This window comes from Bradyrhizobium sp. SUTN9-2 (assembly GCF_003122645.1).
GTDB classification, from domain to species: domain Bacteria; phylum Pseudomonadota; class Alphaproteobacteria; order Rhizobiales; family Xanthobacteraceae; genus Bradyrhizobium; species Bradyrhizobium yuanmingense.
Map to the genome: position 1 here is coordinate 1,966,589 of NZ_LAXE01000001.1, position 104,633 is coordinate 2,071,221.

General features: G+C 64.8%; 103 protein-coding genes. 66 read left to right on the forward strand and 37 right to left on the reverse strand.

Annotation, left to right across the window (positions count from 1 at the left end; translation table 11 throughout):
* The 7 genes from XF30_RS09255 to XF30_RS09285 all read left to right on the forward strand — a co-directional run.
* Positions 1-690: hydantoinase B/oxoprolinase family protein (locus tag XF30_RS09255; protein ID WP_146207787.1), on the forward strand; the 690-nt coding region annotated here is incomplete at its 5' end.
* 33 nt (positions 691-723) lie between these two features.
* Entirely contained in the window at positions 724-1,722 is a 999-nt protein-coding gene (locus tag XF30_RS09260) for a TRAP transporter substrate-binding protein (RefSeq protein ID WP_109142491.1), read from the forward strand.
* Between the two features lie 9 nt (positions 1,723-1,731).
* Positions 1,732-2,325, forward strand: a complete 594-nt coding sequence (locus XF30_RS09265; RefSeq protein WP_109142492.1) for a TRAP transporter small permease subunit — start codon at positions 1,732-1,734, stop codon at positions 2,323-2,325.
* Between the two features lie 31 nt (positions 2,326-2,356).
* Complete coding sequence (locus XF30_RS09270) at positions 2,357-3,661, forward strand: TRAP transporter large permease (protein WP_109142493.1); 1,305 nt, start codon at positions 2,357-2,359, stop codon at positions 3,659-3,661.
* A 324-nt stretch (positions 3,662-3,985) separates the two neighbouring features.
* Positions 3,986-5,704 carry a pyrroloquinoline quinone-dependent dehydrogenase gene (locus tag XF30_RS09275; RefSeq protein WP_035998486.1) on the forward strand — a complete coding sequence of 573 codons (1,719 nt, stop codon included), beginning with the start codon at positions 3,986-3,988 and terminating at the stop codon, positions 5,702-5,704.
* A 116-nt stretch (positions 5,705-5,820) separates the two neighbouring features.
* Positions 5,821-6,135, forward strand: coding sequence for a c-type cytochrome (locus tag XF30_RS09280; RefSeq protein ID WP_225112963.1), 315 nt, complete (start codon positions 5,821-5,823; stop codon positions 6,133-6,135).
* Between the two features lie 17 nt (positions 6,136-6,152).
* Positions 6,153-6,920, forward strand: a complete 768-nt coding sequence (locus tag XF30_RS09285; protein ID WP_057028082.1) for a substrate-binding periplasmic protein — start codon at positions 6,153-6,155, stop codon at positions 6,918-6,920.
* A 36-nt stretch (positions 6,921-6,956) separates the two neighbouring features.
* On the opposite strand, the gene XF30_RS09290 is transcribed toward XF30_RS09285, so the two are convergent.
* Complete coding sequence (locus XF30_RS09290) at positions 6,957-7,601, reverse strand: glutathione binding-like protein (RefSeq protein ID WP_109142494.1); 645 nt, start codon at positions 7,599-7,601, stop codon at positions 6,957-6,959.
* Positions 7,602-7,707: 106 nt separating this feature from the next.
* Here XF30_RS09290 and XF30_RS09295 point away from each other — a divergent pair, with 106 nt between their 5' ends.
* Positions 7,708-8,388 carry a TetR/AcrR family transcriptional regulator gene (locus XF30_RS09295; RefSeq protein WP_109142495.1) on the forward strand — a complete coding sequence of 227 codons (681 nt, stop codon included), beginning with the start codon at positions 7,708-7,710 and terminating at the stop codon, positions 8,386-8,388.
* 15 nt (positions 8,389-8,403) lie between these two features.
* Here XF30_RS09295 and XF30_RS09300 read toward each other — a convergent pair whose 3' ends face one another.
* Positions 8,404-9,369, reverse strand: a complete 966-nt coding sequence (locus tag XF30_RS09300; protein WP_109142496.1) for a 2-hydroxyacid dehydrogenase — start codon at positions 9,367-9,369, stop codon at positions 8,404-8,406.
* Between the two features lie 140 nt (positions 9,370-9,509).
* On the opposite strand from XF30_RS09300, the gene XF30_RS09305 reads away from it, so the two are divergent.
* The 4 genes from XF30_RS09305 (at position 9,510) to XF30_RS09320 (ending at position 12,263) form a co-directional block, all read left to right on the forward strand.
* On the forward strand, positions 9,510-9,878 hold the full coding sequence (locus tag XF30_RS09305) for a YciI family protein (RefSeq protein ID WP_035998498.1): 369 nt from the start codon (positions 9,510-9,512) through the stop codon (positions 9,876-9,878).
* Positions 9,875-11,161: an RNA polymerase sigma factor gene (locus XF30_RS09310; RefSeq protein ID WP_035998501.1), complete on the forward strand. Its 1,287-nt coding sequence runs from the start codon at positions 9,875-9,877 to the stop codon at positions 11,159-11,161. Before XF30_RS09305 ends, XF30_RS09310 begins: the two co-directional genes overlap by 4 nt.
* 118 nt (positions 11,162-11,279) lie before the next feature.
* Positions 11,280-11,819: a K(+)-transporting ATPase subunit F gene (kdpF, locus tag XF30_RS09315; protein WP_109142497.1), complete on the forward strand. Its 540-nt coding sequence runs from the start codon at positions 11,280-11,282 to the stop codon at positions 11,817-11,819.
* Between the two features lie 30 nt (positions 11,820-11,849).
* Positions 11,850-12,263 (forward strand): VOC family protein, encoded by a 414-nt coding sequence (locus XF30_RS09320; RefSeq protein WP_109142498.1) that lies wholly within the window; start codon positions 11,850-11,852, stop codon positions 12,261-12,263.
* A 197-nt stretch (positions 12,264-12,460) separates the two neighbouring features.
* Here XF30_RS09320 and XF30_RS09325 read toward each other — a convergent pair whose 3' ends face one another.
* The 3 genes from XF30_RS09325 to XF30_RS09335 form a co-directional block, all read right to left on the reverse strand.
* Positions 12,461-12,805 (reverse strand): hypothetical protein, encoded by a 345-nt coding sequence (locus XF30_RS09325; RefSeq protein ID WP_035998508.1) that lies wholly within the window; start codon positions 12,803-12,805, stop codon positions 12,461-12,463.
* 396 nt (positions 12,806-13,201) lie between these two features.
* A complete protein-coding gene (locus tag XF30_RS09330) occupies positions 13,202-13,639 on the reverse strand; it encodes a hypothetical protein (protein ID WP_035998510.1) in 438 nt (145 codons plus the stop codon).
* A 114-nt stretch (positions 13,640-13,753) separates the two neighbouring features.
* Entirely contained in the window at positions 13,754-14,542 is a 789-nt protein-coding gene (locus XF30_RS09335; protein WP_109142499.1) for an SDR family NAD(P)-dependent oxidoreductase, read from the reverse strand.
* 264 nt (positions 14,543-14,806) lie between these two features.
* Here XF30_RS09335 and XF30_RS09340 point away from each other — a divergent pair, with 264 nt between their 5' ends.
* From XF30_RS09340 to XF30_RS39755, 6 genes are all read left to right on the forward strand, one after another.
* The gene (locus XF30_RS09340; protein ID WP_035998515.1) at positions 14,807-15,211 is read left to right on the forward strand and encodes a YciI family protein; all 405 of its coding nucleotides are present in this window, start codon (positions 14,807-14,809) and stop codon (positions 15,209-15,211) included.
* A gap of 48 nt (positions 15,212-15,259) precedes the next feature.
* Entirely contained in the window at positions 15,260-15,625 is a 366-nt protein-coding gene (locus XF30_RS09345; protein WP_036021849.1) for a YciI family protein, read from the forward strand.
* 212 nt (positions 15,626-15,837) lie between these two features.
* The gene (locus XF30_RS09350) at positions 15,838-16,578 is read left to right on the forward strand and encodes a TetR/AcrR family transcriptional regulator (RefSeq protein ID WP_057028075.1); all 741 of its coding nucleotides are present in this window, start codon (positions 15,838-15,840) and stop codon (positions 16,576-16,578) included.
* Positions 16,579-16,699: 121 nt separating this feature from the next.
* On the forward strand, positions 16,700-17,191 hold the full coding sequence (locus tag XF30_RS09355) for a DUF2852 domain-containing protein (RefSeq protein ID WP_035998538.1): 492 nt from the start codon (positions 16,700-16,702) through the stop codon (positions 17,189-17,191).
* Positions 17,192-17,445: 254 nt separating this feature from the next.
* The gene (locus tag XF30_RS09360; protein WP_057028074.1) at positions 17,446-17,703 is read left to right on the forward strand and encodes a hypothetical protein; all 258 of its coding nucleotides are present in this window, start codon (positions 17,446-17,448) and stop codon (positions 17,701-17,703) included.
* Positions 17,700-17,834: a hypothetical protein gene (locus tag XF30_RS39755; protein ID WP_260344240.1), complete on the forward strand. Its 135-nt coding sequence runs from the start codon at positions 17,700-17,702 to the stop codon at positions 17,832-17,834. Before XF30_RS09360 ends, XF30_RS39755 begins: the two co-directional genes overlap by 4 nt.
* A gap of 33 nt (positions 17,835-17,867) precedes the next feature.
* On the opposite strand, the gene XF30_RS09365 is transcribed toward XF30_RS39755, so the two are convergent.
* Positions 17,868-19,031, reverse strand: coding sequence for an acyl-CoA desaturase (locus XF30_RS09365; protein ID WP_109142500.1), 1,164 nt, complete (start codon positions 19,029-19,031; stop codon positions 17,868-17,870).
* 255 nt (positions 19,032-19,286) lie between these two features.
* Here XF30_RS09365 and XF30_RS09370 point away from each other — a divergent pair, with 255 nt between their 5' ends.
* Positions 19,287-20,057, forward strand: a complete 771-nt coding sequence (locus tag XF30_RS09370; protein WP_036021861.1) for a serine acetyltransferase domain-containing protein — start codon at positions 19,287-19,289, stop codon at positions 20,055-20,057.
* A 7-nt stretch (positions 20,058-20,064) separates the two neighbouring features.
* On the opposite strand, the gene XF30_RS09375 is transcribed toward XF30_RS09370, so the two are convergent.
* Positions 20,065-20,583, reverse strand: a complete 519-nt coding sequence (locus XF30_RS09375) for a DUF2231 domain-containing protein (RefSeq protein ID WP_035998550.1) — start codon at positions 20,581-20,583, stop codon at positions 20,065-20,067.
* A 422-nt stretch (positions 20,584-21,005) separates the two neighbouring features.
* Between XF30_RS09375 and tolQ the strand changes: the two genes are divergently transcribed.
* From tolQ to XF30_RS09440, 14 genes are all read left to right on the forward strand, one after another.
* Complete coding sequence (gene tolQ, locus XF30_RS09380; protein WP_008546343.1) at positions 21,006-21,722, forward strand: protein TolQ; 717 nt, start codon at positions 21,006-21,008, stop codon at positions 21,720-21,722.
* A 43-nt stretch (positions 21,723-21,765) separates the two neighbouring features.
* The gene (tolR, locus tag XF30_RS09385; protein WP_036021864.1) at positions 21,766-22,218 is read left to right on the forward strand and encodes a protein TolR; all 453 of its coding nucleotides are present in this window, start codon (positions 21,766-21,768) and stop codon (positions 22,216-22,218) included.
* Between the two features lie 4 nt (positions 22,219-22,222).
* The gene (gene tolA / locus XF30_RS09390) at positions 22,223-23,182 is read left to right on the forward strand and encodes a cell envelope integrity protein TolA (RefSeq protein WP_109142501.1); all 960 of its coding nucleotides are present in this window, start codon (positions 22,223-22,225) and stop codon (positions 23,180-23,182) included.
* A gap of 30 nt (positions 23,183-23,212) precedes the next feature.
* Positions 23,213-24,559, forward strand: a complete 1,347-nt coding sequence (gene tolB / locus XF30_RS09395; RefSeq protein WP_225112957.1) for a Tol-Pal system beta propeller repeat protein TolB — start codon at positions 23,213-23,215, stop codon at positions 24,557-24,559.
* 78 nt (positions 24,560-24,637) lie between these two features.
* Positions 24,638-24,781 carry a hypothetical protein gene (locus XF30_RS38000; RefSeq protein WP_158284337.1) on the forward strand — a complete coding sequence of 48 codons (144 nt, stop codon included), beginning with the start codon at positions 24,638-24,640 and terminating at the stop codon, positions 24,779-24,781.
* 36 nt (positions 24,782-24,817) lie between these two features.
* Positions 24,818-27,139, forward strand: coding sequence for a putative bifunctional diguanylate cyclase/phosphodiesterase (locus XF30_RS09400; RefSeq protein ID WP_109142502.1), 2,322 nt, complete (start codon positions 24,818-24,820; stop codon positions 27,137-27,139).
* Between the two features lie 167 nt (positions 27,140-27,306).
* Positions 27,307-28,068 (forward strand): N-acyl amino acid synthase FeeM domain-containing protein, encoded by a 762-nt coding sequence (locus tag XF30_RS09405; RefSeq protein ID WP_035998571.1) that lies wholly within the window; start codon positions 27,307-27,309, stop codon positions 28,066-28,068.
* A 244-nt stretch (positions 28,069-28,312) separates the two neighbouring features.
* Complete coding sequence (gene pal / locus XF30_RS09410; RefSeq protein ID WP_035998574.1) at positions 28,313-28,801, forward strand: peptidoglycan-associated lipoprotein Pal; 489 nt, start codon at positions 28,313-28,315, stop codon at positions 28,799-28,801.
* A 207-nt stretch (positions 28,802-29,008) separates the two neighbouring features.
* The gene (gene ybgF, locus XF30_RS09415; RefSeq protein ID WP_109142503.1) at positions 29,009-30,091 is read left to right on the forward strand and encodes a tol-pal system protein YbgF; all 1,083 of its coding nucleotides are present in this window, start codon (positions 29,009-29,011) and stop codon (positions 30,089-30,091) included.
* Positions 30,092-30,155: 64 nt separating this feature from the next.
* Positions 30,156-31,211, forward strand: coding sequence for a tRNA lysidine(34) synthetase TilS (tilS, locus tag XF30_RS09420; RefSeq protein WP_035998583.1), 1,056 nt, complete (start codon positions 30,156-30,158; stop codon positions 31,209-31,211).
* 276 nt (positions 31,212-31,487) lie between these two features.
* Entirely contained in the window at positions 31,488-33,410 is a 1,923-nt protein-coding gene (gene ftsH, locus XF30_RS09425) for an ATP-dependent zinc metalloprotease FtsH (protein WP_035998585.1), read from the forward strand.
* Positions 33,411-33,663: 253 nt separating this feature from the next.
* Positions 33,664-34,503, forward strand: coding sequence for a universal stress protein (locus XF30_RS09430; RefSeq protein WP_109142504.1), 840 nt, complete (start codon positions 33,664-33,666; stop codon positions 34,501-34,503).
* 9 nt (positions 34,504-34,512) lie between these two features.
* Positions 34,513-35,745, forward strand: coding sequence for an APC family permease (locus XF30_RS09435; protein ID WP_057028066.1), 1,233 nt, complete (start codon positions 34,513-34,515; stop codon positions 35,743-35,745).
* Between the two features lie 121 nt (positions 35,746-35,866).
* Positions 35,867-37,306: a hypothetical protein gene (locus tag XF30_RS09440; RefSeq protein ID WP_109142505.1), complete on the forward strand. Its 1,440-nt coding sequence runs from the start codon at positions 35,867-35,869 to the stop codon at positions 37,304-37,306.
* Positions 37,307-37,370: 64 nt separating this feature from the next.
* Here the strand turns inward: XF30_RS09440 and XF30_RS09445 are convergent, their stop codons facing one another.
* From XF30_RS09445 to XF30_RS09455, 3 genes are all read right to left on the reverse strand, one after another.
* Positions 37,371-38,366, reverse strand: coding sequence for a glycosyltransferase family 2 protein (locus tag XF30_RS09445; protein WP_109142506.1), 996 nt, complete (start codon positions 38,364-38,366; stop codon positions 37,371-37,373).
* Between the two features lie 64 nt (positions 38,367-38,430).
* Positions 38,431-39,927, reverse strand: coding sequence for a hypothetical protein (locus tag XF30_RS09450; protein WP_244609087.1), 1,497 nt, complete (start codon positions 39,925-39,927; stop codon positions 38,431-38,433).
* Positions 39,928-40,034: 107 nt separating this feature from the next.
* Positions 40,035-41,531 carry a hypothetical protein gene (locus XF30_RS09455; protein WP_109142508.1) on the reverse strand — a complete coding sequence of 499 codons (1,497 nt, stop codon included), beginning with the start codon at positions 41,529-41,531 and terminating at the stop codon, positions 40,035-40,037.
* A 352-nt stretch (positions 41,532-41,883) separates the two neighbouring features.
* Between XF30_RS09455 and XF30_RS09460 the strand changes: the two genes are divergently transcribed.
* Positions 41,884-42,048: a Flp family type IVb pilin gene (locus XF30_RS09460; RefSeq protein WP_109142509.1), complete on the forward strand. Its 165-nt coding sequence runs from the start codon at positions 41,884-41,886 to the stop codon at positions 42,046-42,048.
* Positions 42,049-42,298: 250 nt separating this feature from the next.
* On the opposite strand, the gene XF30_RS09465 is transcribed toward XF30_RS09460, so the two are convergent.
* Both XF30_RS09465 and XF30_RS09470 read right to left on the reverse strand, forming a co-directional pair.
* Entirely contained in the window at positions 42,299-43,789 is a 1,491-nt protein-coding gene (locus XF30_RS09465) for a hypothetical protein (protein ID WP_109142510.1), read from the reverse strand.
* A gap of 177 nt (positions 43,790-43,966) precedes the next feature.
* Positions 43,967-44,692 (reverse strand): hypothetical protein, encoded by a 726-nt coding sequence (locus tag XF30_RS09470; RefSeq protein WP_146207667.1) that lies wholly within the window; start codon positions 44,690-44,692, stop codon positions 43,967-43,969.
* Between the two features lie 554 nt (positions 44,693-45,246).
* Here XF30_RS09470 and XF30_RS09475 point away from each other — a divergent pair.
* A complete protein-coding gene (locus tag XF30_RS09475) occupies positions 45,247-45,927 on the forward strand; it encodes a TetR/AcrR family transcriptional regulator (RefSeq protein WP_057028549.1) in 681 nt (226 codons plus the stop codon).
* 34 nt (positions 45,928-45,961) lie between these two features.
* Here the strand turns inward: XF30_RS09475 and XF30_RS09480 are convergent, their stop codons facing one another.
* From XF30_RS09480 to XF30_RS09490, 3 genes are all read right to left on the reverse strand, one after another.
* Positions 45,962-46,873: a DMT family transporter gene (locus tag XF30_RS09480; protein WP_146207668.1), complete on the reverse strand. Its 912-nt coding sequence runs from the start codon at positions 46,871-46,873 to the stop codon at positions 45,962-45,964.
* Positions 46,874-47,104: 231 nt separating this feature from the next.
* Positions 47,105-48,541, reverse strand: coding sequence for a pyruvate kinase (gene pyk / locus XF30_RS09485; RefSeq protein WP_035998645.1), 1,437 nt, complete (start codon positions 48,539-48,541; stop codon positions 47,105-47,107).
* Positions 48,538-49,119, reverse strand: a complete 582-nt coding sequence (locus XF30_RS09490; RefSeq protein WP_035998649.1) for a DUF1036 domain-containing protein — start codon at positions 49,117-49,119, stop codon at positions 48,538-48,540. The genes pyk and XF30_RS09490 overlap by 4 nt, the downstream gene beginning before the upstream one ends.
* A 153-nt stretch (positions 49,120-49,272) precedes the next feature.
* Between XF30_RS09490 and XF30_RS09495 the strand changes: the two genes are divergently transcribed.
* The 3 genes from XF30_RS09495 to XF30_RS09505 all read left to right on the forward strand — a co-directional run bounded on the left by XF30_RS09495 (position 49,273) and on the right by XF30_RS09505 (position 51,899).
* Entirely contained in the window at positions 49,273-49,578 is a 306-nt protein-coding gene (locus tag XF30_RS09495; protein ID WP_035998652.1) for a DUF1244 domain-containing protein, read from the forward strand.
* 195 nt (positions 49,579-49,773) lie between these two features.
* Positions 49,774-50,046 (forward strand): DUF2312 domain-containing protein, encoded by a 273-nt coding sequence (locus XF30_RS09500; RefSeq protein WP_018641571.1) that lies wholly within the window; start codon positions 49,774-49,776, stop codon positions 50,044-50,046.
* Between the two features lie 86 nt (positions 50,047-50,132).
* The gene (locus XF30_RS09505) at positions 50,133-51,899 is read left to right on the forward strand and encodes an adenylate/guanylate cyclase domain-containing protein (protein WP_035998656.1); all 1,767 of its coding nucleotides are present in this window, start codon (positions 50,133-50,135) and stop codon (positions 51,897-51,899) included.
* 49 nt (positions 51,900-51,948) lie between these two features.
* On the opposite strand, the gene mepK is transcribed toward XF30_RS09505, so the two are convergent.
* The 3 genes from mepK to XF30_RS09520 form a co-directional block, all read right to left on the reverse strand.
* Positions 51,949-53,541 (reverse strand): peptidoglycan L,D-endopeptidase MepK, encoded by a 1,593-nt coding sequence (mepK, locus tag XF30_RS09510; RefSeq protein ID WP_244608886.1) that lies wholly within the window; start codon positions 53,539-53,541, stop codon positions 51,949-51,951.
* 284 nt (positions 53,542-53,825) lie between these two features.
* Positions 53,826-55,994: a L,D-transpeptidase family protein gene (locus XF30_RS09515; RefSeq protein WP_109142514.1), complete on the reverse strand. Its 2,169-nt coding sequence runs from the start codon at positions 55,992-55,994 to the stop codon at positions 53,826-53,828.
* Between the two features lie 347 nt (positions 55,995-56,341).
* A complete protein-coding gene (locus tag XF30_RS09520; RefSeq protein ID WP_057028054.1) occupies positions 56,342-57,838 on the reverse strand; it encodes a sigma-54-dependent transcriptional regulator in 1,497 nt (498 codons plus the stop codon).
* 127 nt (positions 57,839-57,965) lie between these two features.
* On the opposite strand from XF30_RS09520, the gene XF30_RS09525 reads away from it, so the two are divergent.
* The 12 genes from XF30_RS09525 to XF30_RS09580 all read left to right on the forward strand — a co-directional run bounded on the left by XF30_RS09525 (position 57,966) and on the right by XF30_RS09580 (position 68,796).
* Positions 57,966-59,903: a M3 family oligoendopeptidase gene (locus XF30_RS09525; protein ID WP_109142515.1), complete on the forward strand. Its 1,938-nt coding sequence runs from the start codon at positions 57,966-57,968 to the stop codon at positions 59,901-59,903.
* A gap of 93 nt (positions 59,904-59,996) precedes the next feature.
* Positions 59,997-60,221 (forward strand): AbrB/MazE/SpoVT family DNA-binding domain-containing protein, encoded by a 225-nt coding sequence (locus XF30_RS09530; protein ID WP_027545558.1) that lies wholly within the window; start codon positions 59,997-59,999, stop codon positions 60,219-60,221.
* A 12-nt stretch (positions 60,222-60,233) separates the two neighbouring features.
* On the forward strand, positions 60,234-60,629 hold the full coding sequence (locus XF30_RS09535) for a type II toxin-antitoxin system death-on-curing family toxin (RefSeq protein WP_109142516.1): 396 nt from the start codon (positions 60,234-60,236) through the stop codon (positions 60,627-60,629).
* A 96-nt stretch (positions 60,630-60,725) separates the two neighbouring features.
* Positions 60,726-60,878, forward strand: a complete 153-nt coding sequence (locus XF30_RS09540) for an aa3-type cytochrome c oxidase subunit IV (protein WP_109142517.1) — start codon at positions 60,726-60,728, stop codon at positions 60,876-60,878.
* Between the two features lie 138 nt (positions 60,879-61,016).
* Positions 61,017-62,144 (forward strand): Re/Si-specific NAD(P)(+) transhydrogenase subunit alpha, encoded by a 1,128-nt coding sequence (locus XF30_RS09545; protein WP_109142518.1) that lies wholly within the window; start codon positions 61,017-61,019, stop codon positions 62,142-62,144.
* A gap of 12 nt (positions 62,145-62,156) precedes the next feature.
* Positions 62,157-62,474 (forward strand): proton-translocating transhydrogenase family protein, encoded by a 318-nt coding sequence (locus tag XF30_RS09550; protein ID WP_035998681.1) that lies wholly within the window; start codon positions 62,157-62,159, stop codon positions 62,472-62,474.
* A 39-nt stretch (positions 62,475-62,513) separates the two neighbouring features.
* Complete coding sequence (locus XF30_RS09555; RefSeq protein ID WP_057028050.1) at positions 62,514-63,911, forward strand: NAD(P)(+) transhydrogenase (Re/Si-specific) subunit beta; 1,398 nt, start codon at positions 62,514-62,516, stop codon at positions 63,909-63,911.
* Between the two features lie 212 nt (positions 63,912-64,123).
* Positions 64,124-64,921: an alpha/beta hydrolase gene (locus XF30_RS09560; protein ID WP_109145630.1), complete on the forward strand. Its 798-nt coding sequence runs from the start codon at positions 64,124-64,126 to the stop codon at positions 64,919-64,921.
* 4 nt (positions 64,922-64,925) lie between these two features.
* Positions 64,926-66,353, forward strand: a complete 1,428-nt coding sequence (locus tag XF30_RS09565) for a sodium:proton antiporter (protein ID WP_244608887.1) — start codon at positions 64,926-64,928, stop codon at positions 66,351-66,353.
* A 49-nt stretch (positions 66,354-66,402) separates the two neighbouring features.
* Positions 66,403-67,500, forward strand: coding sequence for a calcium:cation antiporter (locus tag XF30_RS09570; RefSeq protein WP_035998688.1), 1,098 nt, complete (start codon positions 66,403-66,405; stop codon positions 67,498-67,500).
* Positions 67,501-67,512: 12 nt separating this feature from the next.
* A complete protein-coding gene (locus tag XF30_RS09575; protein WP_035998690.1) occupies positions 67,513-67,797 on the forward strand; it encodes a cupin domain-containing protein in 285 nt (94 codons plus the stop codon).
* A gap of 93 nt (positions 67,798-67,890) precedes the next feature.
* On the forward strand, positions 67,891-68,796 hold the full coding sequence (locus XF30_RS09580; protein WP_109142519.1) for a hypothetical protein: 906 nt from the start codon (positions 67,891-67,893) through the stop codon (positions 68,794-68,796).
* A gap of 26 nt (positions 68,797-68,822) precedes the next feature.
* Here XF30_RS09580 and XF30_RS09585 read toward each other — a convergent pair whose 3' ends face one another.
* Both XF30_RS09585 and rpsU read right to left on the reverse strand, forming a co-directional pair.
* Positions 68,823-69,473, reverse strand: a complete 651-nt coding sequence (locus tag XF30_RS09585; RefSeq protein ID WP_109142520.1) for a tetratricopeptide repeat protein — start codon at positions 69,471-69,473, stop codon at positions 68,823-68,825.
* Positions 69,474-69,574: 101 nt separating this feature from the next.
* The gene (rpsU, locus tag XF30_RS09590; protein ID WP_008546194.1) at positions 69,575-69,871 is read right to left on the reverse strand and encodes a 30S ribosomal protein S21; all 297 of its coding nucleotides are present in this window, start codon (positions 69,869-69,871) and stop codon (positions 69,575-69,577) included.
* A 259-nt stretch (positions 69,872-70,130) separates the two neighbouring features.
* On the opposite strand from rpsU, the gene aqpZ reads away from it, so the two are divergent.
* The gene (gene aqpZ / locus XF30_RS09595; protein WP_109142521.1) at positions 70,131-70,853 is read left to right on the forward strand and encodes an aquaporin Z; all 723 of its coding nucleotides are present in this window, start codon (positions 70,131-70,133) and stop codon (positions 70,851-70,853) included.
* 42 nt (positions 70,854-70,895) lie between these two features.
* Here aqpZ and XF30_RS09600 read toward each other — a convergent pair whose 3' ends face one another.
* The gene (locus XF30_RS09600; RefSeq protein ID WP_109142522.1) at positions 70,896-72,002 is read right to left on the reverse strand and encodes a 5-(carboxyamino)imidazole ribonucleotide synthase; all 1,107 of its coding nucleotides are present in this window, start codon (positions 72,000-72,002) and stop codon (positions 70,896-70,898) included.
* The gene (gene purE / locus XF30_RS09605) at positions 71,999-72,487 is read right to left on the reverse strand and encodes a 5-(carboxyamino)imidazole ribonucleotide mutase (protein WP_036021962.1); all 489 of its coding nucleotides are present in this window, start codon (positions 72,485-72,487) and stop codon (positions 71,999-72,001) included. The genes XF30_RS09600 and purE overlap by 4 nt, the downstream gene beginning before the upstream one ends.
* A 142-nt stretch (positions 72,488-72,629) precedes the next feature.
* On the opposite strand from purE, the gene XF30_RS09610 reads away from it, so the two are divergent.
* Positions 72,630-73,337, forward strand: a complete 708-nt coding sequence (locus XF30_RS09610; protein ID WP_192893086.1) for a GGDEF domain-containing protein — start codon at positions 72,630-72,632, stop codon at positions 73,335-73,337.
* A gap of 1 nt (position 73,338) precedes the next feature.
* On the opposite strand, the gene XF30_RS09615 is transcribed toward XF30_RS09610, so the two are convergent.
* The 3 genes from XF30_RS09615 to XF30_RS09625 form a co-directional block, all read right to left on the reverse strand.
* Positions 73,339-73,590 carry a hypothetical protein gene (locus XF30_RS09615; protein WP_035998722.1) on the reverse strand — a complete coding sequence of 84 codons (252 nt, stop codon included), beginning with the start codon at positions 73,588-73,590 and terminating at the stop codon, positions 73,339-73,341.
* 22 nt (positions 73,591-73,612) lie between these two features.
* Positions 73,613-73,831 carry a hypothetical protein gene (locus tag XF30_RS09620; RefSeq protein ID WP_035998725.1) on the reverse strand — a complete coding sequence of 73 codons (219 nt, stop codon included), beginning with the start codon at positions 73,829-73,831 and terminating at the stop codon, positions 73,613-73,615.
* Between the two features lie 131 nt (positions 73,832-73,962).
* A complete protein-coding gene (locus tag XF30_RS09625) occupies positions 73,963-74,169 on the reverse strand; it encodes a YdcH family protein (RefSeq protein WP_008546179.1) in 207 nt (68 codons plus the stop codon).
* A gap of 329 nt (positions 74,170-74,498) precedes the next feature.
* On the opposite strand from XF30_RS09625, the gene XF30_RS09630 reads away from it, so the two are divergent.
* Complete coding sequence (locus tag XF30_RS09630) at positions 74,499-74,681, forward strand: YdcH family protein (RefSeq protein WP_008546178.1); 183 nt, start codon at positions 74,499-74,501, stop codon at positions 74,679-74,681.
* A 146-nt stretch (positions 74,682-74,827) separates the two neighbouring features.
* Here the strand turns inward: XF30_RS09630 and XF30_RS09635 are convergent, their stop codons facing one another.
* Positions 74,828-75,952: an NAD(P)/FAD-dependent oxidoreductase gene (locus XF30_RS09635; protein WP_036021966.1), complete on the reverse strand. Its 1,125-nt coding sequence runs from the start codon at positions 75,950-75,952 to the stop codon at positions 74,828-74,830.
* A gap of 202 nt (positions 75,953-76,154) precedes the next feature.
* Between XF30_RS09635 and XF30_RS09640 the strand changes: the two genes are divergently transcribed.
* From XF30_RS09640 to XF30_RS09660, 5 genes are all read left to right on the forward strand, one after another.
* Positions 76,155-78,839 (forward strand): EAL domain-containing protein, encoded by a 2,685-nt coding sequence (locus XF30_RS09640; protein ID WP_109142523.1) that lies wholly within the window; start codon positions 76,155-76,157, stop codon positions 78,837-78,839.
* Positions 78,840-78,977: 138 nt separating this feature from the next.
* Complete coding sequence (locus XF30_RS09645) at positions 78,978-80,450, forward strand: glycerol-3-phosphate dehydrogenase (protein ID WP_109142524.1); 1,473 nt, start codon at positions 78,978-78,980, stop codon at positions 80,448-80,450.
* A 169-nt stretch (positions 80,451-80,619) separates the two neighbouring features.
* A complete protein-coding gene (locus XF30_RS09650) occupies positions 80,620-81,792 on the forward strand; it encodes an ABC transporter ATP-binding protein (RefSeq protein ID WP_109142525.1) in 1,173 nt (390 codons plus the stop codon).
* Positions 81,789-82,703, forward strand: a complete 915-nt coding sequence (locus XF30_RS09655) for an ABC transporter permease (protein ID WP_109142526.1) — start codon at positions 81,789-81,791, stop codon at positions 82,701-82,703. Before XF30_RS09650 ends, XF30_RS09655 begins: the two co-directional genes overlap by 4 nt.
* A 4-nt stretch (positions 82,704-82,707) precedes the next feature.
* Positions 82,708-83,520, forward strand: a complete 813-nt coding sequence (locus XF30_RS09660; protein ID WP_109142527.1) for an ABC transporter permease — start codon at positions 82,708-82,710, stop codon at positions 83,518-83,520.
* Positions 83,521-83,657: 137 nt separating this feature from the next.
* On the opposite strand, the gene XF30_RS09665 is transcribed toward XF30_RS09660, so the two are convergent.
* The 4 genes from XF30_RS09665 to XF30_RS09680 all read right to left on the reverse strand — a co-directional run bounded on the left by XF30_RS09665 (position 83,658) and on the right by XF30_RS09680 (position 88,932).
* Entirely contained in the window at positions 83,658-84,509 is an 852-nt protein-coding gene (locus tag XF30_RS09665) for a carbohydrate ABC transporter permease (RefSeq protein WP_035998760.1), read from the reverse strand.
* Positions 84,506-85,378: a carbohydrate ABC transporter permease gene (locus tag XF30_RS09670; protein WP_109142528.1), complete on the reverse strand. Its 873-nt coding sequence runs from the start codon at positions 85,376-85,378 to the stop codon at positions 84,506-84,508. Before XF30_RS09670 ends, XF30_RS09665 begins: the two co-directional genes overlap by 4 nt.
* Before the next feature lie 96 nt (positions 85,379-85,474).
* Positions 85,475-86,860: an ABC transporter substrate-binding protein gene (locus XF30_RS09675; RefSeq protein WP_109142529.1), complete on the reverse strand. Its 1,386-nt coding sequence runs from the start codon at positions 86,858-86,860 to the stop codon at positions 85,475-85,477.
* 188 nt (positions 86,861-87,048) lie between these two features.
* Positions 87,049-88,932: an AsmA family protein gene (locus XF30_RS09680; RefSeq protein ID WP_035998770.1), complete on the reverse strand. Its 1,884-nt coding sequence runs from the start codon at positions 88,930-88,932 to the stop codon at positions 87,049-87,051.
* A gap of 287 nt (positions 88,933-89,219) precedes the next feature.
* Between XF30_RS09680 and XF30_RS09685 the strand changes: the two genes are divergently transcribed.
* The 3 genes from XF30_RS09685 to XF30_RS09695 are packed head-to-tail and all read left to right on the forward strand — an operon-like array spanning position 89,220 to position 91,252.
* Positions 89,220-89,927 carry a CoA transferase subunit A gene (locus tag XF30_RS09685; protein WP_035998773.1) on the forward strand — a complete coding sequence of 236 codons (708 nt, stop codon included), beginning with the start codon at positions 89,220-89,222 and terminating at the stop codon, positions 89,925-89,927.
* 17 nt (positions 89,928-89,944) lie between these two features.
* Positions 89,945-90,595, forward strand: coding sequence for a CoA transferase subunit B (locus XF30_RS09690; protein ID WP_035998776.1), 651 nt, complete (start codon positions 89,945-89,947; stop codon positions 90,593-90,595).
* Between the two features lie 21 nt (positions 90,596-90,616).
* Complete coding sequence (locus XF30_RS09695) at positions 90,617-91,252, forward strand: GNAT family N-acetyltransferase (RefSeq protein WP_109142530.1); 636 nt, start codon at positions 90,617-90,619, stop codon at positions 91,250-91,252.
* Positions 91,253-91,333: 81 nt separating this feature from the next.
* On the opposite strand, the gene XF30_RS09700 is transcribed toward XF30_RS09695, so the two are convergent.
* The 5 genes from XF30_RS09700 to XF30_RS09720 form a co-directional block, all read right to left on the reverse strand.
* Positions 91,334-92,968, reverse strand: a complete 1,635-nt coding sequence (locus XF30_RS09700) for an ABC transporter permease (protein ID WP_035998781.1) — start codon at positions 92,966-92,968, stop codon at positions 91,334-91,336.
* 67 nt (positions 92,969-93,035) lie between these two features.
* The gene (locus XF30_RS09705; protein WP_035998784.1) at positions 93,036-94,061 is read right to left on the reverse strand and encodes a Fe(3+) ABC transporter substrate-binding protein; all 1,026 of its coding nucleotides are present in this window, start codon (positions 94,059-94,061) and stop codon (positions 93,036-93,038) included.
* A gap of 164 nt (positions 94,062-94,225) precedes the next feature.
* On the reverse strand, positions 94,226-95,104 hold the full coding sequence (locus tag XF30_RS09710; protein WP_109145633.1) for an SUMF1/EgtB/PvdO family nonheme iron enzyme: 879 nt from the start codon (positions 95,102-95,104) through the stop codon (positions 94,226-94,228).
* Positions 95,105-95,162: 58 nt separating this feature from the next.
* Positions 95,163-96,260 carry a copper-containing nitrite reductase gene (nirK, locus tag XF30_RS09715; RefSeq protein ID WP_192893087.1) on the reverse strand — a complete coding sequence of 366 codons (1,098 nt, stop codon included), beginning with the start codon at positions 96,258-96,260 and terminating at the stop codon, positions 95,163-95,165.
* Between the two features lie 302 nt (positions 96,261-96,562).
* Positions 96,563-96,763: a hypothetical protein gene (locus tag XF30_RS09720; protein ID WP_035998787.1), complete on the reverse strand. Its 201-nt coding sequence runs from the start codon at positions 96,761-96,763 to the stop codon at positions 96,563-96,565.
* 165 nt (positions 96,764-96,928) lie between these two features.
* Here XF30_RS09720 and hemN point away from each other — a divergent pair, with 165 nt between their 5' ends.
* Positions 96,929-98,281, forward strand: coding sequence for an oxygen-independent coproporphyrinogen III oxidase (gene hemN / locus XF30_RS09725; protein ID WP_109142532.1), 1,353 nt, complete (start codon positions 96,929-96,931; stop codon positions 98,279-98,281).
* A 179-nt stretch (positions 98,282-98,460) separates the two neighbouring features.
* Positions 98,461-98,658 (forward strand): DUF1858 domain-containing protein, encoded by a 198-nt coding sequence (locus XF30_RS09730; RefSeq protein ID WP_035998817.1) that lies wholly within the window; start codon positions 98,461-98,463, stop codon positions 98,656-98,658.
* 105 nt (positions 98,659-98,763) lie between these two features.
* Here the strand turns inward: XF30_RS09730 and XF30_RS09735 are convergent, their stop codons facing one another.
* A complete protein-coding gene (locus tag XF30_RS09735; RefSeq protein WP_109142533.1) occupies positions 98,764-99,474 on the reverse strand; it encodes a Crp/Fnr family transcriptional regulator in 711 nt (236 codons plus the stop codon).
* Positions 99,475-99,603: 129 nt separating this feature from the next.
* Between XF30_RS09735 and XF30_RS09740 the strand changes: the two genes are divergently transcribed.
* A complete protein-coding gene (locus tag XF30_RS09740; protein ID WP_109142534.1) occupies positions 99,604-100,815 on the forward strand; it encodes an NnrS family protein in 1,212 nt (403 codons plus the stop codon).
* A 2-nt stretch (positions 100,816-100,817) separates the two neighbouring features.
* On the opposite strand, the gene XF30_RS09745 is transcribed toward XF30_RS09740, so the two are convergent.
* Positions 100,818-101,846 carry an AraC family transcriptional regulator gene (locus XF30_RS09745; RefSeq protein WP_109142535.1) on the reverse strand — a complete coding sequence of 343 codons (1,029 nt, stop codon included), beginning with the start codon at positions 101,844-101,846 and terminating at the stop codon, positions 100,818-100,820.
* 199 nt (positions 101,847-102,045) lie between these two features.
* Between XF30_RS09745 and XF30_RS09750 the strand changes: the two genes are divergently transcribed.
* The gene (locus XF30_RS09750) at positions 102,046-102,654 is read left to right on the forward strand and encodes a response regulator transcription factor (protein WP_035998802.1); all 609 of its coding nucleotides are present in this window, start codon (positions 102,046-102,048) and stop codon (positions 102,652-102,654) included.
* Between the two features lie 179 nt (positions 102,655-102,833).
* Entirely contained in the window at positions 102,834-104,513 is a 1,680-nt protein-coding gene (locus XF30_RS09755; protein ID WP_109142536.1) for a mucoidy inhibitor MuiA family protein, read from the forward strand.
* Positions 104,514-104,633 lie beyond the last annotated feature (120 nt).

Below are 104,633 nucleotides of genomic sequence, written 5' to 3' on the forward strand. Positions count from 1 at the left end.
TGTGTGCCTTGGAGTCTCAGGGCGTCGCGCCACGTCATCGGCCAGATGCTGCCGGACGTCGTGTTCGGCTGCCTGCGCCAGATCATTCCCGAGCGCGTGCCTGCGGAAGGGACCTCCTGCCTGTGGAATCTCAACGTGCGCGGCCAGACCCGCTCCGGCGCCGGCGGCAATTACGGGTTCTCGATGGCAGTCACCTCCAACGGCGGCACCGGTGCGCGCTTCGGCAAGGACGGGCTGTCGGCGACCGCTTACCCAAGCGGCGTGCGCGGCACGCCGGTCGAGATCGCGGAGACGCAGACGCCGCTGATCTTCTGGCGCAAGGAGCTGCGCCCGGATTCCGGCGGGGCAGGGCGCACCCGCGGCGGCCTCGGCCAGATCATCGAAGTCGGCAGCGGGGTCGATGCGCCGTTCGACATCCTCGCCGCGTTCGACCGCATCGACCACCCGCCGCGCGGGCGGGACGGCGGCCAGAACGGCGAGGCCGGCTATGTCGGTTTGAAGTCCGGCAAGAAGCTGCGCGGCAAGGGCTTTCAGCAGGTGCCGCCGGACGACCGGCTGGTCGTGCTGACGCCCGGCGGTGCCGGCATCGGCGATCCCAGGGAGCGCGATCGCTCGGCCGTCAACGACGACGTCGCAAGCGGTCTCGTGTCTTCGGAGAACGCAGTCAAGGTCTATGGGTACGCGCGTTGATGCATCAACACGCTCGGTAAACGGAGGGGAGCAATGATTACGCGACGGAACTTCACTGTGGGCGCAGCGACGCTGCTCGCCGCCGGCCACATCTCGACTCGCGCACGGGCGGCAACGAGCTGGGATATGTCGACGGTCTGGCCCGACGGCAATTTCCACACCCAGAACGCGATGGCCTTCGCGGAGGAAGTGAAGAAGCAAAGCAATGGTGCGGTCGCCATCACCGTGAAGGCCGGCGGCCAGCTCGGCTTCAAGGGGCCCGAGCACCTGCGGGCCGTGCGCGACGGCCTGGTGCCGCTCGCCGACGTCCTCAACATCCAGCAGGTCGGCGACGAGCCCTTCATGGGCGTCGAGAGCATCCCCTTCCTCTGCGGCTCCGTGGACGAGCTCAAGGTGCTGCACAAATATGTGCGGCCCGAATACGAGAAGATCGCCGCGCGTAACAATCAGAAGATCCTCTACATCGTGCCGTGGCCGACGCAATATCTGCATCTGAAGGCGAAGGTCGCCGACGTCGAGGGCCTCAAGAACATCAAGATCCGCGTGCCCGACAAGAACGCGGTCGAGATGCTCAATGCCATCGGTATGGCGGCGGTGATGATCCCCTGGGGCGAAACGATCCCCGCACTCGCCTCCGGCGCGGTGGCCGGGGTCTCCACCTCGTCGGTGTCCGGCGTCGACGGCAAGTTCTGGGAGTTCCTGAAATACGTCTACCCGACCAACCATGTCTGGTCGTCGCAGATGCTCACCGTCAATCTCGATGCCTGGAAGGCGCTCGGCGCCGATCAACAGAAGCTGGTCGCTGACATCGCGGCGAAGATGGAGCCCGGCTTCTGGGCCAATTCGCTCAAGGCCGATGTCGACAGCCTCAACCGCCTTAAGGAAGGCGGCATGGAGGTGGTGCCGGTCTCGGACGCCATGATGAAGGACATCCGGGCCAAGACCGCGCCGCAGTTGGATGCCTTCCTCAAGCGCGTGCCGGCGGCCGACAAGCCGGTGCGGGCCTATCTCGCCGAAATTAAGCGCGGCTGAGGACGAGGCGTGGTGAGCCTTTCGCCTGAAGCATCGCAAAGCCTCAACGCGGCGGCGCCTGCGCCGCTGCGCATCGTCCTCGACGGCATCGATCGCCTCGGCCGGCTCGACGGCTGGATCGGCGGCTTCTGTCTCCTGATGCTGACGCTGTTGATGCTGTGCGAGGTCGTAACCCGCTTCCTCTCGAACTTCCTGCCGTTCTTCCCGCCGACCATCTCGATCGCGTGGGAATATTCCTCCTATCTGATGGCGGCGGCCTTCACTTTCGGTGCCGCCATGACGCTGCGCGTCGGCGGCCACATCCGCGTCGTGCTGCTCCTGAAGAACGCACCCGTGCCGGTGCAGCGCGCGCTCGAGATCCTCTCGGCGGCGGCCGGCTTCGCCTTCATGGCGTTCCTGACCATGGCCATGGCGAAATTCGCCTGGAGCGCCTTCGTGCGCGGCCAGGTCTCGACCTCGAGCGACACGCCGCTGTGGTTTCCGCAAGCGATCGTCACCTTCGGCATGTTGCTGCTGACGCTGCAGTTCCTCGCGCGTGCGATCCAGGCCGCGCTCGGCCTGCCGCTGGAGGACCATCGCATGAAGGCCTCGCCCGTCGAATGACCGCCTTGCCCGCATCCGGATCCAAGATCGCATGACCATCGAAGTCGTCGCCCTGTTCGCGATCCTGTTTGTGCTGCTAGCTTGCGGCGTCTGGATCGGCCTCACGCTTGCGCTGACCGCGACGCTGCTGCTCGCGATGTTCCGTTCGGTCCCGCTCGACAAGCTGCTGCCGCAATACGCCTGGAACATCCTGACCACGCAGGAGCTGCTGGCGCTGCCGTTGTTCATCCTGATGGGCGAGTTGCTATTCCGCACCCGTCTGTCACGCTCCCTGTTTCAGGGATTGGCGCCCTGGGCCGGGCTGCTGCCCGGGCGCCTGCTGCATGTGAACGTGATCGGCTGCACCATCTTCGCGGCGATCTCGGGCTCGTCGGCCGCGACGACGCAGGTGATCGGCCGCATGTCGCTCAGCGAGCTCACGCGCCGAGGTTATTCTCGTGACATCGCGATCGGCTCGCTCGCCGGCGCCGGCACGCTGGGCTTCCTGATCCCGCCCTCCAACATCATGATCATCTACGGCGTGCTCGGCGACGTCTCGATCCTGAAGCTGTTCACCGCCGGCGTGCTGCCGGGCTTCCTGCTGGCCGCGACGTTCATGGCCTGGGTGATGCTGCACACCACCCTCAAACCCGCGATGGTGCCCGAGACCGAAGCCAAGCTCTCGCAGGTGCAGTGGAGCGAGCGCTTTGCAGCACTGAAGGATCTCGCGCCGGCGCTGTTCCTGATCGCATGCGTGCTCGGCTCGATGTATGGCGGGCTCGCAACGCCCTCGGAAGCTGCCGCGGTCGGCGTGCTCGGCGCGGCCCTGGTTGCCTGGGCGCAAGGCGCAATGTCGCAGCAGGTGATCCGCGACGTCTTGATCGGCTCGGTCGTCACTTGCTCGATGATCGCGCTGATCGTGCTGGGGGCTTCGATCCTCGGCAATGCCGCGGCCTTCCTCGGCATCCCGCAGGCGGTGGCCGCGTTCGTCAAGGGCCTCGGCCTGTCGCCCTTCATGCTGATCGTGGCGCTGATCGTCTTCTATCTCGTGCTCGGCTGTTTCCTCGACGGCTTCTCGATGATCGTGATGACGCTGCCGATCGTGCTGCCGATCGTGAAGGGTGCCGGCTTCGACGAGGTCTGGTTCGGCGTCTTCCTTGTGCTCGCCGTGGAGATGGCGCAGATCACGCCGCCCGTCGGCTTCAACCTGTTCGTGATCCAGGGGCTGACCGACGACGGTCTCGGCTATATCGCCCGCGTCACGATGCCGTACCTCATGATCATGATCGGATTCGTGCTGCTGCTGACGCTGTGGCCGGGCATCGTCACGATTCTGCCGAAGGTGCTTTACGGATAAGACGACTTGTTCCGGGATCGGCGGATCGAAAGCAAAAACGGTCAGCGTCGCTGCCGTTTCAAGTCGCGCTGCATCGAATTGACTTCGGCGCGCATTCCATATTTGCACGCCCTGTGATCCGTCGTACAGTGTAACGGCAAGCAGAAGTACAACAGCAACCACTCCAGTGAACGTGGCTCCTCGGCGCGATGCGCCGAGAGAGGGGACGTCTGTTGACGATTCGGTCCGATGGAGGACGATCGACGCACACTGAACTGCAAATACCCCTCGCAAGCCGCATTCACGAGACGCAATCAACAAACACAAGAGCGGGAGGAAGTGCAAATGAGGAAACAGTGGCTCAGCTCGGCCTTGGCTGTCGTTGTCGTTGCGACACTTGCAGCGACGGCGGCATTGGCTCAGTCCGTGGATACGGCCCGGATCGAGGCCGCCGGCCAGAACGATTGGCTCACCTATCACGGTTCGTACAAATCCCATCACTACAGCCCGCTTACACAGATCAATACGAGCAATGTCGGCAATCTGGGCGTGGCATGGATGCACATTCCCGGGCGATCGACGCGCGGCCTGCAGTCGATGCCGCTCGTCGCCGACGGCGTGCTGTACTATTCGGGCTCTTACAGCCGGGTCTTCGCGCTGAACGGCGCCAGCGGCGAGGTGATCTGGTCGTTCTTTCCGGAGCTGGATGAAGCGCTGATCAGCCGCCAGACCCACTCGCCCTATAACCGCGGCGTCGCTCTCGGCGAAGGCAAGGTCTTCGTCGGCACCATGGACGGTCGTGTCTTCGGGCTGGACGCCAAGACCGGAAAGGTTCTCTGGGAGACCAGGCTGATCGACTCGCAGAAGCTGACGGTCGGCTTCACCGGCGCGCCGCTCTACGCCAAGGGCAGCGTGATCATCGGCGCGCAAGGCGGCGAATGGCCGGGCCGCGGCCCGATCTTCGCGCTCGATGCCGCAACCGGAAAGAAGAAGTGGGAGTTCCTCACGGTCGCAGGCACCGAAGAGGCGATGAAGACCTGGGGCAACGAGTCCTGGCGCACCGGCGGTGGTGGCGGCTGGATGCCGGGCACCTACGATTCCGAGACCAACACTGTCCTGTGGGGCACTGCGAATCCGGCGCCGCTCTACGATTGGTCGGGTCCGGACTACAAGACCCAGGGCGCGCGTCCCGGCGATAACCTCTATACGAGCTCGGTGATCGGCCTCGACATCGATACCGGCAAGCTGAAATTCTACCATCAGGAACTGCCGCACGATGCCTGGGACTTCGACAGCTCGGTCGGCGAATTCGTGATGCTCGAGCGTGATGGCCAGAAATACGTGGTCCATCCGAACAAGGGCGGCTTTGTCTTCGTCTACGACCGCAATCTCAAAGTGAAGAACGTCTGGCGGCTGGTCGAGAACATCAACTTCGTCAAGGACATCGATCCCAAGACCGGCGCCCTGATCGGCCGTCGCGATTTCCCGGTCGGCAAGGTCACCGAACCGCCGCTGTGTCCGTTCATCGGCGGCGGCATCAGCTGGAACGCCGGCTCCTACAGCCCCAAGACCGGTCTCTATTACAAGATCGGACAGGAATGGTGCATGACGCTGGATATCCAGAAGACGACGCCGGTCACCACGCCGCAGGTCCAGCTCAACATCGGTGCCGATTTCAAGATGGTGCCTCCTCCGGGTGGCGAGATCTACGGACATCTCGACGCGCGCGATCCCATCACGGGCGCGAAGAAATGGGAGGTTCGCTATCCCGAGCCTCCGCTCGGAAGCGTGCTGTCGACCGCAGGCAACCTCGTCTTCGTGCCTGATTCGCGTGGCGTGCTGCACGCCTATGATGCCGAAACTGGCGCCGAGCTATGGAGGCACAACAACGGCACCGGCCATCAGGGCGGCATCGTCAGCTACTCCGTCGGCGGCAAGCAATATATCGCGGTGACGGCGGGCTTCGGCGGGATGCTGGCGGACGAATATGCGCCGAACTTCGGCGGCGTCTACAAGAGCATGCCGCGTGACGACGGCGCCCTGGTCGTCTTCAGCCTGAAATAGTCTGCCGCAGATGTTCCGATCCTGGAGCGGGCGCAAGCCCGCTCCTCGATCGATGTCGCGGCGGTGCGCGGATCAGGAATGGAGCGTAGCTGTTGAGACTGTCTTGCAAGACGATTTTGGCGGGGCTGGGCGCCTCGTTGCTGTGGGCTGCGATGGCCCAGGCCCAATCCGCCACACCCGCGCCGGAGAACGCGGCGTTCGAGGTCGAGCAGGTGTTTGCGGGGACTTGCGGCTTCTGTCACTCCGACGGTGGCCGGGCCGCTGGGAAGGGGCCGCAACTGATGAATTCGCCGCGCGACGACGACTATATCCGCAGTCGCATCAAGCTCGGCAAGCAAGGAGCGATGCCGGCCTTTGACGGCGCCTTCACCGACGCCCAGATCGACCAGATGGTCAAGTACATCCGCGCCCTGAAACCGCGCGACGGCTGACTAGCATAGAGTGTGGAATGAAGACATTTGTCCCGGTCATCGTCGCTGCCGCCATCGTCCTGTCGGGGCAGGCGGCGGCGCGCCCCCTGGAGGCGATCCGCTCCAGCGGCGTGATCGGGCTCTGCGCACATCCCAATTCGCTTCCCTTCGCGCACAAGACCGGCGATCCGCCCGGCTTCCAGGTCGAACTCGGTCGGGTGCTGGCACGCGAGCTCGGTGTCTCGCTGCGGCTCGACTGGATCATCACGCAGTACCAGATGCGCAGCGCCGGCTGCGACATTCTCCTGGACGTCATCGCCGATCGCGAAGCGCAAGGCGAAACCCGTCTGAGAATCTCCAAGCCTTATTATCGCACAGGCGTCGCGCTCGCCGTGCCGTCATCCAGCACGCTCACGTCCTTCGCCAGCCTCAACGAATCGACCAAGGTGGGCGTGCAGGTTGGATCGATCGCAGCCATGATTATCGGTCAGCGGCGCGTGCCGATATCGACCTTCGGCTTCGAGAGCGACAGCCTGGAGGCCGTGTCGAACCGCGAGATCGACGCCGCTGCGGTCACGCCCACCGCCGCCAGCTATTTCAATCTGACCCATCCGGACAAACCGCTCCGGATCCTCGATCGCGACGAGAGCACGGCCGATCTGAACTGGAATGTCGGCGTCGGCATGGTCCGCCCGGACGATGCGTTGCGCGAAGCCATCGACGCAGCCGTGGAGCGGCTGCGCAGCGACGGCACGATCGACCGGATCTACCGCCGCTACGGCATCGCGCTGCAGGCGCCGAGATAGCGCGCTGCCGCGCGAATACGGAGCTCGCGTGCGGCCTCAGGCCGCCGCCTTCTTCCGCGCGAGCTCGGCCTTGTACAGCTCGAACTCCTCCGCGATCGCCTTGGCAATCGAAGGTCGCTGACGCAGCCGTTCGTGATACGCCTTCAGGTTCGGCCATTTCGCAAGCTCGATCGGGGGCGTCGCCATGGTCCAGTTGATGACCGTGACGAGATAGGCATCGGCCACGCTGAAATGGTCGAGCAGGAACTCGCGTCCTTTCAGGTAATTGTCGAGATAGTCGAGCCGCGACAGGTTCTTTTCCAGGGCATAGGCCTGGGCTTCCTGCGGCGCCTTGCGGTCGAGCATGGGGATGAAGAGGCCCTTGTGCAGCTCGGTGCCGATGAAGCAGAGCCATTGATGCAGTCGGGTGCGCTCGATGCCGGCGCTCGCGCCGAGGCCGGCTTGCGGGAAACGGTCCGCGACATATTGCAGGATCGCAGCGTTCTCGGTCAGCACCATGCCTTCATCGGTGCGCAGCGTCGGCACGAGGCCGATCGGATTCACGGTGCGGAAGTCGGAGCCGTCGCTCAAGACCTTCTTGGTCGGCGGATCGACTTCGAGGTAGTTCGCCTCGGCGCCTGCTTCGTACAGCGCGACGCGTGTCGCCATCGAGCAGGCAAGCGGCGAGAAATAGAGATCCATCTGTAGCCTCCTTGGGCAATTCCTCTTTGGATGTCGCTCAACCTGGCCAGATTGATTTTTGTACCATCTTGCATAATATGGGTGAGGTCAAGGAATAACTTGCGGAATGGTACAAAAATCGAAGCCGCCAGCTGCTGCCAATCAGCCCGAACGCCGCGGCGAGCCCGAGCGTCGCGGTGGGCCTAAGCGCCGCGGCCGTCCGCGCGCCTACGAGCCCGATGTCGCGCTCGGCAAGGCGCTCGATCTGTTCCGCAAGCAGGGTTTCGCGGCCACCTCGCTCGACGATCTCAGCGCCGCCACCGGCATGAACCGGCCGAGCCTCTACGGCGCCTTCGGCGACAAGCGCGAGCTCTACATCAAGAGCTACCAGCGTTATCGCGACGAGGCGGGCGCGGCGATGGTCGCGATCTTCCGCGAGGAGATGCCGCTGCGCCAGCGGCTGGAGCGCATCTACGCAGCCGCGCTGGACATCTATCTGTCCGGCGACACCGGACCGCGCGGTTGCTTCACGGTCGTGACCGCGGCCTCCGAGGCGGTCGGCGATCCCGAGATCCGCGCCATGGTGCTGGACGGCCTCACCGGGCTCGACAAGGCCTTTGCCAGTTGCTTCCGCCGCGCCAAGGAGAAAGGCGAGCTGCCGGAGAGCGCCGATCCGTTCGCGCTGGCACAGATCGCATCGGCCACCATCCACACCATCGCCATCCGCTCCCGCGCCCGCGTGCCGCGCAAGGAGCTGGAGGCGATCGTCAAGTGCGCGATCGACGTGATGATCGGCGCCAAAGGATAAGCTGGAAGCGAAGCTTCAATATCCCCGCGTTCGGTCCACCACGTTCTCCAGCGCGCCGCCCGCCTCAAACCGGGCGATCTGCTCGGCGACATAGGCCGAGATCGCATCCGCGTCGGTGTCGGCGGCATTGTGCGGCGTCAACACCACCTTGGGGTGGGTCCAGAACCGGCTGTCCTTCGGCTGCGGCTCCTGCACGAAGACGTCGAGCGAGGCGGCGCCGAGCGTGCCGTCGTCGAGGCAGGCGAGAATATCGGCCTCGTTCTGCAGGCCGCCGCGGCCGGCATTGATCAGCACCGGCGCGCCGAGCGGGCTGGTGCGATTGAGCTTGGCGAAGACCTCGCGGTTGAGGATGCCGTGCGTGTCTGATGTCAGCGGCAGCAGGCAGACCAGGATATCGGTCTTGCGCAGGAACGCGTCCATTCCGGCGGCGCCATGGAAGCATTCGACGCCCTCGATCGTGCGCGGGCTGCGGCTCCAGCCGGCGACGCGGAAGCCGAGCCGCCGCAGCACGTCGGCCGCATCGGCGCCGAGCGTGCCCAGCCCCATGACGCCGACCGTGATCGCGCTCGCCGGCCACTGATATCTGGGCTCCCAGCGCTTCTCGCGCTGCGATTGCCGCAGGTAAAGCTCCTGGCGGTGATGCATCAGAACGTGCAGCACGACATATTCGGTCATGCGATTGGTGAGATCGGGCACGGCGACGCGCACCAGCGGCACCTCGGGCAGGCTCTTGTCCGCCATTAGCGCGTCAACGCCGGCGCCAAGGTTGAAGATCGCCCGCAGATTGGGGAACGCACCGAGATCGCCGGGCACCGGCTTCCACACCGCCGCATAATGCACCTCCGCCGGATCGAGCCCGGCGTCCGGCAGCAGCACCACGCGGCGTCCCCCGCAGACCGCGTCGAAGCGGGCCTTCCAGCGCTCCGGCAGCCAGTTCTGCTGCGTGCTGTTGATCAGGACGGCCAGTGTGCCCATGGTCATTCGAAGTGCCTCTTCAGGTTCCGCGCAAGAAGGCCCTCCTTGGCACGATCTGCCGGATTTTTCTTGCAAATTTTTTCCGCAGCGCTGTCGGGGCGGGGCATATTGGCGCGTCTTCAGAACAGACGAGGGAAGTGCTGCCCATGCTTTACGCCATTCTTTGCTATCACGATGAGGATTTCGTCGGCTCCTGGAGCAAGGAACAGGACGAGGCCGTGATGAAGAAGCTCACCGTGGTGCAGGAGAAGCTCACCAGGCAGGGTCGACTCGGGCCGGTGGCGCGGCTGTTGCCGACGACCGCGGCGGCGACGCTGCGCAAGGAGGATCCGCCGCTGGTGCTCGACGGTCCCTATGCCGAGACCAAGGAGCAGCTCCTCGGCTTCTACATCGTCGACTGCAAGAATCTCGACGACGCGCTCGACGTCGCACGCGAGCTGGGTGCCGCCAATCCCGGCGGCGCCTATGAGGTGCGTCCCGTCGGTGTGTTCCGGCCCGGAGGAAACCTGACGTGAGCGAGGCCGATACCGCCTGGATCGAGACTGCGCTGACTTCGGCGCGACCCCAGGCGGTCGGCGCGCTGCTGCGCTATTTCCGCGATCTCGACACCGCCGAGGAGGCGTTTCAGAACGCCTGCCTGCGCGCGCTCAAGACCTGGCCGCAGAATGGGCCGCCGCGCGATCCCGCGGCCTGGCTGATCATGGTCGGCCGCAACGTCGCGATCGACGAAGTGCGACGCGCGCGCAGGCAGCAGCCGCTGCCTGAGGACGACCAGGCGATCTCCGATCTCGACGATGCCGAGGGCGAACTCGCCGAGCGGCTCGACGGCTCGCATTATCGCGACGACATCTTGCGGCTGATGTTCATCTGCTGCCATCCAGGACTGCCGGCGACGCAGCAGATCGCGCTGGCGCTGCGCATCGTCTCGGGCCTCACGGTGAAGCAGATCGCCCGCGCGTTCCTGGTCTCGGAAGCGGCGATGGAGCAGCGCATCACGCGCGCCAAGGCAAAGGTGGCCGAGGCCGGGACGCCGTTCGAGGCGCCGGGCGCGGTCGAGCGCTCTGAACGGCTCGCCGGCGTCGCGGCGATGATCTACCTGATCTTCAATGAAGGCTATTCGGCGAGCGGTGACACCGCGGAGATCAGGAAGCCGCTGTGCGAGGAGGCGATCCGGCTGGCGCGGCTGCTGCTGCGGCTGTTTCCGAGCGAGCCGGAGATCATGGGCCTGACGGCGCTGATCCTGTTGCAGCACGCGCGCAGCGCGGCGCGCTTTGCCGCGGACGGGTCGCTGATCCTGCTGGACGATCAGGATCGTTCGTTGTGGAACGGCACCATGATCGCGGAGGGCCTCGCGCTGATCGACAAGGCGATGCGCCACCGCCGCAGCGGGCCCTACCAGATCCAGGCCGCGATCGCCGCCCTGCATGCGCGTGCGGCGACGCCGGAGGAGACCGACTGGACGGAGATCGACCTGCTCTACGGCGCGCTCGAAGTGGTGCAGCCCTCGCCGGTGGTGACGCTCAACCGGGCGGTCGCGGTCTCCAAGGTGCGCGGGCCGCAGGCCGCGCTCGAGCTGATCGAGCCGCTGGCGCCGAAGCTCGCCAATTATTTCCATTTCTACGGCGTGCGCGGCGCCTTCCTGATGCAGCTCGGCCGCAACGACGAAGCCCGAATCGCCTTCGATCGCGCCATCGCGCTCGCCAACACCTCGGCCGAAGCCGCCCACATCCGCATGCATCTCGATCGCCTGATCCGGGACAGCCAGCCGAAGGCAAAGGAAAGCGCCAAGGCGAAGTAGGCCCGTCTGTTTCCACGCCATGACGTGGGGTGCGCAGTGCGCCAAAGAATTTCTGTCCCATTGTCGGGCCGGGGCCTCCCCCGTTCGTCCTAGGCTCCGTATCCACGGAGAGCTATCCATGCTGAAAGCCATTGCCGTCATCGCCATCGTTCTCGCCGCCGGCCTTGCCGCGGTCCTCGTCTTCGCCCTGACGAAACCCGACACGTTCCGTGTGGAACGCTCGCTCGCCGTCAAGGCACCGGCCGCTGTGATCTATCCGCTGGTTGCCGATTTCCATCGCTGGACCGCCTGGTCGCCGTATGAGACCCGCGATCCCGCCATGAAGCGGACGTTCGGCGGAACCGCGGCAGGGAAGGGTGCGACCTATGCCTGGGAGGGCAACAACAAGGTCGGCGCCGGCCATATGGAGATCCTGGAGGCGAACGGCCCCTCCAAGCTCCGCATCAAGCTTGATTTCGAGCGGCCGTTCGAAGGCCACAACACCGCCGAGTTCACCTTTGTGCCGCAAGGCGATGCCACACTCGTCACATGGGTAATGTACGGTCCGGCCCCGTTCCTGTCCAAGCTGATGCAGGTGTTCTTCAACATGGACAGCATGATCGGCAGGGATTTCGAGACCGGCCTCGCCGGCCTGAAGAAGCTCACCGAGAAGCAATAAGCCTCACTGCAAACGAAGAGGAGAGAAACGATGCTCAATCCCTATCTGTTCTACCAGGACAATTGCGAAGCAGCGTTCAACTATTACGCCAAGGTTCTCGGCGGCAAGATCGACGCGATGATGCGCGCATCGGATGCTCCGCCGGAGGTGCCGGCTACGCCCGGCCGCGAGAAGATGATCATGCATGCGCGGATGTCACTGCCGGACGGCACGGTATTGATGGCCTCCGACTCGCCGGCCGAGCATTTCCAGAAGCCGCAGGGCTTTGCAATCTCGATTACAGTCAAGGACCCCGCGGATGGTGAGCGCAAGTTCAACGCGCTTGCCGACGGCGGCAGCGTCACCATGCCCTTCAGCAAGACGTTCTGGGCCAAGGGCTTCGGCATGTGTGTCGACAAGTTCGGCATTCCCTGGATGGTGAATTGCCCGGCCGAGGGCATGTGATAGGAGCATGATCCGGAAAAGTGTGAAGCGGTTTTCCGAAAAGATCATGCTCAAACAACAACCTAAAGCGCGATGACGATTTATCCTATCGCATCGCGCTTTGGGCGCGACCGTCACGTTGCGATCCCCTCTCTCCAATGCTGCGGGAGAGGGGACGTACGTTTCGTTACGTCAGGCGCCGATCAGCCGTTGTCCTTTCACCGGATTGATCCGGTGACGTCCTCGGGCGACGATTCCACGCAGCGAGGACAGATCACGAGCTTGGCGCCCAGCTTCCTGTCGTTCTCCGCCTGTATCTCGTCCTGGACCGCCCACCACGCCTCGGAATAGGGGCGCAATGTGCCGAGCACTTTTTCGCGCTCCTGATTGGGATCACTTGCCGCCGGCGCGCCGGTCGTGACGCGCCGCTTGGCCACATGCGGACGGTTCGGATCCTTGCCGAGGCCATCCCATGCAATGGCGCGGCGTTCCTGCGCTGGCGCCTCTGCGCATCCGATCAGCGCTGTGCAAAAAGTGAGCACGATCAAGCCGTGTCGAATCATGCCGGGCTTTTGCCTCCACAATCGGCGCGCAGAATCTGCGTGAGACACGCGCATCGTCGGTTCAATGGAACTCAAGGCAAAACAAACTTGCCGGCATGGCCGAATATGAGTCGTGCTTTCGCATCACTTTGCGGACGCAGTGAGGCCGCTTCGTGAAGCGAGCTGCATCGCACAACAATTGGCGCAAGATTGGGCTGTGCTCTGCACGTCAGAATCGTTATTGGTGAGTCATAAAAGCTACAAACTGGGATGGACGTCACTTGCAAGGGGAGCGACCGATGGCGGCGGCGCTACAGATCAACTTTGCTCTTTGGGGAATGCTCATTTGCGCCAGCGCGAAGCTGGCGCCAGTGATCCAGACGCTGTTTTGAAAGCGGTTGGCGGCTGCGGGCTGTATCAGCGGCAACGCGGATAGATCGCGGCGAGATCGCGCCCCTTCAACAGCAGCAGCCGCGAGGTCAGACCGCCACGTCGGCTGATCCAGTCGCGCACCGGACCGGGATAGGCGGCAAGCACCGCGACCGATGCTTCCGGCTCGGCATAGAAGCGGCCGCGCCGGTCAACCGAGCGTGCGGCATGGAAGCCGAGCACGGCGCGCTTGGTGACGCAGATGCGCTCGCCCGGCACGATGCTCAGCACCAGCGTGCAGGCGGACAGGCAGGGGCCGTCGATCACCACGCGCTCGCCACTGTCGCGGACCTTTTCGAACAGATCGAGGAACGGCCCGACCTGTCCGCCCGGGGACTGGATGATGCGGATCTCGGCCGCCGCAGGCGCGGCGGCGAGCAGCGCGGATGCAAGCATCAGAGCTTTGAGGAAGGTGATGCGTTGCATGAACTCTCCACCAACTCGCTTTCGTAGGGTGGGCAAAGCGTAGCGTGCCCACCATCCGCACCGCAAATTTGGGATCGGCGCGTTGCGCCTTTGCCCACCCTACAAATCCTGCGCCTACCCGTTGCGCCTTTGCCCGCGCAGCGTCGGCAGGCCGATGCCCGCCGCATCGAAGCCGCCGTCCACGGCCAAAATTTGGCCGGTGATGTAGCTCGCGCGGCCCGAGCACAGGAAATAGATCGCTTCCGCGAGTTCCTCTTCCAGGCCGTAGCGGTTGAGCGGAATGGCGTCGTGATAGTCGGCGCGGATCTCCTTGGTGTGCACCTGCTTCGCCATCGCGGTGTCGACCGGCCCCGGTGCGACCGCGTTGACGCGGATGTTGAGGGAGGCGAGCTCGACCGCGAGCTGCTTGGTAAGGTGTGCAAGGCCTGCTTTGCTGGTGCCGTAGGCCGAGCGCAGCGTCGAAGCGCGCACGGCTGAGATCGAGGTGATGTTGACGATGGCGCCGCCACCACCGTCGCGCATCAGGGGCACCGCGGCCTTGGTGCAGAGGAACGGTCCGGTGAGGTTGACCTCGAGCACGCGGCGCCAGTCGGCATCCGACGTCTCCATCAGCGGCGCGAACACCGCGATGCCGGCATTGTTGACCAGCACGTCCAAGCGGCCGAACCGCCGCTCGATCGTCGTCATTGCGGTGCCGACTGCGGCCGCGTCGGCGACATCGCAGGTCAGCGCCAGCGTCGCCTCGCTCTGGCCGATGTCCGCGACCGCGCGGCCGAGCAGTTCGTGCTCGATGTCGAGCAGGGCCACGCGCCAGCCCTCGGCCAAGAATTTCTTCGCGGTCGCAAGCCCGATGCCGCGGGCGGCACCGGTGACGAGGGCGACTTTTTGCGGGGCTTGCGGCATTGGCTGATCTGTCCTGTGTCCGGGAGCAGCGCGCGAAGCGCCGGTTCCTTTTACTGCGCTTTCGTTCCGGCATGAAAGGCCTCGCCGAGCCGATCGAGCCCGATCCGGTCGCAGAATGCGCCAGCCCGGCTGCACTCCGGCCTCTAAATAATTTCTGTCCCGCTGTCGGCCCGGCAGAAGGCCGTTCGTCTTGGAGGGGAGCGCGGGCCAGCCGTTTCCGCCCGCAGGACATATCGGAGTGACTGAGAGCAGCGAGGAAATCCCATGCGATTCATGATGCTGATGATCCCGCTCGGCTACGAGAACGCGCCGCCGGAGCTGCAGCTCGATCCCGAGCGCGTCGCCGCGATGATGCGCTACAACGAGGCGCTGAAGGACGCAGGCGTGCTGATCACGCTCGATGGGCTGCACCCGCCGTCGACCGGGGCACGCGTCTCGTTTGCGACCGGCCAGCCCATCGTCACCGACGGGCCCTTCGCGGAAGCCAAGGAAGTCCTGGGCGGCTATTGGATGATCGAGGTCGCCTCGCGCGCCGAGGCGATCGCCTGGGCCAAGAAATGTCCCGCTTCAGCCAACGAGATCATCGAGGTCCGCCAGGTGCAGGAGATGGCCGACTACTCGCCCGAAGTGCAAGAGATCGTCGCCGGGTTTGGCGACCTGAAGACGTAGACGAGACGGCGGCTGCGCGATTCCCAATCAACCCTGAGGAGAAAACCCATGAGCACCGAACACAAATTTCTCGCCGTCTATCTCGGCAGCACGAGCGGATCGAAAATGGCGGCGTGGCGCGCGCTGCCCGAGGCCGAGCGGAAGGCGAAGGAGCAGGAGGGCATGGCCGCTTGGCACGGCTGGGTCGAGAAGCACAAATCCGTGATCGTCGAGATGGGGGGCCCGCTCGGCAAGACCCGCAGGATCGACGGGAGCGGAATCACCGAGGTCAGCAACGCGCTGACCGGTTTCACGGTGGTGCGTGCCGCCTCGCAGGAGGACGCTGCAAAGCTGTTCGAGAACCATCCGCATTTTGCGATCTTCCCGGGCGAGGCGATCGAAGTCATGCCCGTGCTGCCGATTCCGGAGATGTAGCCCTGAACGAATAGGTATCCGGGCGGCCAAGTGGGCCGTCATTCCGGGGCGGTCCGCAGGACCGAACCCGGAATCTCGACATTCTCAGGTGCGCAAGCGCGCACCATAGTTCGGCTCTGTGAGCCGCCCGGAATGACTGCGGAGAATACGGGTTAATCACGAGCGATTCCCGCTAGTGACCTTGAAGCCCGGCTCATGTAAAGCTCGTTCACATGAGCTGGCGCAAGGAGCAGCGCCGCGCCGAGCGCGGCTATCACCACGGCAATCTGAAGGAAGCCCTGTTGCAGGCGGCCCTCGGGCTGATCGCCGAGAAGGGGGCGGCCGGCTTCACCTTCGCCGATGCCGCGCGCATGGCCGGAGTCAGTGCGGCGGCGCCCTACCGGCATTTCCGCGACCGTGACGAGCTGCTGTCCTCTATCGCCCAGCGCGGTTTCGAGCAGTTCGAGGCGCGCCTGTCGGCGGCCTGGGACGACGGGCGGCCCGACACCGTCACCGCCTTCGAGCGCGTCGGCAAGGCCTATCTCGCCTTTGCCCGCGCGGAGCCGGCCTTCTACAACGCGATGTTCGAATCGGGCGTGCCGGTCGATGCCAATCCCGCACTTCAGGCGGCCAGCGAACGCGCCTTCAACATCATTCGAGCCGCAGCCGAGCGGCTCGCCGCACTGACGCCGCCCGGCACACCCCGCCCGCCGGCGATGATGATGGCGCTGCACATCTGGTCGATGTCGCATGGCGTGGCCTCGCTGTTTTCCCGCGGCGATGCTGCGCGACGCAAGCTGCCGATGTCGCCGGACGAGCTGCTGGAGGCCGAGGTGCTGATCTATCTGCGCGGCCTCGGCTTCCCGATCGACCGCCGTCCTCCGGCCAGGGGCGCCGAGCCGCCGCCGGTGCCGCCGGAGGCTCCCTCCGGTTCGGGCCTGCCGCCCGGCAGCCCCTGGGGCAAGCCGAAATAAGATTGCGCAAGTAATCACGCGGGCGTGTCTTGCTGCCAGCTTGACAAAATCGCGGGATGGTCTAGCTATGTAAATGTTATTTACATTCACAACGGCGCTGGTGCCGTGATGGAGAAGGGAAATGGCCTACACCGCTGATGTCAATCGCTGGCGCGGCCCGTCGGACCAACAGCAATATTACGAGCGCCCCCGCATGCTGGACACGCCCTGGCATCCCGGCTGGATCGCCGTGACCATTCTCGGCTTCATCATCTGGTGGCCGATCGGACTTGCCCTCCTCTTTTTCACACTCGGGAGCAGAAGAATGTCGTGCTGGAGCAATCAGGATCGCTGGCAGAACAAGATGGAAAAGATGCAGTACAAGATGGATCGCATGCGCGACCGCATGGAGCGCCGCGGCTTCGGCTTTGGCTTCGGCCCGCCGTCCTCCGGCAACCGCGCCTTCGACGAGTATCGCAGTGAGACACTGCGCCGGCTCGAGGAAGAGCAGGTCGAGTTCAAGAACTTCCTCGACCGCCTGCGTCACGCCAAGGACAAGGAAGAGTTCGACCAGTTCATGGCGCAGCACAAGACGCGTCCGACCCCGCCGCCGACCGATCAGCAGCAGGGCTGATCCGAAGAATTGCACCTCTCAAAGCCTTCAGGCGCATGCCCCCAAAGTCCTGATGGCCCCGAGCCGCCCGCCTGCGCAACCCGCAGGCGGGCGGTTTGGTTTATGTCACACTTCGATGGTCGTCCTGGCGATGCGAAGCGCCTGCGAGGGCTTTGCGAGGCCCATCACGCAGATGTGCAGGATCGATAGAACCCGGACCGCGCGAGCACCGACCAAGCCTTGACTGCGCCTCCGCGGCGCCGACGGGCACGATCATGACCAACATTGAACGCAAACAAATCAGCCAGCGCCTCGCATTGTTCGAGCGCGCGGCCGTGTTGTTCGAGCGCTTCGGCCCTGTGGTGCCGGTGGCGATTGCGTTCCTCAATGGGTGGCCCACGGAAGTTCAGCTCTACCCGGAGTGGCAGCTCGGTGAGTCCTGGCGGTTGTTTCTTAGCGCCTATCTATATTGGGGCGCATCGTACGCACTCAGCCGCGCGGTGTCGTTCGCGAAGGGAAGTATCGTCCCATGATCCTGCTCCGCGATTTCGCGCTTTTCGTCCTGCCCGTGCTGATCGCCGCAGGCGGCTGGCTCTATGCGCTCAGCCTCCGCAAGCAGGCTGACCCCGGCCGCGCCCGCGATGGACGCGCCCCGGCAACATGACCGGTGCCGGCCGGTGTCGCATGGCGTGGAGTTTCAGCGCGCCGTGGCGAGTTGCGCGTGAACCGAGGCCAGGAAGTATTCGTAGGCGTGGTCGACGATCTCGTTGAGCGATCGCGTTCGCGCGAACATCGCCTTGGCCTCCGCGAGAAACTCCTCGCGTGTCGGGATCTTCGGCAGATGCAGATGCGTCAGCGCGTCGACACCTTCATGCGCGCGATTGAGGATGTCGTGCAGCGTCGGCAGCTGCAACTGGGCGAGATCGGCCCGGCGGCGTGCCGACGAGATCGCATGCGCCAGGGTTTGCGCATCGAACCGTCCGGCGAGCTCGCGGGCCGCCCGCTGGATGACCCGCGCGCCGAGCGGCTGCTCGTTGCGCAGCACCTGTTCGGGCGGCGCCTTCATGTTCCAGACGACGCCGATCCACGACAGCAGCGTCAGGATGTAATAGGTCACGTCGACCTCCCACCAGCGAAAGCCCTGTCGCACGCTGCTCTGATAGGCGTGGTGATTGTTGTGCCAGCCCTCACCCAGCGTGACCAATGCCAGCAGCCAGTTGTTACGGGAATCATCGCCGGTCACGTAGCGCTTGCGCCCGTGCACATGGGCAAGCGAATTGATGCAGAAGGTCGCGTGATAGACCAGCACCGTGCTCCAGAGGAAGCCGACCACCAGACCCGACCATCCTGCGACCAGGAAGCAGAGCCCTGCCAGCACGAAGGCCGGCAGCAGCTCCAGCCGATGCAGCCACATCAGCTCGGGATAGGCGGCGAGATCGCCGACCTTCACGAGGTCGGTTGCGTCGTGCTGCCGGTAAAAGATCCAGCCGAGATGGCTATAGAGGAAGCCGCGGTGACGCGGTGAATGCACGTCGTTTTCAGTGTCGGAATGCAGGTGATGGTGGCGATGCTTGGCGGCCCACCACAACACGCTCTTCTGGGCGCTGCTTTGCGCAAGGCAGGCCAGGATGAACTGAAACACCCGGCTGGTCGCGAACGCCCGATGCGAGAAATAGCGATGGTAGCCGGCTCCGATCGCGAACATCCGCAAGCAATAGAGTGAGACGCAGATCGCGACCGCCTGCCAGGTGACGCCCGACCAGATTGCCGCAAGGCAGCCGAGATGGACCAGCAGGAACGGCAGGGCGGATGGATACATGATGTCGTTGTGCTGGTCGTCGGCGGGGGCGTTGAGCGGCATATTTGAGCGTGACCTCGGATGACGTGGATTCGGAACTGGCCGGCAGCTTGACGTCCGGCGGGTACCAAAACCCGCGGATGCCACCGCGGGCTTCGGCCGAAGGCTGGCCGCAGCTCTCTGGCAAGCAAGCCCGTAGTCTTACGGGGAGCATGGCGCACAGGTGGCCGCGCGTGTTGCCGACGCCAATTGGCGCGCAGGCGGCCTGCGTCCTATATTCGACAGCGAGAAGCAAGCGTCAAAACACCGCAGGCGGCAATGCGGACGGAGACTGCGATCGTGGCGAGCGACATCCTCTGGCAGGAGATACGCGGCGAGGCGCGGCGCACCGCAGCGGCGGATCCCGTCTTCGGCAAGGCTGTCGCCGATGCCATCCTTGCCCATGACGATTTTACCGCTGCCTTGGCCGATCTGATCGGGCGTCGGCTGGGCGGCAGCGCCGCCGATCGCGAGCGCTTCACGACGTTTTCCCGCGATGCCTTTCGCGGCCAACCGGATCTGGTCGAAGCGGCCGGCCGCGATCTGCGCGCCATCGTGCTCCGTGATCCCGCCATCGCCGGATTGTTGCCGCCGCTGCTGCACTTCAAGGGCTATGTCGCCCTGCAGTCCTGGCGCGTCTCGCACTGGCTATGGCGTCATGACCATCGTGATGCGGCGCTGCTGTTGCAGAACGAGGCTTCGAACGTCCTGCAGGTCAGCATTCATCCGGCCGCGAGCCTCGGCTCGTCGGTTTATCTCGACCATGCCACCGGCATCGTGATCGGTGCCAATGTCGTCATCGGCGACGAGGTGACCATCCTTCAGAATGTCAGCATCGGACGCCATGGCGACCTGCCGATGCGCTCGCCTCGCATCGGTCGCGGCGTGTTCATCGGCTCCGGCGCGACCATCCTCGGCGACATCGAGATCGGCGACTTCGCCAAGATCGGCGCCGGGACTGTCGTGACCGGTGACGTGCCTGGCGGCTGCACCGCAATCGGCAATCCCGCGCGGCTCACCAATTGCCTTGCGGCCGCTTCGTCCGCTTGACTGTCGCTCAGGCGGCGCGGCGGTGGCTTTCGCCGCCATGATGCGGGTTGACCGGCTCCGAGCTGGTCTGGCCCGGCGCATCCAGCACCGCGACGTGGTGGCGATAGACCATTTCCCAGCCCTTCCATCCCGTGAACAGAAGGATGCCGACCACGACCAGGGACAGCACGACGCCCCAGGGCTTGATCGCCGCCTCCGCGCCTTGGGCGTAGCGGAGATAGAAATTGACCAGGGCCAGCACCACCGCCGCGAGATTGCCGACCATGTGGTACCAGGCATCGTTCAGGCGGCGGATGCGTGGCTCGCTGAAGAAGTCGGTGAAGCCGGCTGCGGCGGCAACCAGCGCCATGACGATGCCGGCGCCGATCAGCCACATCGCGGCGCGTGCCCAAAAACCGTCGCCGGTTCCGATGAAGGCCAGATCGGCGATGGGAGCGCCGACCAGGAACGCGACGGGGAACGGGATCAGCATGGGGTGGAGCGGGTGATCGCCGATCGCGGCGGTCGTCTTGGGGTTGATGGACATGGCAGGACCTCGCTGAGAGTGATTTTCCGGACAATTTTCGGCACGAGAGCAGGTTCCTCCGGCCGGTGCGTCCGGAACACGGGATCCGGGGTCCATCCCCCTGCACGGACTGTCTTTCCTGCAGCCAAATGCGTCGCCGGTAACCCCGCATTAACCATCGGCGGGCTCTGGTATGTGCGGACAGGCGTGCCCGGAGCCCGACGTCAAGGCCTGGGGTCGAGGCCCCTTAGTTTTGACATCTTGGCGGGGAATGCAGGCGGCCGGCTTTTGACGAGCCTTTGGACGAGCCCTGCACCCCAGAAAGACAAGGCTTTGAGCGGGCTTGCCCGCCGCGCGGGTCCAGCGCGGCTGTTGGGGAACACCGGCCGCGATTTGCTGGCCGAAGGACATTAGGTAACGATCGCCTTGAGAGGATACTGCTTATGAATCCGGCCGAATTGGCTCAGTCGGCCCTTCCGGTTGCTGCCTCCGCCGACGTGTCGCTGATCGCGCTGTTCTGGCAGGCTCACTGGATCGTGAAAGCGGTGATGCTGGGGCTTCTGGCCTGCTCGGTCTGGGTCTGGGCGATCGCTATCGACAAGATCTTTCTCTACGCGCGCACCCGCCGCTCGATGGACCGGTTCGAGCAGGCGTTCTGGTCCGGCGAGTCGATCGAGGAGCTCTATCGCACGCTGTCGGCCAAGCCGACGCATTCCATGGCGGCCTGCTTCGTGGCGGCGATGCGCGAGTGGAAGCGCTCGTTCGAGAGCCATGCCCGCTCGGTCGCAGGGCTTCAGATGCGCATCGACAAGGTGATGAACGTCTCGATTGCGCGCGAGGTCGAGCGGCTGGAACGGCGCCTTCTGGTGCTGGCGACCGTCGGCTCCGCCGGCCCCTTCGTCGGCCTGTTCGGCACGGTCTGGGGCATCATGTCGAGCTTCCAGTCGATCGCGGCCTCGAAAAATACCTCTCTGGCGGTGGTCGCCCCCGGTATCGCCGAGGCGCTGTTTGCGACCGCCGTCGGCCTTATCGCCGCCATTCCTGCCACTATTTTCTACAATAAGTTCACCTCCGAGGTGAACCGGCAGGCCCAGCGGCTCGAGGGCTTTGCTGATGAATTTTCAGCCATTCTGTCTCGTCAGATCGACGAGCGGGGCTGACGGACGGCATGTATAGTGTGAAGGGCAATCTGGGCACGCGATCATGGCCATGAACGTTGCGAGTTCGTCCGGCGGCGGCGGGCGCCGCGGCCGGCGCAAGCCGGTCGTGGCCGAGATCAACGTCACGCCGATGGTCGACGTCATGCTGGTGCTGCTCATCATCTTCATGGTGTCGGCACCGATGTTGACGGTCGGCGTCCCGCTCGACCTGCCCCAGACCAGTGCCAAGAGCCTCGAAAACAACGACCAGAAGCCGATCCAGATGTCGGTCGACATCAAGGGCAAGGTGTTCATCAACGACACCGAGATTGCGCTGAACGAGCTGATCCCGAAGCTGAAGGCGATCACCGATGCGCGCGGCGGCCTCGAGGAACGCATCTATCTGCGCGCCGACAAGAAGGCGGATTACGGCACCGTGGCCAAGGTGATGGGCCAGCTCTCGGGCGCCGGATTCAAGAAGCTGGCGCTCGTCACGGAAGCGGATCAGGGGTCTTGAGGCCGTGAAGGTGAACGTCGACAAGACACTCGTTGCGTCGATTGCCCTGCATGTCCTCGTGCTGGGATGGGGGCTCGTCACCTTCAGCAGCAAGGCCTACATCGCTACGCAGGAATCGCTTCCGATCGACATCATCTCCTCCGATCAGCTCGCCAAGATGATGGCGGGGCAGAAGACCGGCAAGAAGGAGGAGCTGAAGCCCAAGGTCGAGAAGATCGCGGAGCCCAAGCCCGAGGAAGACGCCGTCGGCAAGGTCACCGAGAAGAAAGAGCTGATCAAGACCAACTCCCAGCCGGAGCCGCCGCCGAAGCCGGTCGAGAAGCCGGTGGAGAAGAAGCCGGAGCCGCCGAAGCCCGTCGCCGAGGCCAAGCCGAAGGAAGAGCCGAAGCCGCAGGAAAAGAAGCCTGATCCGGCCAAGGAAGATCCGATCGCCGAGCTGCAGAAGAAGATGGAGACCAAGAAGCCGCCGCCCAAGCCCGTGGAGCAGAAGGTCGCGGCGGTGCAGCCGCAGCAGCAGCCCAAGCCCAAGGAGCGCACCTTCGATCCCGCGCAGATCCAGCGCGACCTCGACAAGCGCGCCGCGACCCGGCACGAGCAGACCGGCTCGGCGTTGAATGCATCAGCCTCGCTGGGCACAGCGACAGGGACGGCCGCCAACAACGTCGCGACTTGGCAGGGAGCTTTCGTCGCTGCCGTCAAGCACTGCTTCAATTTCCCTTACGATGCTCAGGACAGGGATCAGTTTACGGCCGACATAGATATTCAGATGCGCCCCGACGGAACGCTCGCGTCAGCGCCTGTGATTGTCGCGGTTCGAGGACCGTCTCGGGCAATTGCAAATGCGATGGCGGAGAGTGCCAAGCGTGCGATCCAACAGTGTCAGGCCTACACGTTCTTGCCCAAAGCTCAGTATGACACTTGGAAAACGATTGCGCTGACTTTCGATATGAAAGATCAGCAGTAGATGAGACATGAATTAACTCAGGTGAACAAGATGCCATTTCTGACGCGACGTGGATTCATCGCGGCCGCGGGATCGTCAGTCACCCTGCTGGCCGGAGGCGCCGCGACAGCGCAGGGGCGACTTCAAGTCAGTCCCGGCGGATTTCAGCCCATCTCGATCGCGATCAGCAACTTCGTGCCCGGCTCGCCCTCCGACAGCGACGTCGCTAACGGTGTCACGCAGGTCATCACCAACAACCTGAAGCGCTCGGGCCTGTTCGCGCCGATCGACCAGGCCGCCTTCATTGAGCGCATCAGCAACATCGACGTCGCGCCGCAATTCGAGAACTGGAAGACCATCAACGCGCAGGCTCTGGTCACCGGCCGCATGACGCGGCAGCCGGACGGCCGCCTGAAGGCCGAATTCCGCCTGTGGGACGTCCTCTCCGGCCAGCAGCTCACCGGCCAGCAATATTTCACCTCGCCGGAATATTGGCGCCGCATCGCGCACATCATCTCCGATCAGATCTATGAGAAATTGACCGGCGAGAAGGGCTATTTCGACAGCCGCGTCGTGTTCGTGGACGAGACCGGGCCGAAGGAGCGCCGCGTCAAGCGGCTCGCGATCATGGATCAGGACGGCGCCAATGTGCGCTATCTGACCCGCGGCTCCGATCTCGTGCTGACCCCGCGCTTCTCGCCGAACTCGCAAGAGATCACCTACATGGAGTTCGGCCAGGGCGATCCGAAGGTCTATCTCTACAACATCGAGACCGGCCAGCGCGAGATCGTCGGCAACTTCCCCGGCATGACCTTCGCGCCGCGCTTCTCGCCGGACGGCCAGCGCGTCATCATGAGCCTGCAGCAGGGCGGCAATTCCAACCTGTTCGTGATGGATCTGCGCTCGCGCTCGACCACGCGTCTCACCGACACGCCGGCGATCGACACCTCGCCGTCCTATTCGCCCGATGGCAGCCGCATCTGCTTCGAGTCCGATCGTGGCGGCAGGTCGCAGATCTACGTGATGAGTGCGGGCGGCGGACAGGCGCAGCGCATCTCCTTCTCCAAGGATGACACCAACGCCAGCTATTCGACGCCGGTGTGGTCGCCGAAGGGCGACTACATCGCCTTCACCCGGCAGGGCGGCGGGCAGTTCGCGATCGGCGTCATGAAGCCCGACGGCTCGGGCGAGCGGCTGCTCACCTCCGGCTTTCACAACGAAGGCCCGACCTTCTCGCCGAACGGCCGCGTGCTGATGTTCTTCCGCGATCCCGGCGGCAATGGCGGGCCGTCGCTGTACTCGGTCGACATCTCCGGCCGCAACGAATTGAAGGTGCCGACGCCGGGTTTTGCCTCGGACCCGGCATGGTCGCCGCTGTTGTCCTCGACCTCGGGCTGACAACGGCGCAGTTGAAACATCGCGCGTTCAGACGCGCGATGTTTTCGAAAAACCGCGCCGATTTTTTCCGAGTTTGCCGTGAACGGCAACACTTCCTTCACCTTGCGCCCGGCAAGGCTTGCCTACCTGCTTGATATTCCAGCGAAAATCATTTCGCTATTGCCGAAAAACAACCCGACTTTAACGATGTTCCCTCAGAAAAGCTTCATCTCGGCTGGGTAAGACTACGCGCTGAACAGGACGCGCGTACAAACCAAAATGCAGTTCGCAAGCCAGAGCGGAGAGCAGGGGCAGCCGCCGCCGGTCAATCCGGCGGCGCAGATCGATTCGCTCTTTGAAGCGCCCGGACCGCTGCTGGCCGGTCTAATCTTCGTGTCGATCGGTGCTGCGCTGACTGCGCTGAAGACAGGTGAGCCCCTGATTTGGGCGTGCGTGGCGCTGCTCGTCTTGGCCGGAACGGTGCGGGCGATCGATTTGCGTCGCTATCAGGGACGCAGGTCGAGCGTGACCGCCGAGGCGGCCAAACGCTGGCAGGCGCGGTATCAGATCGGCGCGAAGATCCAGGCCGCGGCGATCGGCATCTGGTGCGGCACGACTCTGCTCGCCACCGACGACGCGGTCGCGCATATGATTGCCCTGTCAGTCACGACAGGCATTGCCGCAGGGGGAGCGGGAAGGGCGTACGGACGACCGTCGATCTTCCATCTGCAGGCGCTGCTCATTTTCGCCCCGGCGGTGTTGGCATTGGCGTGGCGCGGCACGCCCTACTACATCGCGATGGCCGTTGTGAGCGCGGCCTTCCTGCTGGCGATCATGCAGCTCTCGGTCAACTTGCACCGGATCTTCATGGGCGCCGTGGTGGCGCGCGAACGCGAAGCCGCACTTGCGGGCCAGTTCGATACCGCCCTCAACAACATGCCGCACGGTCTTTGCATGTTCCATCGCGATGGCCAGCTCGCGGTGATGAATCACCGCTTCGCGGCGATGATGAACCTGCCCGACCATCTGCCTCGGAGCGGCGCCAGTGCGCGCGATATCATCGCGGCGTGCGTGCAGGCAAGATCCATCTCGAGCGCGGACGGCGAGCATATCGTCGCCGGCATCGAAAGTTCGCGGGAGAAGGAGATCATCACCGCCGAGGCGAACCTGGAGCGAAATCGGTCGCTGTGCTGGACCGTTCAGCCGATGGCGGACGGAGGGGCGGTGCTGCTGCTCGAGGACATCACCGAGCGGCGCAACGCCGAGGCCAAGATCACCCATCTTGCGCGATACGACGACCTGACGGCGTTGCCGAACAGGGTCAACTTCCGCGACCAGATCGAGCACCTGCTGGCTGTCTCCCACGATGCGGCGCAGCTCTCCGCGCTGCTGTTCATCGACCTCGACCAGTTCAAGCAGGTCAACGACACGCTGGGCCATCCCTGCGGCGACCAGCTCCTGTGCGCCGTCGCCAACCGCCTGCGCGAGATGCTGCGCCCCGAGGATTTCGTCGCCCGGTTCGGCGGCGACGAGTTCGTCGTGTTCCAGCAGAACCTCACGTCGCCCGAGGATGCCGCGGCACTCGCCCGCCGCATCGTCGAGCGGTTGAGCGAGCGGTACCGCATCGACAATCATCTGGTCGAGATCGGCGCCAGCGTCGGCATCGCGCTGACCTCGCCGGAGGGCACCAGCGCCGACACGCTGCTCAAGAACGCCGACATGGCGCTGTACCGCGCCAAAGCCGACGGCCGCGGCACCTATTGTTTCTTCCGCGACGAGATGGCCGCGACCGTCGAGGCGCGCCGTATCCTCGAGCTCGACCTGCGCAAGGCGCTCGCCAACGAGGAGTTCGAGCTGTTCTTCCAGCCGCTGGTCAATCTGAGGTCCGGCAAGATCACCACCTGCGAAGCGCTGCTGCGCTGGAATCATCCGGTGCGCGGCACGGTCTCGCCGGTCGACATCATCCCGGTCGCCGAGGACATGGGCCTGATCGTCGATCTCGGCCGCTGGATCCTGCGCCGCGCCTGCATGGAATGCATGAAGTGGCCGGAGGGTGTCAGCGTCGCCGTTAATTTCTCGCCGCAACAATTCCACCAGCGCGACGTCCTGAGCGAAATCCGCTACGCGCTCGAAGTGTCGGGCCTGCCGGCGCATCGTCTGGAGATCGAGATCACCGAGTCCTCGCTGCTGCGCAACACCCAGCTCACCCACGACATCCTGTCGCAATTGCATGCGCTCGGCGTGCGCATCTCGCTCGACGATTTCGGCACCGGCTATTCCAGCCTCAGCTACCTGCACAATTTCCCGATGCAGAAGGTGAAGATCGATCGCTCCTTCCTCGAAGGCATCGATTCCGACCGGCCGCTGACGCTGCTGCGCGGTGTCGCGCGGCTGTCCGCCGACCTCGGCATGGCCGTCGTGGTCGAAGGCATCGAGACCAACGAGCAGCTCGAGCTGATCAGCGCCGACGGCACCGTGACCGAAGGGCAGGGCTACCTGTTCAGCCGGCCCGTACCGGCGGTGCGGATCCGGCAATTGCTCAACGCCTCGCATGGTCGTCGCGTGCCCGACGACCAGCTCGCCCTTGTGTCGTCGCGATAGGCCCGATCCCTTCCCGGCAGCTCCACTCTCGCAATCGGCTCCCGTGTGCACCGTAGTCTTGCGGGCTCGCAAAGGTTAACCCTAACGATTCTATAGCTTTGCAATTCCGTTAAGGAACCATTAAGGTCTGGCTACTCGTGGAAGTTGCTTGGAGTCAGAGGTTGCAGATGAAGTCCGGAGCCGAACCGAACACGGCGCTCCTTCCACGAGGCGCCGCGTTGTTTGACCGCATCGATTATCGGCTCATCGAAACGCCCGAGGACAAGGACAACCTGTATCTGATGCGCTACCGCGCCTATCTGCAGGCCGGTCTGATCGAGCCATCACCTTCGCTGCGCGTCAGCGATCGTTTCGACGAAACGCCCAACACCTGGAATTTCGGGGTCTATGTTGACGGAGAGCTTTGCAGCTCCGTCCGCATCCATCTGCTGACGTCGGAATGGCGGATGTCCTATACCACCGAGGTGTTCGGCGACATCCTGCATCCCCGCCTCGATCGCGGCGAGGTTTTTGTCGATCCATGCCGGCTCGTTGCAGATCCCGACAAGCACCACCGTTTTCCCGAGCTGCCCTATTTGACCGTCCGCCTCGCCTTTGTCGCGTGCGATCATTTCAACGCCGACACCGGCCTTGCCATGATCCGGACCGATCATCAGGCGTTCTACCGCCGCATCTTCCTGCACGAGACCATTTCGCCGGAGCCGCGGGGCTTTCCGGGCTGGCCCACCAAGAAGGCGGTCCTGATGGCCACCGACGTCCGGCGGCAGCGGGACAAGGTGCTGGCGCGCTTTCCGATCATGCGCTCCAGCGCGTTCGAGCGGCGCATGCTGTTTGAACGCAGCATCCCCCGGCAGGCCGCCACGCGGCCGATTCTGCTCACCACGCCGCGGACCTTGGACGTGGCCTCTCAAGCGCTCGGTTCGGTCTAGGCGGGCGCTCCCCGGTCATTTCGGCCCAAAATTCCAGCAAGTGCCGGCTCTTTTGCCGGCCGACGCGGCTTGCCTTCACCCTCGCGCCACATTTACAACCCATTAACCATGACGTTTGCTTTTCGCTGGTTGGGGGCATTTGACCGGCTGAGGCAAGGTTCCGTCAAGGTTGACGGAACGTTCGCTTAACCAACCCCCTGTAGACCGGACAGCAGTGGACTAACGTGAGCGTGGAGGCTCCGGAATGAGACATCCTATGCGTATCCTCCAGGGATTGAAGCTGGCCGCGGTGCTCGCCGTCGCGCTGTCGATGGGCGCCTGCGCCAACAAGAATGCCGCGACGGATGCGATGGCCAATGCGGCGACGCCCGGCAGCCAGCAGGACTTCGTCGTCAACGTCGGCGACCGCGTGTTCTTCGAAAGCGACCAGACCGATCTGACCCCGCAGGCGATCGTGACCCTGGAGAAGCAGGCGCAGTGGCTGCAGACCTATCCGCGCTACTCCTTCACCATCGAAGGTCATGCCGACGAGCGCGGCACCCGCGAATACAACATCGCGCTCGGCGCCCGCCGTGCCCAGTCGGTCCGTTCGTTCCTCGCCTCGCGCGGCATCGACCCGAACCGCATGCGCACGATCTCCTACGGCAAGGAACGGCCGGTCGCCGTCTGTAACGACATCTCCTGCTGGTCGCAGAACCGCCGCGCCGTCACTGTCCTGAACGCCAGCTCCTGACGCTCGGTCAGGTCCCCGGTGGTCAGTCAGGCCCCGTTCAGCTTTGCAATTGGATGATGCCGGCGCCCTCTCGGGCGCCGGTTTCGTTTCAGCATTCTGTGACTGAAAACCCCTTGGTATCAGTCACATTTTTGGCGTACTCCACTTCGATGTGTGGCGCGTCGAGGGTTCCGTCGCAGGCCATTTCGCTTTCGTCGTCAGGGCAAGATGTCATCCAGATTTAAGGCTTTTACCGGTACCGCGGCGACCGCCGCGCTGCTCTCTTTGTGCTCGCCCGCGCTTGCGCAATCGGTCTACGGGCAGTCGGATGATGTCGACCCTGAGATGCGGATCGAGCGGCTGGAGAACCGGCTGCGCCAGCTCACCGGCCAGAACGAGGAGCTGCAATATCGCAACCGCCAGCTCGAAGAGCGCCTGCGGGCGCTCGAGGGCGGCGCGCAAGGGGCGCCCGGGCAGGCACCCAACGTCGCGGCGATGCCGCCCGCGCAGATCGCACCCAGCCAGATTGCACCAGGTCAGGTCGCGCCCGGCTATCGCCAGCCGCCGCCGCAACAGCAAGCCGCGCAGCCGAGCTACGAGCAGCCGCAGATCGCCGCGCCCGCGCCGATCGTTCAGGAGCAGCCGGCGCCCGGCGCTCCCGGCACACGCCGCCGCGGCGATGCCTTCGACCCGAACCAGAACCCGAATGCACCCGGCGCGCCGCGCGCACTCGGCGGCGGGCAGCAGCCGATGCCGGCGGTCACGCCTGGCGGCGGCCGCAATGCGGGCGAGCCGCTCGATCTCGCCAACACCAGCCCGCGCTACCAACAAGGTGTGCCGCCGGCCGCGCAGCCCGGCTATCCGCCGGCACAATCGGGTTATCCCGCACCGGCCGGTGGCGCTGCTTTGGCCACCCTGCCGCCGTCGGCGACGCCCCGCGACGAGTTCGACCTCGGCATCGGCTACATGCAGCGCAAGGACTACGCGCTGGCCGAGCAGACCATGAAGAACTTCACGCAGAAATTTCCGAGCGACCCGCTGGTCGGCGACGCGCAATACTGGCTAGGCGAGAGCTATTTCCAGCGCCAGCAATATCGCGATTCCGCCGAAGCGTTCCTCGCCGTCACCACCAAATACGAGAAATCGGCCAAGGCGCCGGATGCGCTGCTGCGGCTCGGCCAGTCGCTCGCCGCGCTGAAGGAGAAGGAGGCCGCCTGCGCCGCCTTCGGCGAGATCGGCCGCAAATATCCCCGCGCCTCCGCCGGCGTCAAAGCCGCCGTCGATCGCGAGCAGAAGCGGGTGAAGTGCTGATCCGCTGACAAAGCGGATGGCGTTGCGCTAAACATTCGGTCAATCCGCGGATGATTGCAGCGTCATGTCAGACGACGACGATTCACCGATCTCGGCGCGCGAGGCGAGGCGGCTCTTCGCGGGCCTGAGAGATGCCCCGGCGCTGGTGCTCGCGGTCTCCGGCGGGCCCGACTCGGTTGCGCTGATGTGGCTTGCAGCGCGCTGGCAGCGCAGCCTCGCGCGAGGCCCGCAAATCACGGTCGTCACGATTGATCACGGCCTGCGCCCGGAGGCCGCCCGTGAGGCGCGCGAGGTCAAGCGGCTCGCCGCGGCGCTCGGATTGCCGCACCGGACCTTGCGCTGGCGCGGTGAAAAGCCGAAGACGGGGCTGCCTGCCGCCGCGCGCGAGGCCCGTTACCGCCTGCTCGCACAGGCCGCCCGTGCCGCCGGCGCGAGCCATGTGCTGACGGCACACACCCGCGACGACCAGGCCGAGACCCTGTTGATGCGCCTGTTCCGCGGCAGCGGACTTGCCGGACTCTCGGCCATGGCTCCATTCACCGAGCGCGACGGAATCGTGCTGGCGCGTCCGTTGCTCGACGTTCCGAAATCGCAGCTGATCGCGACCTTGCGGCGGGCGAGGATCGGCTTTGCCGAGGATCCCACCAACCGGGACACCGCCTACACACGGCCGCGGCTGCGCGCGCTGCTGCCGCTCCTCGCGGCCGAGGGCGGCGACGCCAGAAATCTGGCGCGGCTCGCGGCAAGGCTGGCGCGGGCCAATGCGGCGGTCGAGGTGCTTGCCGACGGCGCCGAGCGCTTCCTCCGCCTGCGGGATCGCGGCGATGCGCCGCAGGCGAGTGTCAGGAGCTTCGAGGCCGCGACCTTTGCCGCCCTGCCGGAGGAGGTGCGGCTGCGGCTCCTGCTGCGGGCCATCAACGCGCTCGGCCATGAAGGGCCGGCGGAACTCGGCAAGGTCGAAACCCTGATGTCGGTGCTTGATCGGGCGATCGCCGGCCCCGGCGCAGCCGCAAATGGCCGGCCGGTTCTGAAGCAGACCCTCGCGGGAGCCTTGATCAGCCTTGCCGGCGGGCGTATCCAGATCGCGCCGGCGCCGGCCCGGCGGCGCAAGGGCAGATGAGCGCGACGAGAGCGGATCATGACACCGGTCAATTCGCGTCCGTGCCGTCAGGCCACCTTAACCAGGCAGGAAAAACCCGGGTTCGGACGCCATGATTTCAGCGGGAATCGCGCTAAGATGGGATAAATAGTCCCATCTCGTTCCCTTGGCAGCGACCGGGGCGGCACCTAAATTGTATCCGTCTAACGATGAGGATTCCTTGGGATTTCCTCGCATTGACCAAATCAACTGCCCAAGGATCACGGCCGCGATCCGCGCGACCACGAAGGAAGATCGATGAACGCCAATCTGCGCAATTTCGCCCTCTGGGTCATCATTGTCTTGCTGCTGTTGGCGTTGTTCACGCTCTTCCAGAATCCGGGTCAGCGGGCCTCCTCGCAGGACATCGCCTTCTCGCAGCTGCTGAGCGAAGTTGACCGCGGCAATGTGCGCGACGTCGTGATCCAGGGGCCGGACATCCACGGCACCTTCACCAACGGCTCCAGCTTCCAGACTTACGCGCCGAACGACCCGACGCTGGTGAAGCGCCTCTATGACAGCAAGGTGCAGATCACCGCGAAGCCGCCCGGCGACAACGTGCCGTGGTTCGTCTCGCTCTTGGTCTCCTGGCTGCCCTTCATCGCGCTGATCGGCGTCTGGATTTTCCTGTCGCGGCAGATGCAGGGCGGCGCCGGCAAGGCGATGGGCTTCGGCAAGTCGCGTGCGAAGATGCTGACGGAGGCCCATGGCCGCGTCACCTTCGAAGACGTCGCCGGCGTCGACGAAGCCAAGCAGGACCTGCAGGAGATCGTCGAGTTCCTGCGCGACCCCGGCAAATTCCAGCGTCTCGGCGGCCGCATTCCGCGCGGCGTGCTGCTGGTCGGCCCTCCCGGCACCGGTAAGACCCTGATCGCGCGTGCGGTCGCGGGCGAAGCCAACGTGCCGTTCTTCACCATCTCCGGTTCCGACTTCGTCGAGATGTTCGTCGGCGTCGGCGCGAGCCGCGTCCGCGACATGTTCGAGCAGGCCAAGAAGAATGCGCCCTGCATCATCTTCATCGACGAAATCGATGCCGTCGGTCGTCACCGTGGCGCCGGTCTCGGCGGCGGCAATGACGAGCGCGAGCAGACGCTGAACCAGCTGCTGGTCGAGATGGACGGCTTCGAGGCCAACGAAGGCGTGATCCTGATCGCCGCCACCAACCGTCCCGACGTGCTCGATCCCGCGCTGCTGCGTCCGGGCCGCTTCGACCGTCAGGTCGTGGTGCCGAACCCCGACGTCGTCGGCCGCGAGCAGATCCTGAAGGTGCATGTTCGCAAGGTTCCGCTGGCGCCCGATATCAATCTCAAGACCATCGCGCGCGGCACCCCGGGCTTCTCCGGCGCCGACCTGATGAACCTCGTCAACGAGGCCGCTTTGACCGCCGCCCGCCGCAACAAGCGGATGGTGACGCAGGCCGAGTTCGAGGAGGCCAAGGACAAGGTGATGATGGGCGCCGAGCGCAAGTCGCTCGTCATGACCGAGGAAGAGAAGTTGCTCACGGCCTACCACGAGGGCGGCCACGCCATCGTCGGCCTCAACGTGCCCGCGACCGATCCGATCCACAAGGCGACCATCATCCCGCGCGGCCGTGCGCTCGGCATGGTCATGCAGCTGCCCGAGCGCGACAAGCTGTCGATGTCGCTGGAGCAGATGACCTCGCGCCTCGCCATCATGATGGGCGGCCGCGTCGCCGAAGAGCTGATCTTCGGCCGCGAGAAGGTGACCTCGGGCGCGGCGTCCGACATCGAGCAGGCCACGCGCCTGGCCCGCATGATGGTGACGCGCTGGGGCCTGTCGGAAGAGCTCGGCACCGTCTCCTATGGCGAGAACCAGGACGAGGTCTTCCTCGGCATGTCGGTGTCGCGCACGCAGAACGCCTCCGAAGCCACCGTCCAGAAGATCGATTCCGAGATCAAGCGTCTGGTCGAGGAAGGCTACAAGGAGGCGACGCGCATCCTCACCGAGAAGCGCGCCGATCTCGAGACGCTGGCCAAGGGCCTGCTCGAGTTCGAGACGCTGACCGGCGACGAGATCGTCGACCTGCTCAAGGGCAAGAAGCCGAACCGCGAGTCCGTGCTCGAGCCGACCACACCGCGCGCCTCCGCCGTGCCCCCGGCCGGCAAGCCGCGCCCGCGTCCCGATCCGGATCCCGGCCTCGAGCCGCAGCCGCAGGCGTAATTCCAAGCGGCAGCTGAGAATCGAAAAACGCGGCGGTGACGCCGCGTTTTTTATTGTCCGAGCGCGCCTTCGCGAGCTGGCATTGCGCTGGCCCCTCCCGCAAGGCAGGCGCCGCCGAACCAGAGCGTTCTGTTCCGGCGCCATCGTTCGAGCCTGGGCCGTTTTGCCACAGCCATCCGGCTGAATCGGTTGCGGTGGGTCAAGAAGGAGCATCTCGACAGCGTTAGGTTCCGACTCGTCAAAGGAGGCACACATGGCTTTCAAGGATGTTCTGTTGACCCTGGCGAGCTACCCGGAGCCGACGCCGGTTTCAGTGATCGACGATGCCGTCTCGGTGGCTGCCACCCTGGGGGCGCACCTCGCAGCCATTTCCTGCGAGGTCCATGCGGAGGTGCGCGCAAGCCTGCTCGGGGATGTCATCCTGGACATACCCGCGCTTATTGCGCGCGAGGCCGCCAAGAGCCGCGAGAATGCGAAAGCCCTGCTTGCCGCATTCGAAGCCTCCGCCGACAAATCCGGCGTCCGGCATGAGACCATCTTCGAGCACTGTGCAACCGCCAGCGAGGCCGCGCTGCTGGTTGACTATGCAAGGCTTCGGGATCTCACGATCATGGCGGTGCCGGACTCCCATGATCTGGGGTACGCCGAGCAGGTGATCTTCGAATCCGGCAGGCCGACGCTGATCCTGCCCACCGGCCCGCGGTCGCGTCCGTTGCGGCTCGACGCCATCTGCGTGGCTTGGGACTTCAGCCGCACCGCTGCGCGAGCGGTTTCCGACGCACTTCCTTTGCTTGAAAGCGCAAGAAGTGTGCGCGTCGTGACTGTCACCAACGAAAAGCCCCTGGATTCCAGACATTCCGGCCGAGAACTGGCGAAGAACCTGGCTCGTCACGGCATCGAGGTCGTGCTGGATGAGATCGATGCCGAGAGCAAGCCGATCGACGAGGTCCTCACATCTTACGTGCTGTCCCACGGCATCGACGTCCTCGTGATGGGCGCGTACGGAACGCCGAGGTGGCGGGAATTCGTGCTCGGCGGCGCGACCAGGGGCCTGCTGTCCAAGCCGCCGGTGCCGATCCTGTTTTCGCATTGACGCTTGGTGATGCAGGAGGTGGCGCCGCTCGGGTCTACGAAACTCGTCAGATCGCTGACGCTCACGCACGCGGTCCTCTATGGGCTCGGCGTGACGATCGGTGCCGGAATCTACGTCCTGGTGGGCGCGGCCGCTGCCCGGAGCGGAATGCATGCACCTCTGGCGTTCCTCGTTGCCGCGGTCGTGATGGGCGTGACGGCCGGGAGCTTTGCCGAACTGGGCACGCGACTGCCGGTCGCGGCGAGCGAGGCCGCCTATGTCCAGGCCGCGTTTCATCGAAAATGGCTCAGCGGTGCCACAGGGTTGCTCGTTGTGGCTGCAGCGACGATTTCGGGCGCGACCATCACGGTCGGGAGTGCCGGCTACATCAGCGTGTTCCTGCCGCTGCCTGCCAGCTGGATCATCGCGGGCGTCGTGCTCGCGATGGGAGCGATCGCCTGCCTGTCCGCGGTTCAGTCCATCAGCTTCGCCGGCTTGATGACGGTCGTGGAGATCGGAGGATTGGTCCTCATTGTCGGAGCCGGGCTGTTTGAGGGCGACGCCCTGGTCTCCCGGCTGCCCGAACTGTTGGCTCCCCTGAGCGATAAAGCAGCGTGGACCGGGATCGCACAGACATCGCTGCTCGCCGTGTTTGCGTTCATCGGGTTCGAGCACCTCGTGAACATCTCCGAGGAAATGAAGAATCCGTCCCACACGCTGCCTTGGGCGCTCTTCATCACCCTCGGCGTGACCGCGCTCCTCTACATGATCGTCGTCTGGGTCGCGGTGGTCGCGGTGCCCCCGGCCGAGCTCGCGCACGCCTCGGCTCCGCTTGCACTTGTCTTTCAGCGGTTGACCGGTCTTCCCCTCTCGGTATTGAGCGTCATCGCGATCGTTGCGACGGTCAACGGGATCATCGTTCACATGCTGATGATCGGACGTGTGCTGTACGGGCTTGCGGACCAAGGCAGCCTTCCGGCCTTTCTGGCCCGGGTGAACGCCAGAAGCGGAGCGCCGGTGGTTGCAACCCTCTTCGGCGTGGGCGCCATCCTGATCCTCGCCCTCGGCATTCCCTTGACCGGATTGGCCGAATGGACCTCACGCCTGACGCTCGGGATCTTCGTCCTGGTCAACCTGGCGCTTCTTCGCATCAAGACGAGAGAATCCAAGCCTCCCGCCGGCGTGTTCTTCGTGCCCATTTGGGTGCCGATCGCAGGACTGTTCACAAGCGCCGCGTTGCTCCTGATCGATCTCGTGCGATAGCGCCCGCGTGGCGTTTCGGCGGGGGACCCGGGCGTTGCGATGGCGGTGCTCTCGCTTCCGCACGCGCGATCGGTGCAACATTAAAGAACACCTTAACAATTAAGGCCTAGCTTGGCCCGCCATGACTGATCAGGTCGTCTCCAGCGCGGTTCAACCGTTTTCGGCGCGTGCAGTGCTCCCTTGGGCTGTGGGGCTCGCCGTCTACGCTGTATTGCTGGCTGTCGGCCCGAAGCTGCTCGGAGATCCCGACAGCTATTCTCACGTCGAGCTCGGGCGCTGGATCATGGCGCATGGGACCCTGCCGACGAGCGATCCATTTTCGTTTTCGAAGCATGGCGCGCCTTGGATCACGTTCGAATGGCTGTCGGAAGTCATCTATGCCGGAGCCTACGTCCTGTCCGGCTGGTCCGGCGTCGTCGTCGTCGCGGCCGCGGCGATCGCACTCGCCTTTGGTCTGCTCACATACTTCCTGCTGCGCGAGCTGTCGCCGACCCAGACGCTGGTCATGGTGATCGCGGCCGTCATCCTGACGGCGCCGCACATGCTGGCGCGGCCACACGTGCTCGTGATGCCCATCATGGTGATCTGGGCGGCTGCCCTGGTGCGTTGCATGGATCACGGCAGGCCGCCACCATACTGGGCCCTGCCGCTGCTGGTCGTGTGGGGCAATCTGCACGGCAGCGGAGTGCTGGCGCTTGGCTTGATTGGACCCGTGGTGCTCGAGGCGCTGCTGCGCGAGGAGCGAAGCCAATGGCCACGCGTGCTGCTGCGCTGGGTGCCATTCACACTGCTTGCCGTCGCCGCATCCTGCCTGACGCCGCATGGGCCGGAACCGCTGCTGATGCCGATCACGACACTCGGCCTCGGTCCCGCGCTCGCCTGGATCGCGGAATGGCGGCCGCAGGATTTCAGCCGCATCGGCGGCTTCGAGCTGCTGTTGCTGGGGGGCATCTTCGCGCTCTCGCGCGGCGTCACGCTGCCGATCGTGCGGACCCTCGTGGTGATCGGCTTGCTCCATTTCGCGCTGGCGCAGATGCGCAATGCGGATCTGCTGGCCATGCTGGCACCGCTCTACCTCGCGGCCCCGCTGGCCCGGAGGTTCGGCGGGCCGAGCGGGAACGAGACCGACCGCTCCTCGCGTGGCTTGAACCTGGCGGCATTCGGCATCTTGGCCGCGATGAGTGGATTGGCGCTGGCGCGCGACATCCGGCCGGCTCCCCTCATCACCCCCGAGGCGGCGGTCGCCCGTGCCGACCTCGCCAAGGCGGGGCCGCTGCTCAACGATTATTCCTTCGGCGGCTATTTGGTCTTTGCCGGCATTCCAACCTTCATCGACGGCCGCGCGGAACTGTTCGGCGGACCGTTCATCGACCGCTACAATCGCGCCCTGGCGCTGATTGACCTCGGAGATTTTCTCAAGCTGCTCGACGACTACAAGATCAGCGCGACGCTGCTCGCACCGAATACGCCCGCCACAGCGATGCTTGATCGGTTGCCGCACTGGCAGCGCGTGTACAGCGACGATGTGGCGGTCGTCCACAAGCGTCGGGAGATGCAGTAAAGCCCGCTCGGCAGCAGCATCGAAGACCAGGTGTTGGCCTCACGTCCGAGATGATTGCGGCGGATCACTCGTTGATTGCGTGCTTGGCGGGTACGGTCGCCGCCTCGTTGCGATCGAAGCCGGCTCGCTTCTGGACCACGTACAGTGGACGGCGCTTTACTTCGGCATGGATGCGGCCGACGTAAAGGCCCACGATCCCCGTCATCAGCATGTTCATTCCACACAACAGCGAGAGGAGGACGATGGTCGAGGACCAGCCGGTCACGAGATGAGCGTCGTTGCTCAGCCACATCACGATGACCCAGCCGCCGTAGAGCAGAGCGAATGCCGAGACGGTCAATCCGCACCAGATCGCCAGGCGCAAGGGCAGATCAGAAAAGCCGAGCGCGGCGTTCACCGCTAGGCGGATCATCTTGAACAGGGGGTACTTGGTCTCGCCCGCGGCGCGCTCGAGACGATGGAAGGTGACCTCGGCCTGGCGGAAGCCGAGCCAGGCGATCATGCCGCGTACGAAGCGATCCTGCTCCGGCATCTGCCTGAGCGCGTCCAGCACCTTGCGATCGATCAGGCGGAAGTCACCGACGTCGGCGGGGATGCCGACGGAGGACATCTTGCCGAGCAGCCGGTAGAACAGGTGTGCGGTCGCGCGCTTGAATCGGCTCTCTCCCTCGCGCGACAGGCGGCGGGCGTGGACGACGTCGTTGCCTTCCTGCCATTTTGCGATCAATTGCTCGATCACTTCGGGCGGATCCTGCAGATCGGCGTCCATGACGATGATCGCGTCGCCCTGCGCGGCGTCCATGCCGGCGGTGATGGCGACTTGATGGCCGAAATTCCGCGACAGGCCGATATAGCGAAAGCGGGCGTCGCGCACAGCGAGTGCCTGTAGCACGATCGAGCTGGAATCGCTGCTGCCGTCGTCGACGAAAATCGCCTCTGCCGGTCCGTCGAGCCGGGACAGCAGCAAGTCGAGCCGGCGTAACAATATCGGCAGTACGGCTTCCTCGTTGAAGACGGGAATGACGAGGCTGTAGCGGATCGGTCCGGAATTGGCCGCCATGCGAAGGAGTCCAGCTGGGTTGCAGGGGCGGAAGTCTATGGGCAGGTGGTTAAGGTCGCCTTTCTCAGGACTTGCGGCGAATCCTGTAGAGGACGAACCGATCCGAGGTCTGCAATAGTTCCAGCAGATCCGGCAGCGGGTTTGCGGCCCGCGGTCCCAGCACATAAAGGTAGTCGAAATCCCGGTACCAGGTGCGGACAAAGCGCGGCGAGTCCGCCGGCGGGCGGCCCGCTGCTATCGCGGTGAGCAGGCCTGAGGACACCAATCCGCCATCCGGAGTGGCAAGATGGCGCACGCCCTCCACGGCCCGAACAGGCTGCTTGCCCGCCTCCGTGAAGAGATTGGGCACGAACGCGTTGGCATAGTGCACCGCCAGCGTTGGCGCATAATACATCGGATACGCCGTGAGATCGGCGAAGGGCGGGTCGCCAGCTTCGTCCGCATTGCTGACGAGGACGCGCGAGCCACGTTCGACCTTGCGGAACGACTCGACAATGGCCGCGTAGTCAGTGCGGTAGGGCAGCCATACCGTGAAGACAACGGCGAGATTGATCAGCGTGATGCCGCTGATCGCAGCGAGTGCAGCCATCCGCCAAGCCCGGCTTGGCAGCGACAGCGAGCAGAACGCCGGCAGGATCAGCGCCGCAGCAGGAAACACGCGGAGGTCGGCGAAAGAGGTCCCGAACAGCCTCGAGGGAATGGCCACGTACAGGAGCGCAAGACCGAGCGCGATCCAAATCCCGGCGGGCTCGAGCCTGAGCAAGCCGCGCCTTGCGGCGAACAGCAACGCGGTCATGAGGGTCAGCCCGGTCACCGCCGCGGCCGTCAGATTGTAGCCGTTCATGATGCGGAGCGGCCAGACCGGCTTGAATGCGAGGAACCAATCGTTGCCTTGGCTTCCGATCGCGCCTGCCGTGACATGCATGATCGCAAGCAGCGCAAGCGCCGGTAGGGCCAGCGCGCCAAGCCGCGCGGCCGCGACGGAATACGCGACCCGCCCTTGGCGGACGCGCGACAGCTCGAAAAGGCCGAGCGTTGCGCCATAGATGCCGAGCGAAAAGAAATGCGCCACATAGAGCGCGGCGACGAAGATCAGATTGGCCATGAAGCGCAGCGGCCAGGGGCCTTCCGCCAGCATCAGATAGACGGCGATGCCCCAGAGCGCGAGGCCGAGCCCGAACTCGAAGTTCACGAAACCCCAGCTGAACGGCAGGCAATAGAGCAAAGCGAGCGCGGCGAAGCCGGCGAGATGGATGCGTCCCTTCCTGACCCATTCGAGCAGAAGCGCACCGGTAACGATCAGGACCTGGCTCAGCAGGAGAAACAGCCGCGTCGCGTTCTCGACGCTCATCAGCCGCGCCAGCTGCGGGACCAGCAGGTCCATTCCGAGGTTGGGATAGAAGGCCCACCTCACCTCGTAATACGGATTTGCACCCGCGGTGCCGTTCTGGCTCAGAACAGACATGCGGGCGAGGTGATTGGGATAATCGACCATCGCCGGAATGGGCGTCAGCAGCACCGGAACAAACGAGACCACAGCCAGCATCGCAAGCACGATCATCGCCACGGCTCGGTCCGGGGCGGAACGCGCCGGATCTGTCAGGATCGGCTTGCTGGAAACCATCTGATGAAGTCGCTGAGGCCGAACACGCGCGCTGGAGCGGGTCGTCACTTCGAAGGCGCCGCGGTCGCGCCGTCTGCGGCGTCGCGCACGTGGATCACGGCGATGTCGTCCGCATAGATCCGCTTCCAGCCTTTGAGCTGGTCGAGGATCTGCGGGCCCGGCGCATCCGCGCCCAGCAGCGTCGCATCGATCTTGTGCTCGTCGAGCAGGCGTGGCAGCAGCTCGGGCTTCTTGCCCTCGGTCGCCTTGAAGAAGTCCATGATGAATTTCTCGCCGTAGAGCTCGGCGCGGCCGTCGACGAAAACAGGGATATCGCGCGAGATCAGATAGCCGCCGAACTGGTAGGCGTTGAAGACGCGCTGCACCTTGCGTTGCTCGAGCAGGTCGACCGCGGCAACCGGCGTCTGCGTCATCGTGAAGGTGAAGCGGTGGTGCCCCAGATAGAGCGAGGTCGAGGTCCAGCTTGCCGCCACGATCATCAGCGCGCCGAGCGCCGTGACATAGCGGCCCGGCCAGCTGTCGGCACCGGCGGGCTCAAGCGCCGGCTGCGGGAACATCTCGCCGAGCGGCTTTGCCAGCACCAGCGGCACCAGGAATGCAAATGCGTCGATGCTCCTGACGTGGCTCAGCGCGCTCCAGGTCAGGAACAGGATCAGGAAGATCCGGGGTGCTGACAGCACCAGGCCGCGATAATAACCGAATGCGATCAGGGCGAGCAGGGCGCCTTCGAACGGGGTGAACGTGGCGAAGTTCGCCGGCATCCATTCGAAGATCAGCGTCAGCAGCTCGCCGAGACTGAGGATGTTGGTCGCCCCTTGCAGCGTGCGCCAGCCATACGGCGTGCAGCAGCTCGCGATCAGCGCCCCGATTCCGAACAGCACCCAGCGCATGAACAGGGCGAGCCGCCGTCCCTTCTCGGCATGCTCGACCGCTTCGAGCGAGATCGGGCCGATCAACGCGAGCCCGAGGACGAAGCCGCCGTGCAGGTTCGCCCACAGCGCCATCAGCGGCAGCCAGGTCCAGGACGGCGCGCTCCTGCGGCTCGCAGCCGCCATCAGCAGGCCGACCCACGCCACCATCACCGGCAGCGCCAGAATATGCGGGCGCGCCAGCACGTGGTGGATCGACAGCGGCAGCGTCAGCGCCAGCATCGCAAACAGCACCGCGCGCGGTGTCTCGATATGCAGCTCGAGCAAATAGACGAGTATTGCGACCGCGAGCGCCATGGCGGTCGCGGTGAGGATGACGGGGCCCGTCCAGCCCCATTGCGCATAGGAGACGGCGAACGCAACCTGCGACAGCCACGAGGTCGAGATCCATGGCGCGCCGGTCCGCGTGAAGGAATAGAAGTCGGCGGTGGGCATGGCGCGATGATCGAGGATCCATTGCCCGATCTTGATCTGCCAGAACGAGTCGGAATCCCGAAGCAGCATGTCGCCGAGAAACAGGAAGAACAGATAGGTGCCGGCACCGACGCACAATGGCACCAGGGCGCGCGCGCGGCCCTGCAGCGCGATGCTGTTGGAGAAGGAAAGGGACATGCCGCCTCGTCGTCCTGGTTGTTCTTGCCGGTCCGGCGTGATCCGGATCTGGCGGGCTGCGTGCGCACCATCCCGTCGCGCTTCAGTCCGAGCGGGCGGCATTGGACCACGCCGGTCATAACTTCGGGTAAACCGGCCGCGGCAGGCCGGCGTCATATGTCTACAATTTAACGGATTGTTTCGAACTTGGATTTACCATGGGCCAATCCACGCAATGCGCCCAGGGTTTACGCAGTCGAATTAACTGCGGCGCAATTCTTTGCCTCTACGTTCCGTTGCCATGGTCGGGCGGCGCTGGGAAGCCGAAGGGACCAGATCAGTTGTAGCCTCGTATACTCATTTGGAGCACTCTATGAAGAACCTCGTTGCGCGTTTCCTCAAGGATGAATCCGGCGCCACCGCCATCGAATACGGCCTGATCGCTGCCGGCATCGCGCTGGCGATCATCACCGTCGTCAACAACCTCGGCACCACGCTGAACACCAAGTTCAGCTCGATCTCGACCAGCCTCAAGTAAGGCCGGACGAACCGAGAATTTTCGAGAGCCCCGTCCCTGGCGGGGCTCTTTTTCATGCAAGGCGTCTGCAGCGGGATGGCGTTAGCGAGCATGATCCTTAGCTCAGCTTCGCCAGCGACTCATCGTGAGCCGGACTTTTCGTCGTAAAAGCGACCAAAGAGCCCACCGCAGGCTTCGCAAAGAATGGCCGCAGCGGACGGTCCCGCACCCGATTGCGCAACGCCGAAGGGTCGTCTGTCCTGTTCGGCAATCAGCGTGCGGAGGGTGACTGCACCGTCGCGTCGTCGCGGACGTGAACCACGGCGACATCATCCGCATAAAGCCGCTTCCATCCCGGCAGATGGTCCATGATCCTGGCGGCGGGAACGGTGGTGTTCAGCAGCGTCGCGTCGATCCGGTAGGTCTCGAGCAGGCGCAGCAGGGTGTTTACGTCCTTGCCCTCGACGGCATCGAAATAGTCGAGCACGAACTGCTCGCCATACAGCTCGGCGCGGCCATCGATGAAGCTCTTGATGTTGCGGGTGATCAGATAGCCGCCGATCGGAGCGGTGCTGAAGATCCGTTGCGCGTGCCGTTTTTCGAGCAGGTCAACCGCGGCCGCTGGCGATTGATTGCCGATGAACGCATACCGGCTGGGCGTGGCATAGGACCGCGTGATGCTCCAGCCGGCCGCGACGATGGCGAGCGCGGCGATTGCGGTCAGGGCAAAGGAGGGGCGCGCCTCGCTTTCCTTCAGCGCGAGCGCTCTCGTCACTCCGAAATGTTCGGCGAACGGTTTGGCGAGCACGAGGGGCGTCAACAGCGCGAAGGCCTCGATGTTTCTGACGTGGTTGAGTGCCGCCCAGATCAGCCCGAGCAGCAGGAATATGCGGGTCCATGACAGCACAACCCCGCTGCAATAACCGATGGCGATCAAGCCGAGCAGGCTGGCGCCAAACAGATCGAGCGAGCTGAAGTCGGCCGGCATCCACTCCCAGATCAGCGAGAGCAGCTTGCCGAGGCTGAGGATCTTGGTCGACGCGAGGAGCGTGTTCCAGCCATAGGGCGTGCAGCAGCTTGCGGCGAGCGCGGCAAGGCCGAACAAGGCCCAGCGCGCCGCGAGTGCAACCCTGTCCTTTCGATCGCAGGACGCGATCGCATCGAGGCCGACGGCTCCGATCAGCGCGAGGCCCATGACAAAGCCGCCGTGAAGATTGGCCCACAGCGCCATCAGGGGCAGCAACAGCCAGGACGGCGCGCTACGCCGATCGGCGGCCGCCAGCAGCCCGCCGACGAAGGCCACCATGACGGGCAGCGCCAGCATGTGCGGGCGCGCGAGAAAATGTCCCATCGACATGAAGAGCAGGGGGGTGACGAGCACGAAAGCGCGTGCCGGCTCCAGATAGGGCTCGAGCAGGTAAACGAAAATCGCCGCGGTGGCGCCGATCGCGAGCGATGTCAGGATGACGACGCCCGACCAGTTCGCTGGCTCGTAGACCAGCGCGAACAAGACTTGCGACAGCCAGGAGCTCGAGATCCATGCCTCGCCGGCGCGCGTGAACGAATAGATGTCGGTATAGGGCACCGCGCGGTGTTCAAGGATCCACTGTCCGATCTTGATCTGCCACAGCGTATCCGAATCCCGCAGCATGATGTCGCCGACGCCCAGGAAGAACAGGTAGACCCCGAGGCCGATGCAAACTGGCAAAAGCCAGCGCGCAACGCCGCGGACGGGAACGCTGCTGATGACGGAAATCGACATTGGGGTCTCGGCGTTGGTTGGGCGACCGCGCGCAAGGCGCGTCAAGACCTGAGCATGTTCGCCTTTAAGTTGGGGTAAACCGCAACGGTTTTCCATTTCAGGCGGTGCAAGGATGCGTTTACCATCTGCTCACGTGCGAGCGCGGAGGTGCGTCGCGCTCGCCTCCGCATTTGCATCTTACCGCTGCGACTCTCTATAGAATTCCATCATGGTTCGAGGCGGAATTCCCTGACATTGCACGACGGTGCGAGGTCGCGCTGCATCGCCATCGATGCCTTCAATAGTGATGGTCTGGCGGCTTCTGTTCCATACGATCCGGCGGGGGACCTCGAAATTCATCGACAGCGTGACTTCATCCTGGCCGGCATCGGTGACTTCACCGCGAAACCCTCTTCCCTCCTTGCCACGCTCAAAGAGTGCTTGTTTCGAAGCTGCATCCATCGTGAAGTACACAGCGCCCGTGTGTTCACAGCGTACAGAGATCGGATTCAGAATGGGATCGCGAACCCCGAAGCTCAAAATGCTTCTCGGAGGCGTGACAGTGCACGGATGGGTTAATGTCGGCCGAAAGGTGGGGTCGTCGAGTCCCGGCCAAGTCATCGTCTTCTTGTTGCTATCAAAGATCAGGTCGATCCGACCTGGACGAACGCGCAGCATGAATTCGATCTTTCCATCACTTTTGGAAATGATTTCTCCAGAACGTGTAGTGATGCCGAAATTTGTTTCGAGGTCTATCGGCGGCGTCTCAAACACGACAGCTTTGGCATCGATGTCGAACGTTGCAAAGTACGGGCGGACAGGCGCGCCACCCTCACACCGCACCGAGAATAATTCAGCGGCTGCCGCGCCGTCTGGTGTCGGCATCAGAAGGAGGATGAGCGCGAGGCCCGAGAGCCGCTTCATGACGCACGCTCCGTTGGTCCATGAGACTCTCCACCGCAGCTCGAGAGAGCGCCAAAGTAGCTCAGGCTCTAAAGCTTCCTGGCAGTGAAGATCGATGCCATCAGCATGCTGGCCAGGCATACGTCAACGTGCGGCTGCGAACAAGATAAATGAACTTATAAGTAGATGCATGTAGCCCGATCGACATGGAACACTCTGAGGCGAAGTTGCACCCACTGACGTCAAATTGTGAACCGGCCGGTTAAGCCCTCGAAGATTACTCGTTCAGTCTCGCGTCGGTTCGTTGCAGGTCGCCTGGACGGGAGAGAAGTTGACGTTGGCCCCCTCCGCTCCTGGCAAACTGCCACCGATGGGCACCGTTGGAGGCCGCCTCGACCGGGATGCCGCCAACATAGTGTTGACGCCTCCGTCCGCCCACCATGACGCCCCACGCATTTGCATCTTGTCATTCACCCTGAATAGTTGTTCAGTCCTTGCGGGGCGATTTGCATCTATTGCGTGAGAAGCGTTCGGCCGCAGGGCGTGCGGCCGGCGTGTGGGACAGGAAGCGCGCCATGGTTTATCGGCGGACGCATCAAGTGGTTAAGCGCCTTGCGGCGCGGCGCAGCGCCATACTGGCGGCGGCGCGGGAGGCGGCGGCGGAAGGCGGGATGGCGGCGGTGCAGATCGCGCCGGTCGCGGTCCGGGCCAATGTCGCGGCCGGCACCGTCTACCGCTATTTCCCCTCCAAGGCCGAGCTGATCTCCGAGCTCATTGCCGAGGTCTCCCGCGACGAGCTCGCGGCGATCCGAAGGGCGGCCGATGCCGCGCCGGGGCCGTCCTCGGCGCTGGCGGCCGCCGTGACCACCGTGGCGGTGCATACGCTGTCGCAGCGCCGGCTGGCCTGGGGCATCCTGGCCGAGCCGGTCGATGTCGATGTCAGCGCCTCGCGCCTTGCCAGCCGGCGCGAGATCGCCGGCGAGATCGCCTCCCGGATCGACGCCGCCGTGCGTGCCGGCCATCTGCCGGCGCAGGACACCGCGCTCGCCGCCACCGCCTTGCTCGGCGCGCTGCATGAGGCGCTCGTCGGCCCGCTCGCGCCCGACAATCTCGATGATCCCGTCAAGATGCGCGATGCGGTGCAGACCGTGACGCTGCTGGCGCTGCGCGCCGTCGGCGTCATGGACGCTCGTGCCCGCGGCCTCGTGGTGCAGCAGACGCTGCTGCCGACGACCAAGGCACTGGTCGGCGCCTGAGCCGACCCGCCACCGGGATCGCCCGGGCCCGCTGTTATCCTGCTACATCAGCATTTTCCCGGCCGGACTGATCAACCCCGGTGGGACGCTTCAGAAGAATGAGCCCGGCGGTCACAATGAGGACGGCTCCGGCGATCGTGGAGCCTTGCGGGATATCCTTGAAGACAAGATAGCCGATGGCTGTGGAACCGAGCAGTTCGAGATAGACCAGCGGCGACAGGGTGGACGCTTCGGCGAAGCGAAATGCCGCGATGGACAGGACATGACTGACAGCAGAGAGCGCACCCAAAGCCAGAAAGAACATGACAGCGTCCCAAGCCGGTGTGGTCCAGGTCAAGATGGCTTGTGGCGTCAGGAGCACCATGCCGACGACACACTGGAAGGCGAGCGTCTTGACGGGATCGCTGACCAGAGAAGCCTGCCGCGTTGCGATCAGATAGAGCGCGAACGTTAGCCCGGCGCCGAGCGCCAGCAGGATGCCGGGCTCGATGTCGCCGTCCGGGCGCAGAATGACAATGGCGCCGGTGAAACCCAACACCAGGCTCGCGATCTTTCCGCGCGTCAACCGCTCCTTCAGCACGATGGCGGCGAGCGCAACCGCGATGACCGGCCCGACGAAATAGGCGCTGACGGCTGTAGCCAGCGGAACGGTCGCGATGGACAGGAAGTAAAGTGTCATCCCGGTGACGAGGAACACCGTCCGCAGCATATGGGAGGCGCGCCGTTCGGCGGGAAAGATCTCTCCTTTGTACCTGATCGCGGCCACCGGAAGGACGACGGCGCTTGCCACGGCGTAGCGCGCCCAGGCGATGAAGAGCGGCGAATAGTCGGCGCTCAGATATTTGGCGATCCCATCGACCAGCGGGATCGAAAGCATCGCGGCCGCCATGAGCACGATGCCCAGCGTCGGGCGGGCGCGGGCTTCGGATTCTACGGTGGTGGCCATATAACCGGTTCCTAGCGATAGCGGCCTGGTGCAGCAGACGCTGCTGCCTGCGAACACGGCGCTGGTCGGGACCTGAAGAAATCGCGCCGCGAGCCAAAAGGCGACCTGATCGCGCTCAGGCCATTGCCCGAGCGTGCCTTTTCGCAAAACCCCGGCAAGACCGGCCAGAGCGGCCGGCTACTGTGCATGGGGTTGTTTTTCGACTTTTTGTTTGGCCGCCCCCGGCGGGCCTCACATGTTGGCGTCGCCCTCGGGGCCGACCGAGGCGATGCGCACCATGTTGGTGGTGCCGGGGATGCCGAGCGGCACGCCGGCGACGATGATGACGCGCTGGCCGGCGCGGACGAAACCGTCGCGGAAGGCGATCTGGCCGGCGCGGCTCACCATGTCGTCCTGGTCGCGCGCGTCCTCCGCCACCACGCAATGCACGCCCCAGGCGACCGCGAGCCGGCGGCCGGCGGTGATGTTCGGCGTGATCGCCACGATCGGCGGCTTCGGCCGCTCGCGCGCCACGCGCACGGCGGTCGAGCCCGATGAGGTCCAGCAGATCAAGGCCGGCAGGTCGAGCGTCTCGGCGATCTGCCGCGCGGCGTCGGCGATGGCATCGCCCGCGGTGGATTCCGGCGCCGGACGTTGGGCCATGATCACCGAACGGTAGGTCGGATCGCGCTCGACCTCCTCGCCGATGCGGTTCATGGTCGAGACCGCCTCGACCGGGAATTTGCCGGCCGCCGATTCCGCCGACAGCATGATGGCGTCGGCGCCCTCATAGACCGCGGTGGCGACGTCGGAGACTTCGGCGCGGGTCGGCACCGGCGACTGGATCATCGATTCCAGCATCTGGGTCGCGATCACCACCGGCTTGCCGGCGCGGCGCGCCATCCGCGTCATCTGCTTCTGCAGGCTCGGCACCCGCTCCAGCGGCAGCTCGACGCCGAGGTCGCCGCGCGCCACCATCAGCGCATCGGAAGCCTCGATGATGTCGGCGAGGCGGTCGATCGCCTGCGGCTTCTCGATCTTGGCCATCACGGCGGCCCGGCCGCGGATCATCTTCTTGGCCTCGATGACGTCGTCGGCGCGCTGCACGAAGGACAGCGCGATCCAGTCGACGCCGGTGACGAGGGCGGCCTCGAGGTCGGCGCGGTCCTTGGGCGTCATCGCCGAGACCGGCAGGTCGGTGTCGGGCAGGCTGACGCCCTTGCGGTCGCTCATCTTGCCGCCGACCACGACACGCGTCACCGCATGCTCCTTCGAGGTCTCCTCCGCGATCAGCCGCACCTTGCCGTCGTCGAGCAGCAGCGCATGGCCGGGCCTGAGCGCCGCCAGGATCTCCGGATGCGGGAGCTGGACGCGCGTGGCATCGCCGGGCGTCTTGTCGGAATCCAGCGTGAAGGTCTGCCCGTTCTGGAGCTGGATCGCCCCTTCGGCAAAGGCGCCCAGTCTCAGCTTCGGGCCCTGCAGGTCGACCAGGATGCCGATCGGCCGGCCGTAGCTGCTCTCGACGTTGCGGATCGTCGCCACCAGCTCCCGCATCTTGTCATGCGGGGTGTGGCTCATGTTGATGCGGAACAGGTCGGCGCCGGCCTCGAACAGGCGGCGGATCATCGCGAGGTCTGAAGAGGCTGGTCCCAGGGTCGCGAGAATCTTGATACGGCGAAGGCGCCTCATGGCTTATTTCCAGACGGGGGTGGCAGGCCGGGCGAGCCCGGGGGCGTAGCACCGGGCGGGCTATTGGGCAAACCCGGAACGCCGCCCGGGCCCACCGGGCCGGGCAGGCCAGGCACGCGCTGCTGCGCCGGCTGTTCGTTGGCGTCGGTCAGCTGCACCGTCCAGGCGCGCTGCTCGCCGGTGTCGACCTCGAAATAGCCGGTGCGGTCATAGCCGCGGGCCAGGCAATCCTCGGTGCCGCGGATGGTGAACTCCTTGTCGCGGGAGCACATGAAGGCTTGGCCCGACCATTCGCCGCCGCGGTCGTAGTCGATGGCGTAGATGTAGTAGTACCGGGCGACCAGCGTGCCGCGCAGCAGCGTCTCGCAGGAACGGGACGAGATGTTCCACCAGCCCTCGGTGGTCCAGCCCTCGGCGTCCTTGTAGCCGAGCGCGATCCCGACCCGGCTCGACGTGTTGTTGCAGAGGCGGAAATCGGCGGAGGCCGGGCCGGCGTAGAGGCACGCCAGGGCGACCACCAGCACCGGGACCAACCGGGCGAGCAGGTAAAGCGGGGAGCGGGGAGATTCGGCAGTCATTGTCGCGGAAGCTATACCAGATCATTGACGATTTGGCGTTGGGCCGGGGCAGCCGGGCAGTGGCCCCTTTGCGCCGCGATATGGCAAAATCTGTGACAAGACCCACCTGATCCCGTAACCCTGCCCCGGAACGGACCTTGAGGAAAGACAGCCATGGCAATCGACGACAAAACCAGAACGGAGCTCGAGGCGGCCGCTTTTCGGCGCCTGGTCGAGCATCTGCGGAGCCGCACCGACGTCCAGAACATCGACCTGATGAATCTGGCCGGCTTCTGCCGCAATTGCCTGTCCAACTGGCTCAAGGACGCCGCGGACGCCCAGGGCGTCGCCTTGAGCAAGGACGAGAGCCGGGAAGCCGTCTACGGCATGCCCTATGAGACCTGGAAGGCGAAGCACCAGGGCACGGCCACGCCCGAGCAGCTCGAGGCGATGAAGAAGGTCCATCCCCACGGGCATTGAACGGCCCATCGCCGAGCCCTGAGTCGCACCACACAACAGCTTTCTGTGCGTCGGCGCAGGAAGGTGTGGGCGCGCTGTGGACGAGCGTGATGCTTGCTTGAACGCTGGGAGCGCCGACCCTAAGGGTCTACCCAGCACGCGCGGTGAGGGATGCCGGCGTCACCTCGTTTTGCCAGTTCCATTGGGAGTACCAAGATGGCCACCTCCGCCGCCGTCCGCGACGACGAGCCCGCGACGAAATTCGCCAAGGACCAGCTCAAATCCATCATCGAGCGCATCGAGCGGCTGGAGGAAGAGAAGAAGGCGATCTCCGACGACATCCGCGACGTCTATGCCGAAAGCAAGGGCAACGGCTACGACGTCAAGGCGCTGCGCACCATCGTGCGCCTGCGCAAGCAGGACCCCAACGAGCGCGCCGAGGCAGAGACCATCCTCGAGACCTACATGCAGGCGCTGGGGATGCTCTGAGGCGCCCCGCCCGGTCGGCGTTGCAGCGCACCAAGCTTGGGCAAAATCTCGGCATCTGCTAGGTTGCTCGGTGAAGGGACCGAGCGATGGATGTGCCGGGACCAGAGCGCAGGCTTGCCGCGGTTCTCGCTGCCGACATGGTCGGCTTCAGCCGGCTGATGGAGGTCGACGAGGCCGGCACCCTTGCGCGCCTCAAGACCCATCGTGTCGAGCTCATCGATCCCGCCATTGCCAAGAATCGCGGCCGTATCATCAAGACGACCGGCGACGGCATGCTCGCGGAATTCCACAGCGTCGTCGATGCCGTGCTATGTGCGGCCGAGGTTCAGCGCCGCATGGCGCGGCGCAATGCCGACGTCCCGCCGCCGCGGTGGATCCAATTCCGCATCGGCATCAATCTCGGCGACGTCATCGTCGATCAGAACGACATATTCGGCGATGGCGTCAACGTCGCGGCGCGGCTGGAGACGCTGGCCGAGCCCGGAGGAATCTGCGTCTCCGGCGCGGTGCGCGATCAGGTCGGCGACCGGCTCGACGGCGTTCAGTTCGACGATCTCGGTGAACAGAGCGTCAAGAACATCGCCCGTCCAATCCGCATCTTCCGCATTCGGCTGGCGGAGGGGCCCGCAAGCCTGCCTGACGGGTCCAATCGTGCTCTGACGCCGCCGGGTGTTTCGAAGAAGCCGTCCATCGCCGTGCTGCCGTTCGCCAATATGAGCGGCGATCCGGAGCAGGAGTTCTTCGCTGACGGTCTCACCGAGGACATCATCACCGAGCTTTCGCGCTTCCACGACCTGCTCGTCATCTCCCGCAACTCGACGTTCGTCTACAAGGGAAAGGCCGTAAAGGTCCAGGACATCGGCCGTGAGTTCGGAGTCGACTATGTCATCGAGGGCAGCGTTCGCAAGGCCGGCGAGCGCGTCCGCGTCACCGTGCAGCTGATCGATGCAGAGACCGACCGCCATATCTGGGCCGAACGTTACGACCGCGAGCTCCGGGATATCTTCGCCATCCAGGACGAGATGACCCGCGCGATCGTGGCGACGTTGCCGGGGCGAGTAGAAGCCGCAACGCACGACCGCACCAAGCGCAAGCCGACCGACAACATGCCCGCTTACGAATGCGTGCTGGCTGCAAAGCTCCTGCATCATCGATCAACCCGCGACGACAACGCTCAGGCGCAGACGCTGCTCAACCGTGCGCTGGCGATGGATCCGAACTATGCCCACGCTCATGCCTGGAAGGCATGCGTGCTCGGTCAGTGCTGGATCTATGGCTGGTGCGCCGACCGCGAGGCGACCTTCGAGCAGGTTGCTTCGGAGCTGGAAATTGCGTTGGCGCTCGACGACAACGACGCGGACGTACACCGAATTCTCGCCGCGCTGAATCTGACGCGACACGACTACGAAAAGGCCACCTATCACCAGGAGCGTGCACTCGCCCTCAATCCGAACTACGACCTCGTCGTCGTGCAACAGGGAGAGCTTCTGACCTGGCTGGGCCTGCCGGAGGAAGGCATCGACTGGATCAGGAAAGCGATGCGTCTCAACCCCTATCATCCCGAGCGCTTCTGGAGCCATCTGGGCCGCGCCTATTATTGCGCGGAGAAATACGCCGAGGCCGCCGAGGCGTTTTCAAGGATCACGCGCCCCGACTATACCCATCATGCGTTCCTGGCGGCGACATTCGCGCAGATGAAGAACGCGATCGCGGCCGGCGCTCACGCCGCCGAGGTCTTGAAGCGCGAACCGGGATTCTCGGTGGCAGCTTATCTTGCGACGCTGCACTACAAGCGCGAGCCCGACCGGCAGCGTCACGAGGCCGGCCTCATCGCGGCCGGCTTGCCGGCTTGATCAACCCCGGGCAAGGACGAACAGAGAGAGCTTTGCTGGTACAGAGGACTCAGCGGAGCGCGGCGGTGCGCACGACGAACGACGTCGTCTCGAGCTTTGCGGTCGCGCTGCCCGAGAAATTGTCGCAGGACAGGCCCTGCATCGGGTCGTCGGAGAAGCCCATCGCGATCACGGAGCGCGGCTTGACGAAATAGCCGCGCAGCGCCGCGGTATCGAGCTCGCCCATCAGCGTCACCGACATCGCGTGGCTGGCGCTCGGCGACAGCATCACGATCTTGAGCCAGATGCTCTCGCCCTTGGCCGCAGACAGGCGGGTCGCGGTTGCGACCCTGCCGTCGACGCTCTTGCCGACCACGCTGTTGATCTCCGGCGCCTGAGCCAAGCTGCGGGGGCGGGTGGTGCGCGGGATCGGCGCCGAGGCGGCGACGACATTGCCGCGGTCGACTGGGGACGCCGCCGGCGCGTAAGCCAGGGCTTGCAGGGCCGCGTTGGACACGCTCGCGGTCGGTTGCGGATCGGTGGCCGCGGCCAGCGCCTGGCGCGCCTTCAGCGCGGCGACCTGCGCCGGCGTCGCCTGCTGCGGCGTGGCCGGAACGTCATCCCAGAAGCCGCGCGCATTGATGATGTCGGCCGGGGTTTCCGGCTTGCTGGCAGCGGGCTTGTCAGCCACGGGCGCGGGCTTCGGCTTGGGCGGCGCGACGATCTGCGCATCGGCCGACGCGAGCTGGATCGCGGCGGCGATCTGCGGCTTGGCGCGCGGCGTCGGCACCGGCTCGGCGGGCTTGGCGGCGGCTGCGACGACGGTCGGTGCCGCCGGCTTCGCGGCCGGGCTGGGCGCGCCCTCGTCATCCTCGTCGCTGGCGGCCGGAGCTGCCGGCTTGCTCCTGAACAAGGCTGCGAAGAAATTCGGCTTGCTGCCGGCGTCATCGCCGCTGCCGCGCCGCTCGATCTCGGCCTTGGCGAGCTCATAGTTCTTCAGCGGCACCCCATCGGTCGGCAGATGCACCGTCTTGCCGTCCGGGAAGACGCGGGCGAGCTGGTCATGGGTCATCCGCGGCCAGTGCCGGACGCTGCCGGTGTCGAGGTGCACGAAAGGCGAGCCGGATGTCGGATAGAAGCCGACCCCGCCGCGCTGCAGGCGCAGGCCGGCGAAGCGGATCTGCTCCAGCGGCACGCCGGGGATGTAGAAGTCTATCGCATGGCCCAGCATGTGCTGGCTGGCGCGCGCCACGCCGGAGGAGCGGCGGCGGAGCATGGCGTTGGTGGCGGGGGAGCGATAGGAGGAGATGATCTGGATCGGCTGCTTGCCGTCGACGTCCCGATAGACTTCCCAGAGGATGTCGAACAGGCGACGGTCCATGACCGTCTGCTCCTGGCTGCGCCAGTCGCGCAGGAAATGGTTGAGCTGCTTCAGCGCCGCTTCGTCATAGCGCCCGTCGCGCTTGAAGGTGACGGTGAGGTCTTCGCCGGAATGGGTGTGGTGGAACGAGAGCGTCTTGGTCTCGTTCAGCGCGGCGGCGTCATGAACCGAACCGGCGGCCGCAAGCAGTAATGCAGCCGCAAGGCCGATCCGGGACCCGGCCTTCACGCCCGCATGGGACAACGACAGCACAGCAAGTTGGCGTGCGAGACCAGTCAGCACGTATGAGCCCACCCAGTCGACGAGCGTTCAAATGGACTCTCCCGCCAACCCCGTTAGCAGCGCGAAAGAGGATGAACGCTTTCTTAAAGCGAGAAGGTTAATTTGAGGTTGACCTTCTCGCCCCCAAACCAAGTCAGATTACGATCCTAAGCGGTTGACTGTGGCAAAAAAACGCCCGCCGCCCCATCGCAGGTCGCAGCATGGTTAACGTCAACGACCCCATCCTGGGGACGGGGTCGCTGATTTCCTTGCAGAATTTCAGGAAAACGAGTGCGGGACGGGCGTCAGCGGGTAAACACCCGCTGCTGTTGCGGACGGCGGCCGACCGGTGCCGGCGGCACGGCCTGGGTGGGCGCCCCGAACAGCCGCTCGAAGAAGTTCGGCCCGGACGAGCCGAAGCCGCTGCCGTTGTTGGCCACGGCCACTCCGGAGGGCAGCGTCGTTGCCGGACGCGAATAGCTCGGCTGGGAATGCGCCACGACGGCCTCGAGGTCCTTGCCGCGGTTGTTCTTCAGGACGTTGATCATGGCCGCGTCGCGGCCATAGACGTCCTTGCGGAACTGCAGCTTGCCGGCCTCATCCACGAACGCGGTCTGATAGGTGATGTTGACCGGGATTGGGGTCGGGAATTTCAGGTCGATCTCGCTTTTGCCGTACATGCTGCGGATGCGCTCCGGCGTGTACTTCTCGTTCGGCATGACGATGTTGAGCAGAACGGAGGCGTACTGATCCGGATTCTGCACGCGCATGCAGCCATGGCTGAAGGCGCGCTCTTCCTTGGCGAACAAATGCTTGTCCGGCGTGTCGTGTTGATAGACGAGGAACTTGTTCGGGAAGTTGAAGCGGATGCGGCCGAGCGCGTTGGCTTCGCCCGGCGGCTGCGAAATGTGCACCGAGCCGTCGCGGTTTTGCTCAAGCCTCAGGCCCATGCGTTGAAGCACGGTCGGGTCCTGCTGCAATGCCGGCAGGTACTCGTTGTAAACGATGGATGGCGGCACATTCCAGGTCGGGTTCACCGTGATGTACTTCATCGTCTCGGTGAGGAGCGGGGTGGCTTGCTTGCCCGGCTTGCCGGTGACGACGCGTGTGGTCCAGACCTGCTGGCCGCGTTGCATCACTTTCAAAGTGAAATCGGGAATGTTGAGGATGACATAGGCATCACCCAGCGACGGCGCGCCGAGCTCGCGCGGCAGCCAGCGCCAGCGTTCCATGTTCACCAGCACCACGTCGATCTGCTTGTCGCGCTTGGGGGTGTTGAGCGCCTTGACCGTCTTGTCGTCGAGGATGCCGGTCGCCTTCAGCTCGGCGCCGCTCTGGAATTTGCGCACGGCTTCGGCGACCGCCGCGTCATAGCGGGTGTCGCTCGCGTTCTCGGCGAGGCCGAGCTTGGCGCGCAGTTGCGGCACGCGCGGATCTTCCACGACGATCTCAGCCTGCTTCTTGCCGGCAGGGGTGTATTTCAGCGCAGGGCCGTCGGCGATCTCGATCACCGGACCGCTGCCCTGGCGGCGCAGCTCGGCGAGCTTGGCCTTCAGCTCCTTGTAGAGCTTGTGCGGCGGGTTGTAACTCTCGAGCGCCGCGGAGGCGTCCGCCGCCGTCGTGATCTTGGCGAGCACTTCGCCGGGATCGACCGGATGCTCGGGATAGAGAATGTCGCCGCCGGCCTGCGACCAATGCATGCGGCCGCTCTGGGCGTGGCGGGCATAGTCGAACATGCTGGCGGTGAGCTTGAGCTCGGCATCAGCCAGCGCATCGGGGGGCGTGGCGGCGAAATCCGGCACCGGATAGTCGGCGGGATTGAGACCGTCGGACGCCGCGTCCTTGAGCCGTGCGATCACGCCCTTGGCCGCAGCAGTCAGGTTGCCGCCTTGCGTCCAGACCGGCGCGAAGTCGCGCGCGCCATAGAACTTCTCAATCGCTGCACGCTCGTTCTTGCGGTCGAAATGGCGCGAGGTCTTAGCGCCGATGATGTCCTTGAGCTTGTCCGCGACCGGTTGGTCGGCGGTGGGCACGTTGCTTGCGGCCTTCACCGGTTCGGCGGCCGGTGCTGCGGGAGCCGTCGGCGTGGCCGTTGCGGTGTCGGCCTTGGCCGGCCCGGTTTTCGCAGTCTCGCTCTTCGGCGCTTCCGGCGCGGGTGTGGTGGCAACGTCGGAGGGCTTGGTCTCCACCTTGTCCGCGGTGGGCGCGACGTTCACCTTGGCGGAATCTCTTGCGACGTCCTTCGTGGAATCCTGCACCGTGGCGGTGGTGTCGAGCTTGATGTCGGCTGCAGTCGGGGGCGGGACGTTTGCCGGTTCGGGGCGCGGGATCGCGGCTTCGATCGCGAGTTCCGCGGCGCTGCTGCGCGGCAGATCCTGCGCCAGGGCCGAGCTGGCCGACACCGTGAGGAAGGTCGCCGCGACCGTCATCAAGACACGGTCAAAGCCCACACGGTGGTTCAAACAGTCACGCATTGTGTCGCACCCCTCGGGTGAACTGTTCCTTCATGGAACAGCTCGTTATCGCTTATTGATGTTTCGGCTAAACCGCGCCGGCCTCTCGAAAGTTGCACGCCTGCACGCAACGATTCTGACGCAGACGATATACAGGCCCCGATTTTGCGGCCAGCGCTGCCCGGGGCAACTCACGACAAACTGACTTCAAGGGAGCCTCTTGGCAACGGATTGTACGCTTCTGCCACGCGCTTTTCCCTCTGTCTGTCACTTCCAAGTCACGGTTCAAATCGCAGACGAATTCCGTCGTCACGCGAACGGCTTAGAGCGATCTCGCACCGCCGTGCGAAGCTTCGTTCGCACTGGGCTCAATGCGTCTCCTCGCCGCTTTTGCCGCCATGCCCGGGAACCCCGGCCTCGTCGAGTTTGCGGTAGAGCGTCGAGCGGCCGATTTTGAGTCGGCGAGCCACTTCGGACATCTGGCCGCGATAATGCGAGATGGCGAAACGGATGATCTCGTTCTCCATGTCCTCCAGCGGGCGGACATCCCCGGTCGCAGTGAGCATAGACAGCGTTCCCACCGCGGGGAGCGGGGCGATTGGTATTTCATTACCCGACACTACGGAGGGCGTCGCCGCCGGCTCGAGCAGCAACGGAGCGGTCGGAATATCCGTGACGGGATGCGCCTGCGAGGCGAGCAGAGGGAAGTCGCCGAGACCAAGCTGGTCCCCGTCGCTCATCACCACGGCGCGATAGACCGCGTTCTCGAGCTGGCGGATGTTGCCGGGCCAGTCGAGCTGGGCAAGATGGGCCACCGCCTCGCCGCTGATCCCGGTGATCGGGCGGTTCTCCTCGGCGGCAAAGCGCGCGATGAAATGCCTGAGCAGGTGCGGGATATCCTCACGCCGCGCGCGCAGCGAGGGGATCGTCAGCGGCAGCACGTGCAGCCGGTAGAACAGGTCTTCCCGGAATTGTCCCTGCTTCACCCGCTCCAGCAGCTTGCGATTGGTGGCCGAGATGATGCGGACGTCGACCTTGAGCGGCTTGCGGCCGCCGACCGATTCCACGGCGCCTTCCTGGAGCGCACGCAGCAGCTTTACCTGCGCCGTCAGCGGCAGCTCGCTGACCTCGTCCAGAAACAGCGTGCCGCCATGAGCCTCGACGAACTTGCCCGTGTGCCGCTCGGTGGCCCCGGTGAAGGCGCCCTTCTCATGGCCGAACAGGATGGACTCGACGAGGTTGTCGGGAATTGCGCCGCAATTGACCGCAACGAACGGCTTGGCCTTGCGCTCGCCGCTGCCATGGATGGCGCGCGCGAACATCTCCTTGCCGACGCCGGACTCGCCCTCGATCAGCACGGGGATCGCGGAGTTTGCCGCCTTCTGGGCGGCGCGCATCACGCCCGTCATCGCTTCGGAGCGGGTGATGATGTCGGAGAAGGTGAGCCGTCCTTCGCGGCTGTGACGGATGCGCTGCAATTCCCCCTTGAGCGCGGACGTGTTGAGCGCGTTGCGAAGCGAGACCTGGAGCCGCTCGACGCCGACCGGCTTGACGACGAAATCGGCCGCGCCCGCGCGCATCGCGGAGATCACGTTGTCGATACCGCCATGAGCGGTCTGCACGATGACGGGGACGCTCAGGCCGGCTTCGCGGATCTTCGCCAATACGCCCATGCCGTCGAGGCCGGGCATGACGAGGTCGAGGATGACGGCGTCGATGGCCGGTCCGTCGGGGGCAGTGAGGGCGGCAATTGCGGCGTCACCGGAGTCCACGACGACCGTCTCATAGCCGCATTTCTGCACCATGTTCTCGACCAGCCGGCGGGCTACAGCGTCGTCGTCGGCGATCAAAATACTGGCAGCCATGGTGTTCCCCGCACGCTACTACTATCTGTCTCGAATCGGGGCACTCTGGCCGAAGCCGATTAACGCACGCTTAAACCTTGATGCCCCCGCCTGCCGCCGCGATTGTTGAACACAGGTTTCCCACACAATGAATTCGCGCTCCAAGTCCGCCTTGAACAAATCTGCCTTGAACAAGTCCGCTCTCAAGAAGTCCGCTCCCGGCAAGCCCGCTCTCCGCAAGCCAAGCACCAAAAAATCCGCCCCCAAGGCAAGGCCCTCCAAAGCTGCACCCTCCAAAGCTGCGAGCAAGACCGGCAAGCTTCCGGAGTGGAACCTGGCCGACCTCTATTCCGGGATCGAGGCGCCGGAGGTGGCGCGCGACCTCGAGAGAATGGATGCCGACTGCGTCGCCTTCGAGACGGACTACAGGGGCAAGCTGGCGACAGGGACAGCAAACGAAGATGGCGGAAAGTGGCTCGCCGAGGCGGTGCGACGCTATGAGGCGATCGACGATCTCGCCGGCCGTCTCGGCTCCTATGCCGGGCTCGTCCATGCCGGCGACAGTGTGGACCCTGCGATTTCAAAGTTTTACGGCGACGTGTCCGAGCGGCTGACGGCGGCGTCCACGCATCTGTTGTTCTTCGCGCTCGAGCTCAATCGGATCGATGACGATATTTTGAATCGCGCGATGCAGGCCGCCGAGCTCGCGCACTACGGTCCCTGGATCGAGGATCTGCGCAAGGAGAAGCCGTACCAGCTCGACGACAAGCTCGAGCAGCTTTTCCTGGAGAAGGCGCAGACCGGCTATTCAGCCTTCAACCGGCTGTTCGATCAGACCATCTCCAGCCTCCGCTTCAAGGTCGGCGCCAAGGAGTTCGCGATCGAGCCGACGCTGAATCTGCTGCAGGATCGCGACGGCGCCAAGCGCAAGAGCGCGGCGGAGGCACTGGCGAAGACCTTCAAGGCCAATGAGCGCACCTTTGCGCTGATCACCAACACGTTGGCCAAGGACAAGGACATCTCCGACCGCTGGCGCGGCTTCAAGGACGTGGCCGATTCCCGCCATCTGAACAATCGTGTCGAGCGCGAGGTCGTCGATGCGCTGGTCGCCTCGGTGCGCGCAGCCTATCCGAAACTGTCGCATCGCTATTATGCGCTGAAAGCGAAATGGTTCGGCAAGAAGCGGCTGGCCTATTGGGACCGCAACGCGCCGCTGCCTTTCGCGGCGACCGATGTCATCGCCTGGCCGGAGGCGCGCAGCATGGTGCTGACGGCCTATCGCGGCTTCTCGCCCAAAATGGCCGATATCGCCGAGCGCTTCTTCACCGACCGCTGGATCGACGCGCCGGTCCGGCCGGGCAAGGTGCCCGGGGCGTTCTCGCATCCGACCACGCCGTCAGCGCACCCTTACGTTCTCATGAACTACCAGGGCAAGCCGCGCGACGTGATGACGCTCGCGCATGAGCTCGGCCATGGCGTCCATCAGGTGCTCGCGGCAAAGAACGGCGCGCTGATGGCGCCGACGCCGCTGACCCTGGCGGAGACCGCGAGCGTGTTCGGCGAAATGCTCACCTTCAAGCGGCTGCTGGCCCAGACGAAGAGTGCGAAGCAGCGCCAGGCGCTGCTCGCCGGCAAGGTCGAGGACATGATCAACACCGTGGTGCGGCAGATCGCGTTCTATTCCTTCGAGCGTGCGGTCCACACCGAGCGCAAGAACGGCGAGCTCACCGCGACGCGGCTCGGCGAGATCTGGCTGTCGGTGCAGGGCGAGAGCCTTGGACCGGCGATCGAGATCAAGGCGGGCTACGAGAACTACTGGATGTACATCCCGCACTTCATCCATTCGCCGTTCTACGTCTACGCCTATGCGTTCGGCGATTGTCTCGTGAACTCGCTCTATGCGGTCTATGAGCACGCCACCGAGGGCTTTGCCGAACGCTATCTCGACATGCTCGCCGCCGGCGGCACGAAGCACTATTCGGAGCTGCTGCGGCCGTTCGGACTCGATGCCAAGGACCCCGAGTTCTGGGACGGCGGGCTTAGCGTGATCGCTGGGATGATAGACGAGCTGGAGGCAATGGGCTGAGGCCGTTCGCGCTTGCCGGTGCGTAAAACATCTGTTGAACTCGCTCTGTGGCGATGTTATACATGTGTATAACGCGCTAAAGATCGGCCGGCCATGAAGATCGAGATCAAGAAGATCGGCAATTCGGACGGGCTGTTGCTTCCGCGCGAGCTGATGCAGCGGCTCGATCTCAAGCGCGGACAGCAATTGCATATTGTCGAACTGCCCGGGGGTGGCTTCCAGGCGCTGCCCTATGATCCGGACTTCGAACGGACGATGGAGATCGCCGACGAGGTCATGGACAAGTATCGCGACACGCTCGCCGCGCTCGCAAAATAGTGGCGTCGCGCCGTGAGCGAGCATCGAGAGCCGCTGTGGATCACCTACGAGCAGGCTGTCGCAATTCACAGCCGACAGCTTCGCCGATTTGGTGGTGCACCGGGGCTGCGTGATGAAGGCATGCTGCGGTCGGCCCTGGAGCGGCCGATCAACAAGCGGCGCTACGAGCAGGCGACGCTTGATGAACTTGCCGCGGCTTACGCGTTCGGGCTGGCGAAGAACCGTGCATTCGCTGACCGCAACAAGCGCATCGCCTTCATGGCGATGATGGTCTTTCTCCACAAGAATGGCGTTGGCTTTAGTCCCGATCCTGCGGAAGCGACCATTATCTTTCTGTCCCTTGCCGCTGGCGAAGTCAGCGAGCAAAGCCTCACGCGCTGGATCAAGGACAATCGGAATTCCAAATGACCCCATTTGCGGAAAACCGCGCCCGGGTGCCGTTGCCCTGCCTGGAAGTTTGCGGTATCCCAGCCCGAGAATTCGACTTTCGACTGGGGACAATCGATGGCTGACCATAGCGAAGTGGCGTACACGACCGCCGACGGCAACGACTACGCTGCCCACGAGCAGACCTACGAGGGCTTCATCAAGCTGGTTAAGTGGGGCACGGTCTCGGTCGCGCTCATCGTGATCCTGATGGCGATCTTCCTCACCTGATCGATCAGCAGCTGCACATGCCAGCGGCAGCAGCTGCCCAGAATATTTGCATCCAAGCCGGTAACAAAACCGGTATCGAACGCTGCGGGAAGTAACGCTTAGTTTGCGCGCGCGCTGTCCTGCGTCGCCGGAGGCCTCATGAAAATTGCCGTTGCCAAGGAAATCGATCCGTCGGAGCCGCGGGTCGCCGCTTCGCCTGATACGGTGAAGAAGTTCAAGGCGTTAGGCGCCGAGATCGCCATCGAGCCGGGCGCCGGCCTCAAATCGGGCCTGCCGGATTCAGAATTCACCGCCGTGGGCGCCACCGTCAGCCCTGACGCGCTGAAGGACGCCGACATCGTCATCAAGGTGAAGCGTCCCGAGGCTTCCGAGGTTAGTCAATACAAGCGCGGCGCGCTCGTCATCGCCATCATGGATCCCTATGGCAACGAGGCCGCGCTGAAGACGATCGCCGAGGCCGGCGTCTCCGCTTTCGCGATGGAATTGATGCCGCGCATCACGCGCGCCCAGGTGATGGACGTGTTGTCCTCGCAGGCGAACCTTGCCGGCTACCGCGCCGTGATCGAGGGTGCCGAGGCTTTCGGCCGCGCCTTCCCGATGATGATGACGGCGGCCGGCACCGTGCCCGCCGCGAAGGTGTTCGTGATGGGCGTCGGCGTCGCCGGCCTCCAGGCGATCGCGACCGCGCGCCGTCTCGGCGCCGTCGTGACCGCGACCGACGTGCGGCCCGCCACCAAGGAGCAGGTGGAATCCCTCGGCGCGAAATTCCTCGCCGTCGAGGACGAGGAGTTCAAGAACGCGCAGACCGCCGGCGGCTACGCCAAGGAAATGTCGAAAGAATACCAGGCCAAGCAGGCCGCGCTCACCGCCGAGCACATCAAGAAGCAGGACATCGTCATCACCACCGCGCTGATTCCGGGCCGCCCGGCGCCGAAGCTCGTCAGTGCCGACATGGTCAAGTCGATGAAGCCCGGCTCGGTGCTGGTCGATCTCGCCGTCGAACGCGGCGGCAATGTCGAGGGCGCCAAGGCCGGCGAAGTCGTCGACCTCGATGGCATCAAGATCGTCGGCTACACCAACGTTGCGGGTCGCGTTGCGGCCTCGGCCTCCAGCCTCTACGCGCGCAACCTGTTCTCCTTCATCGAGACCATGATCGACAAGAAAGAGAAGAAGCTCGCCGTCAACTGGGACGACGAACTCGTCAAGGCTACCGCGCTGACGAAGGACGGCGCCGTGATCCACCCGAACTTCCAGCCGAAAGCTTAAGGAGAGATTGCCATGGAGCACGCTGCACAGGTCGTCGACCCCTTCATCTTCCGGCTGTCGATCTTCGTCCTCGCCGTCTTCGTCGGCTATTTCGTGGTGTGGTCGGTGACGCCCGCGCTGCACACGCCGCTGATGAGCGTGACCAACGCGATCTCCTCGGTGATCGTGGTCGGCGCGCTGCTCGCCGTCGGCGTCGGCATGGTTTCGAGCGGCTCGGGCTGGGCGCGCGGCTTCGGCTTCGTCGCGCTCGTCTTCGCCTGCGTGAACATCTTTGGCGGCTTCCTTGTCACCCAGCGCATGCTGGCGATGTACAAGAAGAAGTCGAAGTAAGCGGCCACCTCGGGCTGAAGGGATCAATGGGGACCTGAGATGAGCGCCAATCTCTCTGCATTCTTGTATCTCGTGGCGGGGGTGCTGTTCATCCTGTCGCTGCGCGGGCTGTCGAGCCCGGCAACCTCGCGCCAGGGCAATCTGTTCGGCATGATCGGCATGGCGATCGCGGTCGCCACCACGCTGGCGAGCCATCCGCCGGCGGATGGCGTGGCCTGGGTCCTCGTGATCCTCGCGGTCGCGATCGGCGGCGGCATCGGCGCGGTGATCGCCCGCCGCGTGCCGATGACCTCGATGCCGGAACTGGTCGCCGCCTTCCACTCGCTGGTCGGCATGGCCGCGGTGCTGGTCGCTGCCGGCGCGTTCTACGCGCCTGAGGCCTTCGACATCGGCAAGCCTGGCGCCATTCATGCATCAAGTCTGGTCGAAATGTCGCTCGGTGTCGCCATCGGCGCGCTGACCTTCACCGGCTCGGTGATCGCGTTCCTGAAGCTGTCCGCGCGCATGAGCGGCGCGCCGATCATCCTGCCGGCCCGTCACATCATCAACATCGCGCTGGCCGTGGCGCTGGTGTTCTTTATCGTCCGTCTCGTCCTCACCGGCGGCGCGTTCGACTTCTGGATGATCACCATCATCGCGCTGGCGCTCGGCGTGCTCATGATCATCCCGATCGGCGGCGCCGACATGCCGGTCGTGATCTCGATGCTGAACTCCTATTCGGGTTGGGCGGCCGCCGGCATCGGCTTCACGCTCGGTAATTCCGCGCTGATCATCACCGGCGCGCTGGTCGGTTCCTCGGGCGCGATCCTGTCCTACATCATGTGCCACGCGATGAACCGGTCCTTCATCTCGGTCATCCTCGGCGGCTTCGGCGGTGAGACCGCGGCGGCCGGCGGCGCCACGGGCGAGCAGAAGCCCGCCAAGCTCGGCTCGGCGGACGATGCGGCCTTCATCATGAAGAACGCCTCCAAGGTCATCATCGTGCCCGGCTACGGCATGGCGGTGGCGCAGGCCCAGCACGCGCTGCGCGAGATGGCGGACATGCTCAAGAAGGAAGGCGTCGAGGTGAAATACGCCATTCACCCGGTCGCCGGCCGCATGCCCGGCCACATGAACGTGCTGCTGGCCGAAGCCAACGTGCCCTATGACGAGGTGTTCGAGCTCGAGGACATCAACTCCGAATTCGCGCAGGCCGACATTGCCTTCGTGATCGGCGCCAACGACGTCACCAACCCGGCGGCCGAAGAGGACAAGACTTCGCCGATCTACGGCATGCCGGTGCTCCAGGTCTGGAAGGCCGGCACGGTGATGTTCATCAAGCGCTCGCTGGCGTCGGGCTATGCCGGTATCGACAATCCGCTGTTCTACCGCGACAACACCATGATGCTGCTCGGCGACGCCAAGAAGGTCACCGAGAACATCGTCAAGGCGATGTGACGGGGGGAGGGACCGTGGCCATCAATTAGGAATGGCACCAGTCCGATTGCATGCCGCCCAAGGCGTGCGCGAGCAGCGCGTCGCCTGGCACGCTGCCCACAAGGCGGCGTGCAGCTGCCGCGACGTTCCGGCGAGCCTGCGGCCCGACGTCATGAAATTGCTGCGGAGCCGTCGCAAGCCCTAGTCTCAACCGAGGGAGCGGCCGCGCAATGATGAGCATCGTCAAGTGGATCGCCATCGTGCTCCTGACCGTCTATTGCGCCGGTCTCCTCGTGCTGTACGTCCGCCAGCGCGAGATGCTGTTTCCGATCCCGCCCGCCGGCCGCACCGCACCCGATGCTGCGGGCCTTCCCGAGGCGCAAGAGCATGTCCTAACCACGTCTGATGGCGAGCAGGTCATCGTCTGGCACGTGCCGGCCAAGCCCGGTCGTTCCGTGATCCTCTACTTCCACGGCAATGGCGATTTTCTCGCCGGCCGCGTTGGTCGTTTCAAGGCGATGACCGCCGACGGCACCGGCCTCGTTGCGCTGTCCTATCGCGGCTATGGCGGCTCGAGCGGGATGCCGAGCGAGCAGGGCCTGCTGCGCGACGCTGCAGCCGCCTACGCGTTCACCACCGCGCGCTATGCGGCGGAACGAATCGTCGCCTGGGGCTTTTCGCTCGGGACGGGCGTCGCGGTCGCGCTCGCCTCGGAGCATCGCGTTGGAAAACTCATCCTGGAGGCGCCCTATACGTCGACGGCCGACATTGCGGGGTCATCGTTCTGGTTCGTTCCGGTCCGCCTTCTGATGCGCGACCCGTTCCATTCGGACCAGCGCATGTCGCGCGTCACGGTGCCGCTGCTCGTCATGCATGGCACCAATGACCTTGTCATTTCGATCCTCTTCGGAGAGCGTCTGTTCGCGCTCGCCCGCGAGCCCAAGCGGTTCGTTCGCATGGAGGGCGGCGGACACGACGATCTCGATCAATTTGGCGCGATCGAAACCGCGAGAGGCTTCATTGGCGGCTGACGGCTTGGCTCAACGTTACCTCCCCGCGCTCGTCGTCTCCTGCTTGACGTTTCTGCCGCAGAACGCGCTTGCCGCGACCGGCCTCGATGGTGCGGCGATGCGCTGGCCCTATGCGCTGCCCTTTGCCGGCTTGTTGCTGTCGATTGCAATGGGGCCGCTGCTGTTGCCGAAGATCTGGCATCACCATTACGGCAAGATCACCGCTGCCTGGTCGCTACTGGCGCTCGCCGCGCTCGTCGTCTTCGCCGGCGGCATGGCGACACTGGCGGCGCTGGTCCATGCCATGCTCGCCGAATATCTCGGGTTCATCGTGCTGCTGTTCGCGCTCTATGTCGTGGCCGGCGGCATCCTCATCACGGGCGACATCAAGGGCACGCCGGCGGCGAATGTCGGCATCCTCGCGCTCGGCACGCTGGGGGCGAGCATCGTCGGCACCACGGGTGCCGCGATGATCCTGATCCGCCCCTTGATCCGCGCCAACCGGCAGCGGCGCCACAACACCCATGTCGTCATCTTCTTCATCATCCTGGTGGCCAATGTCGGCGGCGCGCTGAGCCCGCTCGGCGATCCCCCGCTGTTCGTCGGCTTCCTGCATGGCGTTGACTTCTTCTGGACCACGCGGACCATCTGGTTGCAGACCGCACTCGTCGCCGTCCTGCTGCTCGCGATCTTCGCCGTCGTCGACGTCTGGCGCTTTCGCGGTGAGCCGCCGCCCGCCGACACGGGCCGGGGAGAGCCGTTGCGCATCCGCGGCCTCGTCAATCTGGTGCTGATCGCAGCCATCGTCGCCAGCCTTCTCGCCTCGGCGATGTGGAGGCCCGACATTGCCTTCGACATTTTCGGTACCAAGCTGGAGCTGGAGGACGTCGCGCGCAACCTGGCGCTGCTGGCCATCGCGGCGCTGTCGGTGTGGCTGACGCCCGACGAGCACAGGCAGGCCAACGGCTTCACCTGGGAGCCGATCCGCGAGGTCGCAAAACTGTTCGCGGGCATCTTCGTCGCCATCATCCCGGTCATTGCCATGCTCAATGCCGGCCATCACGGCGCGTTCGCCTGGCTGCTGTCGGCGGTGACGGCGCCGGATGGCGCGCCGCGCGAGGTCGTCTATTTCTGGTTCACCGGCCTGATGTCCGCGTTCCTCGACAATGCGCCGACCTATCTGCTGTTCTTCGAGCTCGCCGGCGGCAATCCGCAGGTGCTGATGCATCAGCTCTCGGGCACGCTCGCCTCGATCTCCATGGGGGCCGTCTACATGGGAGCGCTCACCTATATCGGCAACGCGCCGAACTTCATGGTGAGCAGCATCGCGCGCGAGAACGGCGTCGCGATGCCGAGCTTCTTCGGTTATCTCCTGCGCGCCGGCGCCGTGCTGATCCCGCTGTTCCTGTTGCTGACGTTCCTGCCGGTCGCACCGATCCTGCACTGGCATTGAATCCGCCGGCCGATTTGCTATTGCTCGCTTTCGTAGTTGGAGCCGATGGATGAGCGCGCATGATCCGATGCCCCGGTCGGCCTGGGTCTTTCCGGCGCTGGCCCTGCTGTTGTTCGCAGCCGTCAGCGCCACGGATTACGTCTTCACGCTGTCGTTTGGTGGTCTTCTCTTCACCGTTGTCCTTCTGGTCATCCTGTTCGGCACGGTGTTCGCGGCGGTTCATCATGCCGAGGTGATCGCGGAGCGGGTCGGCGAACCCTACGGCACGCTGGTGCTGACGCTCTCGGTGACCATCATCGAGGTCGCGCTGATCACCACGATCATGCTGGGCGACAAGCCTGCCCCGGCACTGGCGCGCGACACCGTGTTCGCCGTGGTCATGATCGTCTGCAACGGCCTCGTCGGGCTCTGCATCTTCATCGGCGGCCTGCGCTATCGCGAGCAGGGTTTTCAGCTCTCCGGCGCCAACGTCTATCTCAGCGTCCTGTTCGCGCTCGCGACCATCACGCTGATCCTGCCGAACTACACCACCACCACGCCGGGGCCTGTCTATTCGGCGGTCCAGCTCGGCTTCGTCGACGTGGTCACGCTGGCGCTCTATGCGGTGTTTCTCTACACCCAAACGGTCCTGCACAAGGATTACTTCGTCCACGAGCGGGCGTACGCCGGCAGCGGCGAGGTGCATCTGTCGGGCAGGATGCTGGTGCTCAGCGTCGTGCTGCTGCTGATCGCGCTGCTGGCGGTCGTGCTGCTCTCCAAGAAATTCTCGCTGGTGGTCGACGCCGTCGCGGCCAAGATCGGCGCGCCGCCGGCCTTTGCCGGGCTTCTGGTCGCGCTTCTGATCCTGATGCCGGAAGGCGTCGCGGCCGTCTCGGCGGCCCGCCAGAACGACCTCCAGAAGAGCATCAACCTCGCTCTGGGATCGTCGCTGGCGACCATCGGCCTGACCATTCCTGCCGTCGGCGTCGCCACTTACGCGCTCGACAAGGAGCTCGAGCTCGGCCTCGGCGCCCAGGGCAGCGTGCTCCTGCTGCTGACCTTCTTCCTGAGCATGCTGACCTTCGGCACGGGCAGGACCAATGTCCTGTTCGGCCTGGTGCATATGGTGGTATTTGCCGTCTACGTGTTCATGGTTTTCGTACCCTAGAAGGAGCTCCCGGTGCTTGCCGCCCAGTCCGAGGTTCAGGTCGACAACGAAGAGGTCCGGGTGACGGAATGGCGGCTTGCCCCCGGCAGCGCCACCGGCCATCACACCCATGGCATGGACTATGTGATCGTTCCGCTCGCCGCCGGCGAGATGACCATCGTCGCGCCCAATGGCGAAAGGTCCAAGGCGCAGCTTGCCGCCGGGAAATCCTATTTCCGCAAGGCCGGCGTCCAGCATGACGTACTTAACGAAACCTCAACTGAGATCGTGTTCCTTGAAATTGAGCTGAAGCGCTAGGGTCGCGCCACCGTTTGCCATCGATCCGTCGCAGTTGATCCCTCACAATGCCCTAAAGTTCCCGCATCAGGTCGCGCGGGGAGTGTGGTCGGAATGCTGAAATACCTCGCAAAAATTTCGATGGATATTTTCCCCTCGGTGCTCGCGACGATCATCGGGGCCTACATCGTCAATCATTACATCAACGCCAAGCCGGCCGCCGACACCCCAGCCGCCGTGACCGCGCCTGCCCAGACCGGCAGCGACGGCAAACCCACCGATACCGCCAACCTTCCCGCCTCCGGCGTCAAGGCCAAGGGCATCCCCGAGAAGAGCGTGACGGACAAGGCGGCGGTCGAGAAGCCGGCCGATCATCCGCCGGCCGCCGAGACCAAGGCCGCAGACGTGGCTCCCGCTGACACCGGTCCGCGCGGACGTCCCTCTGCCCGCGACAAGGCCGCGGCGAAATCCGCACCGGCGGCTTCTGCTCCCGTGGTTGAGGCCAATTCGGCCCCGACGGCGGCTTCCGCGGCTCCCGACGCCAACGATCTGGCGCGTGCTGCGATCGAGCGCCTGCGCAAGTCGCCCGAGGGCAAGGCTGCCGAGGCCAGGTCGTCGGAAACCAAGCCTGCCGAGGCTCGCGCGTCGGAGACCAAGCCGGCTGAGCCTGCGGTGCGGGACGCCGCCCGCACGCCGGAGGCTCCGCGTGTCGTGAATGTGGAGCCGTCTCCAGTCCGTCCGCTGCCGCCGCCGATCAATGTCTCGACGCCCTCACCCGAGGCCTATGGCAATGGGGGCTCCAATCCGCCCTACACGGCCTCGATTGGCAACGATGATCCGAATCGGGTGACGCCGCCGGCCGACATTCCCGTGCCGGTCATCGCACCGCCGCTCGACCTGCGTGCCGATGCGGGCGCCGCCCTGCCGCGGCCGAAGAAGACCAATGTCGCCGACGAGATGCTGTCGGGCATGAAGTCGATGTTCAACGCCGTTCTGCCCAAGAGCGCCACGCCCGACTAGAACTCCGCTCAGCCTCCGCCAAACCGTCAGCCGCCGACGCGGGCGAGACCGCTGCGAGCGGGTTCGTCGCGTGGACGAAGCGCAACCGCCTTGGTGTAGGACGCCGCCGCCTTGGCTTTGTCGCCCAAGCGCTCATAGACCTGACCGCGCGCGGTCCAGACCTGGGCATTGTTCGGATCGGCCTCGGAGGCTTCGTCGAGATCGGCTGCGGCCTCGTTGACCTTGCCGAGCGCGAGATAGCTGTTGGCGCGGCCCAGCAGCGGCTCGGCCTTTTGCGGGTTGAGTCCGCTGGCGGCGCTGAAATCGGCGATCGCGAAGTCGTGCTGGTTGTTGCCCTGGTAGATCAGGGCGCGGCCATAGAGCGCCTGCGCATTGTAGGGATCGAGGCCGATCGCGCGATTGAACTCGTCGAGCGCTGCCGCGGCCTCGCCTGACTTCGCCAGAGACTGAGCCTTCGCGGTATGGGCCTGGGCTTCGGTGACGTTGCCGGCGCTCACCGCGCTCTCGGCCGGCGCGGCGGCCTTGGGGGCCTCCTGCGGCTTGTCCTTCTCCGGCATCAGTGATCCCAGATCGAACGAGCAGCCGCCCAGCACGATCCCCGTCAGGGCCGCCGCGAGCGGCGGCTGCCAGATCCGGCGCCGTCGCGGAAGGCCGCGCTGGGAGAAAGGGGAGGCCATCTACGGTTGGCTCGCGCTAGAGCTTGATCCGACAAGTCCTCAAAACAATAACGCGGGCCCGGGGCCCGCGTCATCGAAAACTAGAGTCTTGCTGAATCGGCTCAGCGCGGTCCGCGCGGACCTGCGCCGGGGCCGCCACGACCGCCGCGATCACCGCCCGGGCCGGCGCCGAACACCGGCTTCGGCTTCATCGGCAGCAGGCCTTCGCGCTGCAGCTTCTTGCGGGCCAGCTTGCGCGCGCGGCGCACGGCTTCGGCCTTTTCGCGGGCCTTCTTCTCGGAGGGCTTCTCGTAATGACCGCGGAGCTTCATCTCGCGGAAAATTCCCTCGCGCTGCATCTTCTTCTTCAGCGCCTTGAGGGCTTGATCAACATTGTTATCGCGAACGAGAACCTGCACGCGGCATCCTCTTCAGGTGGATCGGATTTGAATTCTGGTAAGTCAAAGGGGATGGCGAAACGCGCAAGCCCTTAACCTTGAGCGCGCGGATGTATCAGACAAAACCGCAGATGTCCACCGGCCAAGCGGATTTTCGGGCCAAGTTCGGCCATTAAATGCGGCGAAAATACCTCCATGCGGCCCCGATTTGGGCGATTTGGCGCCGAGGACGGGGCCGCACCGGAGCTTTGTTCCGGAATCTTTGCAATGAGGGACTACAATGGACATCAAAAAATATGCTGCCGAAGCCATCGGCACCTTCTGGCTGACATTCGCGGGCTGCGGAAGCGCGGTGATCGCCGCCGGCTTCCCGCAGGTCGGGATCGGGCTGGTCGGCGTGTCCCTGGCTTTCGGATTGAGCGTCGTCACCATGGCCTACGCGATCGGCCACATCTCCGGGTGCCATCTGAATCCGGCCGTCACGGTCGGTCTCGCCGCCGGCGGCCGCTTTCCGGCCGGCCAGATCCTGCCTTATGTGATCGCCCAGGTGGCGGGCGCGATTGTCGCCGCATCGCTGCTCTATGTCGTTGCGAGTGGGGCGCCCGGCTTCGACGTCAGCAAGGGCTTCGCCTCCAACGGCTATGGCGCGCATTCGCCCGGTCAGTACAGCATGATGGCCGGCTTCCTCACCGAGGTGGTGATGACCATGATGTTCCTGTTCATCATCATGGGGGCGACCCATGGGCGCGCGCCGGCGGGTTTCGCTCCGCTGGCGATCGGGCTCGCGCTGGTGATGATCCACCTCGTCAGCATTCCCGTCACCAACACCTCGGTGAACCCGGCGCGCAGCACCGGCCCGGCGTTGTTCGTCGGCGGCTGGGCGCTGTCGCAGCTGTGGCTGTTCTGGGTCGCGCCGCTGATCGGCGGCGCGCTCGGCGGGGTGATCTATCGCTGGCTCAGCGAGGAGCCCAGCGGCGTCGTTGCGGGCGTGAAGACGGCGTAGTCACAATCGCCCGGCGGGATTGCAGCTCTTGCTGCGATCCCGTCACGTGTCGCGGGGCGGCCTGACTTCCGTCACGTGGCCCATCTTGCGGCCGGGGCGCGGCGCACCCTTGCCGTAGATGTGCACGGTCGCGCCCGGCACGCTCAGCCACTTTTCGTAATCGTTGATCTCGTCGCCGATCAAATTGGTCATGGTGACGACCTCGCCGTGGCGCACCGGCTTGCCGAGCGGCCAGCCGGCGATGGCGCGGATGTGCTGCTCGAACTGCGAGACGGAGGCGCCGTCGAGCGTCCAGTGCCCGGAATTGTGCACGCGCGGCGCGATCTCGTTGACCAGCACCTTCGGTCCGGTGCCGCCTGCCAGCACGAACATTTCGACCGCGAGCACGCCGACATAGTCGAGCGCGCTTGCGATTTTGCTCGCGATGCTGCGCGCCTCCTCGGCGAGCGCGTCAGGAATCGGCGCGGGCGCACGCGATATCTTCAGGATGTGGTCGCGGTGCTCGTTCTCGGTGACGTCGAAGCACTCGACCTCGCCCGTGGCCGCGCGCGCGGCGATCACGGAGATCTCGCGCTCGTAGGGCACGAAGGCCTCCAGGATCGCCGATTTGGTGGCGAGGCTGGTCCACACCTTCGCGATGTCGTCGCCCTCGCGGATGATGGCCTGGCCCTTGCCGTCATAGCCGAAGCGGCGGGTTTTCAGCACCGCTGGAAGGCCGATCCTGGCGATCGCCTCGCGCAGCGAGGAGACGGAGGTGACGTCGGCGTAGGCGGCAGTGCCGATCCCGAGCTTCGTCACGAAATCCTTCTCGGCGAGCCGGTCCTGGGTCGTCTCGAGGATCTTGCGGTTGGGCAGCACCGGGCGGCGCGCGTCCAATACCAGCGCGGCTGCCGCCGGCACGTTCTCGAATTCGTAGGTGATGACGTCGACATCATGCGCGAACAATTCGAGCGCCTCGACGTCGGCATATTCGGCGCAGGTCGCGTTCAGCACGACGTCGAAGGCCGGTGAATCCGGATCGGGCGAGAACACCTGGCAGCGCAGGCCGAGTCGCGCCGCGGCCATGGCAAGCATCCGGCCCAATTGTCCGCCGCCGAGGATTCCGATGGTGTCACCGGGCTTCAGCTTCACGTGCCTGGTGTCCGTCACGCCTTGTCCTCCGGCCGCTCGGCGACCGCCTCGGTCTGGGCCTTGCGCCAGGCGGCGAGGCGATCCGACAGGGCGGGGTCGGACAATGCCAGCACGGCGGCTGCCAGCAGCGCGGCATTGATCGCGCCGGCCTTGCCGATGGCGAGGGTGCCGACCGGAATGCCCGCGGGCATCTGGACGATCGAATAGAGCGAATCGACGCCCCTGAGCGTCTTGGATTCGACGGGAACACCAAACACAGGGAGTTCCGTCAGCGCCGCCGCCATGCCGGGCAGATGGGCCGCGCCACCGGCGCCGGCGATGATAATCTTGTAGCCTGCGGCCTTGGCACCCTTGGCGAATGCGAACAGCCGGTCGGGCGTGCGGTGGGCCGAGACGATGCGGCTGTCGGCAGCAATGCCGAGCGCGTCAAGCGTGTCGGCGGCGTGCCGCATCGTGTCCCAGTCCGACTGGCTTCCCATGATGATGGCGATCGGCGCGGTCATGACGTCAATTGTGCCCAGAAAAACAGAGAGATAGGCCAGATTAATGATTCCGGCCGGCGGCTCGCAAGGCGGTGGCAAGGAGAAGGGAATCCACTATCCTGTCTTGGTGAATCCCCGCAAGCCTTCATTGAGCACGATGCCCATGAAGAAACCGAAAAGGGCGAGCCCTGCGAAGGCCAGAAAGGGCCGGAACATGAGCGCCGCCCGATCCAAAGCCGTTTCGAGCCGCGCGGCCAAACGGGCCTTGCGCAGAGCGCCGGCTGCCGATGACGGCAAGGCGATCATCCGCGGCCTCAGGAGCAAGCTCAAGGCGGCCCTGTTGCGGATCTCGGAGCTCGAGGCGGCCGCCGATACCGATTTCCTGCTCGGGATTCCCAACCGGCGCGGTTTCGAGCGCGAGCTCGCGCGCGCCATCGCCTATATGAAGCGCTACCGCGCCAGCGGGGCGCTGATCGTGCTCGACGTCGATCGGCTGAAGCCGATCAACGATTCCTTCGGTCATGCCGCCGGCGATGAGGTGCTCAAGGCGATTGTCGCCACGCTGACGCGACAGATCCGCGCCTCCGACGTGGTCGGCCGGCTCGGGGGCGACGAGTTCGCGCTGCTGCTCTGGAATCTCAGCGAGACCGATGCGAAGGTCAAGGCTGCGGCCTTGGAGAAGGCGATCGACGAATTGTCATTCGTTTTTCGCGGCCAGCACGTGACCGCGGGCGCCTCGGCCGGCGTCGCGCTGCTCGGTCCGCAATCCGCTGCAGGCCGCGCCCTGGAGGAGGCGGATGCCGCCATGTATGTGCGCAAGGCGAGCCGCCGGCACGAGCCGCGGATCAGGCTGGTCGGCGGCGAGCGCTAGTCTAGAGGGTGGCAAGATCTTCCGGCACGGTGCCGAACTTGCGCAGCAGCGTCGCGTCGCCGAATTCGCCGGTCATGGGATCGCCGCTGCGGCTGAACGCGATCGCGCCGATATGGCCGGCGCCGCGCGCCAGCATCTCTGCGCGTCGCAGCGCCGCCGTCGAGGACTGACACTCCTCTGCAGCGCCTGCGACGGGTGATCCGTCGTCATCGATCAAGAAGGGCATTGCAACGTAATAGGTCACATCCGACATGGCGTTGCTCCAAGATTGAAGATTATGCGGCGCTGCTCTTGCTCCGCATCTTGCTGCGCGAGATCTCCGGAATGCAGCCGGCTGAAATCGCCGCCTGCAATTCCTCCAGCTCGGCTTCCAGATATTCGTTGGCCATGATCAGCGCCTTGATGGTGCTGCGCAGATTGCCGTCGCACATCGCGATCGCCTGATCGCAGGCCTGTTCGTAATGGCTGTTGTCGAAAAGGGCGGTTGCCGACATCTGCGTTGTCCTCGTGTGTTGTCCTTGAGCGTTCTCTGAGGTGTTGGGGCGCCCGCGAATGTTCCTATTTTGTTCTTATTGAGTCAAGCGGATTCGGAAGCGGCGGGGCGCCGCGCAAGACCGGCTCACGGTCAGGCGATGATGTCGGGGGTGATCTGGTCTTCGATGAACGCGATGCGGTCGCGCAACAACAGCTTGCGCTTCTTCAGGCGCTGTAACCGCAACAGGTCGGGGGCGGGCGATTGATGCAATGCATCGATCGCCGCATCGAGATCTCGGTGTTCCTGCTGCAACCGGGTGAGCTCGGCTTCGAGCTCACGCTCATCTTCATTGGTCATGTCTGCGGTGGCCGAAAACCGATAGGCGTGAGATCCGGGCTGTGGATGCCCTGTGGAAATTATCGTCCTTGCGCCGCGTGATCGCAAGCGATCTGCGATCCCTCGTCCCCGATCTCCAGCAACATATTTCTGCAGGGAGCTGCGGCGGTGCGTCGGCGTATTGATATCATGGATTTTTCCGGCGTGGTTCCCTTAGTCACGCTTCGTTACATATGAACTTTCAAAAATGACGCTGCAACGACGGATACCCATCGACAGGACGAATCGGTGATGTAGACTTGGTTGTCCGGATCGAATCCTAAAGGTTCACCCTACCGAGGAGGTTTCGAATGACAATTCAGGCACATCTCGTTGAATTGGAACGGAAGCACAAACTTCTCGAGAACGAATTGCACGAAGCTCTCGTGCACCTTTCAACAGACGACCTGCAAATTGTTGAGTTGAAGCGCCGGAAGTTGATGGTCAAGGACCAGATCGAGCGTCTGAAGCAATCTGGCGACACGCTCCACTAGTAACCCCCGTGACAGTGTAGAGTTGATCACGTCCTTCACGCAGGGATGAGAGCATCCGTGCTCATCCCTGCTGCAAGGTGTGTACCGTGCAACACGGTTGTGCGGCGCTCACTCTTGCTTGGACCCGTGGCTCTCGACGCGCACACTTATCCGCTTCTCGAAACACTGTCGATATCTGCGAGCTCGGCGACGTGATCGGCGATCGCGAGCGAGGACGTCAGTCCCGGCGATTCGATGCCGAACAGATTGATCAGGCCTGCAACGCCGTGATCGCGCGGGCCCTGCATCAAGAAATCCTGCGTGGCCACGGCCGGCGGCACGATCTTCGGGCGGATGCCCGAATAGCTCGGCATCAGCGCGCCGTCAGGCAGCGTCGGCCAGTATTTGCGGATCGCGGGATAGAAGCGCTCGGCGCGTGACGGATCGACCTCGTAGTCGATCGTCTCGATCCATTCGACGTCAGGCCCGAAGCGCGCCTGTCCTGCCATGTCCAGCGTCAGGTGCACGCCCAGGCCGCCGGGCTCGGGCACCGGATAGATCAGGCGCGAGAACGGCGCCCTGGCGTTGCAGCTGAAGTAGTTTCCCTTGGCGAGATAGGCCGGCGGAATCCGGTCCAGCGGCATGCCGTCGATGCTGCGCGCCACATGCGTTGCCGACAGCCCCGCGGCGTTGACGAGGAGGCTGCATTGCAGCGTCATCGGTGCCTCGCCGCCGGCATCGATCTCGATGAGGCCGGCCGCCGCCTTGGCACGGATCAGCGGGGTGTGAAACGCGAAAGCTGCGCCGGCGTCCTCGGCTTCGCCGCGCAGCGAGAGCATGTAGGAATGGCTGTCGATGATGCCCGTCGACGGTGACAGCAGCGCGGCGTCGCAGGCGAGCGCCGGCTCCAGCGCGCGTGCGGCCTCGCCCGAGAGCAGCTGCATGTCGAGCACGCCGTTGGCCTCGGCATGCGCCTTGATCGATTGCAGCTTCTCGGTCTCCTTCGGGCTGGTCGCGACGATCAGCTTGCCGCAATTTTTGTGCGGGATGCCGCGCTCGGCGCAGTAGCGGTACAGCGCGTGCTTGCCTGCCACGCACATGCGCGCCATCCAGCTCCCGGCCCGGTAGTAGATGCCGGCATGGATCACCTCGCTGTTGCGCGAGGAGGTGACGGTGCCGATCGCCTCGGCTTCCTCGAGCACGATCACCTCGCGCCCGGCCTGGGCGAGCTTCCGGGCCACCGCGAGCCCGACCACGCCGGCTCCGATGACGACGCAATCGACCCTATCCATGGTTGTGCAGGATACCAGTTGGAAGCACCGGTGGCGCACGGTCCGGATGCGGCGGCGCAGGCGGGGCTTCCGTTAAGAAGTCGTTTATCATGTCAGGGCAATTGCCGCATTTTATGTCACATTATTCTGTTGTGCCCACAGGCGTTTACCCGATCCAAACCCGCGAGGCCAGACAATCCGACGTTGAAATCGCGGGTGGCTGATGGCTGAGAAGAACTGGCACGTGGGCAGCACGCTTTCGATTGCTGTGCACGCCCTCCTATGCCTGGCCGTTACGGGCGCGCCTGCGCGCGCCTTTGCGGCATCGTACAGCCTTGCCGTTCCGGGCGATCTCACCAGGCTTGATCCCGGCGTGATCTGGGAAGCCCTCATCGCGGGCATCGTGGTCTGCTCGTTCCTCGCCGCGATCGGGCTGTGGATCCATTCCTCGCTGCGCCGGTCCAGCCGTTTGCAGCTGCGTCGCAACGCCTTCATCTCCTCCGCCATGAACAACCTCAACCAGGGCGTGGTGATGACGGATGCGCAGCGCCTCGTCATCTTCTGCAATGACCGCTATCTCGAGATCTATGGCCTGACGCGATCCGACCTCCGGCCCAACATGACCGGTTGCGACATCCTGAGGCTGCGCCGCGAGCGCGGAGTGCTCGGCGTCACCGATGACGAATTTTACCGGAAGGCATCGAGCGCCAATGGCCTGACCACGGAACTGCCGGACGGACGGGCTATCCTGGTGAAGTATTTCGTGTTGCCGAACGGCGGCTCGGTGGCGACCCATCTCGACGTCACCGAGCAGCGCAACCTGTCGCGGCAGCTCGCCTCCACCAAGCAGTTCCTGGAATCGGTGCTCGATCATGTGCCGGCCTGCGTGGCGGCCAAGAACATCGAGGACGGCTGCTACATCTTCGCCAACAGCGCCTATGAGAAGTTCTGGGGATTGTCGCGGGACTTCGCCGTCGGCAGGAATGCACGGGAGCTGTTTGCGTCGGCCTCGGCGGCCAGCATCGAGGCCGCTGACCAGGCCGCGCTCAATTCGCCGGATGGCCAGCACCGCAATGAGTTCGAGGTGGATCGTGCCGGCGCGCGGCGCATGGTCGCCTCGATCCGGATCGTGGTCCGCAACGAGAGCAACAAGCCCGAATTTCTGCTCATCCTGTTCGAGGACATCACCGACCGCCGCTCGCTGTCGCAGGAGCTGGAGAGCACCAAGAAGTTCCTCGAGCTCGTGGTCGACAACATCCCGGTTGCGCTGATCGTGGAGCAGGTCAAGGATGGCCGCTATCTGCTCGCCAACCGCAGCGCGGAGACGATCCTCAACCGCAGGCGCGAGGAAGCCACCGGACTGACCGCGTCCGACATCTTCAACGCCAAGGAAGCCAAGCTGATCGTCGCGCGCGACGAGGCCGCGATCAAGAAGCGCGGGATGATCACCGAGGAGCATCCGATCTCCACCAAGGGCGGCCTGCGGCTGTTCCTGACCCGCCGCGCCACTGTGGTCAACGATGCCGGCGAGCCGCAATATCTGATCAAGACCCACGAGGATGTCACCGACCGCCGGCAGACCGAGTCGCGCATGGCGCACATGGCCTATCACGACGGCCTCACCGATCTGCCGAATCGCGCCGCCTTCCTGCAGGCTCTGACCCAGATGATCGAGGCTTGCGAGGGCACCCGCGAGGAGTTCGCCGTTCTCTGCGTCGACCTCGACGGCCTCAAGGAGGTCAACGACGTCTTCGGCCATGCGCTCGGCGACAAGCTCCTGATCGAGGTCGCCCATCGGCTCCAGGATTCCGCACGCGGCGGCGTGGTGGCGCGCCTGTCCGGGGACGAGTTCGGCCTGATCATCGACGGCAAGCAGCCCGAGGCCGGCCTCGCGCTGGCGCAGCAGATCGGCGAAGCCGTCGCGAAGGATTTTCAGATCGACGGCCGGCCGGTCCGCGCCGGCATCACCACGGGCATGTCGGTCTTTCCCCACAATGGCACCGATGGCGCCTCGCTGCTCGCCAATGCCGGCGCGGCGCTGTTCCGCGCCAAGCAGAAGTCGCGCGGCACGATCAGCCTCTACCAGCCCGAGATGGACCAGCAGATCCGCGACCGCCGCGTGCTGCACCAGGACCTCTCCATGGCGGTCAAGAACGGCGAGCTCTCGCTCGCCTTCCAGCCGCAGGGGGCCGCGGGCCACAGCGTCGCCGAGAGCGAGATCATCGGCTTCGAGGCGCTGGCGCGCTGGCAGCATCCGGTGCGCGGCCAGGTTTCGCCGGCCGAATTCATTCCCATCGCCGAGGAGAGCGGCCTCATCGTCGAGATGGGCGAGTGGATCCTGCGCGAGGCCTGCCGCGAGGCGGCGTCCTGGCCGAAGCCGCTGCAGGTCGCGGTCAATCTGTCGCCGGCGCAGTTCATGCACGGCGACGTGGTCGGCCTCGTCCATTCGATCCTGATCGAGACGGGCCTCGCACCCGGCCGGCTCGAGCTCGAGATCACCGAAGGTGTTCTGATCGAGGATTTCGATCGCGGCCTTGCGCTGCTGCGCCGCCTGAAGGCGCTCGGCGTGCGCATCTCCATGGACGATTTCGGCAGCGGCTATTCTTCGCTGAGCTATCTCCAGGCGTTCCCGTTCGACAAGATCAAGATCGACCGCGCCTTCATCATCAATCTCGGCCGCAACCCGCAATCGGCGGCGATCGTGCGCGCCGTCATCGACCTCGGCCACGGCCTCGAAATGTCGATCATCGCCGAGGGCGTCGAGACGCTCGACCAGCTCGCCTTCCTCGCCAAGGAAGGCTGTGACGGGGTGCAGGGCTATCTGCTCGGCAAGCCGTTGCCGATCGGCAAATATGCCGGGCTCGTCGGCCGCGCCGAAGCCATGGAGCTTGCGCTGAAGACCGGTTAGAGCGTTTTCGAGCGAAGTGGACAGCGGCTCGCGTCAAGAAAACGCGTCAGAATATGAATCTAGAGCCACCGTTCCGATTTCATCGGAACGGAAATCGCTCTAGTGGATGGGAGTGCTTCGCTCCCATTCGACGGCTTCATGGCGGATTACGACCTCGCGATCATCGGCGGCGGCCTGAACGGCGTCAGCCTCGCCCGCGATGCGGCGGGCCGCGGCCTGCGGGTGATCCTGTTCGAGCAGGGCGATCTCGGCGGCGCGGCGTCGTCGGCCACACCGCGGCTGATCCACGGCGATCTCTCGGTGCTGGAGCGCCGCGGCTTTTGGCGGGTGCGCCGGGCACTGGCCGAGCGCCGGACCTGGCTCGCCATCGCGCCGCATCTGGTGCGGCCGATGCGTTTCGTGATTCCTGCACATGTGGACGAGCGTCCGCCGTGGCTGCTGCGGGCCGGCCTGTTTCTTTATGACGTCCTCGCCGGCCGGAGCGGCCTGCCCGGATCGACGACCCTCGACATCACCCATCACCCGGTCGGCAACGCGCTGAAGCGCCCGTTCGGCACGGCGTTCGAATATTCGGACTGTATCGTCGACGATTCCCGCCTTGTCGTGCTCACGGCGCTGGACGCCGCCGAGCGTGGTGCGACGATCCGGACCGGGGCGCGCTGCGTGCGTGCCGACCGAACCGACATCTGGCGGCTCGCCGTGGTCGATCGCGGCCACCGCCGCTCCGTTACAGCAAGGGCGCTGGCCAATACCAGTGGCGGCTGGACCTCGATCGTCGCGGAGACCGTCCTGCGCCAGCCGCAGCCCGCCGCGACGGCCATGCAGATGAGCCAGATCATCGTGCCCAGGCTATTCGATTCAGACAATGTCTACGTGTTCCAGAACAACGACGGCCGACTGATCTTCGCAAGCCCGTTTGAGCGCGCGTTCACGCTGATCGGCACAGTCACGCACGATTTCACCGGCGACCCCGCCATCGTGGCGGTGCGAGGGGCCGATGTCGGTTATCTCTGCGAAGCGGCGAGCCGCTACTTCCGCGAGCGCGTCGCCCCGACCGACGTGGTCCGGACGGTCTGCGGCGTCAATCTGAGGCCCGCGTCCGCGCGGCAACGCGAGGGCACAACCCTGTTCCACGCGCGCCGGCGCAAGGCACCGCTGATCACGATGTTCGGCGGCGACCTCACCACCGCGCGCCGGCGCGCCGAGCGGGCGGTGACGAGGCTGACGCCGTTCTATCCGATGTCGCCGCCCTGGACCGCCGGCGCAGCGCTGCCAGGTGGAGATTTCGCCTGGGATCGTTTCGACACCGAGGTCGACCGCGCACGCGAGCGCTGGCGCTTTCTGTCCGAGCCGGAAGCCCAGCGCCTGGTCGCGGCCTACGGCTCGCGATTGGCGGCCGTGCTCGGTGAAGCAAGGACGCGCAAAGAGCTTGGCCCAGCCTTCGGTCCCGAACTGACCGGCGCGGAGGTGCGATATCTCATGACCTGCGAGTGGGCGCGTTTTCCGGATGACGTTCTGTGGCGCCGTTCCAAGCTGGGCCTGACAATGCCTGCGGCGGACCACGACGCGCTGGCGGCGTTCATGGCGGATGTGAGCCGGTCACTGGTGTAGCCCGGATGGAGCGAAGCGAAATCCGGGAGAGTCTCTGCGCCGGCGAACAGCCCCGGATTCCGCTTCGCTCCATCCGGGCTACGGCGGCGCGATGTAAGTTTTCCCCGAACCGGTTGAGCTAAACACGATCGGCCGCTAGCGTGCGGCGGAATCGGGGTTGGCAGGGACCATGGCGGAAGAATTGCCCGGAACGAACGTTGCGGCTGAAACGGCTGGCGGAGACGCATGTCCGGCGGCCGGCCAGCCGCTGCTGCGCATCGAGGGCGTCGCCAAGACCTTTGGCACGTTCCGCGCCGTCGACGGCGTGTCGCTCGATATCAAGGCCGGCGAGTTCTTCGCGCTGCTCGGCCCGAGCGGCTGCGGCAAGACCACGCTCTTGCGCATGCTCGCGGGCTTCGAGGCGCCGGACGAGGGGCGTATCCTGCTCGGCGGCAAGGATATCGCGCAGGCGCTGCCGCACGAGCGCCCGATCAACATGATGTTCCAGAACTATGCGCTGTTCCCGCATCTGTCGGCACGCGACAACATTGCCTTCGGCCTGAAGCGCGCCGGCATGCCGCGTGCCGACATCGCCACGCGCGTCGCGGAGATGGTGGCGCTGGTCAAGCTCGAGGGATTGGAGAAGCGCAAGCCGGACCAGTTGTCCGGCGGTCAGCGCCAGCGCGTGGCGCTCGCCCGCGCATTGGCGCGCCGCCCTCAGCTCCTGCTGCTCGACGAGCCGCTCGCAGCCCTCGACAAGAAGCTTCGCGAAAACACGCAAGCCGAGCTGATGGAACTGCAGCGGCGGCTCGGCATGACCTTCATCATCGTCACCCACGACCAGGAGGAGGCGATGACGATGGCGAGCCGGATCGGCGTGATGAAATCAGGCAAGCTCGCCCAGGTCGCGAACCCCCGCGAGCTCTATGAGGCGCCGCGCTCGCGCTGGATCGCCGAGTTCGTCGGCGACATCAACCTGTTCGACGGCGAGTCAAAATTGCGCGACGGTCATCGTCTGGTCATCGGCACGCGCGATGCGGGGGCGCTGGTGGTGGCCGAGCCGCGTGAGGCGGTCGGCACCGGAAAACTGGCGGTCGCGATCCGCCCCGAGAAGGTCAAGCTGTCGCGCCGCGGCCCGGCCAACGAGGCCGGTCGTGAGACGGCGATCAACACCCTCGAGGGCGTGATCGCGGACATCTGCTATCTCGGCGGCACCACCACCTATAAGGTGAAGCTCGACACCGGCGGGATGCTGCAGGCGTCGGTCGCTAACAGCGCGCGGCTGGACGTCGACGCCTACAGCCTGAACCAGCATGTCGTCGCCTGGTTCACGCCCGACGATTGCGTGGTGCTGCAATCATGAGCTCGCGCCGCATCTTCGCAAAGCCGGCGCGCTTCGCGGCCATCGCGCCCTATGTCTGGATGGTGCTATTCTTCCTGGTGCCGTTCGGCTTCGTGCTCAAGATCAGCCTGTCGCAGACCGCGATCGCGCAGCCGCCTTACGAGCCGGTGTTCGACCTCACGGCGGGATGGGACGCGCTGAAGGCAGCGTTCGCTGCGCTCTCGGTCGACAATTTCAAGCTGCTCGCCTCCGACGACATTTACGTCTTCGCCTATGTCCGCAGCCTCACCGTCGCCCTCATGGCCACCGCGCTGCTGCTCCTGATCGGCTATCCCATCGCCTACGGGATGGCGCGGCTGCCGCAGCGCTGGCAGGCGGTGGCGATGGTGCTGGTGATCGTGCCGTTTTGGACCTCGTTCCTGATCCGCATCTACGCCTGGATCAACATCCTCCAGCACGACGGCCTGCTGAACCAGGTCCTGCTGGCGCTGCATCTGGTCAGCCAGCCCGTGGTGTGGCTCTCCACCGACACCGCGATGTATATCGGCATCGTCTATTCCTATCTGCCGTTCATGATCCTGCCGCTCTACGCGACGCTCGCCAAGATGGAGCCGGCGCTGGAAGAGGCGGCTTCCGATCTCGGCGCGCCGCCCTGGCAGGTGTTCTGGCTTGTCACTTTCCCCATGTCGCTGCCCGGCGTCGGCGCCGGCGTGCTGTTGTGCTTCATCCCGATCGTCGGCGAGTTCGTGATTCCGGATCTTCTGGCCGGCTCCAATTCGCTGATGATCGGCCAGACCCTGTGGCTCGAATTCTTCACCAACAAGGACTGGCCGGTTGCCTCGGCTGCGGCGATCGTGCTGCTGGTCGTGCTGCTGCTGCCGCTGCTCTTGTACGAGCGGCTGCAGAAGCGGCAGCTGGAACAGGGGCGCTGAGACGATGCGCAAGGTCTCCCGCCTGTCCCGCTTCAACATCGCCTCGCTGGCACTCGGGCTGGCCTTTCTCTATTTGCCGATCCTGATCCTCGTGCTCTACTCCTTCAATGCCTCGCGTCTGGTGACGGTGTGGGGCGGCTGGTCGCTGCGCTGGTATCATGAGTTGTTCAACGATCGCGCCATGATCGAGGCGGCCTGGATGAGCCTGCGGGTCGCTGTCGCCTCCGCGACGATCGCGACGCTGCTCGGCACGCTCGCAGCGGTGGCGCTGTCGCGCGGTGAACGCTTTCGTGGTCGCACCCTGTTCTCAGGCATGCTCTACGCACCGCTGGTGATGCCGGAGGTGATCACCGGATTGTCGCTGCTCTTGCTGTTCGTTGCGCTGAACGCCGAGCGCGGTTTCTGGACGGTGACGATCGCCCACACCACGCTCACCATGTGCTTCGTCACGGTGGTCGTGCAGTCGCGCCTCGGCTCGCTCGATCGCTCGCTGGAGGAGGCGGCGATGGATCTCGGCTGCAATCCCGTCGGTGCGTTCGTTGCCGTAACGCTGCCGCTGATCGCCCCTGCAATCGTCGCCGGCTGGATGCTGGCGTTCACGCTGTCGCTCGACGACCTCGTGATCGCGAGCTTCACCACCGGCCCAGGCTCGGCGACGCTGCCGATCCGTATCTATTCGGAGGTGCGGCTCGGCGTGAAGCCCGAGATCAACGCGATCTGCACGCTGGTGATCGCGCTGATCGCGGTCGTCATCGTCATTGCCTCGCTCGCCTCGAAGCTGTCGAGCTCGCGAGGTGAGAGCGCTGCGCCGCTGTAGGCTCTGCTGTCATTGCGAGGAGTTCTTGCGACGAAGCAATCCAGTCTGTCTCTGCAGTAGTCTGGATTGCTTCGCGGAGCTTGTGATCGGGCCGCGCTCCGCGCGGACCCGGTGGCTCGCAATGACGAAAGAAGAGCTTACGACTTCACCGCACCCGCCGTGAGCCCGCCCACCATGTAGCGGCGGAAGGCGTAATAGACCGCGGCCGGCGGCAGCGCGTAGATGAAGCCCGTCGTCATCAGCAGCTCCCACGGCGAGTCGTCGGCGGCGAGGAAGTTGCCGAGCGCGACGGGAAGGGTGATGTCGCGGTCGTTCGACAGCAGCAGGAACGCGTAGAGATACTCGTTCCAAGCCAGCAGCACCGCATAGGTGCCGATCGCGACCAGCGAGGGCATCATCAGCGGCAAATAGACCAGGCGGAAGATCTGCAGCGTGGTGGCGCCGTCCATCACGGCGGCTTCGTCCAGCTCCACCGGCAGCTTGTCCGAGGCCTGCTTCAGCACCCAGATCGCGTAAGGCGAGGCGATCGTCACCATGGCCAGGATCAGCGACCAGTGATTGTTGAGCAGGCCGTAATTGCCCATCGTGCGATACATCGGCACGGCGAGAAACGCCGCGGGAATGAAATAGGTGAAGAGCGCGAGGTTCAGCACGGCGCGGCCGCCCGGCACCTTCAATCGCGAAATCGCGAACGCCGCGGCGGTCGCGATGAACAGCGTGAGCACGCCCACGGAGACTGCGATCAGCGTCGAATTCCAGAACTGGGCGTAGAAGTCGCGCAGGAAGTAGTGCTGCTGCTTGAACACGATTTCGAAGTTGTGCAGCGTCGGATGGTCCGGCCACAGCTTGCCCGAGAACGCGTCCTCCTTCGGGGAGATCGCGAACAGGAACATGTGGTAGATCGGGATCATCGTCCACAGGAAGACGGGAATGCCGATCAGCAGCAGCCGCGCTTCCGTCGCGACGTCACGGAGGGAGGGAAGCTTCATCGCGACAACCGTTTCATCATGAAGTAAACCAGTGGCAGGACGAACGGCATCGCGCAGACGATGGATGCCATCGCGAGCGAGAGCTGGTCGAGCCGAAGATAGCGGATGCCGAGCGTCGCCAGCACGTGCGTGAGGTCGGCAGGTCCGCCGCCGGTGAGCAGGTAGACGCTGTTGAAATCGCCCAGCGTCCAAATCATCGAGAGCAGCGTGCAGGTGACGTAGAGCGTCTGCATCGACGGCCAGGTGATGTAGCGGAATTTCTGCCACCAGCTGGCACCGTCGACCTCGGCGGCCTCGAACAGATCGTGCGAGATCGCAAGGCGCCCGGTGATCAGGATCAGCGTCCAGAACGGCAGCGACTTCCAGATGTGCACGGCGATCGCCATGCACAGCGCGACGGTCGGGTCGTTCAGCCAGTTCGGGCCGTCATCGCCGGTCAGGGAGAAGATGAAGTGGTTGACCATGCCCCATTCGGGATTGAGCATGAAGCGCACCGACAGGATGGTCGGGATCGACGGCACCGCCCAGGGCAGGATGAAGATCACCGACAGCCATCTGATCCAGGTGCGCTGCTGCGCGAAGAAGCCGGACAGGAACAGCGCAATCATCATCTTGATGTTGATGCCGACGACCAGGAAGATCAGCGTGTTGATTGCAGCGCGTGCGAAGATCGGGTCGTGATACAGCGCCACATAGTTCCCCGGATCGCGTGCCAGCCAGAGCCCGTAGCAGACGGGGTAGACGACAAAGGCAAGGAAGACGAGCAGATAAGGTGTTAGCAGGAGGATGCCCCAGACCTGCGCCGGGGTCAGCCGCGACGACAGGGGCGGGCCGGGTATTGCCTGATCGCCAGAGAGCGTGATCGCCATTCTTTCGGACTCTTCAAAGAGAAGCCGGCCGCGAGACGCGGCCGGTGTTGTTGTTGTTGCACTCTCCCCCGCAACGCGGAGAGATGGGCGGACGACTCAGCCCGCGACCTGCTTGATACGGGCGATGAGTTCGTCGACGGCCTTGTCGACCGGAACCTTCTCACTGACGACGCGGTTCATCGCCTTCGCCCACACGTTCTCATTGTTCAAGATCGTGAACTTCCAGTTCCTGGTAAAGTCGAACTGAGAGGTGCCGCCCTTGAACTGGGTGTAGACGGCCTTGCGGTGCTTGTCGGCCTGCCAGAACGGGCTTTCCTGGCTTTCTTTCGTCACCGGGAACCAGCGGCCGAGCGCGCCCTCGATGTAGGGACGGATGTTCTCTTCCTGCAGCAGGAAGTTGAGGAACTGCTTGCCCTCGGCCTTGTTCTTGGCCGCGGTGAAGATCAGACCCGTCTTGACGTCGGAGCGATACTTGATGGTCGAGCCATCGGGAGCCTTGGGGAAGGACGCCGTGACGATGTCCTGCTCATAAGCCTTTTTGCCGGCCTCGCGCTGTTCCGGCGTGAGGTTCTGGTTCTGCGATTCCTCGTACCATTTCGCTGCGATCGAGATCGTGAAGTTGTGGGTCATCACGATCGTCTTGTTGTGGAAGGCGACATTGTTGTCCGGGTCCTTCCAGGTGGTCGCGGAGGGCGGGGCGCAGCCCTTGGTGTAGGTGTCGGTGTAGTCCTTCAGCGCTTTGATCAGGCCGTCGCGGACCTTGGGGTCGTCGACCAGCAGCTTGCCGTCGTCGTCGACCAGCTTGACGTGGTAGGCGTCCATGAAGGTGTAGAACGATTGGAACGAGTCGGTGGATTCCACGCCCATCGGCTGGCCGACGGCATAGATGCGCTGGCCCGTGGCCTTACGGATCGCCGGCTGCACCTTGTCGCACCAGAAGCTCCAGTAGCCGGTCCAGTCGTTCGGGATGTCACTCTGCTTGAAGCCGGCTTTCTCCAGCATGTCGTTCCAGATCTGGACGTGCATGCTCTGCTGCTTCAGCGGGAAGCCGTAATAGGCCTTCTTCTTGGCGACGTCGTTGTAGAGGATCGAGGCGTCCAGCGTGTTCTGCACGAACCGGCCCTTGATCGGCTCCATGACGTCGGTGAGGTCCTCGAGCTTGCCCTCATAGGCCCACTTGCCCTGTACCTGCACGTCGTAGCTGTCGGAATAGGCGACGTCGGGCACGGTGCCCGCATCGAGCGCTGCGACGGTCTTCGGAATCATGTCCTGGATCGCGTATTGCGACAATTCGACCTTGATGCCGGTCTTGGCTTCAAACTTCTTGATCGTCTCGGCGAGCGCTTCGTCCTCGGACTTGTAAAAGCCTTTGACCCACCAGACCGTGATCGTCTTCTGTTGCGCAAATGCGGGCGCAGTGGCGGCAAACAGCCCAACCGCAGCGACCGCCAATGAAACCGCGCCAATAACCTTGGATTTCACGTTTTTCTCCCTCAAACGGCCGGTGTTTTAACCGGTCGTATAAAACACTAGCGCATGGTGGTAGCGCAATCAACGCATCTTGTCGGACCAAGGTCGTAGCGCGTCGGAGACGCATCATGCGCGCATCGATCCAATCGCCGCATCAATTCACCGGGATCAATTCGCGCGCGCTCCACGGCGCACAATCGTCAGTTCGACTTCGCGCCCTCTTTCGCATTTTCGGCGGTCGGCGATCCCTCCGGGCGCTTTCCCCCCGTGATGCGCTGCTTGAGGAGATCGAGGAAGGGAGACGCCGCCGGCGACTGCCGGATCAGGCTTTCGGGATCGGGAAAGATCAGGGGATCGTCCCAGGGGCCCTGCACCATGAAGGGCAATTGAAAGCCGGACGCCGTGTTGAGGCTCGCCACGCCCTTCATGTCGTATTCGCGGGTCGGCACCGAGGCGGTGCCGGTCAGCGTGATCTTGGCCGCCGGGCCTTCGATGCGGATGTCTTCGGCGGTTGCGATGCCGTCGGAGAATTTCACGGCGATCGTGAGCTTGTCGTATGGCGTCGAGCCGCTGCGGAAATTGCCGCCGCCCGACAGCGGCCGCCGCTCCAGCCGCTTCAGCAGCTGCTCGGCATTGAAGCCCGCGATCGCGCCGTTATGCCCGGTCACGGTGGCGCTGCCGTCGAGCGACTGCACGAGGCCGAACGGGCTCGAGCCCGAGGCGAACAGCGAGACGTTGATGTTGCCGCGGCCGGATAGCTTGTTGAGGCCGAACAGCTCGGTGGCGCAGGCCTGCAGATCCACGTCGGTGAACTGGAATTGCGCCTTGATGTCGGCGACCGTATCGGACCGCGCGATGCCGAACGAGCCTTTCGCGATACCGCCATAGACCTGCGCCTCGCCGACCGAGAGCGCCAGCGTGCCGTTGCGCAAATTGGCGCCGATCGCGGTGCGGCCGAGCCGCGTGGGTCCGACCGTCAGCTTGGCCGCCGACAGGCGCATGTCGAGGTCGGTGGTCGACAATCCCTGGAGGTCGAACAGCTGCCTGTTCCAGTCGCGCGCCCCACTCGCGAGCAGGCGGAACGTCGAGATATAAGGTGTGAAGTCGAGCGCGTCGGCGGCGAGCGTGGCCTGCAGCGTCTGCCGGCCGTTATTGGCGTAGGTCATGACGCCTTCGGCGGCATTGCCGTCGAGCTCGACGTTGACATTGGTGAGCGCGATCGAGGCGCCGACGACGTTGGCGCGCGCCTTCAGCACGAAGCGGCCGAAGCCGCCGCTGCCGGGCTGCGGCTGTCCGGTCCAGCGCAGCGCGTTGCGCAAGGACGGGCTGTCCACAGTGAGCGTGCCCTCCATCATCGCGCTGGTGCGATTGGCGACGCTGCCGTCGAAGGCGAGCTTGAGCGGCGCGCTGGCGATGCGCGCCTTCAGGCCGGAGCGGTCGCCGGAGAGGGCGGCGACGAAATCGGAAAAGCTGATCGAGCCGTCGACGCGCTCGCCGCGCCAGTCGAACTGCCCGGTCGCGGCAAAAGAGCGCGAGATCGAAGGCCAGGCCAGCGACAGGTCGATGTCCTCGAGCTTCTCGGTGGCATGCGTGGCAACGTCCTCGTAGTCGAGCACGCCGTCCTGGATGCGGATTTCGGAGAACGAGACCTGGTTCTCGGCCCCGGGCTTCATGGTGCGTGCGATGGTCTGGATGAAGGGCGTCCAGTTGCTCTCGCCGTCCGGCTTCAGGCTGACGTGGATGCGCGGCCGCAGCAGCGTCAGGTCGGCGATCTCGAAACGCTGCAGCAGGAGCGGCAGCAACCGCAAATTCGCGGTGAGCACGTCGACCTGGAGCGCGGGAGCGCTGGTGCCGCCGCCCTTGAGGCCGACGTCGCGGAAGGAGATGTAGCTCGCCGGAAGCACCGAGATCTCGATGCTGCCTGCGACATTGAGCTCGAGCCCGGTGACGTCGCGGATCTGCGCTTCGACCGCCTTGCGCAGCGCGTCGCGGTTGATGAGCCAGGAGGTCGCGATCAGGGCGATCAGCGCGACGCCGAGCAGCGCCGCGATCGGCGTCCCGAGGCGCTTCATTCCTTGGGCCATGGTCAATGGCATGTCCTGATCGGGTTGGTCGTTGGAGCCAGAAGGGCGGGCCGCGTAACGTCTGTGCCGACGCCCAGATCCTATGGTGTTAAGTACCGCAACTTGATGGGTTTTCTTGACGCTTTCAAGGCCGCTGCGCGGTTATGCCCATGGCATGGGCAGCTTCTATCACCCGGGGGCGGAGCGGAGAACCCCGTATCATTGACGGCTTCGGACGATTTCGCCTAATAATCGCCGCCAATGAGGCGCGACGCCCGCCAGCCCAAGGTTCAGTCGAGGTTTTTTGTATGAACAAGGTCTATCCCGACGCCAAGTCGGCGCTGTCAGGCATTCTAAAAGACAATATGATGATCATGTCGGGTGGCTTCGGCCTCTGCGGCATTGCCGAGGAGCTGTCGGACGCGATCCGGGATTCCGGCGTCAAGGGCCTGACCGTGGTCTCCAACAATGCCGGCGTCGACGGCATCGGCCTCAGCCGCCTGCTCGAAACCCGCCAGATCAAGAAGATGATCTCGTCCTATGTCGGCGAGAACAAGCTGTTCGCCCAGCAATACCTCGCCGGCGAACTGGAACTCGAGTTCAATCCGCAGGGCACGCTGGCCGAGCGCATCCGCGCCGGCGGCGCCGGCATCCCGGCCTTCTACACCAAGACCGGCGTCGGCACGCTGATCGCCGAAGGCAAGGAAGTGAAGGAATTCGACGGCGAGAAGTACCTGATGGAGCGCGGCCTGTTCGCCGACCTCGCCATCGTGCACGCCTGGAAGGGCGACACCGCCGGAAACCTGATCTACCGCAAGACCGCGCGCAACTTTAACCCGATGATGGCGACCGCCGCGAAGATCACGGTGGCCGAGGTCGAGCATCTGGTTCCCGCCGGTGAACTCAATCCCGACCACATCCACACGCCCGGCATCTTCGTGAAGCGCATCGTCGAGGTCGGCACGGCCAAGAAGCGCATCGAATTCCGCAACACCCGCCCGCGTACCGCCGCTTAGCGCAACAGGAGACTCACATGGCCTGGACCCGTGAACAGATGGCCGCGCGCGCTGCGAAGGAATTGCGCGACGGCTATTACGTCAATCTCGGCATCGGCATCCCGACGCTGGTCTCGAACTACATCCCCGATGGCATGGACGTCTCCTTGCAGAGCGAGAACGGCATGCTCGGCATGGGGCCGTTCCCCTATGAGGGCGAGGAAGACGCCGATCTCATCAACGCCGGCAAGCAGACGGTGAGCGAGCTGCCATCGACCTCGTATTTCTCGAGCGCGGATTCCTTCGGCATGATCCGCGGCGGCCACATGGATCTCTCGATCCTCGGCGCCATGCAGGTGGCCCAGAACGGCGATCTCGCCAACTGGATGATCCCCGGCAAGATGGTCAAGGGCATGGGCGGCGCGATGGATCTCGTCGCAGGCGTCAAGCGCGTCGTCGTGGTGATGGAGCATTCGGCCAAGGACGGCCCGAAGCTCCTGAAGAGGTGCAATCTGCCGCTGACCGGCGAGCGCGTCGTCGACATGGTCGTCACTGATCTTGCCGTCTTCACCATCGACAAGCACGGCGATGGCGGCATGGCGCTGATCGAGCTCGCCGACGGCGTCACGCTCGACGAGATCAAGTCCAAGACCGAAGCCGAATTCCGCGTCGCGCTGAAGAACACGTAGGGTCGTCGTAAAGGGGCGCGCATGACGATACGGTCCGCGCGTCCCGAAGATGCCGAATTCATCGCACAAACCATCCTGAATTCGATGCGCGGCCACCGGCCGCGCGGCTGGTTCGACGTGGCGCTCGGCTGGCCGGAAGCGGAGTGCCTCGCTTTCGTCGCGCGCGTCGCCGTCGCACGGGCGGTGTCGATGTGGCATTTTTCGCAGTTCCTGGTCGCCGAGATTGATGGCAAGCCCGCTGCTGCACTTTGCGCCGTGCCGGCAGCCGGCACCGGACCGGCGGCATGGCGCGCGGTCGAAGAGGTCGGTCTCTCAATTAGGCTGACGGCGTCAGAGCTCGACGCCATCCGCCAGCGCGGTGCCTATTCGCGAGCTTGCTGGGTCCAGGGCGGTGAGGGCGACTGGATGATCGAGCATGTCGCGACCGACCCTGCCTATCGTGGTCGTGGCTTGATGCAGGCGTTGATCGCGCATGCGCTGGACAAAGGGCGGGCAGCTGGGTTTGCCCGGGCGACGATATCGTTCCTGATCGGCAACGAGCCGGCCGAGCGCGCCTACGCGAAGGCGGGTTTTGTCTTCGCGGAAGAGAAGCGCGACCCGAATTTCGAGGCAATCATCGGCGCGCCCGGTTTTCGCATGTTCGCGCGGAAGATTTGAGCAGGTTGCAGGCACCGGCGACAACCAAGCGTTTGCTATCAATTGGTCGAAGCGCCATGAATGTGCGGACGATGTGCCCCTTCAAGCGGGGCCGCTCGGCACCTCGGAGAACCGGGTCAGCCAGGCAACTGGGCCGATGCTCGCGGCGATGATCAGGAGGGCCGCGAGCGCGCCGTCCTCGAAATTGCCGCGGCTTGCGTACTGGTAGATCGACGTGGACAGCGTTTCGACGTTGAGGGGCCGCAGGAGCAGCGTTGCCGGCAGCTCCTTCAGGCAGTCGACGAACATGATGATGACGGCGCCAAGCATCGCGGGCCGGAGCAACGGCAGATAGATCTGCCTCAACATGACCCCCTGGCCGGCGCCGACCGCGCGCGCGCTCTCGTCATAGTCGCTCGGAATGCTGTCGAACCCGGCCTTGATCATGCCGACCGGCACAGCCAGAAAACGAATCGTGTAGGCGATCACGACGGCCATCCCGGAGCCGACCAGGACCAGCCCGGGAAGGGAACGTCCGGTCCAGGTCGCGACCGCGCTCAGCGCATTGTCGACCGCCAGGACCGGGGTGAGCAGGCCGAGAGCGATGACGAGACCCGGCAGCGCGTATCCGGCCTGCGCGATGCTCAGCGCGACATATCGCAGAGGATCCGGCCGCAAGCGATGCGCGATCGTCGTGGCGAGCGCAAGCATCAAGGCCATGAGCGTTGCGAGCCCTGCAAAGGCAAACGAATGGAAGGTGTGGCGCCACAGCAGCGGGTCGAAATTTGCAAGCAGGCCGCGGCCGAGAGCCTGATGCGCCAGATAGAGCAGCGGGACCACGAAACCGATCAGCACCGGCAGCACGCAGACCGCGAACGCGATCGACGCTCTTGCGCCCGACAGCGGGGTTCGCCGCCTCACATGCGGGCTTTCGGCCGAGAATTCGATGCTGGCGTTGCGACGGCCGTAACGCTCCATCGCGATCAGGCCGGCGACGATCGCAAGCATCAGGCATGCGAGCTGCGCTGCACCGGCAAGGCTGCCGCGGTTGAGCCAAGTGGTGAAGATCGAGACCGTCAGCGTGCGGATGCCGAGATATTCGCTGGCTCCGATGTCGTTGAGCGTTTCCAACGCGACCAGCGCCACGCCGACCGCCAGCGCCGGCCGCGCCATCGGCAGTGAAACGCGCCACAAGATGGTCCATCGGCCGGCGCCCAGCGTCGTGGCCGCTTCCGCGAATTCGGCTGACTGAACCTGGAACGTCGCACGCGCCGAGAGATAGACGTAAGGGTAGAGCACGAGCCCGATCACGAAGATGGCGCCCGGCAGCGAGCGGAGGTTGGGCAGAAGGCCGAGGGCATCGCCCAGCGGCAGCCAGGTCGCCAGGGTGCGATGCACCAGGCCTAGCGGTTCGAACAGATCGGCATAGACGTACGCCGCAAGATAGGTCGGAATCGCCAGCGGCAGCGGCATCAGCCACAGCAGCATGCCCCGGCCGGCAAAATCGTGGCGCGACATCACCCATGCAGTGCCGGCGCCGATCAAAAGTGTGACCGCGCCGACCCCGACGAGCAGAAGGGCAGTGTCGAGAAGGGCGGCCGGCAGCACGTAGTTGATCAGGTCGTGCCACACATCGGATGCCGGCTGCAAAGCCAGCGAAACGATCGAGATCACGGGCGCCGCGACCAGGACCGCGGTTGCGATCGCGATGGCGGTTGCGGCGCGACCGGCCCGCACACGGCCCCTCGATCGAGGCCGTGTGCTCGTAGCTTCCAGCAGTTCGATAGACGTGGGCCGCCAGAGATCAGTTGTCAAAGCCGACCTTGTCCACCAGCGAGGCCGCAGCCTTGCGGTTGGCGGCGATCTTTGCGATCGGCAACGGATCCGGGACGAGCTTGCCGTAGCCGGCGATGGTCGCATTGACGGCGACACCGCTCCGAACCGGATATTCGTAGTTCTGGTCGGCATACATCTGCTGCGCCTGCTCGCTGACGAGCCACTCGATCAGCTTGGTACCGTTGGCCTTGTTGGGCGCGTTCTTGGCGAGCAGCACGCCGGAGAGGTTGACGTGGGTGCCGCCGCCCTCGAAGGTCGGCAGGATGACGCGGGTCGCCTCCGCCCACGGCTTCTTCTCGGGATCGTTGTTCATCATCAGCGCCCAGTAATAGGTGTTGCCGATGCCGATATCGCATTTGCCGGCGGCGACGTCACGCGCGGCTTCGCGATCGCCGCCCGACGGCTTCTGCGCGAGATTCGCCTTCAGGCCCCGCAGCCATTCCTCGGCCTTGGCCTCGCCGTACTTGGCCGCGTAGGCCGCGAACAGCGCGTTGTTATAGATGTGCTGGCCCGAGCGAATGCAGATCTTGCCCTTCCACTTGGGATCGGCGAGCTCCTCATAGGTGATCTTGTCCTGCTTGACGCGATCCTTCGAGGCATAGATCACGCGCGCGCGCATGGAGATGCCGGCCCAGTGTCCGTCCGGATCGCGATATTGCGCCGGCACGACCTTGTCGACCGCCTCCGACTTTATCGGCTGGGTGACGCCGGCCTGCACGGCCTCGTCGATGCGGCCGATGTCCACCGTCAGCAGCACGTCGGCCGGACTGTTGGCCCCTTCCGCCTTCATGCGCTGCTCCAGACCGGAGCTTGCGGAGACGACGTTGACCTTGATGCCCGTGTCCTTGGTGAACGCATCGAACAGCGGCTGGATCAGCTTGGTCTCGCGGTAGGTATAGACGTTGACCTCGCCGTTGGCGGCTGCCTCCGACACGAAAGACGTGGTCAGGCTCAACACCGCCGCAGACGCGGCGAGGACGCGAAGATAGATCATAAGGGCTGCTCCCAGGCGCGAGATTGAACGCCGATTGAGTAGCGCAGGCGGGGGGCCAACGTTAGCGACGCGATGTCGCGAGAGCATAAGCTTAGAGCAATTCCAAAGTATCTTTTAGACTCATTCTAATACTGAAGCGACGGTCATGGGAAATAATTGACGCCCTATGATCCTGCCGGCCTCATCTTGCTCAGGCGCTGCGAGACGCTGGCCAGCCACGACGTCTCCTCGCGCACCAGGCGGAAGCCGAGATTGGCCGGCGGCACGCCCTGGGCGCAGCCGCCGGCACGGGCGTCGCGGATGAAGTCGGTGACATAGGCGCGGTGCGCACCCTCGGCGACGCGCACGCCGCAATTCACGGTCGCGCGGCCGGGATTGCCGGAATCATCGACACGCGAGCGCACGAAGCACGTCGCGGTCCACTCCCAGATATTGCCGGCGAGGTCTTCGACGCCATGCTCGTTCGGGCCGAACTTGCCGAAGCGATGAGCCGTGGTGTCGGAGAGGTCGCGTTCGGATTCGCGCTCATAGCGGCTGATCCAGCGCTTCGAAGGCTCGCTTGCATCGACCGGTACCCCGTCATCCCGGAATCTGGAGCCGGCGGCAAAGGCCCATTCCTCGTCGCTCGGCAGGCGGTATTGATGGCCGGTCTTGCGCGATAGCCAGCCTGCGTAGGCCTCGGCATCGTGCCAGCTCACCTGCACTGCTGGGCGATCGGGGGCGATTGCGACGTCGCGATCGAGTGCGCGGCAGGCGCCATCCTGCACGCAATGCTGATAGTCGGATGAAGCGACCTGATTCCGCATGATGCGCAGCGGCCGGTTGATCCGGATGGTGCGCATCGGCGCTTCCGCCTGCTGTCCGCCGCGGGTGAAATCGCCGGCCTCGCGATAGGCGAAGCTGCCCGGGGCGACCTCGACCAAGGCCGGCTCGCCGACGGCATGGCGCATCGTCAGCTCCGAGACCAGAGGCGCAACGGCCAGCGGCCCCGCAAGCCCGGCCGCGCAGGCAAGTGCCAGCTTGAGCTTGAATGCGATCAGCACAATCATTCCTCCGCAGAAGGAAAAAAGGGGCCGGCGATGACCGGCCCCTTCGTCGCGTCTAGTTGGTGCTGGCAGGAGGTATTTCGGCAAGCGCCTTCACTTGCATCATCAGATCGTCGTTCCACTTGCCTTCGACCTTGAAGTGCGCGGTGGCGCCGAGACTGGCCGCCTCGATCAGGTTATGCGTGACATAGGCGTAGATGCCGGGCTGCTGGAACTTGTACAGCGCAGCTCCCGCCGAGCCGCCGCGGATGAACCAGGTCTCGAGCCCGACCTCGGGCGCGTTGCCGAACTTGCCGGTCTCCCAGACATAGTCGCCGTGGCCACCGATCAGATGCGGACGGCTGTCGCGATTGGCCTGCGAGTGCACGATCAGCACGTTCTCGCCGACCTTCGCGGTGAGCGCGTTCTTGCCGGTGAGCGCGCCAACCTTGCCGTTGAACACGACATGGGTCGGGGTCAGCTTCTTCATCACCTCTTCGGTCTCGGTGAAGGCTTCGCCCGGCGATTCGTAGGACTTGAAGTTGCCCTTCTCGTCGCGCGGCACGTACATGTCCTGCTCGCCGATATAGTAGACCTTGTCGTATTTCAGCGCGCGGCCCTTGCCGTCGTTCAGCCCCTCACGCGGCAGCACCATCACGGCACCGTTCATGCCCGAGACGACGTGCCAGGGGGTCATCGGGCCGCCCGGTGCGCAGTGATACACGAACACGCCGGTCTTGGTCGCCTTCCAGCGCAGCACGACCTGCTCGCCGGGATTGATGAGCGTGAGCTCGCCGCCGCCGAGCGCGCCGGTCGCGGAATGGAAGTCGATGTTGTGCGGCATGGTGTTCGTCGCGGGATTGACTAGCGTCAGCTCGACATAGTCACCCTCGTGCACGACCATGAGCGGGCCCGGCATCGAGCCGTTGAACGTCATCGCCTGGAAGGTGGTGCCCTTGTCGTCGATAACGAATTTCTTCTCCTCGATCGTCATCCTGAACTCGACGATCTTGGGGCCCTGTGTCGTGGCCTGCTCGTGCGCGTGCACGAAGGGCGGAGCGACCAGCTCTACCTTCTGACGCGGCAGCTTGAGATCGCCGGCGGCGAAAGCCGGGATCGCCAACATCAGGGCGGTCGCGGCGGCGCTGATCAATGCGGCTCTGCGGGTGAACATCGGAAGCATCCTTCATCTGAAATGGTTTTGATGACGGAGTGCAGTGTGCGCCGATTGCGGCAAGCGTGTTTGTGCTGCGACAAGCTTCCGCCGGATTCGCGTTCGGCAACATGACCTAGATTTCTCGAAGGAGCGGGATCGGCGATGGCAACTCACCGCGTCCGCAGGCGCGATGCCGATCGAGGCCGAGCGTCAACTCAGCGGCAACTCGTTTGCATGTTCAAGCTGGATGACGATCTCGGTTGCCCCGCTCATGCGCGTGGACGAGATCGCAAGACAGGCCTTGGCGAAGGCGCGTCCGTTCAGAGCAGGTTCACGGCGAGCCAGACCAATCCCCAGATCGCCAATGACAGCGCGACGAAGACGGCGATCGCGGCCGCCAGGGCGCGCACCGCGCCGGCGGGGGCCGGCGCGGCCGGGGCCGGCCGGAAGTCGTCGAAACGCGGGATATGGCCGCGGACGTCGAGCAGGGAGAGAATGAGTTCGAGTGCGAAAAGCCTCATGGCGAACGCTCCGGATGGCCGCGATTTTTTCTCACCATGGCCGGGAACCGGTATCCACGCTTTGCGCGAGCGCAAAGCCGCGTCCGCCGGTCCGGGTTATTTGAATTCATTCCGTGATTTGCCGCGATGTCTCGCGCGCGGCGGGCATTTACGAATGGGTAACTTATGAGAGCTGATCTTGCGGCGATCTACGGCGAGGAACGCCTGCCACGCTATACCAGCTATCCGACCGCACCGCATTTCACGCCGGCGATCGGTCCGGACGCCTATGCCCGCTGGCTGGCGGAGCTGCCCGTGGCCGCCAGCGCCTCGCTCTATCTGCACGTGCCGTTCTGCCGCGAGATGTGCTGGTACTGCGGCTGCCATACCCAGATCGTCCGCCGCGACGAACTGATCGCCGGCTACCAGCGGACGCTACGCAGAGAGATCGCGCTGACGGCCGAAACCATCGGCCACCGCATCAAGGTCGAGCACATTCATTTCGGCGGCGGTACGCCGACGATCATGGCGCCGGACGCCTTTGCCGAGCTGATGGCGACGATGCGCCAGGAATTCTTCGTGCTGCCCTCGGCGGAAATCGCGGTCGAGATCGATCCCCGTACATTGAGCGCGGACATGGTCGAGGCGATGCGGCTCTCCGGCGTCAACCGCGCGAGCCTCGGCGTGCAGAGCTTCGACCCGGTGGTGCAGCGGGCGATCAACCGTGTGCAGAGCTTCGCGCAGACGGCCTCCGTGGTCGAGATGCTCCGCGGCGCCGGGATCGAGGGTGTCAACTTCGACCTGATCTACGGGCTGCCGCACCAGACAGTGGCTTCGTGCCTGGAGACGGTGCGACGCAGCCTCGCGCTTTCACCCAGCCGCTTATCGGTGTTCGGCTATGCTCACGTGCCAGCCTTCAAGAAGCACCAGCGCATGATCAATGAAGGCGTGTTGCCCGACGGCCTTGCGCGCCACGACCAGGCCTGCGCCATCGCCAATGCCTTGAAAGAGGCCGGCTACGTGCAGATCGGGCTCGATCATTTCGCGCGGCCCGACGATGCCATGGCCGTGGCGTTCGAGCAGGGCACGCTGCGGCGCAACTTCCAGGGCTACACCACCGACCGGAGCGAAGTCCTGCTCGGCTTCGGCGCCAGCGCGATTGGGCACCTGCCGCAGGGCTATGTCCAGAACGAGGTGCAGATCGGCGCCTATTCGCAGAGCATCGCTGCCGGCCGCCTCGCCACCGCGAAGGGTTACGGCCTCACCGATGACGACCGGCTGCGCGCCGACATTATCGAACGCATCATGTGCGAGTTCGGTGCCGATCTCGGTGACATCTGCGCGCGCCATGGCGCGGAGGCCGGCGCCATGCTGAAATCTGCCTCGCGTCTGAAGCCGCTGATTTCCGACGGCGTCGTGAGGGTGGAGGGCGATCGACTCGCTGTCGCCAAGGACTCGCGCTTCCTGGTCCGCAGCGTCGCCGCTGCGTTCGATGCGCATCTGGATCCAGGCAAGCAGTTGCACAGTCGGGCGGTGTAGCCCCCCGTCATTCCGGGGCGCGCCTCTTGGCGCGAACCCGGAATCCATTTCACTGCACTGGTTGCTGCTCGATGGATTCCGGGTTCGCGCTACGCGCGCCCCGCAATGACGAGCCAGCTTGCGCTCCAACAAAGAAACTCGGTCCCGCGTCGCTATCGTCGATCGGAATGGAGTTGTCCATGTCCTTCCGATCCGACGATCTGGTCGATGACATCATGCATTCGGCGCCGCACACGATCCGCGTGTTTCTCGCCTTCAGGATGGCTTGCGTCGGCTGTCCGATCGCGACCTTCCACACGGTCGATGACGCCTGCCGCGAGCATGGCATTGACCGCGACAAGTTCCTCGCCGCGCTGATCGAGTGCGTGCCGGCGTGAAACGATCAGGAATCGCGCAGGTGTGCGTGGGTTCCCGGATGATGAGCGCGCTTTCGCCGTAAGCGGAAGCGCGCCTCATCCCTGACTTGAGCAGAGAGGTGTCTCTCACGCCGTGCCGCTGTCGACGCTCCGCTCCGCCAGAACCACAATCTTGTGCGGCTCGCGCAGAATGATGCGCTGGCGGCCGCTCTCGACCAGGCCCTGGCTCTCCCAGCCGCTCAGGATGCGGCTGACGGTGTGCAGCGTGGTGCCCGTCATCTGCGCGATGTCCTGGCGGCTGATCGGGAAGTCGATCTCGATGCCGTGGTCGAGCTTCTTGCCGGATTGCTTGGCGAGGCGAAGCAGCGCGTGCGCGACGCGTTGCTCGACCTGCTGGGTCGACATTTCCAGGATGCGGGTGTGACTTTCCTGCAGCCGCGTGCCGACGGTCTGGAGCGTGTTGGCGGCAAGCGCCGGAAACCGCTCGACCAGCCGGGGCCAGGCCGAGGTCGGCCAGATCAGCACGACGCTGTCGTCGACCGCCATGGCCGTCGCCGGATACCGCGCGGCTCCGATCGCCATCGCGAGCCCGAACGTCTCGCCGGGCGCGACATAGCGCACTACGATCTGCTCGCCGGCAGGTGTGGTCTTGGCCGCGCGGACATGGCCGTGCAGCAGCAGGAAGAAGGACTGCGCGTCCGCTCCCTGCTCGAAGATCGCACTGTTCTTGGGATAGCGCGCCGAGCGGGCCTCACGCAGGATCTCGTCCAGAGCTTCCGGCGTCATCCCCGCAAACAGCGGCAAATGCGCAACCAGCGATGTGTCGACCTTGGCCATTCTGCCTCCCCTGGCATCAGGGAGTGTGATGGCACCTGCAATCGTCAGGTAGTTTGCGTTAGCGCAAAACGAGGCCGCCCGGTGGCAGTATTTTTCCAAGCAACAGTCTGATTTGATTGGAGTTGACCCATGGCTGGCGCCCGATCCCGCAACTTTGCGGGCTGGCCGCTGTTTGCGAACAGCTTTCGCCCCTTTTTCCTGCTCGCCGCAATCCAGGCGGCGTTGTCGATCCTGGTCTGGCTGCCGATGTTCTACGGCGAATTGTCGGTGAGTTCCGCATTCGCGCCGCGCGACTGGCACATCCACGAGATGCTCTATGGCTTCCTGCCGGCCGTCATCACCGGCTTCCTCTTCACCGCCATCCCGAACTGGACGGGGCGCCTGCCGATCCAGGGCGCGCCGCTCGCGGGCTTGGTGACGGTCTGGCTTGCCGGACGCGTCGCGGTGACGCTGTCGGCGACTACCGGTTGGACGTTTGCACTGGTCGTCGATGCCGCGTTCCTGGCATTGGTCGTTGCCGCCGCAACGCGCGAGATCATCGCGGGCGGCAACTGGCGCAACCTGCCGGTGGTGGGGCTGGTGCTGGTTCTGCTCGCCGGCAACGTCGCCTTCCATGTCGAGACGCATTACGCAGGCGCGGCCGACGTCAGCATCCGCGTCGGCATCGGCGTGGTCGTCCTGCTGATCGGCTTGATCGGCGGCCGCATCATTCCGAGCTTCACCCGCAACTGGCTGGTCAAGTTCAATCCCGGCCGCCTGCCGGTGCCGTTCGGACGATTCGATGGCGCGGTGATCGGCTTGAGCGCGCTGGCGCTGATCGCATGGATCGCGGCACCGCTGAACATGATCACCGGCGTCGCGATGGCGGCAGTCGGCGTGCTGCATCTGGTTCGGCTTGCACGCTGGGCCGGCGACCGCACCACGCGGGAGCGGCTGCTGCTGATCCTGCATGTCGGTTATGTCTTCGTGCCGCTCGGCTTCATCCTGAACGCTGTGGCCGCCTTCGGCGAGCTGCCGCCGAGCGCCGGCATCCATGCCTGGATGGCGGGTGCTGCGGGAACGATGACGCTCGCGGTGATGACCCGCGCCAGCCTCGGCCATACCGGACAGGCGCTGACGGCTTCGCCGGCGGTCCAGGCAATCTATGCTGCAATCGTCATCGCGGCTCTGGCCCGAATCGGTGCCGTCGTGTTGCCCGCGTATGGCGACGTGCTGCTGTACGTCGCTGGCTGCGGCTGGATCCTCGCCTTCCTCGGATTTGCCGTCGCGTTCGGTCCGCTGCTCGCCGGCAGCGGGCGGCGGGCGCTCGCCACGATGGGCGTGCCCGCCCCCGCGCGCTGAAGTCAGGCTGCACTTGCCGAGGGCGGTGCGGAGCGAGGCCGCACGCCCTTGCGCCAATCGGTGATGGTGCAGCCGAAGCGGCCGCGAAACCAGCGCGCCATGGCGCTCTGCGCGGAGAAGCCGAGCTGCACCGCGATGTCGGCCAGCGGCCGGGTGTGATCCTCGATCAGCTGGAGCACGAGATCGGCGCGCTGCGCGTCCAGGATGGCCGAGAAGCTGGTGCCCGATGCGGCGAGGCGGCGGTGGATGGTGCGGCGGGTGCAGGCCAGATGCTCGGCGACGCGCTCGACCGTGCAATCGCCGCTGGCGAGCAGGGTCCGCACCACCTCGTCGACCTTCGCCTCCCAGCTTGCCGGCCTGCTCTCGATCGCCTCGATCCGCTTGCGCAAGTAACTCGCGATCAAGGGATGCGCGCTTGGGATCCGGCGCTGCATGTCGTGCGCCGACAACAGGATCGCATCGTCGTCCGCATTGAAGATCACCCGGCAGCCGAAGAAGTCGCGGTAACGCTTGCGGTCGAGCGGCGGCGGGTAGTGCAGATGCACTTCCAGCGGCCGCCAATCGCCTCCGAACAGCGACTGGATGATGCGCTGAACGCTGCCGAGCGCCATGTCGATCGACTGCCGCGGCGCGCGCGGCTGCCGGCCGCGCAAATGCAGCGTGATGGTCACGGTCCGCTCGTCACGCGTGACGTCGAGCCGCATGCCGTCGTGATGGATATGGATGAAGCGCGAAAACGCCTCGATCGCTTCGCCGACGGTCGCCTGTTCGCGCACGATCAGGCCGACCGCGCCGAAATTGGTGAGGCCGCCGCGCTCGGCGAGACGCAGGCCGAAATCCTCTGCACCGGACGCCTTTGCCGATAGTTCGAGCAGGCGGCGCAGGCCGGTGACGGCGATGGGGATGTCGGGCTGGTCGAGGCAGGCCAGCGGGAGCCTGACCTTGCGCATCATCTGGCTGGGGTCCAGCCCGACCGACCGCGCGACCTCGGGGTAACAGCTCAAGCCTGCGCTGCGAATGAGGTCGGTCATGCAAACCGTTCCTGCCAGCCATACCCGCAGATGTCCCGAAATGTAAAGTTTCTGTCTCAATACGTCAAATCGGGGAACCCGGTGGCGCATACATAAGGAAAACCGATGCACTGGCGTGAATGCCGTGCGCATTGACGGCGGGCGCGACGGGGCCCGGCCGTCTCGGGCCATTTGACCAAGACATTGCTGGATCGGGACTATGCCGGGGAACATGCATTCCAAGGGCGAGGTATTCGTCATCGACACTGACGCCGCCTCCCGCGAACAACTTTCCGCCGCGCTCGAACAGAGCGCCTATGACGTGATCTGCTTTGCCGATGGTGCCTCTCTGCTCTCGGAAGCCAAGACGCGGATGCCGGCCTGTGTGCTGCTGGAGATGCCGCCGGATCGCTCCGCTCTCGAGGTGCTCAGGCAGCTGCGCGAGGAGAATTGCATGGCGCCGGTGCTGGTGACGTCGGCGAATGGCAGCATCGCCATGGCGGTCGACGCCATCAAGAGCGGCGCGACCGACTTCATCGAAAAGCCGTTCCGCACCCACGACATTGTCAACCGGATCGATGCCGCCATCGATCAATTCGCGCAACCCGGGGCGATCGGGCAACGCTGGCTGCCGGGCTGTGAGCCTCTGACCGCGCGCGAAGCCGACGTGCTCGAGCATCTTGCCGCCGGCCTCACCAACAAGGGGATCGCCCGGCGGATGCATCTGAGCGCGCGGACGGTCGAAGGTTACCGTGCCAGCGTCCTGAAGAAGGCCGGCGCCAAGAACGTGACCGATCTGCTCCGGCGCATTTTCGGCCAGGGCTCTTAGGCCCAGGCCTGAAGCCGCGCGGACCACCGAGCGTTCCACAGACATGGTGCCGCCGCGGCGGCGCCCCACGGAAGTCTCAATCGAACCGGTTCCTTCCCTGCCGCGTCCAACCACGATGGCGAGGCATCTCATCGCGCGCGTCCGGCTGGCGGCGCGGCGATACCGGCAGGAGGGACTTTATGCGCATCACCGCAAGGTATTTGGCAACCACGGGCCTGGTCCTGGTGACCACGGCGCTCGCATCGCCGTTATGGGCGGCCAATGTGGACGCCAATTCGACGATCGACACGGTCACCGTCTATCCCGACGGTGCCACCGTCACCCGCGTCATTTCGCTAGATCTCGCCTCCGGCGATTCGACATTGGTGGCCAAGGATTTTCCGCTCTCGCTCGATCCATCTTCCCTCCGCGTCGAAGGCGAGGCGGGCGCCAAGCTCACCATCGGCACGATCGACGCACGCCCACCGAAGGCCGCGCCGCCGGTCAACCTGCCCGAGCTCGACAAGCGCATCGAAGCGCTGAGGGATCAACGGGCCGACCTGCAGGGTGCGATCGACTCGGCCAATGCCCGGCGCAAGTTCGCGCAGCATTTTGCCGAGGCGTCGCCGGCCGGCCTCGGCGAGAAGGGCGAGGCGCGCCCGATTGCTGAATGGCGCGCGGCCTTTGCCGCGGTCGCCGAGGAGATCGCGACCGCCGACAGCGCAATTCGCGATGCCACGCGAAAACAGCGCGAGCTCGACCGCCAGATCGCGCAACTGGAAGCCGAGCGCTCGGCCAAGCCGCCGAGCAAGCTGGAAGTGCGGATCGACGTCGCCTCGGCCGCCGCGACCAAGGCGACGCTGCGCGTAACCTATGCCGTGCGCAACGCGCGCTGGGTGCCGCTCTACGATGCGCGGCTCGATACCGGCGCCAAGGATCGCAAGCCGCAGCTCGAACTGGTTCGTCGCGCCGAGGTGACGCAGGCCACCGGCGAGGACTGGTCGAACGTGACGCTCGGCGTCTCCACCGTGCGCATCAGCCGCGGCGGCAGTGCTCCGGAGCTGCATTCGCTGATCGCGCAATATCCACAAGTGCCGAAGCCCATGGCCCTTGGCACGGCCTCGGATCTAGCGCGGCCTGCGCCAACTGTTCGCCAGCGCTCGTACGAGCCCATGTCCAAGGCTGCCGAAGCGACCGAGTTGCGCGAGCGCGCCGACGAGCAACAGGCCGTCGCCGAGATCGGCGATTTCCAGGCCACCTTCAGGATTCCCGGCCGCGTCAGCCTCGGCGCCGCCGACGGTGCCAAGAGCCTACGTATCGCTTCGGTGAATGTGCCCGCCGATCTCGCGGTGCGCGCCGCGCCGGTGCTGGATCCGACCGCATTCCTGGAAGCCAGCTTCAAACAGACCGACGACACGACCCTGCTGCCGGGCAAGGTCGCGATCTATCGCGACGGCACCTTCGTCGGCCGCGGCAAGATCACGGCGTCCACCAAGGACGACATCGTGCGGCTCGGGTTCGGCGCCGACGACAAGGTCAAGATCGAACGCGCCGTGCTCAAGCGCAACGAAGGCTCGGCAGGCCTCCTGGTCACGACGTCGAAGACCGACGAGCGTTCGTTCAAGACCACGATCCGCAACGGGCATGATTTTCCGATTCGCGTCGCGATCGAGGATCAGCTGCCGGTCAGCGAGAACGAGGACATCGTCGTCGAGATGCTGCCCTCGAGCACCCAGCCGACCGCCAACAACATCCGCGACAAGCGCGGCGTGCTGGAATGGTCGTTCGACGCCAAGCCCGGCGAGGCCCGCGACATCAACTTCGCCTGGCGCATCCGCTGGCCCAAGGACAAGAGCATGGTGATCGTCCCGGCGGGCTGATTTCCTGCACGGGTGGCGCAGCTTCACCTCGCCCCGCTTGCGGGGAGAGGTCGGGTTGCATCGAAGATGCAATCCGGGTGAGGGGGTACAGGTCTCTCGACCATCTCGCGTGTGGAGAGA

Bases quoted from the DNA above. Each gene is read 5' to 3' on its own strand.
- XF30_RS09490 (WP_035998649.1), bottom strand. From the start codon at position 49,119: ATGACTGCCGAATCTCCCCGCTCCCCGCTTTACCTGCTCGCCCGGTTG.
- XF30_RS09295 (WP_109142495.1), top strand. From the start codon at position 7,708: ATGGTACAAAAATCGAAGCCGCCAGCTGCTGCCAATCAGCCCGAACGC.
- XF30_RS09440 (WP_109142505.1), top strand. From the start codon at position 35,867: ATGACTGATCAGGTCGTCTCCAGCGCGGTTCAACCGTTTTCGGCGCGT.
- XF30_RS09260 (WP_109142491.1), top strand. From the start codon at position 724: ATGATTACGCGACGGAACTTCACTGTGGGCGCAGCGACGCTGCTCGCC.
- XF30_RS09275 (WP_035998486.1), top strand. From the start codon at position 3,986: ATGAGGAAACAGTGGCTCAGCTCGGCCTTGGCTGTCGTTGTCGTTGCG.
- ftsH (WP_035998585.1), top strand. From the start codon at position 31,488: ATGAACGCCAATCTGCGCAATTTCGCCCTCTGGGTCATCATTGTCTTG.
- XF30_RS09370 (WP_036021861.1), top strand. From the start codon at position 19,287: ATGCGGACGGAGACTGCGATCGTGGCGAGCGACATCCTCTGGCAGGAG.
- tolR (WP_036021864.1), top strand. From the start codon at position 21,766: ATGGCCATGAACGTTGCGAGTTCGTCCGGCGGCGGCGGGCGCCGCGGC.
- kdpF (WP_109142497.1), top strand. From the start codon at position 11,280: ATGCTGAAAGCCATTGCCGTCATCGCCATCGTTCTCGCCGCCGGCCTT.
- XF30_RS09625 (WP_008546179.1), bottom strand. From the start codon at position 74,169: ATGACCAATGAAGATGAGCGTGAGCTCGAAGCCGAGCTCACCCGGTTG.
- XF30_RS09685 (WP_035998773.1), top strand. From the start codon at position 89,220: ATGAACAAGGTCTATCCCGACGCCAAGTCGGCGCTGTCAGGCATTCTA.
- XF30_RS39755 (WP_260344240.1), top strand. From the start codon at position 17,700: ATGATCCTGCTCCGCGATTTCGCGCTTTTCGTCCTGCCCGTGCTGATC.
- nirK (WP_192893087.1), bottom strand. From the start codon at position 96,260: ATGTTCACCCGCAGAGCCGCATTGATCAGCGCCGCCGCGACCGCCCTG.
- XF30_RS09290 (WP_109142494.1), bottom strand. From the start codon at position 7,601: ATGGATCTCTATTTCTCGCCGCTTGCCTGCTCGATGGCGACACGCGTC.
- XF30_RS09450 (WP_244609087.1), bottom strand. From the start codon at position 39,927: ATGATCGTGCTTGCGATGCTGGCTGTGGTCTCGTTTGTTCCGGTGCTG.
- XF30_RS09330 (WP_035998510.1), bottom strand. From the start codon at position 13,639: ATGCAACGCATCACCTTCCTCAAAGCTCTGATGCTTGCATCCGCGCTG.
- XF30_RS09460 (WP_109142509.1), top strand. From the start codon at position 41,884: ATGAAGAACCTCGTTGCGCGTTTCCTCAAGGATGAATCCGGCGCCACC.
- XF30_RS09500 (WP_018641571.1), top strand. From the start codon at position 49,774: ATGGCCACCTCCGCCGCCGTCCGCGACGACGAGCCCGCGACGAAATTC.
- XF30_RS09745 (WP_109142535.1), bottom strand. From the start codon at position 101,846: ATGACCGACCTCATTCGCAGCGCAGGCTTGAGCTGTTACCCCGAGGTC.
- XF30_RS09350 (WP_057028075.1), top strand. From the start codon at position 15,838: ATGAGCTGGCGCAAGGAGCAGCGCCGCGCCGAGCGCGGCTATCACCAC.
- XF30_RS09525 (WP_109142515.1), top strand. From the start codon at position 57,966: ATGAATTCGCGCTCCAAGTCCGCCTTGAACAAATCTGCCTTGAACAAG.
- XF30_RS09530 (WP_027545558.1), top strand. From the start codon at position 59,997: ATGAAGATCGAGATCAAGAAGATCGGCAATTCGGACGGGCTGTTGCTT.
- XF30_RS09305 (WP_035998498.1), top strand. From the start codon at position 9,510: ATGCTTTACGCCATTCTTTGCTATCACGATGAGGATTTCGTCGGCTCC.
- pal (WP_035998574.1), top strand. From the start codon at position 28,313: ATGAGACATCCTATGCGTATCCTCCAGGGATTGAAGCTGGCCGCGGTG.
- XF30_RS09540 (WP_109142517.1), top strand. From the start codon at position 60,726: ATGGCTGACCATAGCGAAGTGGCGTACACGACCGCCGACGGCAACGAC.
- XF30_RS09430 (WP_109142504.1), top strand. From the start codon at position 33,664: ATGGCTTTCAAGGATGTTCTGTTGACCCTGGCGAGCTACCCGGAGCCG.
- purE (WP_036021962.1), bottom strand. From the start codon at position 72,487: ATGACCGCGCCGATCGCCATCATCATGGGAAGCCAGTCGGACTGGGAC.
- XF30_RS09405 (WP_035998571.1), top strand. From the start codon at position 27,307: ATGAAGTCCGGAGCCGAACCGAACACGGCGCTCCTTCCACGAGGCGCC.
- XF30_RS09465 (WP_109142510.1), bottom strand. From the start codon at position 43,789: ATGTCGATTTCCGTCATCAGCAGCGTTCCCGTCCGCGGCGTTGCGCGC.
- hemN (WP_109142532.1), top strand. From the start codon at position 96,929: ATGAGAGCTGATCTTGCGGCGATCTACGGCGAGGAACGCCTGCCACGC.
- XF30_RS09335 (WP_109142499.1), bottom strand. From the start codon at position 14,542: ATGCCGCAAGCCCCGCAAAAAGTCGCCCTCGTCACCGGTGCCGCCCGC.
- XF30_RS09340 (WP_035998515.1), top strand. From the start codon at position 14,807: ATGCGATTCATGATGCTGATGATCCCGCTCGGCTACGAGAACGCGCCG.
- XF30_RS09480 (WP_146207668.1), bottom strand. From the start codon at position 46,873: ATGGCCACCACCGTAGAATCCGAAGCCCGCGCCCGCCCGACGCTGGGC.
- pyk (WP_035998645.1), bottom strand. From the start codon at position 48,541: ATGAGGCGCCTTCGCCGTATCAAGATTCTCGCGACCCTGGGACCAGCC.
- XF30_RS09720 (WP_035998787.1), bottom strand. From the start codon at position 96,763: ATGAGGCTTTTCGCACTCGAACTCATTCTCTCCCTGCTCGACGTCCGC.
- XF30_RS09640 (WP_109142523.1), top strand. From the start codon at position 76,155: ATGGCTGAGAAGAACTGGCACGTGGGCAGCACGCTTTCGATTGCTGTG.
- XF30_RS09570 (WP_035998688.1), top strand. From the start codon at position 66,403: ATGAGCGCGCATGATCCGATGCCCCGGTCGGCCTGGGTCTTTCCGGCG.
- XF30_RS09345 (WP_036021849.1), top strand. From the start codon at position 15,260: ATGAGCACCGAACACAAATTTCTCGCCGTCTATCTCGGCAGCACGAGC.
- XF30_RS09730 (WP_035998817.1), top strand. From the start codon at position 98,461: ATGTCCTTCCGATCCGACGATCTGGTCGATGACATCATGCATTCGGCG.
- XF30_RS09660 (WP_109142527.1), top strand. From the start codon at position 82,708: ATGCGCAAGGTCTCCCGCCTGTCCCGCTTCAACATCGCCTCGCTGGCA.
- tilS (WP_035998583.1), top strand. From the start codon at position 30,156: ATGTCAGACGACGACGATTCACCGATCTCGGCGCGCGAGGCGAGGCGG.
- XF30_RS09365 (WP_109142500.1), bottom strand. From the start codon at position 19,031: ATGCCGCTCAACGCCCCCGCCGACGACCAGCACAACGACATCATGTAT.
- XF30_RS09560 (WP_109145630.1), top strand. From the start codon at position 64,124: ATGAGCATCGTCAAGTGGATCGCCATCGTGCTCCTGACCGTCTATTGC.
- XF30_RS09620 (WP_035998725.1), bottom strand. From the start codon at position 73,831: ATGTCGGCAACCGCCCTTTTCGACAACAGCCATTACGAACAGGCCTGC.
- XF30_RS09610 (WP_192893086.1), top strand. From the start codon at position 72,630: ATGAAGAAACCGAAAAGGGCGAGCCCTGCGAAGGCCAGAAAGGGCCGG.
- XF30_RS09665 (WP_035998760.1), bottom strand. From the start codon at position 84,509: ATGAAGCTTCCCTCCCTCCGTGACGTCGCGACGGAAGCGCGGCTGCTG.
- XF30_RS09755 (WP_109142536.1), top strand. From the start codon at position 102,834: ATGCGCATCACCGCAAGGTATTTGGCAACCACGGGCCTGGTCCTGGTG.
- XF30_RS09455 (WP_109142508.1), bottom strand. From the start codon at position 41,531: ATGTCCCTTTCCTTCTCCAACAGCATCGCGCTGCAGGGCCGCGCGCGC.
- XF30_RS09355 (WP_035998538.1), top strand. From the start codon at position 16,700: ATGGCCTACACCGCTGATGTCAATCGCTGGCGCGGCCCGTCGGACCAA.
- XF30_RS09515 (WP_109142514.1), bottom strand. From the start codon at position 55,994: ATGCGTGACTGTTTGAACCACCGTGTGGGCTTTGACCGTGTCTTGATG.
- XF30_RS09495 (WP_035998652.1), top strand. From the start codon at position 49,273: ATGGCAATCGACGACAAAACCAGAACGGAGCTCGAGGCGGCCGCTTTT.
- XF30_RS09325 (WP_035998508.1), bottom strand. From the start codon at position 12,805: ATGATTCGACACGGCTTGATCGTGCTCACTTTTTGCACAGCGCTGATC.
- XF30_RS09690 (WP_035998776.1), top strand. From the start codon at position 89,945: ATGGCCTGGACCCGTGAACAGATGGCCGCGCGCGCTGCGAAGGAATTG.
- XF30_RS09375 (WP_035998550.1), bottom strand. From the start codon at position 20,583: ATGTCCATCAACCCCAAGACGACCGCCGCGATCGGCGATCACCCGCTC.
- XF30_RS09470 (WP_146207667.1), bottom strand. From the start codon at position 44,692: ATGAAGCGGCTCTCGGGCCTCGCGCTCATCCTCCTTCTGATGCCGACA.
- XF30_RS09550 (WP_035998681.1), top strand. From the start codon at position 62,157: ATGGAGCACGCTGCACAGGTCGTCGACCCCTTCATCTTCCGGCTGTCG.
- aqpZ (WP_109142521.1), top strand. From the start codon at position 70,131: ATGGACATCAAAAAATATGCTGCCGAAGCCATCGGCACCTTCTGGCTG.
- XF30_RS09695 (WP_109142530.1), top strand. From the start codon at position 90,617: ATGACGATACGGTCCGCGCGTCCCGAAGATGCCGAATTCATCGCACAA.
- ybgF (WP_109142503.1), top strand. From the start codon at position 29,009: ATGTCATCCAGATTTAAGGCTTTTACCGGTACCGCGGCGACCGCCGCG.
- XF30_RS09400 (WP_109142502.1), top strand. From the start codon at position 24,818: ATGCAGTTCGCAAGCCAGAGCGGAGAGCAGGGGCAGCCGCCGCCGGTC.
- XF30_RS09285 (WP_057028082.1), top strand. From the start codon at position 6,153: ATGAAGACATTTGTCCCGGTCATCGTCGCTGCCGCCATCGTCCTGTCG.
- XF30_RS09645 (WP_109142524.1), top strand. From the start codon at position 78,978: ATGGCGGATTACGACCTCGCGATCATCGGCGGCGGCCTGAACGGCGTC.
- XF30_RS09705 (WP_035998784.1), bottom strand. From the start codon at position 94,061: ATGATCTATCTTCGCGTCCTCGCCGCGTCTGCGGCGGTGTTGAGCCTG.
- XF30_RS09300 (WP_109142496.1), bottom strand. From the start codon at position 9,369: ATGACCATGGGCACACTGGCCGTCCTGATCAACAGCACGCAGCAGAAC.
- XF30_RS09585 (WP_109142520.1), bottom strand. From the start codon at position 69,473: ATGGCCTCCCCTTTCTCCCAGCGCGGCCTTCCGCGACGGCGCCGGATC.
- XF30_RS09635 (WP_036021966.1), bottom strand. From the start codon at position 75,952: ATGGATAGGGTCGATTGCGTCGTCATCGGAGCCGGCGTGGTCGGGCTC.
- XF30_RS09445 (WP_109142506.1), bottom strand. From the start codon at position 38,366: ATGGCGGCCAATTCCGGACCGATCCGCTACAGCCTCGTCATTCCCGTC.
- XF30_RS09320 (WP_109142498.1), top strand. From the start codon at position 11,850: ATGCTCAATCCCTATCTGTTCTACCAGGACAATTGCGAAGCAGCGTTC.
- XF30_RS09435 (WP_057028066.1), top strand. From the start codon at position 34,513: ATGCAGGAGGTGGCGCCGCTCGGGTCTACGAAACTCGTCAGATCGCTG.
- XF30_RS09475 (WP_057028549.1), top strand. From the start codon at position 45,247: ATGGTTTATCGGCGGACGCATCAAGTGGTTAAGCGCCTTGCGGCGCGG.
- XF30_RS09655 (WP_109142526.1), top strand. From the start codon at position 81,789: ATGAGCTCGCGCCGCATCTTCGCAAAGCCGGCGCGCTTCGCGGCCATC.
- XF30_RS09505 (WP_035998656.1), top strand. From the start codon at position 50,133: ATGGATGTGCCGGGACCAGAGCGCAGGCTTGCCGCGGTTCTCGCTGCC.
- XF30_RS09750 (WP_035998802.1), top strand. From the start codon at position 102,046: ATGCCGGGGAACATGCATTCCAAGGGCGAGGTATTCGTCATCGACACT.
- XF30_RS09615 (WP_035998722.1), bottom strand. From the start codon at position 73,590: ATGTCGGATGTGACCTATTACGTTGCAATGCCCTTCTTGATCGATGAC.
- XF30_RS09360 (WP_057028074.1), top strand. From the start codon at position 17,446: ATGACCAACATTGAACGCAAACAAATCAGCCAGCGCCTCGCATTGTTC.
- XF30_RS09630 (WP_008546178.1), top strand. From the start codon at position 74,499: ATGACAATTCAGGCACATCTCGTTGAATTGGAACGGAAGCACAAACTT.
- XF30_RS09735 (WP_109142533.1), bottom strand. From the start codon at position 99,474: ATGGCCAAGGTCGACACATCGCTGGTTGCGCATTTGCCGCTGTTTGCG.
- XF30_RS09555 (WP_057028050.1), top strand. From the start codon at position 62,514: ATGAGCGCCAATCTCTCTGCATTCTTGTATCTCGTGGCGGGGGTGCTG.
- XF30_RS09270 (WP_109142493.1), top strand. From the start codon at position 2,357: ATGACCATCGAAGTCGTCGCCCTGTTCGCGATCCTGTTTGTGCTGCTA.
- XF30_RS09680 (WP_035998770.1), bottom strand. From the start codon at position 88,932: ATGGCCCAAGGAATGAAGCGCCTCGGGACGCCGATCGCGGCGCTGCTC.
- tolB (WP_225112957.1), top strand. From the start codon at position 23,213: ATGCCATTTCTGACGCGACGTGGATTCATCGCGGCCGCGGGATCGTCA.
- XF30_RS09580 (WP_109142519.1), top strand. From the start codon at position 67,891: ATGCTGAAATACCTCGCAAAAATTTCGATGGATATTTTCCCCTCGGTG.
- XF30_RS09670 (WP_109142528.1), bottom strand. From the start codon at position 85,378: ATGGCGATCACGCTCTCTGGCGATCAGGCAATACCCGGCCCGCCCCTG.
- tolQ (WP_008546343.1), top strand. From the start codon at position 21,006: ATGAATCCGGCCGAATTGGCTCAGTCGGCCCTTCCGGTTGCTGCCTCC.
- XF30_RS09520 (WP_057028054.1), bottom strand. From the start codon at position 57,838: ATGGCTGCCAGTATTTTGATCGCCGACGACGACGCTGTAGCCCGCCGG.
- XF30_RS09650 (WP_109142525.1), top strand. From the start codon at position 80,620: ATGGCGGAAGAATTGCCCGGAACGAACGTTGCGGCTGAAACGGCTGGC.
- XF30_RS09545 (WP_109142518.1), top strand. From the start codon at position 61,017: ATGAAAATTGCCGTTGCCAAGGAAATCGATCCGTCGGAGCCGCGGGTC.
- XF30_RS09740 (WP_109142534.1), top strand. From the start codon at position 99,604: ATGGCTGGCGCCCGATCCCGCAACTTTGCGGGCTGGCCGCTGTTTGCG.